Annotated in this window: 81 protein-coding genes and 3 pseudogenes; 51 read left to right on the top strand and 33 right to left on the bottom strand. The window is 75.3% G+C overall.

Translation table 11 applies throughout. The features are described from left to right. Positions 1-163: 163 nt before the first annotated feature. A complete protein-coding gene (locus KIK08_RS01655; protein ID WP_214401140.1) occupies positions 164-1,174 on the bottom strand; it encodes a glycosyltransferase family 9 protein in 1,011 nt (336 codons plus the stop codon). Next, the gene (locus KIK08_RS41440) at positions 1,167-2,372 is read right to left on the bottom strand and encodes a glycosyltransferase family 4 protein (protein WP_214401139.1); all 1,206 of its coding nucleotides are present in this window, start codon (positions 2,370-2,372) and stop codon (positions 1,167-1,169) included. The genes KIK08_RS01655 and KIK08_RS41440 overlap by 8 nt, the downstream gene beginning before the upstream one ends. An 11-nt stretch (positions 2,373-2,383) precedes the next feature. On the opposite strand from KIK08_RS41440, the pseudogene KIK08_RS39415 reads away from it, so the two are divergent. Then, positions 2,384-3,463: pseudogene (locus KIK08_RS39415) on the top strand (glycosyltransferase family 9 protein); the annotation flags it as partial. Positions 3,464-3,527: 64 nt separating this feature from the next. Here KIK08_RS39415 and KIK08_RS01645 read toward each other — a convergent pair. From KIK08_RS01645 to KIK08_RS01635, 3 genes are all read right to left on the bottom strand, one after another. Then, the gene (locus tag KIK08_RS01645) at positions 3,528-4,370 is read right to left on the bottom strand and encodes a glycosyltransferase family 2 protein (RefSeq protein WP_214401138.1); all 843 of its coding nucleotides are present in this window, start codon (positions 4,368-4,370) and stop codon (positions 3,528-3,530) included. Further along, on the bottom strand, positions 4,367-5,140 hold the full coding sequence (locus KIK08_RS01640) for a methyltransferase domain-containing protein (RefSeq protein WP_214401137.1): 774 nt from the start codon (positions 5,138-5,140) through the stop codon (positions 4,367-4,369). The genes KIK08_RS01645 and KIK08_RS01640 overlap by 4 nt, the downstream gene beginning before the upstream one ends. Positions 5,141-5,508: 368 nt before the next feature. Beyond that, complete coding sequence (locus tag KIK08_RS01635; protein ID WP_214401136.1) at positions 5,509-6,852, bottom strand: FAD-binding oxidoreductase; 1,344 nt, start codon at positions 6,850-6,852, stop codon at positions 5,509-5,511. A 46-nt stretch (positions 6,853-6,898) separates the two neighbouring features. Between KIK08_RS01635 and pdxR the strand changes: the two genes are divergently transcribed. After that, on the top strand, positions 6,899-8,323 hold the full coding sequence (pdxR, locus tag KIK08_RS01630; RefSeq protein ID WP_214401135.1) for a MocR-like pyridoxine biosynthesis transcription factor PdxR: 1,425 nt from the start codon (positions 6,899-6,901) through the stop codon (positions 8,321-8,323). A gap of 3 nt (positions 8,324-8,326) precedes the next feature. Continuing rightward, entirely contained in the window at positions 8,327-8,827 is a 501-nt protein-coding gene (locus tag KIK08_RS01625) for a hypothetical protein (RefSeq protein ID WP_214401134.1), read from the top strand. A gap of 11 nt (positions 8,828-8,838) precedes the next feature. On the opposite strand, the gene KIK08_RS01620 is transcribed toward KIK08_RS01625, so the two are convergent. Further along, a complete protein-coding gene (locus tag KIK08_RS01620; RefSeq protein WP_214401133.1) occupies positions 8,839-9,615 on the bottom strand; it encodes an SDR family NAD(P)-dependent oxidoreductase in 777 nt (258 codons plus the stop codon). Positions 9,616-9,793: 178 nt separating this feature from the next. Continuing rightward, a complete protein-coding gene (locus KIK08_RS01615; RefSeq protein ID WP_250556087.1) occupies positions 9,794-10,417 on the bottom strand; it encodes a TetR/AcrR family transcriptional regulator in 624 nt (207 codons plus the stop codon). Between the two features lie 67 nt (positions 10,418-10,484). Between KIK08_RS01615 and KIK08_RS01610 the strand changes: the two genes are divergently transcribed. The 8 genes from KIK08_RS01610 to KIK08_RS01575 all read left to right on the top strand — a co-directional run bounded on the left by KIK08_RS01610 (position 10,485) and on the right by KIK08_RS01575 (position 17,645). Then, a complete protein-coding gene (locus KIK08_RS01610; protein WP_214401132.1) occupies positions 10,485-11,228 on the top strand; it encodes an SDR family oxidoreductase in 744 nt (247 codons plus the stop codon). 99 nt (positions 11,229-11,327) lie between these two features. Beyond that, positions 11,328-12,161 carry a UbiA family prenyltransferase gene (locus tag KIK08_RS01605; protein WP_308257323.1) on the top strand — a complete coding sequence of 278 codons (834 nt, stop codon included), beginning with the start codon at positions 11,328-11,330 and terminating at the stop codon, positions 12,159-12,161. Further along, complete coding sequence (locus tag KIK08_RS01600; RefSeq protein ID WP_214401131.1) at positions 12,161-13,378, top strand: NAD(P)/FAD-dependent oxidoreductase; 1,218 nt, start codon at positions 12,161-12,163, stop codon at positions 13,376-13,378. The genes KIK08_RS01605 and KIK08_RS01600 overlap by 1 nt, the downstream gene beginning before the upstream one ends. A 3-nt stretch (positions 13,379-13,381) precedes the next feature. Then, complete coding sequence (locus KIK08_RS01595) at positions 13,382-14,458, top strand: type III polyketide synthase (RefSeq protein WP_214401130.1); 1,077 nt, start codon at positions 13,382-13,384, stop codon at positions 14,456-14,458. After that, positions 14,455-14,985 (top strand): isoprenylcysteine carboxyl methyltransferase family protein, encoded by a 531-nt coding sequence (locus tag KIK08_RS01590; RefSeq protein WP_214401129.1) that lies wholly within the window; start codon positions 14,455-14,457, stop codon positions 14,983-14,985. The genes KIK08_RS01595 and KIK08_RS01590 overlap by 4 nt, the downstream gene beginning before the upstream one ends. Continuing rightward, the gene (locus KIK08_RS01585) at positions 14,982-16,103 is read left to right on the top strand and encodes an NAD(P)/FAD-dependent oxidoreductase (protein WP_214401128.1); all 1,122 of its coding nucleotides are present in this window, start codon (positions 14,982-14,984) and stop codon (positions 16,101-16,103) included. The genes KIK08_RS01590 and KIK08_RS01585 overlap by 4 nt, the downstream gene beginning before the upstream one ends. A gap of 96 nt (positions 16,104-16,199) precedes the next feature. Beyond that, positions 16,200-17,267, top strand: a complete 1,068-nt coding sequence (locus KIK08_RS01580) for an NAD-dependent epimerase/dehydratase family protein (protein ID WP_308257322.1) — start codon at positions 16,200-16,202, stop codon at positions 17,265-17,267. A gap of 24 nt (positions 17,268-17,291) precedes the next feature. Continuing rightward, on the top strand, positions 17,292-17,645 hold the full coding sequence (locus KIK08_RS01575; protein ID WP_214401126.1) for a Rieske (2Fe-2S) protein: 354 nt from the start codon (positions 17,292-17,294) through the stop codon (positions 17,643-17,645). A 20-nt stretch (positions 17,646-17,665) separates the two neighbouring features. Here the strand turns inward: KIK08_RS01575 and KIK08_RS01570 are convergent, their stop codons facing one another. Continuing rightward, positions 17,666-18,406 carry a DUF899 family protein gene (locus tag KIK08_RS01570; RefSeq protein ID WP_308257321.1) on the bottom strand — a complete coding sequence of 247 codons (741 nt, stop codon included), beginning with the start codon at positions 18,404-18,406 and terminating at the stop codon, positions 17,666-17,668. Positions 18,407-18,553: 147 nt separating this feature from the next. Between KIK08_RS01570 and KIK08_RS01565 the strand changes: the two genes are divergently transcribed. Together KIK08_RS01565 and KIK08_RS01560 are read left to right on the top strand one after the other, a co-directional pair. Next, positions 18,554-19,246 carry an SDR family NAD(P)-dependent oxidoreductase gene (locus tag KIK08_RS01565; RefSeq protein ID WP_214401124.1) on the top strand — a complete coding sequence of 231 codons (693 nt, stop codon included), beginning with the start codon at positions 18,554-18,556 and terminating at the stop codon, positions 19,244-19,246. A gap of 61 nt (positions 19,247-19,307) precedes the next feature. After that, on the top strand, positions 19,308-20,330 hold the full coding sequence (locus KIK08_RS01560; RefSeq protein WP_214401123.1) for an NADPH:quinone reductase: 1,023 nt from the start codon (positions 19,308-19,310) through the stop codon (positions 20,328-20,330). A gap of 9 nt (positions 20,331-20,339) precedes the next feature. Here the strand turns inward: KIK08_RS01560 and KIK08_RS01555 are convergent, their stop codons facing one another. After that, positions 20,340-21,599 (bottom strand): benzoate/H(+) symporter BenE family transporter, encoded by a 1,260-nt coding sequence (locus tag KIK08_RS01555; protein WP_308257320.1) that lies wholly within the window; start codon positions 21,597-21,599, stop codon positions 20,340-20,342. Positions 21,600-21,729: 130 nt separating this feature from the next. On the opposite strand from KIK08_RS01555, the gene KIK08_RS01550 reads away from it, so the two are divergent. The 5 genes and pseudogenes from KIK08_RS01550 to KIK08_RS42150 form a co-directional block, all read left to right on the top strand. Then, a complete protein-coding gene (locus tag KIK08_RS01550) occupies positions 21,730-22,011 on the top strand; it encodes a hypothetical protein (protein WP_214401121.1) in 282 nt (93 codons plus the stop codon). Between the two features lie 118 nt (positions 22,012-22,129). Continuing rightward, a complete protein-coding gene (locus KIK08_RS01545; protein WP_250556086.1) occupies positions 22,130-23,080 on the top strand; it encodes a DUF808 domain-containing protein in 951 nt (316 codons plus the stop codon). A 188-nt stretch (positions 23,081-23,268) separates the two neighbouring features. Further along, positions 23,269-26,376, top strand: a complete 3,108-nt coding sequence (locus tag KIK08_RS01540) for a putative bifunctional diguanylate cyclase/phosphodiesterase (RefSeq protein ID WP_214401119.1) — start codon at positions 23,269-23,271, stop codon at positions 26,374-26,376. 108 nt (positions 26,377-26,484) lie between these two features. Further along, on the top strand, positions 26,485-26,775 hold the full coding sequence (locus KIK08_RS01535; protein WP_214401118.1) for a PASTA domain-containing protein: 291 nt from the start codon (positions 26,485-26,487) through the stop codon (positions 26,773-26,775). Between the two features lie 18 nt (positions 26,776-26,793). Then, positions 26,794-27,156, top strand: a pseudogene (locus tag KIK08_RS42150) (SPW repeat protein); the annotation flags it as partial. Between the two features lie 63 nt (positions 27,157-27,219). On the opposite strand, the gene KIK08_RS40795 reads toward KIK08_RS42150, so the two are convergent. Continuing rightward, positions 27,220-27,678, bottom strand: coding sequence for a MarR family winged helix-turn-helix transcriptional regulator (locus KIK08_RS40795; protein ID WP_214401117.1), 459 nt, complete (start codon positions 27,676-27,678; stop codon positions 27,220-27,222). 98 nt (positions 27,679-27,776) lie between these two features. Between KIK08_RS40795 and KIK08_RS01520 the strand changes: the two genes are divergently transcribed. Together KIK08_RS01520 and KIK08_RS01515 are read left to right on the top strand one after the other, a co-directional pair. Next, positions 27,777-28,280: a general stress protein gene (locus tag KIK08_RS01520; RefSeq protein ID WP_214401116.1), complete on the top strand. Its 504-nt coding sequence runs from the start codon at positions 27,777-27,779 to the stop codon at positions 28,278-28,280. 117 nt (positions 28,281-28,397) lie between these two features. After that, a complete protein-coding gene (locus tag KIK08_RS01515) occupies positions 28,398-30,527 on the top strand; it encodes an MMPL family transporter (protein WP_214401115.1) in 2,130 nt (709 codons plus the stop codon). Between the two features lie 51 nt (positions 30,528-30,578). Here the strand turns inward: KIK08_RS01515 and ygiD are convergent, their stop codons facing one another. From ygiD to KIK08_RS01500, 3 genes are all read right to left on the bottom strand, one after another. Beyond that, positions 30,579-31,457: a 4,5-DOPA-extradiol-dioxygenase gene (gene ygiD, locus KIK08_RS01510; protein WP_214401114.1), complete on the bottom strand. Its 879-nt coding sequence runs from the start codon at positions 31,455-31,457 to the stop codon at positions 30,579-30,581. A gap of 155 nt (positions 31,458-31,612) precedes the next feature. Next, entirely contained in the window at positions 31,613-32,878 is a 1,266-nt protein-coding gene (locus KIK08_RS01505; protein ID WP_214401113.1) for an NAD(P)/FAD-dependent oxidoreductase, read from the bottom strand. Between the two features lie 91 nt (positions 32,879-32,969). Further along, positions 32,970-34,235 carry an NAD(P)/FAD-dependent oxidoreductase gene (locus KIK08_RS01500; protein ID WP_214401112.1) on the bottom strand — a complete coding sequence of 422 codons (1,266 nt, stop codon included), beginning with the start codon at positions 34,233-34,235 and terminating at the stop codon, positions 32,970-32,972. A gap of 312 nt (positions 34,236-34,547) precedes the next feature. Here KIK08_RS01500 and KIK08_RS01495 point away from each other — a divergent pair, with 312 nt between their 5' ends. The 3 genes from KIK08_RS01495 to KIK08_RS41295 are packed head-to-tail and all read left to right on the top strand — an operon-like array spanning position 34,548 to position 36,776. Beyond that, positions 34,548-35,030: a GreA/GreB family elongation factor gene (locus KIK08_RS01495; protein WP_214401111.1), complete on the top strand. Its 483-nt coding sequence runs from the start codon at positions 34,548-34,550 to the stop codon at positions 35,028-35,030. Positions 35,031-35,075: 45 nt separating this feature from the next. Continuing rightward, positions 35,076-35,468, top strand: a complete 393-nt coding sequence (locus KIK08_RS39400; RefSeq protein ID WP_250556085.1) for a TraR/DksA family transcriptional regulator — start codon at positions 35,076-35,078, stop codon at positions 35,466-35,468. A 54-nt stretch (positions 35,469-35,522) separates the two neighbouring features. After that, a complete protein-coding gene (locus KIK08_RS41295) occupies positions 35,523-36,776 on the top strand; it encodes a PucR family transcriptional regulator (protein WP_408004615.1) in 1,254 nt (417 codons plus the stop codon). Between the two features lie 16 nt (positions 36,777-36,792). Here KIK08_RS41295 and KIK08_RS01480 read toward each other — a convergent pair whose 3' ends face one another. From KIK08_RS01480 to KIK08_RS01470, 3 genes are all read right to left on the bottom strand, one after another. Next, on the bottom strand, positions 36,793-37,170 hold the full coding sequence (locus KIK08_RS01480) for a hypothetical protein (protein ID WP_214401110.1): 378 nt from the start codon (positions 37,168-37,170) through the stop codon (positions 36,793-36,795). A gap of 422 nt (positions 37,171-37,592) precedes the next feature. Beyond that, positions 37,593-38,498, bottom strand: a complete 906-nt coding sequence (locus KIK08_RS01475; RefSeq protein WP_214401109.1) for a universal stress protein — start codon at positions 38,496-38,498, stop codon at positions 37,593-37,595. Then, complete coding sequence (locus tag KIK08_RS01470) at positions 38,495-39,376, bottom strand: slipin family protein (RefSeq protein WP_214401108.1); 882 nt, start codon at positions 39,374-39,376, stop codon at positions 38,495-38,497. Before KIK08_RS01470 ends, KIK08_RS01475 begins: the two co-directional genes overlap by 4 nt. Positions 39,377-39,575: 199 nt before the next feature. Between KIK08_RS01470 and KIK08_RS01465 the strand changes: the two genes are divergently transcribed. The 8 genes from KIK08_RS01465 to KIK08_RS01430 all read left to right on the top strand — a co-directional run bounded on the left by KIK08_RS01465 (position 39,576) and on the right by KIK08_RS01430 (position 47,395). After that, positions 39,576-40,034 carry a MarR family winged helix-turn-helix transcriptional regulator gene (locus tag KIK08_RS01465; protein ID WP_214401107.1) on the top strand — a complete coding sequence of 153 codons (459 nt, stop codon included), beginning with the start codon at positions 39,576-39,578 and terminating at the stop codon, positions 40,032-40,034. A 120-nt stretch (positions 40,035-40,154) separates the two neighbouring features. Beyond that, entirely contained in the window at positions 40,155-41,009 is an 855-nt protein-coding gene (locus tag KIK08_RS41435; RefSeq protein WP_214401106.1) for a universal stress protein, read from the top strand. A gap of 214 nt (positions 41,010-41,223) precedes the next feature. Beyond that, positions 41,224-41,775 carry a DUF3040 domain-containing protein gene (locus tag KIK08_RS01455; protein WP_214401105.1) on the top strand — a complete coding sequence of 184 codons (552 nt, stop codon included), beginning with the start codon at positions 41,224-41,226 and terminating at the stop codon, positions 41,773-41,775. Positions 41,776-41,846: 71 nt separating this feature from the next. Then, positions 41,847-42,146, top strand: a complete 300-nt coding sequence (locus KIK08_RS01450) for a cation:proton antiporter regulatory subunit (protein ID WP_214401104.1) — start codon at positions 41,847-41,849, stop codon at positions 42,144-42,146. Positions 42,147-42,223: 77 nt separating this feature from the next. Continuing rightward, a complete protein-coding gene (locus KIK08_RS01445) occupies positions 42,224-43,189 on the top strand; it encodes an ABC transporter ATP-binding protein (protein ID WP_308257315.1) in 966 nt (321 codons plus the stop codon). Next, on the top strand, positions 43,186-44,817 hold the full coding sequence (locus tag KIK08_RS01440) for an ABC transporter permease (protein WP_214401103.1): 1,632 nt from the start codon (positions 43,186-43,188) through the stop codon (positions 44,815-44,817). Before KIK08_RS01445 ends, KIK08_RS01440 begins: the two co-directional genes overlap by 4 nt. A 170-nt stretch (positions 44,818-44,987) precedes the next feature. Beyond that, positions 44,988-47,024: a choline BCCT transporter BetT gene (gene betT / locus KIK08_RS01435; protein WP_214401102.1), complete on the top strand. Its 2,037-nt coding sequence runs from the start codon at positions 44,988-44,990 to the stop codon at positions 47,022-47,024. A 161-nt stretch (positions 47,025-47,185) separates the two neighbouring features. After that, positions 47,186-47,395 carry a hypothetical protein gene (locus KIK08_RS01430; RefSeq protein WP_214401101.1) on the top strand — a complete coding sequence of 70 codons (210 nt, stop codon included), beginning with the start codon at positions 47,186-47,188 and terminating at the stop codon, positions 47,393-47,395. 297 nt (positions 47,396-47,692) lie between these two features. On the opposite strand, the gene KIK08_RS01425 is transcribed toward KIK08_RS01430, so the two are convergent. The 5 genes from KIK08_RS01425 to ectA form a co-directional block, all read right to left on the bottom strand. Further along, positions 47,693-47,968 (bottom strand): hypothetical protein, encoded by a 276-nt coding sequence (locus tag KIK08_RS01425; protein ID WP_214401100.1) that lies wholly within the window; start codon positions 47,966-47,968, stop codon positions 47,693-47,695. Beyond that, the gene (locus KIK08_RS42365; RefSeq protein WP_214401099.1) at positions 47,965-49,326 is read right to left on the bottom strand and encodes a sensor histidine kinase; all 1,362 of its coding nucleotides are present in this window, start codon (positions 49,324-49,326) and stop codon (positions 47,965-47,967) included. Before KIK08_RS42365 ends, KIK08_RS01425 begins: the two co-directional genes overlap by 4 nt. Before the next feature lie 78 nt (positions 49,327-49,404). Beyond that, positions 49,405-50,100, bottom strand: a complete 696-nt coding sequence (locus KIK08_RS01415) for a response regulator transcription factor (RefSeq protein ID WP_214401143.1) — start codon at positions 50,098-50,100, stop codon at positions 49,405-49,407. Between the two features lie 41 nt (positions 50,101-50,141). After that, complete coding sequence (locus tag KIK08_RS01410; RefSeq protein WP_214401098.1) at positions 50,142-50,339, bottom strand: hypothetical protein; 198 nt, start codon at positions 50,337-50,339, stop codon at positions 50,142-50,144. A gap of 109 nt (positions 50,340-50,448) precedes the next feature. Then, positions 50,449-50,982 carry a diaminobutyrate acetyltransferase gene (gene ectA, locus KIK08_RS01405; RefSeq protein ID WP_214401097.1) on the bottom strand — a complete coding sequence of 178 codons (534 nt, stop codon included), beginning with the start codon at positions 50,980-50,982 and terminating at the stop codon, positions 50,449-50,451. A gap of 100 nt (positions 50,983-51,082) precedes the next feature. Between ectA and KIK08_RS01400 the strand changes: the two genes are divergently transcribed. After that, complete coding sequence (locus tag KIK08_RS01400) at positions 51,083-51,310, top strand: hypothetical protein (RefSeq protein ID WP_214401096.1); 228 nt, start codon at positions 51,083-51,085, stop codon at positions 51,308-51,310. Between the two features lie 30 nt (positions 51,311-51,340). Here the strand turns inward: KIK08_RS01400 and KIK08_RS01395 are convergent, their stop codons facing one another. Next, entirely contained in the window at positions 51,341-55,555 is a 4,215-nt protein-coding gene (locus KIK08_RS01395) for a BTAD domain-containing putative transcriptional regulator (protein ID WP_214401095.1), read from the bottom strand. A 163-nt stretch (positions 55,556-55,718) separates the two neighbouring features. Here KIK08_RS01395 and KIK08_RS01390 point away from each other — a divergent pair, with 163 nt between their 5' ends. Beyond that, a complete protein-coding gene (locus KIK08_RS01390; RefSeq protein ID WP_214401094.1) occupies positions 55,719-56,408 on the top strand; it encodes an alpha/beta fold hydrolase in 690 nt (229 codons plus the stop codon). A 41-nt stretch (positions 56,409-56,449) separates the two neighbouring features. Here KIK08_RS01390 and KIK08_RS01385 read toward each other — a convergent pair whose 3' ends face one another. Further along, complete coding sequence (locus tag KIK08_RS01385; RefSeq protein ID WP_308257313.1) at positions 56,450-57,250, bottom strand: SDR family NAD(P)-dependent oxidoreductase; 801 nt, start codon at positions 57,248-57,250, stop codon at positions 56,450-56,452. A gap of 279 nt (positions 57,251-57,529) precedes the next feature. On the opposite strand from KIK08_RS01385, the gene KIK08_RS01380 reads away from it, so the two are divergent. The 11 genes from KIK08_RS01380 (at position 57,530) to KIK08_RS01330 (ending at position 71,015) form a co-directional block, all read left to right on the top strand. Then, a complete protein-coding gene (locus KIK08_RS01380) occupies positions 57,530-58,390 on the top strand; it encodes an SDR family oxidoreductase (RefSeq protein WP_214401092.1) in 861 nt (286 codons plus the stop codon). Positions 58,391-58,453: 63 nt separating this feature from the next. Further along, a complete protein-coding gene (locus KIK08_RS01375) occupies positions 58,454-59,308 on the top strand; it encodes an ABC transporter substrate-binding protein (protein WP_214401091.1) in 855 nt (284 codons plus the stop codon). Positions 59,309-59,311: 3 nt separating this feature from the next. Next, positions 59,312-60,013 (top strand): ABC transporter permease, encoded by a 702-nt coding sequence (locus tag KIK08_RS01370; protein WP_214401090.1) that lies wholly within the window; start codon positions 59,312-59,314, stop codon positions 60,011-60,013. Next, entirely contained in the window at positions 60,010-61,032 is a 1,023-nt protein-coding gene (locus tag KIK08_RS01365; RefSeq protein ID WP_214401089.1) for an ABC transporter ATP-binding protein, read from the top strand. The genes KIK08_RS01370 and KIK08_RS01365 overlap by 4 nt, the downstream gene beginning before the upstream one ends. Positions 61,033-61,179: 147 nt before the next feature. After that, complete coding sequence (mobA, locus tag KIK08_RS01360) at positions 61,180-62,037, top strand: molybdenum cofactor guanylyltransferase (protein ID WP_214401088.1); 858 nt, start codon at positions 61,180-61,182, stop codon at positions 62,035-62,037. Positions 62,038-62,057: 20 nt separating this feature from the next. Beyond that, on the top strand, positions 62,058-63,860 hold the full coding sequence (locus KIK08_RS01355; protein WP_214401087.1) for an aldehyde ferredoxin oxidoreductase family protein: 1,803 nt from the start codon (positions 62,058-62,060) through the stop codon (positions 63,858-63,860). Positions 63,861-63,942: 82 nt separating this feature from the next. Further along, positions 63,943-66,876, top strand: a complete 2,934-nt coding sequence (fdhF, locus tag KIK08_RS01350) for a formate dehydrogenase subunit alpha (protein ID WP_214401086.1) — start codon at positions 63,943-63,945, stop codon at positions 66,874-66,876. Then, entirely contained in the window at positions 66,873-68,627 is a 1,755-nt protein-coding gene (locus KIK08_RS01345) for an NAD(P)H-dependent oxidoreductase subunit E (protein WP_214401085.1), read from the top strand. Before fdhF ends, KIK08_RS01345 begins: the two co-directional genes overlap by 4 nt. Then, on the top strand, positions 68,624-69,856 hold the full coding sequence (locus KIK08_RS41430) for a molybdopterin molybdotransferase MoeA (RefSeq protein ID WP_214401084.1): 1,233 nt from the start codon (positions 68,624-68,626) through the stop codon (positions 69,854-69,856). The genes KIK08_RS01345 and KIK08_RS41430 overlap by 4 nt, the downstream gene beginning before the upstream one ends. 133 nt (positions 69,857-69,989) lie before the next feature. Beyond that, a complete protein-coding gene (locus KIK08_RS01335; protein ID WP_214401083.1) occupies positions 69,990-70,205 on the top strand; it encodes a hypothetical protein in 216 nt (71 codons plus the stop codon). Positions 70,206-70,337: 132 nt separating this feature from the next. Further along, positions 70,338-71,015: a hypothetical protein gene (locus KIK08_RS01330; RefSeq protein ID WP_214401082.1), complete on the top strand. Its 678-nt coding sequence runs from the start codon at positions 70,338-70,340 to the stop codon at positions 71,013-71,015. A 41-nt stretch (positions 71,016-71,056) separates the two neighbouring features. Here the strand turns inward: KIK08_RS01330 and KIK08_RS01325 are convergent, their stop codons facing one another. Continuing rightward, a complete protein-coding gene (locus tag KIK08_RS01325) occupies positions 71,057-71,611 on the bottom strand; it encodes a GIY-YIG nuclease family protein (RefSeq protein ID WP_214401081.1) in 555 nt (184 codons plus the stop codon). Between the two features lie 105 nt (positions 71,612-71,716). Here KIK08_RS01325 and KIK08_RS01320 point away from each other — a divergent pair, with 105 nt between their 5' ends. Next, positions 71,717-73,630 (top strand): molybdopterin biosynthesis protein, encoded by a 1,914-nt coding sequence (locus KIK08_RS01320; RefSeq protein ID WP_214401080.1) that lies wholly within the window; start codon positions 71,717-71,719, stop codon positions 73,628-73,630. 91 nt (positions 73,631-73,721) lie between these two features. After that, positions 73,722-75,032, top strand: a complete 1,311-nt coding sequence (locus KIK08_RS01315) for a DUF222 domain-containing protein (protein WP_214401079.1) — start codon at positions 73,722-73,724, stop codon at positions 75,030-75,032. Between the two features lie 67 nt (positions 75,033-75,099). On the opposite strand, the gene KIK08_RS01310 is transcribed toward KIK08_RS01315, so the two are convergent. The 5 genes from KIK08_RS01310 to KIK08_RS01290 all read right to left on the bottom strand — a co-directional run bounded on the left by KIK08_RS01310 (position 75,100) and on the right by KIK08_RS01290 (position 80,259). Next, positions 75,100-75,306 (bottom strand): DUF397 domain-containing protein, encoded by a 207-nt coding sequence (locus KIK08_RS01310; protein ID WP_214401078.1) that lies wholly within the window; start codon positions 75,304-75,306, stop codon positions 75,100-75,102. Then, on the bottom strand, positions 75,303-76,121 hold the full coding sequence (locus KIK08_RS01305; RefSeq protein WP_250556092.1) for a helix-turn-helix domain-containing protein: 819 nt from the start codon (positions 76,119-76,121) through the stop codon (positions 75,303-75,305). The genes KIK08_RS01310 and KIK08_RS01305 overlap by 4 nt, the downstream gene beginning before the upstream one ends. 206 nt (positions 76,122-76,327) lie before the next feature. After that, positions 76,328-77,986: an FAD-binding dehydrogenase gene (locus KIK08_RS01300; protein WP_214401076.1), complete on the bottom strand. Its 1,659-nt coding sequence runs from the start codon at positions 77,984-77,986 to the stop codon at positions 76,328-76,330. Between the two features lie 192 nt (positions 77,987-78,178). Continuing rightward, positions 78,179-79,237 carry a tartrate dehydrogenase gene (locus KIK08_RS01295; protein WP_214401075.1) on the bottom strand — a complete coding sequence of 353 codons (1,059 nt, stop codon included), beginning with the start codon at positions 79,235-79,237 and terminating at the stop codon, positions 78,179-78,181. Then, positions 79,234-80,259, bottom strand: a complete 1,026-nt coding sequence (locus KIK08_RS01290) for a phosphoglycerate dehydrogenase (RefSeq protein WP_308257312.1) — start codon at positions 80,257-80,259, stop codon at positions 79,234-79,236. Before KIK08_RS01290 ends, KIK08_RS01295 begins: the two co-directional genes overlap by 4 nt. Positions 80,260-80,331: 72 nt before the next feature. Here KIK08_RS01290 and KIK08_RS01285 point away from each other — a divergent pair, with 72 nt between their 5' ends. Further along, positions 80,332-81,066, top strand: coding sequence for a GntR family transcriptional regulator (locus tag KIK08_RS01285; RefSeq protein WP_214401074.1), 735 nt, complete (start codon positions 80,332-80,334; stop codon positions 81,064-81,066). Positions 81,067-81,266: 200 nt separating this feature from the next. Continuing rightward, positions 81,267-82,094 carry an MBL fold metallo-hydrolase gene (locus tag KIK08_RS01280; RefSeq protein WP_214401073.1) on the top strand — a complete coding sequence of 276 codons (828 nt, stop codon included), beginning with the start codon at positions 81,267-81,269 and terminating at the stop codon, positions 82,092-82,094. Positions 82,095-82,160: 66 nt separating this feature from the next. On the opposite strand, the gene KIK08_RS01275 is transcribed toward KIK08_RS01280, so the two are convergent. From KIK08_RS01275 to KIK08_RS01265, 3 genes are all read right to left on the bottom strand, one after another. Next, positions 82,161-83,252: an ABC transporter ATP-binding protein gene (locus KIK08_RS01275; RefSeq protein WP_214401072.1), complete on the bottom strand. Its 1,092-nt coding sequence runs from the start codon at positions 83,250-83,252 to the stop codon at positions 82,161-82,163. Further along, positions 83,249-84,679 (bottom strand): ABC transporter permease, encoded by a 1,431-nt coding sequence (locus KIK08_RS01270; protein WP_308257310.1) that lies wholly within the window; start codon positions 84,677-84,679, stop codon positions 83,249-83,251. The genes KIK08_RS01275 and KIK08_RS01270 overlap by 4 nt, the downstream gene beginning before the upstream one ends. 89 nt (positions 84,680-84,768) lie before the next feature. Further along, on the bottom strand, positions 84,769-85,818 hold the full coding sequence (locus KIK08_RS01265) for an extracellular solute-binding protein (RefSeq protein ID WP_214401071.1): 1,050 nt from the start codon (positions 85,816-85,818) through the stop codon (positions 84,769-84,771). 107 nt (positions 85,819-85,925) lie between these two features. Here KIK08_RS01265 and KIK08_RS01260 point away from each other — a divergent pair, with 107 nt between their 5' ends. The 3 genes from KIK08_RS01260 to KIK08_RS01250 all read left to right on the top strand — a co-directional run bounded on the left by KIK08_RS01260 (position 85,926) and on the right by KIK08_RS01250 (position 89,077). After that, positions 85,926-86,555 (top strand): response regulator transcription factor, encoded by a 630-nt coding sequence (locus tag KIK08_RS01260; protein ID WP_214401070.1) that lies wholly within the window; start codon positions 85,926-85,928, stop codon positions 86,553-86,555. Between the two features lie 16 nt (positions 86,556-86,571). Beyond that, positions 86,572-87,894: a sensor histidine kinase gene (locus KIK08_RS01255; protein ID WP_214401069.1), complete on the top strand. Its 1,323-nt coding sequence runs from the start codon at positions 86,572-86,574 to the stop codon at positions 87,892-87,894. A 628-nt stretch (positions 87,895-88,522) separates the two neighbouring features. After that, entirely contained in the window at positions 88,523-89,077 is a 555-nt protein-coding gene (locus KIK08_RS01250; RefSeq protein WP_214401068.1) for a dihydrofolate reductase family protein, read from the top strand. Positions 89,078-89,087: 10 nt separating this feature from the next. On the opposite strand, the pseudogene KIK08_RS01245 reads toward KIK08_RS01250, so the two are convergent. Next, positions 89,088-90,174: pseudogene (locus KIK08_RS01245) on the bottom strand (hypothetical protein); the annotation flags it as partial.

The raw sequence follows: 90,174 nt of genomic DNA, 5'->3' as shown, positions 1-90,174 counted from the left end.
CCCAGCCGCCGGCGGCGGCCCGGGCCGCGGCCACCGCCGCGGCGCACCGGTCGCCAGTGGCGCTCGCGACGCGCCCGACGACGTCGCCGGTGCGGGGGTCGAGGATGGTCAGCTCACGGCTCTCGGTGACGGTCACGCCCACACGTACCTCGTGACGGCCCGTTCATGCGTCGGCGGGCGAGGTGGTGACCCCGATCGCGGCGGAGAGCGCCGCGCCCACCGCGTCCGGACCGATGTCGGCCATGCAGGCGGGGCCCTCCGGGGAGAGCGGGCAGCGCGCCTCCCACCAGCACACCTGCTCGGTGATCGCGGTGGGGCGCCGGTGCGGGCAGCCGGGCAGGCCCTGCAGGTCCACCGCCGGCGCGTCGAGCCCGTAGCGGGCCGCGAGGGTCGGCCCGAACAGCCCGACGGTCCGCGCGCCGACGGCCGCGGCCACCCGGACCGGCCCGGTGTCGGGCCCCACCACCGCACCGCCGCGGCCATCGACGGCGGCGAACAGGGCCGCGAGGGAGCGCAGGTCGGTCGGTGGCACCGGCCGCGCGAGCCCGGCCGCCCACTCCGGCGCCGGGTCCCGCTCCCCCACCACCAGCGCGGGCGCGCCGGCGCGGGCGAGCTCCTCGGCGAGGGCCCTCCAGTGCGGCCACCGCTTGACCGCCATGCCCGCTTCCGGCACGAGGACCACCGGCGCGCCGGTGGGCGCCAGCCGGTGCAGAGCCGCCGCTCCCGCCCGGCGCTCGGCCGCCGTCAGGTGCAGCGCCGGCGGGCGGTACGCGCCGTCGACGAGGCCCTCGGCGGCCAGGATCCGCCAGTAGCGCCGGGCGACCGGCTCGTCGGCCGGCGGGCGCCGCCACAGGTCGGTGACGCTGCGCATCCCGCGCGACTCGATCTCCTCGGCGATCCCGTCGTAGCGGGTCGTGCAGACCACCAGATCCGGGCGGCGGCGGTCGAGCTCGGCGACGACGGCGGCGCGCTCGTGGCCCTTCGCCGCGCGCACAACCTCCGAGACGGCCGGGTCGGTGCGCAGCAGCGCGTCGCCGGGGGCGTGGGTGAGCACCCGCAGCGCGGCACCCGGGTTGCGGCGGGCCAGCGCGTGCACCGACGGCAGCACCATGCAGAGGTCGCCGAGGCCGCCGAGCAGGTCGACCACGAGGACGTCGCGGAACCGGTCAGGCACGGCTGCGGCCCGCCACGACGCCGTGACCCGGGACGCTGCGGCCCAGCACCCGCGCGTAGAGCTCGCGGTGGGCCGCCGCGATGTGGGCCCAGTCCCGCCCGGCGGCCAGGCCGGCGCCGCCCGCGGCGACCCGCGCCCGGCGGGCCGGGTCGTCGAGCAGCCCGCCCAGGGCCTCGACCAGCACCCCGGCGTCGCGGACCCGGGGCGCGACGGCGACCGTGACGCCGTCGACCAGGTCCGGGTCGGGCGGGTCCGCCGCGGTCACGACGGTGGGCAGGCCGTGGGCGAACGCCGAGAGCAGGGCCCCGCTCTTCGTCGTCGCCCCCGCGGTGAACGGGAACGCGGCGACGTCGCTCGCGTGCAGCGCGGCCGAGACCCGCTCGGCGGCAAGGTGCCCGGTCATCGTCACGTGCTCGGTCACGCCGTGCTCCCGGCACACGGCCTCCAGTTCGGCCCGGAACGCGCGCGCCTCCCCTTCCGGGAGGGCCGCCGAGGTGAACCCGCCCAGCACCAGCAGGTGCAGCCGGTCGCGGCCGCCAGCGCGCAGCGCCGCGACGGCCTCGATCAGGTAGCGCAACCCCTTCACCGGGTGCACGAAGCCGAAGAACACCACCACCTCGGCGTCGCCGGGCACCCCGAGCCCGCGGCGCACGGCCGCCCGTCCTGGCGTGCCGCCGAGGTCGGGCACGTTCGGAGCCAGCGGCACCAGCTGCGGGACGACCCCGAGCCGGCGGCGGAGCTCCGCGGCGTGCCCGGCGTTCGTCGTGACGGTGCCCGCGGCCGCCGTGACCAGCCGCCACGTCTCGCGGTCGAACCGACCGCCCCGCTCGACCGCGCGCCACACCGCGGGCGGCACCCACGCCGGCGCGGCCCACCAGCCGTACTCGTGCACGGTGGTCACGACCGGCGCCGCCACCAGGTCGGGCAGCAGACCCGGCCACGGCCGGAACCCGAACGCCGAGGGCGCGAACTGCACGTGCACGACGTCGGGGCGATCCGCGCGCAGCCGCCGGGCCGCCGCCACCACATCGCGCGGCGAGCCGTCGACCTGGACCGGCACGACGTCCGTGCCGGCCGCGCGCAGCGCCGCCGACAGGTTCGCCGCGTAGTCGGCGACGCCGTCGCGCTCGGCATCCACCCGACCCCCGACCAGCGCGATCCGCACCGCCACCCCCACCGTCGCCCGTCCCGTCCGCACCTCGGTTCCCCGTGCGCGGTCGGCGAAACGGGGTTCGCCGCGCCCCCGCCGGGAACGTGCCTGTCGTGACGGTCGATCGGTTCGAGCACCCCGGCGCGCTGGCCGCCCCGCCCATCGACTGGCGGGCCGTGCGGCGCCTGCTCGTCGTGCGCCCCGACAACCTGGGCGACGTGCTGCTGGCCGGCCCCGCGCTGACCGCCCTGCGCGCCGCCGCGCCGGCCGCCCGCATCGACCTGCTCGTGTCGCCCGCGGGCGCGGCCGGAGCGGCGCTGCTGCCCGAGGTGGACGCGACGGTCGTCGCGCGGGTGTCGTGGCAGCGGTTCGGCTCCGACGCGGGGGCGGCGGGAGCGGGCGCGCCCGACGCCGACCTCGTCGCCGAGTTCGCCCGCCGCGGCTACGACGCCGCCGTCCTGCTCACCTCGTTCTCCCAGTCGCCGTGGCCCGGCGCGTACGCCTGCCAGCAGGCCGGCATCCCGGTGCGGGCCGGGCTGTCCAAGGAGTTCGGCGGCGCCGCCCTCACCCACTGGGTGCCCGCGCCCGACGACGCGCTGCACCAGGTCGACCGGGCCAACTACCTGCTCGGGCGGCTCGGCGTCCCGGCCTGCGGGACCGACCTGCACGCCCGGGTCGGCGAGGCCGACCGGGCCGCGGCGCGGCACGCGCTGGCCGCCGCCGGGCTCGACCCCGACGCCCCGCACGCCGTGCTGCTGCCCGGCGCGTCCTGCGCGTCCCGCCGCTACCCCGCGGCCCGCTTCGCCGAGGTCGCCCGGCGGCTGGCGGGGGCCGGGCTCCCGGTCGCGGTGTGCGGCCCGGAGGGCGAGCGCGACCTGGTCACGGAGGTGGCCGCCGCCGGTGCGGGGGTCGAGGCCCTGGTCGGGGCGCTGGACGTGCCCGGTCTGGCGGCGCTGCTCGCCGGAGCCGCGGTCGCGGTCACGAACAACAGCGGGGGCATGCACCTCGCCGACGCCGTCGGCACGCCCGTGGTGGCCCTCTTCGCGGGCACCGAGGAACCCGGGCAGTACCGCCCGCGCTCGGTGCCGGCCGCGGTGCTGACCGTGCCGACGCCGTGCAGCCCGTGCCGCCAGTTCAGCTGCCCGTTCGGGCACGAGTGCCTCGACATCGCCCCCGCCACCGTCGCCGACGCCGCCCTGGAGCTCACCGCCGCGCGGGCGGGACGAGGGCCAGCAGGTCGACCGCCGACGCCGAACGGCCACCGAGGGTCGTCGGCGACTGCTGGTGGTAGGCGCCGCTCGGCAGGATTCCGGCCCCTCCCCGCCGGGCCATGACCCGCTGCTGGCTCAGCACGTCCTCGCCGTGCGTGTCGGCCGGCACGTCGCGCCAGAAGTCGAACCCGCCCGCCTCCAGCAGCGCCGTCCGGTCGAACAGGACGCACCCGGCGGCCCACGCCACCTTGTAGGCCACCCAGCGCTGCGGCGGGGGCAGCGCCCCGGTGTCCAGGCCCAGCCGCTCGGCCAGGTGCACGCCGTTCGCGGCGTTGTGCAGGGTCCAGCGCGACCAGGCCGGGCCGTCCTTGACGACGGTCTCCGGGCGCACCGGGCCGTCCCACATCTCGAACGGGGCGCACTCGTCGGGGCGCACGTCGTCCAGGTGCGACAGGCCCTGCATCGCGGCGGCGACGAACCCGCAGCCGAGCGTGTGCAGCGCCCGGTGCAGCCGGTCGAGCACCCCGGGTTCGAGCCACACGTCGTCGTCGAGGTAGAGCACCGCGTCCGCACGGGCCCGCGAGAGCAGGAACGCCCGCTGCTCGGCGATGCCCCGCCGGGGCAGGTGGCGCAGCAGCTCGACCGGGGTGCCCCGCCGCCGCAGCGCCCGCACCAGGGTGGTCGCCGACGGCGTGTCATACGCGGGCGGGCCGTCGGACTGGTCGGAGACGACGACCCGGAAGTCCACCCCGCTCTGCGCGGCCAGGCCGGCCAGCGTCGTCGCGAGCTCGACCGGGCGCCCGCTCGTCGGGATCAGGACGTCGATCGCCGTCATCCGGGCACCGCGGCCAGCACCGCGTAGTCCTGGGTGCCGAACAGCCCCTTCTGCAGCGCCAGTGCCACGGCCGCCGACGCCCGCGCGCTGATCCCGTCGAGCCGCAGCCCGGACAGGTCGAGGTCCTCCTTGGGGTGCAGGCGCACGATCTCGACGTCGGTGAACCCGACGGCGCCGACCAGGAACTCCAGCTGGGCAGGCGGCACCGGGTTGCGGTGGGTCGGGTCGATGTGGAAGTTGCAGGCGCCCATCACCAGGTTCGTCGGGTCCGGCGTCTCGGCGAGGAACAACCCGCCCGGGCGCAGCGCCCGCCGGGCCGCGGCGAGCAGCCCCAGCAGCGCCTCCAGGTCGAGGTGCTCGACGACGTGGAAGGCCGTGACCGCGTCCAGCGACCCGGCCGGCAGCCCTTCGAGGTGCGTCGTCGCGTCGGCGTGCGCCACGTCCAGGCCGCGCTCGCGCAGCCGTCGCACCATGGCGGCGTTGTCGTCCGCGCCGGCCGCCGGCACCCCCGCCTCGGCCAGCAGGGCCAACCACTCCCCCCGCCCCGGACCCGCGTCGAGCACCCGGGGGCCCTCGGCGCCCGGCGTGACCACCGCCCGCACCCGGGGCAGGTGCACCGCCAGCCGCTCGCGGACCTCGGCCTCGGCGCCGCGGAAGCGGTCCTCGAACGCGGGGTAGACCGCGGCGAACCGCGGGCTGGCCCCGGCCAGGACGTCGAGCCGCTCGCGCAGCAGCGCGACCTCCGCGCGCAGGTCGTCCAGTTCGCTCATACCCCCGGACCTCGGGCCGTGTCGGGGGTCGGGGTGGTCTCCGCGTCCATGCGTCCCGGCTTCCCGCAACGCCGCGCTCCAACCGTCCCCGTCGCGGCCGTCGCCGCCCCGCACACCCGCCGCCACGCACACCAGCTGGTCCCGGCGCACACGTCACGACATGTGCGCGGCGATCACGAGATGTGCGCCGACCAGGCGGTGTGCGCGCCACCCACGGGCCAGGAGCGGCCCCGGGCACCTCGCAGCCCCGGGCTGTTTCCTCGCAGCCCCGGCTGTGTTGTCGCAGCGGGCCGGCGGGCTGCGACAACACCCCTGCCGCTGCGCGGACGCCACCACCTCTGCGAGGTGTGCGCCGCACCGGCCCGCGGTCAGGCGGCCGGGCGGATGTTGTGGTTGAGGTGGAAGGCGTTGTCCGGGTCGTAGCGCGACTTGAGCGCGGTCAACCGGGCGAGCTTGTCCGCGGAGTACGCCCGGCGCACGCCGGCGTCGCCCTCGTCGGACAGGGTGTTGACGTACACGCCGCTGGCGAAGGGCTCCATCGCGGCCGCGCACCGGCGGGCCACGGCGAAGCGGGCCGAGTCCTCGGCCGGGTCGGTCCACGGGCTGGCCGCGACGTACTCGAAGAGCGTGCCGCGGTGGCTGAACGCGGTGTCGGCGTCGGCCACGTCGTCGATCGCGCCACCGTAGGCCTGCAGGCCGACGCTGGGCAGGTTCTCGCCGGTGCCGTCGGCGGTCCCCCGGCGCAGGAACGCCTCGATCGCCGCGTCGTCGAACCCCCGCAGGAAGTGGCCCTTCCAGTACCGGCGCAGCGCGTGCCCGTCGGTGGCGTCGTCGCGGCGCTGCAGCTGCAGGTAGGTCCGCTCGACGACGTGCTCGGCGACCGGCCGCCCGAGCGCGCCGATCCGCGGGGCCAGCCGCCGGCCCCGCTCGGGGTCGCCGACCCAGACGAACCCGACGGTGAGCAGCCCGTCGGCGCCGATCCCGGCGGTGAAGGTGGCCTCCCGGGGCGCCTCGGCGTTCAGGTCGCGCCAGCCGCGCAGCACCGCGGCGCCCTGGTCGAGCCCGAACGAGTACTCCGCGGTCAGCGCACGGGTGCCGACCTCGTGCAGGCGGAACTCGAACTCGGTGACGACGCCGAAGTTCCCGCCCCCGCCGCAGAGCCCCCAGAACAGGTCGGGGTGCTCATCGCGGGTCACCCTCACGACCTCGCCGGCCGCCGTCACCAGCTCGAACGACTCCACGTTGTCGCAGGTCAGGCCGTGCTGACGGGCCAGCCACCCCATCCCGCCGCCGAGGGTGAGCCCGCCGACGCCGGTGTGCGAGACGTTGCCGGCCGTGGTGGCCAGGCCGTGCCGCTGGGCCTGCGCGTCGAGCGCACCCAGCATCGCCCCGCCCTGCACCCACGCCCGCCGCCGGACGGGATCCACCCGCACCCCGCCCATCGGGGTGAGGTCGATCATCAGGCCGTCCTGCGGGACGGCGTGGCCGACCACGCTGTGACCCCCGCACCGCACGCCGATCTCCAGGTCCAGATCGCGCGCGGTCCGGACGGCGGCGACCACGTCGCCGACGCCGGCGCACCGGACGATCATCCGGGGCCGGTGGTCGACCATCGCGTTCCACACCGTGCGCGCCTCGTCGTAGCCGGGGTCGCCCGCGCGCAGCAGCTGACCGTCGAAGTGGTGGGCCAGGTCCGTGGATCGGTTCGTCATGGGAGAACCCTGACAGCGATCGGTCCGGACGATATGGTCCGATCCGATGGCCGTTTCGGGTACCAATTCGGGTCGCTACGGCGATCTGCCCCTCATCCTGGACCGCTCGGGTCCCGAGGCGCTGCACCGGCAGGTGGGGGCGGCCATCCGCGCGGGCATCCGCTCCGGGCGCCTCGCCGTGGGCACCCGGCTGCCGCCCACCCGCACCATGGCGGCCGAGCTCGGGGTCTCGCGAGGGGTCGTGGTGGAGGCCTACCAGCAGCTCATCGCCGAGGGCTACCTCACCGGGCGCACCGGCGGCTACACCACCGTGGCCGAGTGGCCGCGGCACGTGGCGGCCGAGCCCGCGGCGCCCGCCACGCCCGGACCGGACCTGCGCGTCGACTTCGGCTACGGGCGCGCGGACGTCGCCAGCTTCCCCCGCCAGACCTGGCTGCGCTCGATCCGCCGGGTCATGGTCGAGACGCCCGGCGACCGGTTCCTCTACTCCACCGGGCAGGGCGTCGTCGAGGTGCGCACGGCGCTGGCGGACTACCTCAACCGGGTCCGCGGCACCGCGGCCCACCCGGACACCGTGCTGATCTGCAACGGCTACGCCCAGGCCGTCACGCTGCTCATCGCGGTGCTGGCCCGGCGCGGGGCCCGGCGGCTGGCCGTCGAGGACCCCTCGTCGGACGACGACGCCCGGCCGATCGCCGCGGCGGCGGGCATGGAGGTCGTCGGGATCCCGGTCGGCCCCGACGGCGTCGACGTGGCCGCGCTCGAACGCTCCGACGCCGACCTGGTGATCCTCACCCCGTCGCACCAGTGGCCCACCGGCGGCGTGCTCAGCGCGCAGGCGCGGGCGGCCGTGCTGCACTGGGCCGACCGGCGCGGCGCGCTGGTCGTGGAGGACGACTACGACGCCGAGTACCGCTACGACCGGCAGCCGGTCGGGGCCATGCAGGGGCTGGCCCCGGAACGGGTCGTCTACGCCGGCAGCGCCAGCAAGACGCTGGCTCCCGGGCTGCGGCTGGGCTGGCTGGTCCTGCCCCGCCACCTGGTCGCCGACGTGGCGGCGGCCAAGGTGCTGGCCGACCGCGGATCGCCGGCGCTGGAGCAGCTGAGCTTCGCCGACTTCCTGGCCCGCGGCGAGTTCGACCGCCACCTGCGACGGATGCGCCCGGTGTACCGCAGGCGGCGCGACGCGCTGCTCGCCGCGCTGGCCGCCCGGCTGCCCGACCTGGAACCGGCCGGCATCGCCGCGGGCCTGCACCTGGTGGCCTGGCTCCCCCCGGACCTCGACGAGGCCGCGGTGGTCGCCGCGGCCGCCCGGCACGGCGTCGCCGTGCACGGCGTGACCCCGTACCGGATGGCCCGGACCGGGCCCGGCGGGCTCGTCTTCGGCTACTCCTCGATCGGCGAGCGGGCCATCACCACCGGCGTCGACCTGCTCGCCGACGCCGTGGCCGAGGTGAGGTCGCGGGCATGACAGGTGTCACGGCCCGACCCGTGCGGGATCGGGGGGAACAACCGTGGCAAGCCGTACTTCGCCGGACCGGTTCCCGGACCTAGTTTTCGGTTCATGAACTTCGACGAGAACAACGGTGCCGAGAACAACGGTGCCGAGACCGGGCGCCCGGCGCGAAGCACGAACATCCTGTCCTACCGGTCGAGCGGTTCGATCCTGAGCGTCGGCTCGAAGGACTCCGTCCTGTCGATCGGCTCCGTCGGGTCGGTCCTGTCCGTCGCCTCCCTGGGCTCCGTCCTGTCGGTGCTCTCGGTCGGGTCCTTCGGCTCGGTCCTCTCGGTGGGCGCGTTCGGCTCCCTGGTGTCGCTCGGCGCATTCGGCGCGGTCCTGACGACCGGGTCGGTGACGGTCGCCTGCGCCGCCCTGGTGGCCGGCCTGGTCCTGCTGGTCCTGGTCAGGGGCATCCGCACGCTCGCGACGCCCGCCCGGGGACAGGACCGCGGCCGCGTCGACGCCGCCAAGTAGGCGGCCGACCGCTACCGCCCGTGCTGGCCGTCGTCGACCTTGATGATCGTGCCGGTGACCATCTCGGAGGCCGGCGAGCACAGGTAGAGCAGCGTCGAGTCGAGCTGCGCGGGATCCCCGAGGCGCCGGCGCGGGAAGTGCTGGGCGACGTCGCCGATCCGCTCGATCATCCCGTCCATCATCTCCGAGGAGAACGCGCCCGGCGCGATGGCGGTGACGTTGATCCCGAACCGGGCCCATTCCACCGCCAGCGCCTCCGTCATCCGCGCGATGCCGGCCTTGGTGATCGAGTAGAGGGCGGCGCCGTTCCCGCGGTAGTCGAATGCGCCCATCGAGGAGATGTTCACGATCCGGCCCGGGGTGCCGGCGGCGATCAGCCGCCGGGCGACCTCGCAGGTGAGCACGTACGGGCCGCGCAGGTTGGTGTCGAAGACCGTGTCGATCAGCTCCAGCGGCATCCGGTGCGCGCGCTGGGCGTCCGGCACGCCGGCGTTGTTGACCAGGATGGTGATCGGGCCGAAGTGGGTCTCGGCCTGATCGACCGCCCCGGCGAAGGTGTCGGCGCGGGTCATGTCCAGCTCCAGCGCGGCGCTCCGCCCGCCCCGCCCCGCGATCTCGGCGACCAGTTCGTCGATGCGGTCCTTGCGCCGCGCCGCGACGACCACGGACGCACCGGCGGCCGCCAGCGTGGCGGCGAACCGCCGGCCCAACCCGGAGGAGGCCCCGGTGACCAGGGCGACCTGCCCGGTCAGGTCGTGCGAGGTGTTGGGCAGGGGGAACTCGCTCACGGTGCTCCTCGCCTCGGTGGCACGGACGCCTCCCGGGCCGGTCCGCGGTGCGGGGGCCGGGTCGGGCTGCTCCTGCGACCGTAGACGAACGCGCCTGGTCCGGCGGGTGATCCTGCGCTCGCGGTGATCGGCGGACCGTCGCGGCCGGCGGCGGGGCGTTCGCCCTGCGCGGTAGCGGTCATCCCGCCGCGGGCCGGAGCCCGGCCATGATCGTGCGCACCAGCGCGTCGGTGAACTCCGCGGTCAGCGGCTGGTCGGGGATGAGCAGGCGGTGGTACGCCGCCCCCCACAGCTGGTCGATCACGACCTCCGGATCGACGTCGGTCCGGATCTGCCCGCGCTCCTGGGCGCGCCGCAGCACGTCCACGGCCAGCGCGCGGCGCGGCCCGGAGTACCGCTCCCGGTAGGCCGCCGCCAGCTCGGCGTCGGTCTGCGCCTGGCCGATCAGCTCGGCGATGGCGCGCCCGGCCGGGCCCCGCAGGACCTCGACGAACGAGCGCATCTGGGTGATCAGGTCGGCCTCGATGTCGCCGGAGTCGGGGAACTCCAGCCGGCGCCGCACGGCGTGGGTGTAGCCGTCGAGCGCCAGCGCCCCCTTCGAGGGCCACCACTTGTAGAGGGTCACCTTGCTGGCCCCGGACCGGGCCGCCACCCGCTCCATGGTGAACGCGGCCATGCCCTCCTCGAGCAGGAGCTGACCGGCGGCGTCGAGCACTTCGGCGCGCACCTGGGCCGCGGGTCGCCGGCCCCGACCACGGCGCACGGCCGGCTCGGCGGTGTGAGCGGCGTCACCGGTGCCCATATGGACGCTCCGTTCATATCGTGATTATATGAACGCATCGTACACACAGTTCGACCAGGAGGCACCGATGAGCACCCCCACGCCCGACCGCGTCGCCATCGTCACCGGGGCGTCCGGCGGCATCGGCCGCGCGGTCGCCGAGCGCCTCGCCGCCGACGGGTTCGCCGTCGTCGCGCACTACGCGGGCAACGAGCAGCGCGCGAAGGAGACGGTCGAGGCCATCACCGGTTCCGGCGGCACCGCCGTCGCCGTGCCCGGCGACGTGGCCGACGAGCACGACGTCGGCGCCCTGTTCGACGAGGCGGAGCGCCGCTTCGGCGGCGTGGACGCGGTGGTGCACACCGCCGGGATCATGCTGCTCGCCCCGCTGGCCGAAGCCCGGTTCGACGACCTGGACCGGATGCTGCGCACCAACGTGCGGGGCACATTGGCCGTCGCCCAGCAGGCGGCCCGGCGGGTCCGCCGCGGCGGCGCGATCGTCACCTTCTCCTCGACGGTCGTGCGGCTGGCGCTGCCGACCTACGCCGGCTACGCGGCCAGCAAGGGCGCCGTCGACGCGATGACCCTGGTCCTGGCCAAGGAGTTGCGCGGGCGCGACGTCACCGTCAACGCCGTCGCCCCTGGCCCCACGGCCACCCCGTTGTTCCTCGAAGGCAAGGACGAGGAGACCGTCGCCCGGATGGCCGCGCTGCCCCCGCTGGAGCGCCTCGGCACGCCCACCGACATCGCCGCCGCCGTGTCCTTCCTGACCGGTCCGGACGGGCGCTGGGTCAACGGCCAGGTCCTCGCCCCCAACGGCGGCATCGCCTGATGGGACCTGCCGGGGCCGCCGGCAGGCGTGGACCACCGGTTCCGGGGGTACGTCCGATCCCGTGACCCTGAGCTCCGCCCCGACGGGCGACGTCGGCCGGTGAGCGCGGCGACGCCGCGCTCCGGCCGCCTCGCCGGCGCGGTCGGGATGGTCTCGGCCGCGCACCCCGGCCCCGCGGCCGTCGTCACCGTCGTCGCGGGCCTGCTGGCGGTCGCCGCCGGGCTGCCGGTGGCGACCACCGCGGGCGTCGTCGGGGCCGTCGCGGCCGGCCAACTCACCATCGGCTGGGTCAACGACCTGGTGGATCTGCCCCGCGACCGCGCGACCGGCCGCGCGGACAAGCCGCTGGCGGCCGGCCGTGTTCCGGTGGGCCGGATCGCACCCGCGGTCGCGCTGGCCGGGTGCGCGTGCGTGGCGCTGTCCCTGGCGGTCGGGTGGCGCAGCGGGCTGGTGCACCTGCTGCTGGTGGTCGGCTCCGGGCAGGCCTACAACCTCGGGCTGAAGGCCACGGCGCTGTCCTGGGTCCCGTACGCCGTCGCGTTCGGCACCCTGCCCGCGGTCGCGACGCTCGCCGGGCCGGCGCCGGCCTGGCCGCCGTGGTGGGTCATCGCGGCCGGGGCGTGCCTCGGCGTCGGCGCGCACGTGCTCAACGCCCTGCCCGACCTCGCCGACGACCTGCGCACGGGCGTGCGCGGGTTCCCGCACCGGCTGGGCGAACGCGCCGGGCGCGTCGTGGCCGCGGGACTCCTGGTCGCCGCGTCACTGCTGGCCGCCCTCGGGCCCGCCGGCCGCCGCCCGCTGTGGGTGTGGGGGGCGTTGCTGCTGGTCGCCGCGCTGGCCGCGGTCAGCCTGGCCGGGCGGGGCCGCTGGCCGTTCCGCGCCGCGCTCGGGATCGCGCTGCTCGACGTCGTGCTGCTGGTCGGGGCCGGCTGATGGCCGCGTGGGACCTCGTCGTCGTCGGGGCCGGGCCGGCGGGCGCGGCCGCCGCGCTCGGCGCGCTGCACGAGCGCCCGGGGCTGCGGGTGGCGCTGCTCGACCGGGCCGGCTTCCCCCGGGACAAGGCCTGCGGCGACGGGATCGCGCCGCAGGTCCTCGACCGGCTGGCCGGGGTCGGCGTCACCGGTCTGCTCGACGACCGCGTCCCGGTGGCGCGGCTGCGGCTGACCCGCGGCGGGCGCGACGTCGACCGCGCCATGGTCCGGGCGTCGTACGTGGTGCCGCGCCGGGTCTTCGACGCGCGCCTCGTCGAGGCCGCGCGCGACGCCGGCGCGACGCTGCTGCGCCATCGCGTCCGCGACCTGACCGTCGACGACGACGGTGTCCGCATCGACGGCGGTATCCAGGGCGGCGTTGAGGGCAGCACCGAGGGCGGCACCGAGGGCGGCACCGAGGCGCAGGTGGTCGTCGGCGCCGACGGCGCGCACTCGGTCGTGCGCCGCCAGCTGGGGCTGCCGCCGGGGGCGACGGCCCTCGCCCTGCGCGGCTACGCCCCCGTGCCCGCGTCGCGGCGCGGTACCCAGGTCATCGCCTTCGGCCCCGGCGCGCAGCCCGCCTACGCCTGGTCGTTCGACCGGGGCGACGGGCTCGCGAACATCGGCTACGGCGAGCTGCTCCGCGGCCCGGGCGGGCCGACTCGGGCCGACCTCCTGGCCCGCCTGGAGGACCTGCTGCCCGGGGCCACCCGGGACGGCACCGACTGGCGGGGCCACCACCTGCCGCTCTCCGGTGCGCGCTGGCGCCCCCCGACGGGCCGGGTCCTGCTCGTCGGCGACGCCGCCGGCCTGGTGAACCCCATCTCCGGCGAGGGCATCTACTACGCCGTGAGCACGGGCATCACCGCGGGACGCGCGGCAGCGCGGGCGGTCGCGGCCGGTCGGCCCGCCGACGCCGGGCTCGGCTACGGCCTGGCCGCCCGCGCGCACCTGTTCCCGCACCTGCGCCACACCGCCCTCGCCGCGCGCCTGACGCGCTCCGGGCCGATGCTGGAGGCGGGCCTGCGCGCCGCCGCCCGCGACCAGCGGGTGTTCGACGACCTCGTCGAGCTCGCGCTGGCCCGGGGCCGGCTCACCGCCCGGGTCCTGCGCGGCCTGGGCGCCGCCCTGCTGCGCCACGACCCCGGCACCCGACCGCCACCCCCGCAGGAGAGCTGACGCATGCGCCTACTCGACGTCCACGGCGTCCTTCCCGACCACCGCTACCCGCAGCGGGAGATCACCGACGCGTTCGCCGGCGCGCTGACCGGCAGCGGCGTCAACCGGGCCCTGGTCGACCGCCTGCACCGCAACGCCTGCGTCGACACCCGCCACACCGCGCTCCCGCTGGAGCGCTACGCGCGGCTGCGGGACTTCGGGGAGTCCAACGACGCCTTCATCGCCGCCGCCGTCGACCTGGGGTCGCGCGCGGTCGTCGAAGCGCTCAAGGCCGTCGACCTCGCCCCTACCGACGTCGACCTCATCATGTCCACCACCGTCACCGGCCTGGCAGTACCGTCCCTGGACGCCCTGGTCGCCGCCCGCATCGGCCTGCGCGAGGACGTGGTGCGCGTCCCGATCGTCGGGCTGGGCTGCGTCGCCGGGGCGGCCGGTGTGGCCAGGCTGCACGACCACCTCGTCGGCCACCCGGACGCCGTCGCGGTGCTGTTGAGCGTCGAGCTGTGCTCGCTGACCCTGCAGCGCGGCGACGCCTCGGTGCCCAACCTGGTCGCGAGCGGGCTGTTCGGCGACGGCGCCGCCGCGGTCGTGGCCGCGGGCTCCCGACGGGCGGCGCAACTGCTCGACAGCGAGCGGGTGCAGCCCGAGGTGCTGGCGTCCCGCAGCCGGCTCTACCCCGACTCCGAGCGGACGATGGGCTGGGACATCGGCGCGAGCGGGTTCCGGATCGTGCTCGACAGCGGCGTGCCCGACGTGGTGCGCACCCACCTGGGCGGCGACGTCCGCCGCTTCCTCGCCGACCACGGGCTCTCCCCCGACGACATCGGCTGGTACGTGGCGCACCCCGGCGGCCCCAAGGTCCTCGACGCCCTCCAGGACGCCCTCGGCGTCGACCGCGACGCGCTGGGGCTCACCTGGGACTCGCTGCGCCGGATCGGGAACCTCTCCTCGGCCTCGGTGCTGCACGTGCTCGCCGACACCCTGCGGACCCGGCCGCCGCGGCCCGGCTCGTACGGGCTGATGCTGGCCATGGGGCCGGGGTTCTGCTCCGAGCTGGTGCTGCTGCGGGCGCCGGCGTGAGCGCGCTGGTCTACACCCTGTTCGTGCTGGCCGTGGGCGTCGAGCGGCTGGCCGAGATGGTGGTGTCGACGCGGCACGCCCGCTGGGCCATGGCCCGCGGCGGGGTCGAGACCGGTCGGGGCCACTACCCGGTCATGGTCGTGCTGCACACCGCGCTGCTCGCCGGCTGCGTCGCCGAGGTGTGGCTGGCGCCGCGGCAGTTCACGCCGGCGCCGGGCTGGACGATGGCGGCGCTCGTCCTCGCCTGCCAGGGGGTGCGCTGGTGGTGCATCGCCGCGCTCGGGCCGCGGTGGAACACCCGCGTGATCGTCGTGCCGGGGCTGCCGCTGGTCACCTCGGGTCCCTACCGGTACCTGTCGCACCCCAACTACGCGGTCGTCGTCGTGGAGGGCGCTGCCCTCCCGCTGGTGCACGGCGCCTGGCTCACCGCGGCGGTGTTCACCGTGGCGAACGCCGCCCTGCTGACCGTCCGGCTCCGCGCCGAGCGGCGGGCCCTGCGGTGGGCGGCGCGGGAGGTGCCGGCGTGACCGGCGGCGTCCTCGACCTGCTCGTCGCCGGGGGCGGTCCGGCCGGGCTGGTCACCGCGTTGCACGCGGCCCGGGCCGGCCTGAAGACCGAGGTGTGGGAGCCACGTGCGGGAGCGACCGACGGCGGCATCGACGGCGGCATCGACGGCGGCATCGACGGCGGCATCGACGGCGGCATCGACGGCGGCATCGACAAGGCCTGCGGGGAGGGCCTGATGCCCGGGGCGCTCGCCGCGCTGCTGCGGCTCGGCGTCGACCCGCCCGGGCACCCCTTCCACGGCATCCGGTACGTCGGGGCCGGGCGGAGCGCCGACGCCCGGTTCCGCGCCGGCCCCGGCCGCGGCATCCGCCGGACCACGCTGCACCGGGCCCTGCGCGACGCGGCCGTCGCGGCGGGGGCCCGGATCGTGGCGCGCCCGGTGACCGACGTGCGCCAGGACGACCGCGGCGTCACCGCCGCCGGCGTCCGCGCCCGCCACCTCGTCGCCGCGGACGGCCTGCACTCCCCCGTGCGGCGCGCGCTGGGCCTCGACGTGCCCGGTTCCCGCCACCCCCGCTTCGGGCTGCGCCGCCACTTCCGCGTCGCCCCGTGGTCGCCCTACGTCGAGGTGCACTGGGGCCGCGACGTGGAGGCGTACGTGACACCCGTGGCGCCCGACCTGGTCGGCGTCGCCGTGCTCGGCTCGACGAAGGGCTCGTTCGACGCGAAGCTGCGCACCCTCCCGGACCTGGCGGCGCTGCTCGACGACGGCGAACCGGCCGGCGGGGTGCGCGGCGCCGGCCCGCTGCGCCAGGGCTCGCGGCGGCGCGTGGCCGGTCGGGTGCTCCTGGTCGGGGACGCCGCCGGGTACGTCGACGCCCTGACCGGTGAGGGCCTGGCCCTGGCCTTCGCCCAGGCCGAGGCCGCGGTGCGGGCCGTCGTCGACGGCGACCCGCGGCGCTACGAGCCCGACTGGACGGCGCTGACCCGCCGCTACCGCCTCCTGACCGCGGCACTGGTCGTGGGGACCCGACCGAAGCTCGCCCGCCGCGCGCTCGTCCCCGCGTCGCGCCTGCTGGCCCCGCTGTTCCGCGGCACGGTCGACGCGCTGGCCCGACCCGTCGGCGGCCACGGATGAGCGCCCGCGGGGGGATCCGCCGGGTGCGCCGTCCCACCCTGATCGGCGCCCGCGGTTTGCGCCGCGCCTGACCGGGCACGCCGGATCGTGCGCATCGTGATCACCGGAGCCAGCGGCAACGTGGGTACGGCGCTGCTGCGCCGGCTCCAGCGCGACCCCACCGAGCACGACCTCGCCGGCGTCGCCCGTCGCCCTCCCCGGGACGGACAGCCCTACCGGGACGTCGCCTGGACGGCACTGGACCTGGCCGCTCCCGACGCCGCGACGGCACTCGGGCCGGTGTTCCGCGGCGCCGACGCGGTGGTGCACCTGGCCTGGATGTTCCAGCCCTCCCACGACACCGCCTACCTGGACCGCGCCGGGATCGGCGGCACCCGCGCCGTGCTCGACGCCGCCCGCGCCGAGGGGGTCCCGCACCTGGTGCACATGTCCTCGGTTGGTGCCTACTCCCCCGGTCCCGCCGACGGCCGCGCCGTCGACGAGCGCTGGCCCACCGGGGGCATCGACTCGCTGGCCTACAGCCGGGAGAAGGTCGCCGCCGAGCGGCTGCTCGACGAGCACGAGCGCCGCCACCCCGACGGCCCGGCCGTCGCCCGCCTGCGCCCCGGGCTGATCGTGCAGCGCGACTCCGGCAGCGCGCTGCTGCGCTACGGCGTGCCGCCCTTCGTCCCGGCCTCGCTGCTGCGCCACGTTCCGCTGCTCCCGGTGGACCGGTCGCTGGTCGTGCCGCTGGTGCACACCGACGACGTCGCCGACGCCGTCGAGCGCGTGCTGCTGCGGCGCGCGACCGGCCCGTTCAACCTGATGGCCCCGCCACCGGTCACCCGCGACACCATCGCGGAAGTGCTCGGGGCGCGGGCCGTGCACCTGCCGCGGCCGGTGCTGCGCGCCGCGACCTGGGCGAGCTGGCACGCCCGCCTGCAGCCGCTCGACCCGGGCTGGATCGACCTCGCCTTCGCCGCGCCGCTGGTCGACACCACCCGCGCCCGCCGCGAGCTCGACTGGTCGCCCTCGGTCGACGCCGTCTCGGCGCTGGCCGAAGTGGTCGCCGGGATGGCCGACACCGCCGCCACCAGCAGCCCCGCGCTGCGGCGCCGGTCGGTCGCGGCCGAGCTCGCCGCGCTCGTGCGCCGGGGCCCCGCGGCGCACCGCAAGCACACCTGACCCCCACCACCACAGGAGATGACGATGTCCGAGCAGTCCCCGTCCAGGACCGGAACCACCGCCGGCGAGGTGCGCCGCGTGGGCCGGTGGGCCGTCGGCACGAGCCGCGGCGAGGACTTCGCGGTCTCGCCGCGCTGCCGCCACCAGCTGGCCGACCTCAGCAAGGGCCACGTGGACGCCGACGGGTGCCTGGTCTGCCCCTGGCACGCCAGCCGGTACGACGTGCGCACCGGCGAGATGGTCGACGGGCCGCGGGGCTTCTTCTTCTACCGCGGCCCCACCCCCGGCTACAGCGCGCTGGTCAAGGCCTACGCCAAGCACCTGCGGCTGCGGATCGGGCGGGTCGTGCGCCGGGCCGGGCGGATCACGGTCGAGTAGCGGGCGAGGCGGTGCCCGGCTCAGGTCAGCGCGTCGGAGTGGCCGGCCTCGACCCGGGCCCACTGGACGATGGGGCGTCCGTTCGTGCGCCAGACCTGGGGGTTCCCGGCGCTGCCCCAGGGCTGGGGCCAGCCCTCGGGCGAGTCCTCCCAGGTCTCCTGGCGTCCGTGGACGGTCATGTCCAGCAGCCCGTGGGTGGGGGCCATGACCTCGACGCCGCGACCGCCGGTGTAGTAGGTCTCGAACACCCGCTCGCCGTCGCGGACGTAGCAGACCAGGTGGTGGCGCTGCCAGTCCCGGCCCTCCAGTAGCTGCGCCGCGGTCTTCTCCACCGAGTACCAGGGCATTTCCAGGCCCAGGAAGTCCCGGTAGCGCACGCTCTCGGGGTAGGGGCCCTTGCAGAGCACGGCGTAGGTGGCGTCGCGGGAGTGGATGTAGGACAGCTCGCGGACCTGGCTGTTGAAGAACGTGCAGCCCTCGCACTGCTCGGCGGCGGGCTGGTCGGGCCACCAGGCGTGGAAGTAGGCGATGAGCTGGCGACGGCCCTCGAACACCTCAAGGAGCGTGATCGGCCCGTCCGGGCCGATGACCTCGGTGGTGGCGTCGACCTCCACCATCGGCAGCCGTCGTCGGGCCGCGGCGATCGCGTCGCCTTCACGGGTGTGCGCCTTCTCGCGGGCGAACAACGCGTCCCGCGCCTGCTGCCAGGTCGTCCTGTCCACCACGGGCGGCAGGCCCGTGCCGGGTGTCTGGTCGTTCACGATCCCTCCAAGCGTTGATTGCAACCGGTTGGTTGCGACACAACGTATAGCAATCATCGAGTTGCGTCAACGGTGGCGGGACGCCGCGTCGACCTCCGCGGGTCCGTCCAGCACAGTGGCGGGCACCCACTGCTGCAGGAGGTTCGGATGGACAACAGCCCCGACGGCCTGGTCGTCGTCACCGGAGCGGCCGGCGCGCTCGGGCGCGCGGTCGTGGCCCGGTTCCGCGAGGCCGGCCATGAGGTCGTGGCCGTCGACCGGCCGGGCGACAGCCTCGACGAGGTGGCCCGGCAGCCGGGCGTGCACCCGGTCGCGGGCGAGCTCTCGTCGCGTGAACAGGTGCGCGCGGTGTTCGAGGCCGTCGACGCGATCGGCACCCCGACCACCCTGGTGGCCCTGGCCGGCGGCTTCCGGCCCAGCTCGCTGGCCGAGCTCACCGAGGAGCTGTGGCAGCAGATGATCTCCTCGAACGTCGCCTCGGTGCTGTGGTGCTGCCAGGCCGCCGCCGCCCGGATGACGCCGGCCGGCGGGGGCGCGATCGTCACGGTGGGGTCGAAGACCGCGGTCGGCGGCCCGGCCCCGGTCGCGCACGCCACCAGCAAGGCCGCCGTCGTGCGGATCACCGAACTGCTGGCCGAGGAACTGCGCCCGCACGGCATCCGGGTCAACGCCGTACTCCCCTCGGTGATCGACACCCCGGCCAACCGGACGTGGATGCCGCCGGACCTCGCGGCCCGTGCGGTGGCGCCGCGCGCGATCGCCGAAGTGATCGCGTTCCTGGCCGGGCCGGCGGCCGCCCCGATCAGCGGTGCCCTGCTGCCCGTCTACGGCAACGCCTGACCGTGACGGCTCATGCAGTGCCGGGCGGAATGCCCCGACCGCCCGCGGGGTTCCCAGCGACATGAAGGCAGTCGTGTACTCGGCGTCCGGGTCGTCCGCCGTGCTCTCCCTCGTCGACAGGGAAGCCGCCGCACCGGGTCCCGACGAGGTCCGCGTGCGCGTCGCCGTCTCCGGCGTGAACCCCACCGACTGGAAGGCCCGCAGCGGCGGCGGCCGCCGGGGCGCCTTCGCCGAGGTCGTGCCGAACCAGGACGGCGCCGGCGTCGTCGACGAGGTCGGCCGGGACGTCACCCACCTCGCCGTCGGCGACCGCGTCTGGCTCTACCTCACCCAGCACGAGCAGGCCGGTGGCACGGCGCAGGAGCAGGTGGTGCTGCCGGCGGCGCGAGCGGTGCCGCTGCCCGACGGCGTCGACTTCGCGGTCGGCGCGAGCCTCGGGGTGCCGGCCCTCACCGCGCACCGCGCGCTCACGGTGCACGGGGACGGCCCGACCCGGCTCTCGCCGGGGACGCTGGCCGGGCGGACCGTCCTGGTCGCCGGCGGGGCCGGGGCGGTCGGGCACGCCGCGATCCAGCTCGCGCGCTGGGCGGGCGCCACCGTGATCGCGACCGTGAGCTCCGCGGAGAAGGGGGCTCTCGCCCGCGCGGCCGGCGCGCACCACGTGGTCGACTACCGGACCGAGGACGTGGTCGAGCGCGTCCTGGGCGTCGCGCCCGACGGCGTCGACCACATCGTGGAGGTCTCCGTCGCGGCCAACGCGGAGATCGACGTCGCCGTCGCCGCCAACCACGCCTCGATCGCGTTCTACGCCGACGACGGCGGCGACGCGTTCCGCCTCCCCACCCGCGCCGGCTTCGCCAAGAACCTGCGCTTCCAGGGCGTGCTGCTCTACACCGTGGGCACGGAGGCGCTCGAGGCCGCCACGGCCGACGTCACCGCGGCGCTCGCGGACGGCGCCCTGCCCGTCGGGGCGGAGGCGGGCCTCCCGCTCACCTGGTTCCCGCTGGAGGAGACGGCGGCGGCCCACGACGCCGTCGAGGCCGGCACCGTGGGGAAGGTCCTGATCCGCGTCGCGGACCTCTGAGGGTCCCGCTCAGGGCGAGGTCCCGGGCTCGGCGAAGTCGGGGCGCTCCAGCAGCCACCCGACGGCCAACCCGGCGACCAGCCCCCAGAACGGCGACCCGATGCTGAGGACCTCGACCCCGGACACGGTCACCACGAACGTGATCAGGGCGGCGAAGCCGAACCGGCCGCCGAACGCCGTGACGAACGACGTCTGCAGGACCCGCAGCATGGCCAGCCCGCCGAGGGCCGCGATGAACGCGCCCGGCATCGCCAGCATCAGCCGGGTGAACAGCGGCGCGAACAGCCCGAACACCATCGCCAGCAGCCCGCAGACCACGCCGGCGGTGTACTGGCGCTCCCGCTTCCCCGAGGCCACGAGCAGGGCGTTCGTCGGACCGGTCAAGCAGGTCGACACCGCCCCGACCGCCGCGCCCAGCAGCGACCAGCCGCCGCAGGCGAGCGTGATCGCGGTGACCGGCGGCTCGTGCCCTGCCGCGCGCAGCACCGCCACCCCCTGGCCGTTCTGCACGACCAGCACCGTGATCGCCAGCGGGACGACGAGCTCCAGCACCGCCTGCCAGGACCACTGCGGCGCCTGCAGCACCGGAGCGGCCAGCCACTCGGCGCCGGCCCCCGGCGCGAAGCGCCCGGAGACGGCGACCGCGAGCACGCCGGCGACCAGCGCCGCGATGATCGGCGGCACCCGTCGCCCGATCACGGGCAGGGCGCTGAGCAGCAGGAACACCACGACCATCGGGGCCGCGATCGCCGCGTCGTCGCGCAGCGACCGCACCAGGTCGACCCCGAACCGCAGGAACACCCCGGCCACCATCGCCATCACGATCGGCATCGGCACGATCGCCATCGCGCGGCGGACCAACCCGGTCAGGCCCAGCACGACGATCAGCAGGCCGGTGACCACGAACGCGGTCACCACCTCCGGCCAGGCGAGGTGCCCCAGCGCCGGCCCGAGCAGGACCGCGCCGGGGATCGTCCAGAAGAACGCCAGCGGCTGGCGGTAGATCCAGCAGGCCGCGACGGTGAGGACCCCGTTGAGGAAGAACGCCCCGAAGATCCACGACGCCAGCTGGGTCTGGGACAGCCCGCCCTGCGCACCGACGGCGAGGATCACCGCGACCGGCCCCGTGCCCGCGAAGACCAACCCGATCAGGCCGTTCGCGGCGTAGAGCGGACCGATGTCGCGGGCGAACCCGCGCAGCCCGGGGAACGGGCGGACCGGCCGCTCGACCAGGTGCCGGCGCGCCGTCGGCCCCGTCGGAGCGCTCACTTCCCCGTCCCCGCCGCCTGTCATCACCCTCCGGTCCGCTCTACTGTCGACCCCGTCGCGGTCGACGGGCACCGTAGCGCGGCGCCTCGGCCGCTCGACGTACGGAGCGACCGTCCACCCTCTTGTGCAGATGCACACTCATCTGCATGTGCAGGCGGGCCGCGGGCAGGCATCCTCGTCGAGCATCGGATCGAGCAATGCTGATGCCGCGCGCTCCTGGGAAGGCACCGCCATGACGAAGCACTCCGGCGCCACACACGCCGGCAACGGATCCGCCGAGTGCGCGCGGCGCCCCGCCACCGGCCGCGACCCGCGCGTGAGCGAGCGGATCTACGACTACATCAGCGCGGGTCGTCCTGACCAGCGCGACCGCGGCGAAGCGCGACCCGCGCTGCCCTCGGCCCGGTCCTGACCGGACGGGCCGTCACCTCCCGGCCATCGGCACCCGGGCGGCAGCGCGCCTAAAGAGTCGTTAAAGTGCGCTGGCAGCACGCGGGTGCTGGGACTGGAGGTCCGCTGTGCCGGGCGGCTTGGCAGCTCTGCTGGACGACATCGCCGCGCTGGCCAGGCTGGCGGCGGCCTCGATCGACGACGTCGGCGCGGCCGCCGGCCGGGCCAGCGCCAAGGCGGCGGGGGTGATCGTCGACGACGCCGCCGTGACCCCGCGCTACCTGCAGGGCTTCGCCGCCGAGCGGGAACTGCCGGTCGTCCGCAGGATCGCCGTCGGCTCGATCCGCAACAAGCTGCTCATCATCCTGCCGATCATCCTGCTGATGAGCCAGTTCCTGCCCTGGCTGCTCACCCCGATCCTGATGGTCGGCGGCGCGTACCTGTGCTTCGAGGGCGCCGAGAAGGTCTGGGAGAAGGTGTCCGGCCACGGCCACCACGACACCCCGGCGGCCATGTCCGGCCCCGACCAGGAGAACACGATGGTCCGGGGCGCCATCCGGACCGACCTCATCCTCTCCGCCGAGATCATGGTCATCTCGCTCAACGAGGTGGCCGAGGAGGCGTTCTGGAGCCGGGCGCTGATCCTCGTGCTCGTCGCGTTCCTCATCACCGCCATCGTCTACGGCGCGGTCGCGCTGATCGTGAAGATGGACGACATCGGCCTGCGCCTCGCCGAGCGCCCCTCCGCGTTCAGCAAGCGCTCCGGCACGATGCTCGTCCGGGCGATGCCCAAGGTGCTGGCCTTCCTGTCCACGCTCGGCATCGTCGCCATGCTGTGGGTGGGCGGCCACATCATCCTGGTCGGGCTCGACGAGCTGGGCTGGTCGTGGCCCTACGACGTCGTCCACCACGCCGAGGAGGCCGTCCACGCGGCGACCGGCGCGCTGGGCGGGCTGCTGGCCTGGATCACCAACACGCTGGCCTCCGCGGTGCTCGGGCTGCTGGTGGGCGCGGTCGTCGTGGCCGCGGTCGCCCTGGTGCGGCGGCTGCGCCGGCGCCGGTCGACGACCCCCGCCGGGCACACCGCCTGAGCACCGGCCCGCGGGCGCGGCGTAAGGTGCCCACCGGTTTCGCCCCGCTCCCGTACGGCCGCTCCCCGTCCTGTCCCAACCACCTGCTCTCGATCGTGTCATGTGCCACCGCGGTGCGGACCCACGTGGCACGCTCGTCGTCCGGGACGACGGACGGGCGCGGGTGCCGGTCGGAAGGATGAGCCGAAATGCGATCGAGCACGGCGTTCGCCGCTTTCGGTGCCTGGGTCCTGGCCGGCACGGTCGCCGTCTGCGCCCTGCCGACGGCGCACATCGCGCTGTGGAGCGTCTTCGCCGTCGGCGGCGTGGTGGCGGTGGTGGCCGGCACGGTCGCGCACCGCCCCGCGCACCCGGCGGCGTGGTGGCTGCTCGCCTCCGCGATCGCGGTGTTCGGCATCGGCAACGCCACCTACGCGGCGCTGCGGACGTCGCTCGGGGCGAGCTACACCTACCCGTCGGCCGCCGACGCGTACCACCTCCTCATGTACCCGCTCGCGGCGGGCGGGCTGCTGCTGCTGGTGCGGCACCGCACCAACGGCCGGGACTGGGCGAGCCTGCTCGACGCGCTGAGCTTCACCGTCGCCCTGGCGCCGGTGCTGTGGATCTCGCTGATCGTCCCCGCCGTGACGGACTCCGGCCCCTCGTGGCTGGGCCAGGTCGTCTCGATCGGCTACCCGCTCGGTGACGTCCTGCTGCTGGTCGTCCTGGCCCGGCTGCTGATCGTCGACCACCGCTCCCCCGCCGCGCTGCTGCTGGCGCTCGGCGCGGTAGCGATGCTGGTGTCCGACGTGCTCCACGGCCTGGGCCAGCTGGCCGGATCGTGGCCGCTGACCCGCGCGTATGACGTCGGCTGGGTCGTCTTCCACGCGGCGTGGGGCTGCGCGGCGCTGCACCCGTCGATGGTCGAGCTGACCGTCCGCAGCCGCCGCTCACCGGCCGAGCTGGACCTGCGCCGGTTGGCGCTGCTGGCGGTGGCCTCGCTCGTGGTGCCGACCGCGCTGCTGGTCGACGCGCTCACCGGCGACGTCCGGCACGGGCCGATGATCGCGGTGTGCTCGGCCGCGCTGTTGCTGCTCCTGCTGCTGCGGCTCTCGGAGATGGTCGTCCGGCACCAACGGGCCATGGCGCGCGAGCGGACGCTGCGGTCGGTCGGGGCCGCGCTGGTCGCGGCGACCGACCTCGACGCCGTCGCCGCCGCGACGCGCGACGCCGTCTCCCAGCTCCTCCCGAACGGGGAGGTCCACCGCACGGCGCTGCTGGTGCCGGCCGACTCCCCCGCCGAGGCGACCCCCGCCGCGTCCTCCGCACCGACCCGGGCGCCGTCGGGGTCGAGCGCGCTGCGCGGGATCGACGCCCTGGACGCCCCGGCCGCGGACGTCGCGCGCGGCTTACCCGCGGCGCTGGTCTGCCCGCTGGTGCCGCGCGACGACCCCGAACCGGGGGTGCCGGTCGGCCGGCTCGTGGTCGCGGCCGACGAGCCGGCCCTGCTCGCCCTGCGGGGCGCGCTGGAGGTGCTCGCCTCGCTGGCCGCCCTCGCCGTCGAACGGGTGCGGCTGGTCGGGGAGATGAACCGGCGCGACACCGAGGCGTACTTCCGCACGCTGGTCCACCACGCCAACGACGTGATCCTCATCGTCGGCGACGACGGCCGGGTCCAGGACGCCAGCCCGTCGACCTCGGCCGTGCTCGGACCGGGTTCGGTGGTCGGCACCCGCGTGCTGGACCTGGTCGACCCGCGCGACCGGGAGGCCGCGGAGCACGCCCTGGCGCTGGCGGCCAGCTCCGGGGTGTCGGAGTACAGCACCCGCAACTACCGGGTCGTGCGCACCGACGGTGACCGCATCGAGGTCGAGGTCTCCTACCGCGACCTGCGCGACGATCCCGCGGTGCGCGCCATCGTGCTCACCCTGCGCGACATCAGCGAGCAGCGCCGCCTGCAGCGCGAGCTGACCGATCGCGCCTTCCACGACGCGCTCACCGGCCTGGCCAACCGGGTGCTGTTCCAGGAGCGCGTCGAACGCGCGCTCACCCGCCTCGACGCCGAGCGCAACCGCGTGCGGGTCGGCGTGCTGCTGCTCGACCTCGACGACTTCACCTTGATCAACGACGCCATGGGCCACGCCGTCGGCGACGAGCTCCTGCTCGCCGTCGCCGGCCGGCTCTGCGACATGCTGGAGCCGCCGCACACCGTGGCCCGGCTCAGCGGTGACGAGTTCGCCGTCCTCGTCGACGACGTCGGCCAGGACGACAGCGACCGGCAGGACGACCTGGACCAGCTGGCCGCGCACGTCGTCGGAGCGCTGGAGGCCCCGTTCGCCGTGGCCGGCGGCCTGACCATCTCCGCGAGCGTCGGGCTGGCCAGCGTCGACAGCACCACCACCGGCGCGGTCGTGGGGCCCAGCGAGCTGCTCCGCCGCGCCGACCTGGCCCTGCGCGCCGCCAAGGAGGCCGGCAAGAACCGCTGGCACCGCTACGAGCCGGACATGAGCCTGGCCGCGGTCGACCGCATCACGGTCCGGACCGAGCTGCGCCACGCGCTGGACGCCGGCGAGTTCCACCTGAACTACCAACCCATCGTCGACCTCGGCGGCGGTCAGACGATCGGCTTCGAGGCGCTCCTGCGCTGGACCGACCCCCGCGGCCGGACCGTGCCGCCCACCCAGTTCATCCCCATCGCCGAGCAGACCGGGCTGATCATGCCGCTGGGCGAGTGGGCGCTCGACCGCGCACTCCGCGACCTCACGGCGTGGCACCGGCAGCCGCGGCGGCGCCCGGTGCGGGTCAACGTCAACGTCTCCGCCCACCAGGTGCGCGCCCCGGACTTCGTCGCGCGCGTCCTCGGCGCGCTCGCGCGCCACCGCACCAGCGCCGACCACCTCGTCCTGGAGATCACCGAGACCGCGCTGCTCGCCGACGACCCGCAGGTCGCGACCAACCTCGCCGCCCTGCGCCACCACGGCATCCGCATCGCGCTCGACGACTTCGGCACCGGCTTCGCCTCGCTGGACTACCTCCGCCTGCACTCCGTGGACAGCCTGAAGATCGACCGCTCCTTCGTCGACGGCATGGAGAGCTCCCCCCGCCAGACGGCGCTCGTGCGCACCATCGTCCACCTCGCCCACGCACTCGACCTCCCGGTCGTGGCCGAGGGCGTCGAGACACCCGCCCAGCGCGACGCCCTGCTGCTCGTCGGCTGCCAGCTCGCCCAGGGCTACCTCTTCTCCACCCCGGTCAGCGCCGCCGACGCCCACCACTGGCTCAACGACACCACCACCGCGATCACCACCGTCAGCTGACGGCACCACCACGTCCTGGCCCGGACGAAAGCGGCGCTCGTCCCACCACATTGGACGAGAGCCGCGCTCGTCGACCGAGGTGGGGTACCGCTGCACCACGAGGAGACCGTGCTGGTCCCGGCGCTGGTCGGGCTCACGCTCATCGACGCGCACGCGCCGGCCCTCAGGGCGCGGCTGGTGCTCGCCTCCGCCGACCCGACCCGCCCGCTGCCGATCGCCGGCGTCGTCGTCGACCAGCAACCCGCCGCGGGCCTGAAGCCCGACCCCGCGGACACCGTCCGCGTCGTCGTCGACGAGGGCGGCCACGACCGGGCGCCGGTCCCGACACCGCGACGAGCCCGCGGTGCCGTCCTGACCGACCGCTCGGCCACCGGTCCCCGGTCCACCCTGCACTCGTGACGGCGGCCATATAGTTGGATGGAACAAACCAACGTTAGCGCCCGTTGGACGAGGTGGACCCCGAGGACCAGGAGGTACCCGATGACTGCCCCCGCACGATGGCGGGAATGGACGAGCCTCGCGCTGGGCTCCTACCTCCTGCTCGTTCCGCTGTTCAGCAACGCAGGCGACGCGGCGCTGACCGTGCTGGTCGCCGAGGTCGGCGGCCTCGCCGTCATCGGCACGGCGATCCGGGCGTTGTCGCGCCCCGAACGCGCGGGCGCTCGCCGCGTCCTGGTCGCCCTCGGGGCGGCGCTGGCCGTGAGCCCGGCGGTCCTGGGCTTCCTCGACCGGACCGGCGCCGCCTGGAACGCCTATCTCGTGGGTGCGGCGGTGGCCGCGGTGGCGCTGTCCACCTTCGTGCCCGACCGCGATGGCGCCCCGCGCCGCGCGGTCGCGGGTCGCTCACCCGTCGCGGCCGCCGGAGAGTTCGCGGGCGAACCTGCCGAACAGCTCCGCGAAGGCCGCGCGGTCGTCGGCGGGCCACCCGCTCAGGTGCTCGTCGATCAGCGCGGCCGCGGCGTCGTCCATGCGCCGGCGCAGCCGGCGCCCGCGGGCGGTGGCGCTCAGCAGGACCGCGCGCCGGTCGACCGGGTCGGGACGGCGGGCGACGAGCTCCCGCTCCTCCAACCGCCGGACCTGCGTGCTGATGGTCGACTTGTCCACACCCTGCCAGTCGGCCAGGTCGGAGACGCGCACCGGCCCGTTCGCCACCACGGCACGCAGCAGGTGCACGTCGTTGACCGACAGCTCGCGGCCCGCCTCGCCCAGCAGCGCCGCGCGCACGTCGGGGCGGTTCGCCCAGCGCACGACCCGGACGACCGCCTCCTGCACCCGACGGCCGGTGTCCCCGTGCTCCACCATGCGTCCTCGATCCCCGCAGCTCGCATTCAGTTGGATGGGAGGGCCCAACTGTATTGGATGTCGACAGCAGGACCACCCCGACGACGAGGAGGAAACCGATGACCCCCACCCCCACCCCCACCCCCACCCCCACCCCCAGCCCCAGCCCGACCTCCGGCCCGACTTCCAGGACCCTGCGCGAGTTCGACACCTACGCGCAGGCGCAGTCCTTCGTCGACCGGCTCGCCGACACCGGTTTCCCCGTCGACGGAGTTCGCATCGTGGGCACGGGGCTGCACCTCGTCGAGCAGGTGAGGGGCCGGGTCGCCGTGGGGCGCGCGCTGGCCGTCGGAGCGGTCGTCGGGGCGTGGGTCGGCCTGATGATCGGCCTGATCTTCACCGTCGCCACCCTCGGGATCGCCGGGGCGGGTGCTCCGGCCACGATCCTGGGCGGTCTGGGGATCGGCGCGTTCTGGGGCACCGTGGCCGGGTTCGTCGTCCACCGGGCGACCGCTGCACGCCGCGACTTCCCCAGCATCCGCAGCCTCGCCGCCGACCGGTACGCCGTGCAGGTCGAGGCGGGCCACGAGGCCGAGGCGGCGCGCGCCGCCGGCTTCGCGTGACCGGCGGCGGCCGCGGACGTCGGCGCGGCGACTGCGAACAGGATCACGTCGCCCCGACGAGCGAGATAGCTAGATAATCTAGATACTTGCTCCGTCCCCCCACGATGGAGCTTTCCCATGAGCGTGCTCACCGGGGCCGGTTCGACCTCCGGCACCGATCCCGACCCCGACACCGGCAGCCCCGAGCGGTCTCCGAGCCGCTGGCTGCGGCTGGTCCTGCCGGCCCTGCTGGTGGTCGTCTGGCTGGCCGTCGGCGGGATCGGCGGCCCCGTCCAGGGCCAGCTCGCCGACGTGCAGTCCAACGACAACGCCGCCTTCCTGCCCGCCGACGCCGAGGCCACCCGGGCCGCCGACGCGCAGCTCGCGTTCGCCGACGAGCGCTCGGTGTCCGCCATCGCCGTCTTCGAGCGCGCCGGCGGGCTCACCCCCGACGACCTGGACCTCATCGGCGAGCGCGTCGCCGATGTGGGCGCGCTGCCCGGGCTGGCCGACCGCGTCTCCCCCGCCATCCCCGCCACCGACGGCGAGGCCGCGCAGGTCGTCGTCGCGGTGCCCGAGGAGCTGCGCGACCAGCTGACCGAGGTGGTCACCGAGCTGCGCAGCACGCTGGGCACCGGCCTGCCCGACGGCCTCACGGTCTACGTCGCCGGCCCGGCCGGGCTGCTCGGCGACCTGGTCACCGCGTTCGGCGGCATCGACGGGCTGCTGCTGCTGGTCGCCGGCGGCGTCGTCGCGCTGATCCTGGTGCTGGTCTACCGCAGTCCGCTGCTGCCGCTGCTGGTGCTGTCCTGCGCGCTGCTCGCGCTGTGCCTCGCGGTGCTCGTCGTCTACCAGCTCGCCGCGGCCGACGTCATCGCCCTCAGCGGCCAGACCCAGGGCATCCTGTTCATCCTCGTGGTGGGCGCGGCCACCGACTACGCGCTGCTGCTCGTCGCCCGCTACCGCGAGGAACTGCGCCGCCACGCCTCCACCTGGGTCGCGATGCGCACCGCCTACCGGGCCTCCATCGAGCCCATCGTGGCCTCCGCCGGCACCGTCGCCCTGGGCCTGCTCTGCCTGCTGCTGTCCGGGCTCAACTCCAACCGCGGCCTGGGCCCGGTCGCGGCCATCGGCATCGCCGCCGCCGTGCTGGCCGCGCTCACGTTCCTGCCCGCGGCCCTGCTGCTCACCGGGCGCGCGGCGTTCTGGCCGTTCCGCCCGCACGTCGGCAGCGAGGCCGACGAGCGCAGCGGGCTGTGGAACCGGGTCGCCGACACCGTGGCCCGCCGCCCGCGGGCGATTTGGGTGGGCACCGCGCTGGTGCTACTGGCCGGCGCCGCGCTCGTCCCGCAGCTGCGCGCCTCCGGCGTCGCCCAGTCGGACTTCTTCGTCGACAAGTCCGCGGTCGAGTCGGTGCGCGGCCAGGAGGTCCTCGGGCAGCACTTCCCCGGGGGCACCGGCGCCCCGGCCGTGATCATCGCGAGCGCCGACGTCGAGGACCGGGTGGTCGACGCGGCCGCGGGGGTCGAGGGCGTCTCCGAGGTCCGCCGCGCCGCCGACCGGGTCGTGGACGGGCGGGTCGAGCTGGCCGCGGTGCTCGACGCCGCCCCGGACAGCGAGGAGGCCGTGGCCACCGTCGCGCAGCTGCGGGAGGCGGTCCGCGCGGTCCCCGGCGCCGACCCGCTCGTCGGCGGCATCACCGCCACCCAGCTCGACACCCAGGAGGCCGCCGAACGCGACCTGCTGGTCGTCATCCCGGCGGTGCTGCTGGTGGTGTTCATCGTGCTCGCGCTGCTGCTGCGGGCCCTGGTGGCGCCGCTGCTGCTGATCGCCACCGTGGTGCTGTCGTTCGCCGCGACCCTCGGCGTCGGCGCGATCGTGTTCAACGACCTGCTGGAGCTGCCCGGCGCCGACCCCAGCGTGCCGCTGTTCGCGTTCGTCTTCCTGGTCGCGCTGGGCGTGGACTACAACATCTTCCTGATGAGCCGGGTGCGCGAGGAAGCGCGGCGGCACGGCACCCGCGAGGGCGTGCGCCGCGGGCTCGCGGTCACCGGTGGCGTCATCACCTCGGCCGGCGTGGTGCTGGCCGCGACGTTCGCCGCCCTCGCGGTCATCCCGATCCTGTTCCTGCTGCAGATCGCGGTCCTGGTCGCCTTCGGCGTGCTGCTCGACACCCTGGTCGTGCGGTCGCTGCTGGTGCCGGCACTGTCCAGCGACATCGGCCGGCGGATCTGGTGGCCCTCCGCGCTCGGTCGCGGCAAGCACTGACCCTGCGGCAAGCACTGACGCGAGGCTCGTCGCCGCCGGACGGCTTCCCGCTCAGATGTTGGAGCCGTCCGGCGGCACCCCCGCCGGGGCCTGCGGCGCGCCGGCCGACTCGGCGGTCCGGGCGCAGTCCAGGCCCAGCGTGTACGCCGTCATCGACAGCGAGCCGTAGGCGTACCCGTCCACCAGCACGGACGCCGACCGCTCGCCGGCGGCGCCGGCCAGCCCGGCGAGGTACAGCGCCGGGATGAAGTGGTCCGGCGTCGGCACGGCCGTGCGGTAGTCGGCGTGCGCGTCCAGCGCCGCGAACCCGGTCGGATCGGTGAGCATGCACTGCTTGGCGTCCTCGTCGAAGCGCTGCGCCCAGTCGTAGCCCTCGTCGGTCAGCGACCAGTCCATGCCGCGCAGGTTGTGCACGACGTTGCCGCTGGCCACGACCAGCACGCCGCGCTCGCGCAGCGGCGCGAGCTTCGCCCCGAGCTCGAGGTGGTACTGCGCGCTCTTGTCGGCGTTGATGCTCAGCTGCACGACCGGGATGGAGGCGTCCGGGAACGCGTGCACGAGCACCGACCAGGTCCCGTGGTCGATCCCCCAGCTGTCGACGTCGGCCCCGACCCAGGTCGGGTGCACGACGTCGCTGACCTCCTCGGCCAGCTCCGGCAACCCCGGCGCCGGGTACTGCACCTCGAACAGCTCCCGCGGGAAGCCGTAGAAGTCGTGGATCGTGCGCGGCCGCGGCATCGCGGTGACCGCGGTGGCGTTGATGTACCAGTGCGCGCTGACCACCAGGATCGCCCGCGGCCGCGGCACGGACTCGCCGAAGGCCCGCCACGCCGCGGTGTACCGGTTGACCTCCAGCGCGTTCATCGGGTTGCCGTGGCCGAAGAACGCCGCCGGCATCAGCCCCGCCGCAACGCCGCTGTCCACGCCCATGGGCCGCTCCCGCCTTCCCCGCCGCGCGAGGCCCCGGTCCGTCCGGGCGGGTCCTCAGCCGAGCTGTGGCGACCGTAGCCCGTGTGGTCACCCACCGGGCGGAACACGCCCGATCGCCGTACGCCAGGACGCGTCCCCACGCGCTACGGGCCGGGTCAGCCCCGCTGCGGGGCCGGCGGATCGCCGACGATGACGTTGGCGCTGCGCCGCCAGGTGAGGTAGCGCGCCGTCAGGTTGACCATGGTGGCCACCCGGTTGCGCCCGCCCATCAGCATGATGACGTGGATCCCGACCCACCCGAGCCAGGCGGGCAGGCCGCGCACCTTCACCCCGAAGGGCAGCTCGATCACCGCGTCCTTGCGGCCGATCGTCGCCGAGACGCCGCGGTCGCGGTAGACGAACGGTTCGGTCGGCAGTCCCGCCAGGATGCGGCGGACCTGGGCGGCGGCGTGCCGGCCGCCGTCGATGGCCGGGCGCGCCAGCTGCGGCAGCGCCTCGTCGCGACCGGCGGCGACGTCGCCGACGGCGAAGACCTCGGGATGGCCCTCCACGCGCAGATCGGGACCGACCTGGATGCGCCCACCCCGCCCCTGGGGCAGGCCCCACCGGGAGACGTCGTCGTCGACCTTGACCCCGGTGGCCCAGATCGTGGCCGCCGCCGGCACCCGCTCCCCGTCGCCGAGCAGGACGCAATCGCGGTGGACCTCCTTGACCGCGACCCCCAGCCGCAGCTCCACCCCGCGTTCGCGCAGCGCGCGAGCGGCGTAGGAGCGCAGGGACGGGTCGAACGGCCCCAGCACGTCGTCGGCCATCTCGACCAGCACCACGCGCACCCGCCGCGGGTCCACCTCCGGGTAGGCCAGTGGCAGGGCGGTGTTGCGGAGCTCGGCGAGCGCTCCGGCCATCTCCACGCCCGTCGGTCCGCCACCCACGATGACGACCACCGGCTCCGCGGCGTCCGCGTGGTCCTGGGCGAACGCCTCCAGGTTGCTCAGCAGCCGGTCCCGGACCCCGATCGCGCCACTCCGGCGGTAGATGGTGCGGGCGTGCTCGGCGGCGCCGGGGATCCCGAAGTAGTTCGCGGTGACCCCGCAGGCGAGGACGAGGTAGTCGTAGCCGACCTCGCCCCCGCTCTCGAGGTGCACCCGTCGGGCGGCCGGGTCGACGTCGACGACGCGGGCGCGCTGGAACCGCACGTTGTCGAAGCGGCCGGCGAAGGCGCGCAGGGCGTAGGTGACGTCGCCGGGGTTGAGCGTCCCGGTCGCGACCTGGTACAGCAGCGGCTGGAAGGTGTTGTACGGGTCGCGGTCGAGCAGCAGGACGTCGACGTCGGCGCCGCTGAGCTCGCGCGCGGCGGCCAACCCCGCGAAACCGCCCCCGACCACGACCACCCGCGGCCTCGCCGGTCGTGCACCACCCATCGCGGCGACCTCCTCGGCACTCGTCCGGCGGAACGCGGACGTGCTTGCCTACCACGCATCCGCCCCGCGGAAACCCCGGCGGCGCGCCGGATCAGCGCAGCGGGTCGAGCGGGCGCAGGTCGTCGGGCACGCGACCGGTCGCGACGGCCTCGGCGAGCAGCTGACCCGTGCGCGGGCCGAGCACGATGCCCCACATGCCGTGCCCGCCCGCGGCGTACACCCGCGGTACGAGGGTGCGCCCGACCAGCGGGAGCCCGTCGGGGGTGCAGGGCCGCGACCCGACCCACTCGTCGCGGCGGTCGTCGAGCCGCAGCCCGGTGAAGAACGGGCGGGCCGCCTCGACCACGGCCCGCACCCGGCGCGGGTCGAGCGGGTCGTCGGGGCCGCGGAACTCCATCATCCCGGCGATCCGCAGCCGCCCGCCCAGGGGCGTGCAGGCGACCCGCTGGTCGGGCAGGTAGACCGGGCCCGGCAGCGGGGTGTCGGCGGCGACGCTGAAGCTGTAGCCGCGCCCGGCCTGCACCGGGACCCGCACGCCGAGGCGCCCGACGAGGTCGGGCATCCACGCGCCGGGGGCCAGGACCACCGCGTCGTAGCGGCGCCGGCCCGACGTGGTCTCGACGCGGACGCCGTCGACCTGGTCGTACACGCTGCGCACCTCGCAGCCGAGGCGCAACCGCCCGCCGCGCCGGGCAACCGCGTGGGCCAGCGCGGCCACGAAGGCGGGCGGATCGATGAAGCGCTGGTCGTGCAACTGCACCGCGGCGGTGACGTGCTCGGTGAGGGCGGGGTTGCGGCGGCGGGCCTCGGCCCCGTCGAGGGCCTCGAACCCGGCCTTCTGCCCGAGCTCGGCCAGCTCGGCGAGCTCGGCGAGCATCGCCTGCTGCCCGTCGGACCCGTGGAAGCAGGCCAGGAACGGGTCGGCGACGGGGGTGTCGGCGTCGACGCCACCGGCGGCGAGCTCGTCGAAGGCGTCCAGCGCCCGTTCGTTGAGCGGTCGCAGCGCCGTCATCGCCCGCGTCCAGCGGGCGGGGGTGCAGTGGCGGGCGAACCCCGTCAGGAACCGCCACAGCGCCGGGCGGGCGCTGATCGGCACGTACACCGGCGAGGCCGGGTCGAGAACCGCCCGCATCCCGTAGCCGAGCACGTCGGGTGAAGGCAGCGGGGTGGTCAGCGCCGGGGCCAGCCAGCCGGCGTTGCCCCACGAGGCGCCGGCACCCGGAGTGCGCCGTTCGAGCACCTCCACGTCGATCCCGCGCTCCTGCAGGAACCACGCGGTGGACAGGCCCACCATCCCGGCCCCCACCACAGCCACCCCCGCGCCACCCCGGCGCGGTCGCACCTGTTCGCTCGACATCCCCTTGCTCCTCGTCTCCAGCCCGGTCGCTCGGCGTGCGCGATCGACCTGGGCACGCGGCTGCACGCCCTTTCCACCACTGTGCGGTGGTCCGACGTGGCCGGCAGGGTGCGCGCTCCGCAACACTCCGCCGTCTTCGCTGCCGACGACCGGCAGCCTTTCTCCAGCGTGTGGCCGCAGGTTGCCGAAGCGTGGTAGCTCTGGCTGTGCCTGGCCCGCACGGTGGCCGTCGCCGACGGGCCGGGTCGCGCCGCGGCACGTCCGCCCGCGCACCCGTACGCCCTCGGCCCGGCGCCCACCAGAGGAGGATCGATGAGCAGAGCACAGGTCTGGCTGACCCGGGACGCCCACGAGCGGCTGCAGGCCGAGCTGACCGAGCTTGTACGGCGACACACCCAGGCGCCGCCAGCGCGCGCGGACGTGCGCGACACCGGCGACCCGTTGTCCGAGCAGAAGTCGCTCGACGACCGCCGCGAGCAGCGGGCCCGGATCCGGCGGCTGCAGGAGATCCTGCGCGACGCGCAGGTGAGCACGCCCCCCGACGACGGCGTCGCCGAGCCCGGGATGGTGCTCACCGTCCGGTTCGACGACGACCCCGATCCCGAGACGTTCCTGCTCGCCCACCGCGACGACAGCGCGAACCCCGGCGTCGAGACCTGCTCGCCCGACTCCCCGCTGGGGCGGGCGCTGGTCGGGGCGCGCGAGGGCGAGCGGCGCCGCTACGCGCTGCCCGACGGCCGCGACATGCGGGTCACGCTGCTGCGCGCGGTGCCCTACGGCGCCCACCACCCCTGATCCCCTGCTCCGCTCCGGACCACCCGTCGACCCGAGGAGGTCGCCGTGCCCGTCACCACGCACCGCCCGCCGCCGCAGAGACCCGGCCGCCGTCCCGGCCGGCGTCCCGGCCGGCGCGAGCCCGATCCGCCGCAGCTCGCCGGGCTGCGGGCCGCGCTGCAGGCCGAGCGCCGCTTCCGCGTCGAGCAGCTGGCCGTCCCGCCGTCCGCGGCCGTCGACCCGGACGGCACCGCGCTGGCCGAGGTGCGGGCCGCCGTGCTGGACGGTGCGCGCCGCGCCCTGACCGACATCGACGACGCGTTGGCCGCGATGCGGCAGGGGCGCTACACGCGCTGCCGGGGGTGCGCGGGGCCGATCCCCTGGGTGCTGCTGCAGGCGATCCCCCGGACCCGGCTCTGCCCGGCCTGCCAGGCCACCGCGGTCGACGACGCGCGCTGAGTCGATCTGCGCCGCGCCGGGCATGCCCTGGGCGCCTCGCGCCCTCGGCGTGCGATGGTCGCGGTGACGAGCACCATCTCGGCGGGAGACGGCGGGAGGACGGCCATGGTGGACCAGCAGCAGCACACCGGCGCGCTCCCGGCCCGGTCCGACAGCACGTGGCTGGCCGAGGTGGCCCAGCGAGCGGCCCGCGACGTCGGGGTTCCCGCCGAGCTGCTCGGCGACTACCTCGCCCTGCTCGCCGACGCCGCGGTGAGCGGCAGGCGCCCGCACGGCACCGAGCTCGACGCCGTCGCCGAGCAGGGCAGGCGGGCCGCGCAGACGGGCGTCTCGGCGGGCAGCGTCGTGCAGCTGTACCTGTCCGCCGCGCGGCTGATGTGGACCCGGCTGCCGATCGTCGTGCGCTCCTCCGACAGCGAGGTCGTGCGCACCGCCACCGACGCGGTCCTGTTCGTCGTCGACGCCGCCGTCGCGCGCCTCGCCCAGGGCTACACCGACGCCCGCCGCCAGCAGGTGCGCTGGGAGGAGAACCAGCGCCGCGAGTTCATCGAGGACCTGTTGCGCGGCGACGCCGACGTCGCCCGCCTCGTCGAGCGGGCCGAGCCCTTCGGCCTCGACATGGCCCGCCCGCACCAGGTCGCCCTCGCCGCGCCCACCCACCCCCTCGACGGCGCCGACCCCGTCATCAGCGACCTGGAACGCGCCGTGGTCAACCGGGTCGGCGACCGCGAGGTCCTGGTGGCCACGAAGGACGGCTGGATCGTGGTGATCGCCCCCACCGACCCACCCGACCCCACCCGCCGCCTGGGCGACTTCCTGCACGCCGAGCTGAGTCGGGCCCCCCGCGGCGGGCCGTGGCGGGTGGCGGTCGGCCGGGCGCACCCGGGCTCCTACGGCATCCCCCGCTCCTACGAGGAGGCCCGCGACGGCCTCGACACGGCCGTGCGGCTGAAACTGACCGCCCCGGTGATCCACGCCGACCAACTGCTGATCTACCGCGTCCTGCTGCGCGACCAACCCGCCATCACCGACCTGGTGCACAGCGTCCTGGGCCCGCTGGTCGACGCCCGCGGCGGCGCCGACCCCCTGCTCACCACCCTGGAGGCCTACTTCGCCACCGGCGGCGTCACCACCGAGACGGCCCGCAGGCTGCACCTATCCCCCCGCGCGGTCACCTACCGCCTCGACCGCATCCACCACCTGACCGGCCACGACCCCACCGACCCCACCCAGCGGTTCACCATCCAGGCCGCCACCCTCGGCGCCCGGCTGCTGGGCTGGCCGGACGAGGTGCCGGGCCCGTCCTGACCCCGCCCGTCCCGATCTACGAGCCCGACCAGTGCCGCCCGCTCCGGTCGACCAGCACCACCCCGTCCGGGAGCCCGGACACCAGGCACGCCGACAGAGCCGGCGCGACGCCGGTGACCAGCACCCGCGCGGCCGGGCCCACGAGCCGGCGCACGAGCCGGAAGAGCAGCAGCAGGGGCGCGCACGCCGGGGCCGGCGGCACCGCCGAGAGGTCGATCACGACGTCGGCCTCCCCTGGCCCGGCCACCTCCCCCAACCGCCGACGGACGTCGGCGACCAGGTAGGGGATGGTGCGTGCCAGGTCGGCGACCTGGTGCGCGACCAGTGCGAGCACGACCTGCTCCCGCTCCCGCACCGAGGCAAACCGGGCTTCGTCCACAGTCGCCGTACCCATCTGCGGTACCTCCTTCCTCAGCGGTCCTCTCACCAGCCCTCTCACCAGTTGGCCGGCGGATCGCTCGCGGGAAACGACTGCTGGCCCCACTCCTCGACGATGTCGATCAGGTGGCCGCTCGGTTCCGCGGTCCCGACGGGCCGCACCGACAGGCGCGCGACCGACGTCCGAACAGCCGAATGGGACGGATTTCCGTTGGTCGCTCGGGGAATCGCGACGGAGGCGGGGTGCGGCATTGTTCTTCCCTCTCTCGGGCGGTGCACTGGACTTTCTCGGATCGATTCCATGTTCTCGTCGATCCGGTCGCGCCACCACGGTCGAGCATCGCAGAGCCGAACCCGTCGTGTTGCCGGGTGCCGGCAATGTCGCGCCCTTCGGGCCCTCACCGTCGGTCAGCCGTCCTCGCCCCGCGGGCGACGCCGTCAGGACGCGTGCGCGACGGGAGCGCTACCAGCGCGAACGATGGCCAGCGGCGTGCGGCCGCGGCGCAGCGCGATCTGGCCGACCGAGCCGAGCAGCGCGCCCACCACCGGGCCCCGCCCCCGACTGCCGACGACCAGCAGGGCAGCTCCGTGCGACCCGGCGACCAGGGCGCTGCCGGGCCGCGCCGGGACGAGCTCGGCGCGCACCACCACGTCCGGGTACAGCGGCAGCCATGGCGCGAGGGCGCGGTCGAGGACGCGACGCGCGAGCCGCTCGGCGTCCGCTGCGCGGACGGCCGGGGCGTCGAGGTCGGCCGGCAGGTCCGGCGACCAGGCGTGCACGGCGGTCAGCGGGATGCAGCGCTGGCGGGCCGCCCGGAAGGCGAAGCCGATGGCGGCCGCGTCCACCGCGCCGCCGTCGATCCCCACCACGACCCGTGGTGGGCCCGGCTGCCCGCCATCGGCCTTCGCGCGGGCCCGCACGATGACCACCGGGCAGGCCGCCGCGGCGGCCACCGCCACGGGCACCGAGCCGACCAGCAGCTGGCGCAGGCGGCAGTGCGGGCGCCCGCCGAGCACGAGCAGCCGCGCGCGGCGGGTCTCGGCGAGCAGCGCCGGGGCGAGCGGGCCGGTGATCGGCCGGGCGGACATCGGGACGTCCGGGGCGATCCGGCGGGCAAGGTCGAGCGCGTCGGCCAGCACCAGGTCGGCGTCCGTGTCCGGCTGCGGCGCGGTGACCGGCAGGGTGAGGCCGCAGGGATCGCCGACCGCCGCGGGGCCGGCCCGGTGCACGAGGTGCAGCGGGCACCGCTGGACCGCAGCCTCGGCCGCCGCCCACTCCACCGCCTCGTCGCTGGTGCCCGCGTCGTCCACGGCCACGACGACCAGGGCCGGACCGCCGCTCATCGCGGGACGGTCCCGGCGGGCGGTGCGGCGACGACGCCGTTGCCGTGCTCGGGGTCCGGTCGGCGCGCTGCGACCGCGGGCTTCTCGGGCTCCGCGGGCTTCTCGGTGGGCCGGGCCGCGTCGCCGGCGGGTGTGGTGCGTTCCAGGAAGCGCAGCAGCTCCACCGGGAAGGGCAGCACCAGCGTGGAGTTCTTCTCCGCGGCGACCTCGACGACGGTCTGCAGGAGCCGCAACTGCAGCGCGGCGGGGTGCTCGGACATCACCTCGGCGGCCTGCGCCATCGTCCGCGAGGCCTGCAGCTCGCCGTCGGCCGTGATCACCCGGGACCGCCGCTCGCGCTCGGCCTCGGCCTGCCGCGACATCGACCGCTTCATCGACTCGGGCAGCGCCACGTCCTTGATCTCCACGCGGTCGATGTGCACGCCCCACCCGACCGCCGGACTGTCGATCATCAGTTCCAGGCCCTGGTTGAGCCGCTCCCGGTTGGACAGCAGGTCGTCCAGCTCGCTCTTGCCGATGATCGAGCGCAGCGAGGCCTGCGCGACCTGCAGCACCGCCGAGCTGTAGTCCTGCACGTCGACCGCCACCCGCACCGGGTCGACGACGCGGTAGTAGAGGACCGCGTCCACGCGGACCGTCACGTTGTCGCGGGTGATGCCGTCCTGGGCGGGGACGGGCTGGGTGACGATCTGCATGCTGACCTTGCGCAGCCGATCGACGAACGGGACGAGCAGCGCGAGCCCCGGGCCGCGCGTCTCGGGAAGGACCCGACCCAAGCGGAACACCACGCCCCGCTCGTACTGCTTGACGATCCGGGCACCGCTCGCGACCAGCAGCACGGCTGCGGCGATGGCCAGCACGATCAGCGTGATGAGCATGTCGTCCTCCAGTCCCACCCGGTGCGGTCGAACCCGCCACGCCGTCCAAACCAGCGCCCGCCGTCACGGCGACGGCCAGGGCCGACCAGCTACCGATTCCTATCGTAACACGATACATCGTAGTACGATACGATCACGGCGCGGACGCATTGCCGGGAACATTGCGGTCAACATTGCGGGGAACGAGGTGGCGCGGAGGATGACGGCGGCCGACGACGCGGGATCGGCACCGCTGTCCAAGCACGACTTCGAGGCGCTCGCCCGCTTCCGCTTCGGGATCCGCCGCTACCTGCGCTTCAGCGAGGAGACCGTGCGCCGCGACGGGCTCACCCCGCAGCAGTACCAGCTGATGCTCGCGCTCAAGGGCTTTCCCGGCCGCGACTGGGCGACGGTTCGCGAAGTCGCCGACCGCCTCCAGCTGCGCCACCACAGCGTGGTCGAACTGGTCAACCGGGCGCAGGCCGAGGGGCTGGTCGCGCGTGCCCCCGACCCGGACGACCGCCGCCTGGTGCGGGTGCTGCTGACCGACCACGGCGAGCGCGTCCTCGCCCGGCTGAGCGCCCTGCACCGCGCGGAGCTGCACCGCCTCCAGCCCGTGCTCACGCTGCCCGCGTGGAGCGACGCGCCGGAGGGTGCGCCCGACGACGCCGCCGGCTGAACGTCCACCCAGGACGCGACCGAGGACCCGGCGCAGGGGCGTCCCGACCGTCCCGGGCACTGCGGACGGCGGACCAGGCGCGCTAGTGTCCCCCGCAGCCACAGTCCGCGAGGAGGGGCAGTGTCCGGTGCCGAAGGCGGATCAGTGGTCGTGGGGGTCGACGGGTCGACGTCCGCGTGGCACGCGGCGCAGTGGGCGGCGCGGGAGGCGACCCGCCGAGGGACGCGCCTGACCGTCGTGCACGCGGTGCCCGCGGGGACCGACCCGGCCGGGCCTCCCCCGTGGTTCGACCGGCTGCCGGACGACGTCCGGCGGCGCGGGGCCGCCGAGATCGAGGTTCGCGTGCAGCCCGGTACGCCGGCCACGCTGCTGCTCGACTCCGCCCGGCAGGCCCGGCTCGTCGTGGTCGGCGGCTGGGGCGCGGACGCCTACCCGGGCATGCTCGCCGGCTCGGTCGCCCTCGCGCTGGTCACCCACGCCGCCTGCCCGGTCGCGGTCGTCCGGGGCGGCTCCCCCGACGCCGCGCCACCCCAGCAGGGACCGGTCGTCGTCGGCGTGGACGGGTCGCCGACCAGTGACGCCGCGCTCGCCGAGGCGTTCGCCATCGCGGCCGGCTGGGGCGCCCGGCTGGTCGCGGTGCACACGTGGAGCGACGTGGTGCCCGGGCCGAGCGGTTCGGTCGTCCGGTTGACCGAGGACTGGAGCACGCTCGCCGCCCGGGCGGAGGACCTGCTGGCCCAGCGCCTGGCCGTGCACCGGCCGGCGCACCCCGGGGTGGCGGTCGAGTCCCGGGTCCTGCCCGACCAGCCGGTCCGCGCCCTGCTCGGGGAAGCCGAATCCGCGCGGCTGCTGGTCGTCGGCCACCGCGGGCACGGCGGGTTCAGCGGCATGCTGCTGGGCTCCACCAGCCAGGTGCTGGTGCAGTACGCCCCGTGCCCGGTCCTGGTCACCCGACCTGCCGACACCTCCGCCTGACCCCGGCACTCACCCGCTCGGACTGCTGAAGTTCGGCAATCTGTACGGGGCAACACATCCGCACTCTGCCGATGCGACCTCCCCCGGCCGCGGCCCACACTGGAGACAGCTTCGAGAGGCGATGACCTGCGCGCTGTCGGAGCGCCGCTGCACCTCGACGAAAACGGAATCGAGCTGATCCCATTCGCCGACCCGCACCACGAGGAGGAGGAAGATGTCGCTCTCACCGCACGAGATGAAGGTCCTCGCCGAACTCGAGAAGGATCTCCGCGACGGGGACCCGGTGCTCGCCGAGGCCTTCGCACAGGCGCCGTCTTCACCCCTCCCGGTATTCCCGCCGCGGATTCCGATCGGTGGTGTCCTGCTGCTGATCGGAGCGCTCTCCGGGCTGGCGGCCCTGAGCACCTTCTTCGCCGACCAGCTCGGCGTCGTCGGCCTGGCGGTCCTCAGCGGCGCCGCGGTCGTCCCGTGGCTCGTCATCACGGCTCGCTCGACGCAACGCCGGTCGCGGGCCACCGCGAACGAGGACGATCCACGCGGGAGCGGCGCGCCGGGCACCGGCGCACCGTCGCCGACCAGGCGCCGCGTCCTGGTCGCCGGGGCGTCGGTCGTGGTGGCGCTGGTCCTGATGCCCCCCGCCTGGTCCACCGCCGCACTGGTGGTGCTCTCGATCGCGGCGGTCGCCTGGCTGCCCCGCCTCGTCGTGCGCGCGGTCGAGAAGGTCGAACGCTCGGACGACTCGCCCCGGCCGGGCGCCCCGGCGTGAGAGCAGCCGTGCCGGCGCCCGAACGTGACCATGCAACCGAACGGCACGACCAGCAGCGAACAGGAGTGGTGATGGAGCACATCAGGGTCGGGGCGCAGCGCCTCCCCGGGATCGGCTGGCGGTACTCCGTCCCGATCGACGCCGATCGTCACGTGACGATCGCGGTCGAGGACGGCGGACCCCGCCACCTCGCCATCGTCGACCCGTCCGCGGACGACGCGCTCTCGGTGGTGCGGCTGAGCGAGGAGGACGCCAGCGTCGTCGCCGCGCTGCTGACCGGAGCGCGGTTCCACCTCGAAGTCCCCGCGGGGGAGGCACCGCGTGGCACCTCCCGACCGGTCCCTGCGCAGGCCACTTCCGCCACGGCGTGACCGGGCGTACGCTCCGCCCCAGGTGAGCCGGGAAGCCTGGTCGGCACGTCGTACTCAGCCGACCTCCGGAGGCCGTCGTGCCCGCTCCCGATCCCGCCGTTCCCGCTTTGCGCACCGAGGGCCTGACCAAGCGCTACGGGCGTCTGCTGGCGCTGGACTCGCTCGACCTGTCCGTGCCGGCCGGGCAGGTGTTCGGCTTCCTCGGCCCGAACGGGGCCGGCAAGTCCACCACGATCCGGCTGCTGCTCGGCCTGGCCCGTCCGACGGCCGGGCGCGCCTGGATCTTCGACGGCCCGGCCGAGGACGTCGTCGCCGCGCACACCCGGCTGGCCCACGTGCCGGCCGACGTCGCGCTGTGGCCGCGGCTGACCGGCGCCGAGGTGCTGGACCTGCTCGCCGGCATCGGGCCGGGCACCGATCTCGCCTACCGTGCCGAACTCGTCGAACGCTTCGCCCTCGACCCGTCGCTGCCCACCCGCGCCTACTCCACGGGCAACCGGCAGAAGGTCGCCCTGATCGCCGCGTTCGCCACCCGGGCCCCGCTGCTCGTGCTCGACGAACCCACCAGCGGCCTGGACCCGCTGATGGAGCAGGAGTTCCGGGCGGCCGTGCGGGAGGCGCGCGACCGGGGCCAGACGATCTTCCTCAGCTCGCACCAGCTCGCCGAGGTCGAGGCCGTGTGCGATCGGGTCGCGATCCTGCGCGCCGGGCGCCTCGTCGAGGTCGCCGACGTCGCCGATCTGCGCGCGCTGCACCGCACCGAGGTCAGCGCCACCCTCGACGGCCCCGTCCCCGACCTGTCCGCGGTTCCCGGCATCACCGCGCTGCGGACCGACGAGGAGCCCGGCGGACGCACCCGACTGCGCTTCGCGCTGACCGGCACACCCACCGCGGTCCTGCGCGCACTGGCCCCGGCGGACGTGGTCGCGCTGCGGATGCGCGAACCCGGCCTGGAGGAGATCTTCCTCGACTACTACGGCGAGCACCGCGACGTGCGCGCCACCGCGGCCCCCGCCGGTGCGGACGCGCAGGTCGGGCGATGACCACCACCGCACCGGCGCCCACCCGCCCGATCCTGCCGACCGCGCCGGGGCGGGTCGTGACCCGGCTCGCGGTGCGCCAGGTCCGCCGGGGCGCCGTGGTCGTCGCGGCGCTCTCCGCGGGGATGTCCGCGGTCGTCGCCGCCACCTACGACGGCGTGATCGCCGGAGCGCCCGGCGGCGCGGCGGCCCTGGCCGCGTTGGCCTCGAACCCCGCCATCCGCACGCTGTTCGGCGAGCCGGTGGCGCTCGACCAGGCCGGCGGGTTCACCGTGTGGCGGGTCGGCACGGTGCTCGCCGTGCTCGTGGGCATCTGGGCCGGCCTGGCCACCGTGCGGGTGCTGCGCGGCGAGGAGGACACCGGCCGCTGGGAACTCCTGCTCGCCGGCCGCGTCCCGGCCCCCTCCGCGGTCGCCCGCCACCTCGCCGTGCTCGCCGGCGCAGCGCTGGCCGTCGGGGCCGGGGTGGCACTGGCGCTGCTGGTCAGCGGCACCCCGGCGACCGGCGCTGTCGTCCACGGCGCGTCGCTGGCCCTCATCGGGGCCTTCGGCATCGGGGTCGGCGCGCTCGCCGCGCAGCTGTGGCCGGACCGGGGCACCGCCGCAGGCGCCACCGTCGCCGTCCTGGTCGCCGGGCTGCTCGCGCGCATGGTGGGCGACGGGGTCGAGGCACTGGCCTGGCTGCGCTGGCTGTCGCCGTTCGGGCTCGCCGCCCTCGCCCGCCCCTACGACGCCGACCGGGTGCTCCCCCTGGCCGTACTGGCCGCCGCCTCGATCGCGCTGCTCCTCGTCGCGACGACGGCGGCCCGCCACCGCGACGTGCGCGGCGGCCTGCTCGGCGGTGCTCGCCGCCGCCGCTCGCACAGCGCACTGCTCGGGTCGGTGCCCACGTTCGCGCTGCGCTCGACGCTGCGCCCGCTGACCGCCTGGACCCTGGGCATCGCCGCGTTCTTCCTGCTCGTCGGGCTCATCGCGGAGTCCATGACCAGGTTCCTGCGCGACAACCCCGCCTTCGCCGACCTGGCCCGGCAGGCCGGGTTCGAACTCGACGCCGTGCAGGGCTACGCCGCGACCCTGTTCACCCTGCTCGCCGTCCCGCTCGGCGGGTTCGCCGCCAGCCGCACCGCCGCGCTCGTCCGCGCCGAGCGGGCCCGCCGGCTCGACCTCCTGCTCGCCGCCCCGCTCACCCGCGTCCGGTTGCTCGCCGCCACGACCACCGCGACCGCCGCCGGGTCGCTGGCGCTCGCCGCCACCGCCGCGCTCGCCGTCTGGGCGGGCAGCACCGCCACGGGGGCGCCCCTCGGGCTCGGCGACGCGCTCGCCGGCGCGGCCAACGTCCTCCCGGTAGCCGCGCTCGGCCTCGGGGCCGCTGTGCTCGCCCTGGGCTGGGCACCCGGCGCCGTCGTCGCGGTCGGCATGCTGCCCACCGCCGGCGGTTTCCTGCTGACCGTGGTGGCCGACAGCGTCGATGCCCCCGACTGGGTGGCCGCCCTGTCCCCCTTCGACCACCTCGCCCTCGTACCGAGCACCCCGCCCGACGTCCCCGCGGCACTGGCCATGACCGCGATCGCCGTCTGCATCGGGCTCATCGGGTTGGTCGGCTACCGCCGCCGGGACATCCGCGGCGACTGACCCGCTCGCGCGCATCCCACCCCGTCCGCGATCGGGTGGCGCACGACTGCGCCGGCGGGACCGGAGCGCGCGTCGATAACGGTTCGGGTCGTGCCTGCCACCGAGGGGCGAAGTGGACGATGATGCGCATCGCCGGATCACTCGTCCGGGCACGCGACGGAGGGAGAGCGATGAGCGAGGTCAGCACCGATCCGACTCCGCAGGAACGGGCCGGCACCCGGATCAAACCGGTGGTCTTCTACGGGTCCGCCGCGATCACCCTCGCCGTCGCGATCTGGGCCATCGCCACCCCGACCGCCGCCTCCGACGCGATCGGCGCGCTGGTGGGCTGGACGTCGGAGTGGTTCGGCTGGTTCTACATCCTGCTGTCCACGGTCATCCTCGTCTTCGTCATCCTGGTGGGCGCCTCCCGGATGGGACGGACCAGGCTCGGGCCCGAGCACTCCCGACCCGAGTTCAGCACGTTCGCCTGGGCGTCGATGCTGTTCGCCGCCGGTATCGGCACCGACCTGATGTTCTTCGCGGTCGTCGAGCCGGTCACCCAGTACCTCACCCCGCCGCGCGGCGAGGGCGGCACGCTGCAGGCGGCCGAGGAGGCCACGGTCTGGACGCTGTTCCACTACGGGATCAGCGGCTGGGGCATGTACGCGCTGATGGGCATGGCCCTGGCCTACTTCGCCTACCGCCGGAACCTGCCGCTGGCCATCCGGTCGGCGCTGTACCCGATCTTCGGCAAGCGCATCCACGGCGGGCTCGGCACCGCGGTCGACCTCGCCGCCGTCCTCGGCACGATCTTCGGCGTCGCCGCCTCCCTCGGCATCGGCGTGGTGCTGCTGAACTACGGGCTCGACTTCCTCTTCGGCATCCCCGAGGGCACCGCGGCCCAGATCGGGCTGGTGGCCATCGCGGTCATCATGGCCACCGTGTCCGCGGTGAGCGGCGTCGACCGCGGCATCAAGCTGCTGTCCCAGCTCAACGTGCTGCTGGCGATCGGGCTGGCCCTCTACCTGCTGGTCGCGGGCGACACCGTGTTCCTGCTCAACGGGCTCGTGCAGAACGTCGGCGACTTCCTCAGCACCTTCCCGGGCCTGACCCTGCAGACGTTCGCCTACGACCGGCCCGTCGACTGGCTCAACGCCTGGACGCTGTTCTTCTGGGCCTGGTGGATCGCCTGGGCGTCGTTCGTCGGGCTGTTCCTGGCCCGGATCTCGCGCGGGCGCACCATCCGCCAGTTCGTGGTCGGCACGCTGATCATCCCGTTCACCTACATCGTCATGTGGATCTCGATCTTCGGCAACAGCGCCATCGACGTGATCCGCGACGGCAACACCGAGTTCGGCCAGGCCACGGTCGACAACCCGGCACAGGGCTTCTACCAGCTGCTCGCCCAGTACCCGGCGGTCTCGTTCGTCGCGGGGGTCGCGACCTTCACCGGCCTGCTGTTCTACGTGACCTCGGCCGACTCGGCCGCGCTGGTGATGGCCAACCTGTCCTCGCACCTGCCGACGCCGCAGTCGGACGGAGCCCCGTGGCTGCGCATCTTCTGGGCCGTGGCCACGGGCCTGCTGACGGTCGGGATGCTCATCGTCGGCGGGGTGCCCGCGCTGCAGAACGCCACCATCATCATGGGGCTGCCGTTCGCGTTCGTCCTGGTGCTGGTCATGTACGGGTTGTTCAAGGCGCTGCGGCTGGAGTCCCTGCACGCCGAGAGCCAGCGCTACGGGCTGCGCTCGTCGATCTCCGGGCGCAGCGCGGGCGACGGCCACCGGCCCGGTTCGCCCGGGTGGCGGCTGCGGCTCGACCGGGCCATGTCGTTCCCCGACCGGGAGCGCGCGGCGGAGTTCCTGGACGAGGTGGCGCTGCCCGCGGTCCGGGAGGTGGCCGAGCACCTGCAGGAACGCGGGATCGAGGCGCGCGCGGGCGAGGACCACGACGAGACCGGCGGAAAGGTCGTCGAGCTGACCGCCGACCTGGGCGAGGAGCACCCGTTCCGCTACCGCATCCAGCCGCGTGAGGTCCCGATCCCGGTCTACAGCCCGGCGTTCCCCAAGGGCGGCGACACCTACTGCCGCCTGGAGGTGCACCTGCGCGAAGGCGGCCAGGACTACGACGTCATGGGCTACTCCTACGGGCAGCTGACCGACGACATCCTCGACCAGTACGAGCGGCACCTGGAGTTCGTCCGGATCCAGCAGGTCGGCGGCTGAGCCCCCGGAGCAGGACGCTCGCCAGACGGGGCGACGACGCTCCGTCGGGCGAGCCGCCCAGCTCGCTCCATCCGTCCGCCGGTGCGCCCATCCGGACCATCGTCAGGCAATCGTCAGGCTGCCCGACCGGGCTCCACCGCCTTCCTGGGTACAACTGCGCGGTGAACGATCCGACGGAGGGCTCCCCACCCGTACCGGTGCCCCCGGCCGATGCCGAACCGCAGGTGACGGCGGTACCGGACACGGCGGAAGTGGCGGCGCGCGCCGCCGCGGACGTGACGCTGCTGCTGGCGCGGGCCGACGGGCTGCGCCGGATCGTCGAGCTCGCCGAGCGCAGCCGCCGCGAGGCCGACGCCCCCTACCGGGAATGACCCTGGTGAGACGATCCTGCCGCGGATCGGCGAGCCCTCGCAGTCTCGCCGACCCGCGACGGGTAACCGGTGGCGCGCGGGCGCAGGCTGTTCGACGCCCGCGCACCCCCGGCCGGGACGGTTCCCGGTCGGGCCTCGGATTCCCCAGCCGAGTTGCCCGACCGGCCCCCCGAGGCCCGCGTCCGGTGCGCCACCCGCAGTTGTAGTGGCCGCGGACCGCAGGCGGGAGGTCCCGCGCGGCTTCGTCAGCACATCGTCAGGTGGGTGTGTGCCCGACGGCCGGCCGTCCCTCCTCGATCACCCGGTGGGCGCCGGCGGCGGGCTCGTCGAGGTCACCGCGATCGCCTCCGGTGTCGGCTCCGGTGTCGGCTCCGGTGTCGGCTCCGGTGTCGACTCCGGCGGCGGGGCCGGCGCGGGCTGCACGGTCGTCGCCGTCGGTGCGACCGGCGGCGCGGGCGTCGACGACGTCAGCGGCACGGGCGAGAGCTGGGCCTGCACCCCGCACCCGGCGACGCCCAGCAGCCCGACCAGCCCCAGCAGCCCAGCCGCGACGGCTGCGGTCGCGCGCCTCACCGGTGCACCTCCGGCAGTTCGACGACGAACCGGGCGCCGCCACCGGGCCGGTCCTCGACCCGGACCGCGCCGCCGTGCCAGCGCACGTCCTGCGCCACCAGCGCCAGCCCGAGGCCGCTGCCGCCATCCACGCCGCGGCGCCCGGCGTAGGGGCCGCGGGCGAACCGCTCGAAGATCTGCTCGCGCTGGTCGTCGGGCACGCCCGGACCGCTGTCGTCGACCTCCAACCGCGCGCGCCCGCCGTGGCGCAGCACCGCCACCCGCACCGCACCGCCCGCGTACTTGTCCGCGTTGTCGAGCAGGTTGGCCACGGTGCGGTCCAGTCGGCGGCGGTCGGCCAGCACCAGCGGCGGCTGGGCCACCAGGTCGACCTCCGGCGGCTTCCCGGGTCGCACGGCGACCACGTGGCGCACGACGTCGCCCAGGTCGACGACCTCGTCGGGAACCTCGTCGGGGCGCAGGTCGTCCCGGGAGATCTCCAGCAGGTCCACCACCATGCGCTGGAAGCGGCCGATCTCGCCGAGCAGCAGGTCCAGCGCCCGGCCGGCGGTACCGGTCAGCTCGTCGCGCCGCCGGCGCAGGACCGCCCCGGCGTTGGCCATCGTCGTCAGCGGCGACCGCAGCTCGTGGCTCACGTCGCCGGCGAACCGGGCGTCGCGCCGCACCCGCTTCTCGAGCGCGTCCGCGGTGCGGTTGAAGGTCGCGGCCAGCGAGGCGAGGTCGGGGTCGTCCCGATCGGGCAGCCGGGCACGCAGGTCCCCGCCGACCACCCGGGCCGCCGCCTGCGTCAGCTCGGTGAGCGGGCGCAGGGCGCGCCGCCCCGCCCAGTGGCCGAGCCCGAGCCCGAGCAGCCCGCTCGCCGCGACGCCGATCGCGAGCACCGTGCTCAGGAACCGGAAGGCCTGGTCGAGCTGGGTGAGCGGGAACAGCTCGACGTACGCGCTCTCGCCACCGTCGACCGGCAGCGTGACGGCGAGCACGGGGATGCCCTGCGCGTTCAGCCGCTGGTGGGCGGGGACGCCGTCGGTGGCCATCCGCAGCAGTGCCGGGGGCAGCACGTCGGCGTCGACCTGGCGGCCGCTGGTCAGCCAGCCGCTGGGGCGCTCGATGAGGATCGTGGCATCGGAGCTGCTGGTGAGGCCGCTGAGCAGGTCGCCGAGGCCCTCCGAACCGGTCCGCAGGGAGGCGTCGACCAGCTGGACGTTCACCTCGGCCTGGCGGATCGCGCTGGTCTCGCGCTGGCGCAGCATGTACCCCGACGCCAGGTTCCAGGTGACCACGGCCAGCACGCCGGCGAGCACGACCGTGCCCAGGCCGAGGGCGAGCGCCACCCGCCAGCGCAGCGACAACCGCACCATGCGCACGTCCTACCCGGTCGGTCGGCCCGACGCGACCGCTGCCTACTCGACTGCCTACTCGACTGCCTACTCGACTGCCTACTCGACACCGACCGCTTTGTACCCGCGGCCCCGCACCGTCAGCACACGCTCCGGCTGGTCGGGGTCGCGCTCGACCTTGCGGCGCAACCGGCGCACGTGCACGTCCAGCAGCCGGGTGTCGCCGAAGTAGTCGTAGCCCCACACGCGGCGCAGCAGGTCCTCCCGGGAGACCACCGCCCCCCGCGCCTGGGCGAGTTCGAGCAGCAGCCCGAACTCGGTGCGCGTCAGGTGCACCTCGGCACCGCCCCGGCGCACCACCTCCTCGTCGGGCAGGATCTCCACGTCCCCCAGCCGCAGCGCGCGCGGGCTGCCGCCGTCCGGGTGGCGCCTGCGCAGCAGGGCCCGCACCCGGGCGGCCAGCTCGCTGGCCACGAGGGGCTTGGTGACGTAGTCGTCGGCCCCGGCCTCCAGCCCCGCGATCACGTCGGAGGTGTCGGTGCGCGCGGACACGATGATGATCGGCTGGTCGCCCCGGGCGCGCAGCGTGCGGCACACGTCGAGGCCGTCCATGCCCGGCAGCATCAGGTCGAGCAGCACGACGTCGACCGACGCCGTCGCGAGCAGTTCCAGGGCGCGCTCCCCCGACTCGGCCTCCAGCACCTCGCAGCCCTCGTCGGCCAGGGCCAGCCCGAGCGCCAGCCTGATCCGCTCGTCGTCCTCGACCATCAGCAACCGTGCGTCCACCGGGCCCATCCTGCGCTCCGCGGCCGGATCCTCGACGCGCTGCACACCCATCACCCGCTTCCCTGCGACCTCTGCCGCAAGCGGCAGGCGACCAACCGGTGCAGCAGCTCCGCCATCGAGCCGGCGGGCACCTGCCCGTCGAGCTCCCGCTCGGCGTCGCCGATCTCGGCCTCGAGCACCGCCCGGGGTACGCCGGCGAACTCCTCGCGCAGGCACTCGGCGACGTCTCTCGTCGCCGGCTGGAACAACGCTGCTGTCTGGGACGACGCTGTCGATCGCGCCGGTGCCGGCATGTCTCCCCTTCCCGCCGCCCGCACGGGACGGCTCGTGCGACCGCCCCGTCCGGCGCGGTCCGGTTCAGCGCCGCAGCGGCCCGATGCGCACCAGCACCTCGGGCGGGCGCCCGGGACCGAGCAGGTCGGACCCGAAGAGCAGGCTGCGCGACACCGCAGCGCCGTAGCGGGTCGCGAAGCCGGTGAAGAGAGCCTGCGACACGGGGTCGTCCGGGGCGACGGACGCCTCCACGTGGTCGACGTCCGGGAGCCGGTCGACCAGGACGTCCAGCATCGCGGCGCCGACACCGCGGCCACGCACCGCCTCGGCCACGACGACCTGCCAGACGAACAGCGTCGACGGCTCGTCCGGCCGGCGGAAACCGGTGGTGAAGCCGACGACGGCGTTGCGCCGCCACGCCACCGCCGAGGTGTCGTCGAAGTCCCGCGCCCACAGCAGGTAGGCGTAGCGGGAGTTGACCGAGCGGATGCCGCTCGCGCAGGCGAGGCGCCAGCACGCGGCGCCGTCGGAGACGCCGGGGCGGCGCACCGTCACCCCGGCCGGGGTGACCGCGGCCGTGTCCGCGCGGTCTCCGGCCGGTGTCGCGGTGTCGGTCACGAACCGGACATTACGGCGTCGTCGCGGTGCGGGGCCGGATCGTCAGGCAGTCGTCAGCCGGGCGGGCCGAGCACCCCGTCGATCCCGGGTAATCCCCCTCATGACGAAACCGCACGATCCCGGCACGCCGTGCCCGCGGACCGCCGACGCCCCCGTCCGCTCGGGCCTGGGCGCCGGCATCGGATCGATCGTGCTGCTGACCGCGCTGTTCGTCGCGTCGCTGATGCGCGACCCGGACCCCGCCTACAGCACCGTGCTCGGCACCGCCTGCCTGGTGGTCACGGTGCTGATGATCCGCGGCGCGCGCCGGTGGCGCGACCGCTGCTGAGCGCGGACCACCCGGCGCCGCACTGCCCGATCAGGCCGGATCGTGGAGCTCGGCGAGGAACCGCTCCGCACGACCGGCGAACAGGTGGGCCCCACGGTCGACCGACAACGCCCGGGCCCGCTCGGCGGCGGCCCGGACGACGGCGACCGGCTCACCGCGGGCGTGCCGCAGCCGAGCCCGCTGCAGGAGGATCAGGCCTTCGCCGTGGCGCTGGCCGTGGGCGTCCAGGAACCGCTCGGCCCGGTCGAGGGCGGTGGCGGCCTCGTCGAGCTCGCCCGCCGCCGACCACATCTCGCTGAGCAGTGCGTACCAGGTGGGCACGTTCGAGCGGGGCGGGTCGAGCAGCGTCGCGGTGATGACGGCGTCGGCGGCGGCCGCGGCACCGGCGGGGTCGGTGCCGGTCGTGGCGCGCGCCCAGTACCGGGCCAGCCGCAGGTAGGCGCCGAAGAAGGTGAACGAGAACCCGGGGTCCTGCGCGATCCCGCGCTCCGCGCCGCGCAGCGCCCAGGCCGGGTCACCCACCATGGCGGCGATCCGCGCGGTGAACCCGGCCCAGACGGTGACGGCGTACGGTTCGGCGCCGACCGCGACCTCCAGCCCGTCCAGCAGAGCGCGGGCGGCGTCGACGTCGCCGTGCAGCGCGGTCGTCTCGGCGAGCATGCCGGCCGCCATCAGCCGCAGGTCGTAGCGCAGTGGCTGGTCCTCCCGCCCGGCGAGGTCGTCCAGCGCGGCCCGGTCCAGGCGGCTGAGGTAGCGGTGGGCGGCCCCGATGTCGCCCAGGTCCCACTGGTGGATGCCCCAGGAGTAGAGGCCGTAGGCGCGCACGACCGGATCGGCCGACGCCTCCCCCTGCTCGAGCAGCCGGCGGGCCAGCGGGCCGCTGCGGTCGAGTCGCACGGCCTGGGAGTGCGCGGCCCGCCGGGAGAAGAGGAACTCGGTAGCGTCCCGTTCCCGGCCGAGGCCGCGAGCCAGGTCCTCGGCGCGTTCGAGTACGTCGAGGGCCGCGCCGTGATACCCCGAACGCATCCCGACGACCGCGATCAGCTGGGACAGCGCGGACAGCTCCAGCTCCGCGCGACCGGCCGCCCTGGCCAGCCGCGCCGCCGACCGCAGCCGCCGCTCGGCGGCCTCCAGCGCGGACCTGGCCCCCGCGCCGCGGGCCGCGCGTATCAGCGCGTCCGCGGTCCGGGCCGGGTCGGCCAGCGGCCCGGCGGTCCACAGGTGGTGGGCGAGGCGCTCGGCGACGGACCCGACGTCCGGTGCGGCGCGGTCCAGGGCGTCGGCGACCCGCAGGTGCAGACGCGGGGCCCGGCGCGGCGGCGTGGTGTCGACGACCGCTTCGCGGACCAGGTCGTGCGTGAAGCGGACGCGGTACGGGTCGGCGGGGTCGAGGGCGAGCAGACCGAGCGCCTCCACCGGCTCGAACCGGTCGAGGCAGGTCTGGACGTCGAGGTCGGCGGCGGCGGCGAGCAGGCGCAGATCGACGTCGCGGCCGAGGATCGCGGCGACTTCGAGCAGGTCGCGGGCCCGGTCGTCGAGACCGGCCATGCGGTCGCGGACGACGTCCCGCACGCTGGCCGGCACGCCGGCCCGGGCCACGGCGTCCTCGGTGAGCGCGCCGCCGTCGGCGAGGAACCGGGACAGCTCCCGCACGAAGAAGGGGTTGCCCGCGGTGCGGGCGTGGATGTGCCGCACGGCGGCGGGGTCGGGGTCCTGGCCGGTGGTGCGCTGCACGAGCCCGGCGACCTCGACCGGGGTCAGCGGGCCGAGTCGGATCCGGCGGTGGCCGGGCGCCCGGCTCGCCGCGGCGAGGGTGCGGGTGAGCTCCGCGTCGGGGGTCGGCGCACGGTCCCGCACGGCACCGACGAGCACGGTTCTGCCCGGCAGCCGGGTCGCCAGGTGGGAGAACAGGCGCAGGGACGCCACGTCGGCCCACTGCAGGTCGTCCACGAGCAGCACGACCGGCCGCACCGCCGCGACCTCGTCCAACACCGCCGCGACCTGCTCGAACAGCCGGAACCGGGTCCCCTCGTGCGGCGGGGCCGACGGGGCGGGCCCACCGCTGCCCGGGCCCGCGAGACGGCGCAGTTCACCGGCGAGCCGAGCCGCCCGCGCTTCTTCCGGGAGGGCGTCGAGGATCGTGCCGGTCGCCTGCACCCACGGCCACATCGACGGCGTCCCGTCGCCGTCGAGGCAGCGACCCCAGACCACGAGCGCTCCGCGCCGCGCGGCCTCGTGCGCGATCTCCTCCAGCAGCCGGGTCTTCCCCGCTCCCGGCTCCCCCTCGACGACGACCGGCCCCGCACCGCGGTCCGGGGTCGGGCCCAGCGCCGAGTCCACGGCGTGCCGCAGCGCGGTGAGCTCGTCGCTCCTGCCCACCAGGGCGCCGCGCGCGCCCGCCGACCCGTCGTCGGCCGCGCCGGTCACCAGCGGCACCGACGACTGCGTCAGCACCCGCTGCTGCGCTGCCCGCAGCACCGCGCCCGGGTCGACGCCGAGCTCCTCGACGAGCCGGGCACGGACCGCCCGGAACACCGACAGCGCCTCCGCCTGCTGCCCGGCGGCCCCCAGCGCAGTGATCAGGGCGGCCTGCACGGGCTCGTTCAGCGGCGCCATCGACGCGGCCAGGCGCAGCGGGCGCAACACACGTCCGGGCTCGCCGCGCCGCACCGCGACGTGGGCCGCCGTGAGGCAGGCGTCGAAGAACTCGTCGTCCAGGGTGGCCAGTACCGACGCGGCGGCCGGTCCACGAGCCGATCCGTCGGCCGCCGGGCCGCGCCAGAGGTCCAACGCCTCGACGTAGCTTTCGAGCGCCGCGTCCTGGTCGTCGACCGCGGCGCAGGCGCGGGCCGCCTCGACGAGCTCCCGGAAGTCGACGAGGTCCAGCGTCTCGGGCCCGGCCGCGAACATGTAGCCGGGCCCGCGGCGAAGCAGGTAGGAGCCGGTGCCGCGAGCCGGCAGCGCGGGTTCCAGCAGCCGCCGCAGCGCTCCGACGTGCTTGTGCAGCACGTTGAGGGCCGTGGGCGGAACGGCGTCCGGCCAGATCAGGTCGAGCAGCTCGCTGGTGCTGATCGGCCGGCCCGCCCGGGCCAGCAGCAGCGCGAGCACCTGGGCCTGCCGCTGCGGCGCGGGGTCCAGCTCGACGCCGTCGCGCCAGATCCGCAGCGGCCCGAGGACCTGCAGCCGCAGGGGGTGCACGGCGCGGGCGGGACGGCCTGGCGCAGCCACCCCGACACCACTCCTCGGATCGATCGGACGCAGCGGGACCGGTCCGGGGTGCCCGCTCGCACGACCCTGGACGGGCTCGTCGCGATCGTACTCGGCGGGCTCGGCCCGCGACGCGGCTCGATAGGCCCGGGGTGACCGACCGGTCGTCCGCTTGAACGCCGCGCTGAAGGCGCTGTCGGAGCGGTACCCGGTCTCCAGCGCCAGCCGCGCGACCGGGACGTCGCTGGTGCGCAGCGCGGCTTCGGCGCGGAGCATGCGGATGCGACCGAGGCATGCCGAGGGCGTGGTCCCGGCGAGCGCCCGGAAGCGCTGCATGAACACCGACCGCGACACCAGTGCGATGCGGGCCAGCTCTCCGGGCGTCCACCCGTGGGCCGGCTCGGCCAGCATCTGACCGACGGCGGGCGCCAACCGGGGGTCGGCGAGCACCCGCAGCCACCCCACGGGCAGGGCGTCGGGCCGGGACAGGCACGCGCGCAGCGCTTCGAGCAAGAGGAGCTGCGCGTAGTGCGCCACGGCGCCGCTGGCTCCGACCGCGCGCTCGGCCAGCTCGCGCTCGACCGCCACGACCAGCGCGCCGACCACGGCCGCGCGTCCGCGGCCACCGGCGACGACCGTCAGCGGCGGGAGGGCGGCCAGCAGCATCTCGGCCCGGTCGACCTCGAACACCGCGGTGAGCAGCGCGAACGAGCCTTCGCCGGGCCCGCCATCGCCCACCGCGGCGACGGGTGGTCGATCCGGCCGATCCGACACGGTCAACGCGCGCGAACCGCGGGCCACGACGACTGCACCCTCCGGCAGCAGCCGCGGCGGCTCCCCGGTCCCCGGGTCGAGCCAGCACTGCCCCCGCACCACCACGCCGACACCCAGCCGGCCGCCGACGAGCGGTCGCGCGCTCCACTCGCCCCCCGCGACCAGCTCCCCGGAAGCGATGCACCTGGCCCGCACGAGCGACACCGTCTCCGACAGCGGATCGGCCGCGGGGTGCGGGCGGGCGGCGGTGTCGGGCAGCGGCACGCCCCGATCGTCGTCGCGGGCACTGGAGCTCCGGTGACGTGACAGTTCCGTTCCTCTGCCGTCCCGCCGGGCGGGAGAGCGCGGATTCCCCGGACCGACGAGCATTCCGATCCCGGCCCGGGGTTGGCACGGTCGAGCCGAACGTTCGACGAGAGGGAAACCAATGAGTGACGCACCGATCCGCAACGTCGTGCTCGTCCACGGGGCGTGGGCGGACGGCTCGGGATGGCGGGCCGTGCACGACCGGCTCGTCGACGAGGGCTACGCGGTGAGCATCGTCCAGCACCCCACCACCTCGCTCACCGACGACGCGCTGGTCACCCGGCGGGTCCTGGACCAGCAGGACGGCCCGACCGTCCTGGTGGGGCACTCCTACGGCGGCGCGGTGATCAGCGAGGCCGGAACGCACGAGAAGGTGGCCGCGCTCGTCTTCGTGGCGGCCTTCGCCCCGGACAAGGGAGAGTCGGTCAACACCCTGATCGCCGACCCGCCGCCGGGCTCGCCCGCGCCGCCGATCCTGCCGCCGGTGGACGGCTTCCTGCTGCTCGACCGCGAGCGGTTCCCTGCCGCGTTCGCCGCTGACCTGCCCGCCGCCGATGCCCGCTTCCTGGCCGACTCGCAGCTGCCCTGGGGCCTGGAGGCCGTCGGTGGAGCCATCACCGACCCCGCCTGGCGGGCCAGGCCGAGCTGGTACCTCGTCGCCGCGCAGGACCGGATGATCCCGCCGGTCGCCCAGCGCTCGATGGCCGAACGCGCCGGCGCCTCGGTCACCGAGGTGGACGCCAGCCACGCGGTCTACGTCTCCCGGCCGGAGGCCGTCGTCGCCCTGGTCAAGGCCGCGGCCGGGACCTGAGCAAGCATCCCGTCCGGTGCCGGCGCGGTCGCGCCGGGTCCTCAGAAGATGGAATACCCGCCGTCGACGACGATCTCGTCGCCGGTGTGGAACCCGCCGATCCCGGCGGCCAGGTAGACCGCGAGCCGGGCGAAGTCGTCCGGCTCGCCCCAGCGCCGGTGCGGCATGCGCTTCATGACGTTGCGCTCGAAACCCTCGCTGTGCAGCGCGGGGGACGCCATCGGCGTCTCGGTCCAGCCGGCGATGATCGAGTGGGCGTGGATCCGGTAGCGGGCCAGCTCCACCGCGCACGCCTTGATCATCGCGGTCAGGCCGGCCTTGCTGGCCGCGTAGGCCTGCCCGCGCGGGGCGCCGTGGACCGTGGACACGCTGGACGTGCCGACGAGCACCCCGCCCCCGCCGCGCTCGACCATGTGCCCCGCGGCGGCGCGCAGGGTGAGGAACGCGCCGTCGAGGTTGACCCGGGTGACCGCCCGGAAGTCCGCCAGGCTCGTCCCGACGAAGGGCGTGCCGGTGCCGCTGCGGCCGGCGTTGGCGAAGCAGGAGTCGACCCGGCCGAAGTGCTCCAGCGTCGCGGCGAAGGCGTCGCCGACGGCCTGCTCGTCGCCGACGTCGCAGCCGAACGCCCGCACCCGGGTGCCGTACCCGGCCAGTTCCTCGGCCGCCTGTTCGTTGCGCTCGGCGTTGGTGCCCCACACGGCGACGTCGGCGCCGCACCTGGCGAGCCCGCGGGCCATGCCCAGGCCGATGCCCGAGTTGCCCCCGGTGACCAGCGCGACGTGGCCGGTGAGGTCGAACAGACCGCGCTCGCCGGCCGCGGTCGCGGTTGTCGGGTCGGTCACGGGGTCGGTCACCGTGCCACCCACCCGTTCCACGACCCGCCGTCGCGGGCGTTCCCGTGCTGCGGGCAGTTCAGGTCGACCAGCACCATGCGCGCCTCTCCTCGTCTGCGGACGAAGGCGAAACCTACTGAACAATCGTTCAGACATCAATCGGTCCGACGTGCCGGCGCACCCACATGAGACGAGCCGTCTCGTCTTGACAGTCCCCCTCGCCCCGCCTACCGTTCCGCCTCGGGCCGCGAGACGAACCGTCTCGTCTCACCGCAGAACGGAGACCCCATGCGCACCTCGTCCGACACCGCCCCCCGCACGTGGTTCATCACCGGCGCCAGCCGCGGCCTGGGCCGCGCGTTCGCCGAGGCCGCGCTCGCGCGGGGCGACCGGGTGGCTGCCGCGTCGCGGACCATCGCCCGGGAGGTCCTCGACGAGCGGCACGGCGACCGGCTGCTGGCCCTGCCCCTCGACGTGACCGACCGGGCGGCGGTCATCGCCGCCGTGGCGACCGCCGTCGAGCACTTCGGACGGCTCGACATCGTCGTCAACAACGCCGGCACGATGTCCATGGGCATGGTCGAGGAGTTCACCGAGGCCCAGGCGCGGGCCCAGTTCGAGGTCAACCTCTTCGGCGCGCTGTGGGTCGCCCAGGCGGCGCTCCCGCACCTGCGTGTCCAGCGGTCCGGCCACATCGTGCAGATCTCCAGCATCGCCGCGCTCGGCGGCTTCCCGAGCACCGGCATGTACAGCGCGAGCAAGTTCGCCCTCGAAGGCATGAGCGAAGCACTGGCGATGGAAGCGGCGACCTTCGACGTCCGGGTCAGCATCGTGCAGCCGGGCGGCTACTGGACCGACCTGTACTCCAGCATGACGACCACGGCCCCGATGCGGGAATACGCACCGCTGCGCGCCGAGCTGGAGCGGCAGTGGGCGCAGGGATCGGTCGACAGCGAACCCCGGCTCGCCGCCGAGGCGCTGCTGCGCCTGGTCGACAGCGACGACCCGCCGCCGCGGCTCCTGCTCGGCAGCATGGTCTACGACCTGGCGTTCGACATCTCCCGCCGGCGGATGGACACCTGGGCGGGCTGGGAGCGGGTCAGCCGGGCCGCCGAGCACGCCGTCGCTGCCCCCGCCGAGGCGCGCTGACCGTCGCTCCGAGGTACTCGCCCACGCGGCCGGACCCGGGTGGTCTGACAGAGTGGATCGGTGATGCGTCGAGCCGTTCCGGCCGTCCTGGCCCTGACGAGTGCCCTCCTGCTGGCCGCCTGCGGCGGCGCCCCGGCGGCCGGGCCGTCGGCGGAGCGGTCGCTGATCCTGGCCACCACCACCAGCACGCAGGACTCCGGCCTGCTCGACGTGCTGCTGCCCGAGTTCAGCCGCGGCACCGGCTGGCAGGTGAAGACGCTCGCGGTGGGCAGCGGGCAGGCCATCGAGCTGGGCCGCCGCGGCGAGGCCGACGTGCTGCTGGTGCACTCGCCCGCCGCCGAGGAGGAGTTCGTGGCCGAGGGCGCCGCCGGCTCGCGGCGGCTGGTGATGCACAACGACTTCGTGCTCGTCGGGCCGGAGGCCGACCCGGCCGGGATCCGCGGTCTGGACAGCGTGGAGGCGATGCGGCGGATCGCGGCCGCACAGGCGGTGTTCGTGTCCCGGGGCGACGAGTCCGGCACCAACGCCCGCGAGGAACAGCTGTGGAGCGCGGCCGGCCTCACCCCGACCGGGTCCTGGTACCAGTCCACCGGGCAGGGCATGGGCGCCACGCTGCGGGTGGCGGCGGAGAAGGACGGCTACACGCTCACCGACCGGGCGACCTACCTCGCGCAACGCGACTCGCTGTCGTCGACGGTGCTCAGCGAGGGCGACCCCGCGCTGCTGAACGTCTACCACGTGATCGAGATGACGACGCGCGCCGGCGACCGGGTCCAGCCCGACGGCGCCGCCGCCTTCGCCGACTGGATCGTGTCGGCCCCGGCCCAGGAGATGATCGGTCGGTTCGGCCGGGAGGAGTTCGGCCAGCCGCTGTTCACCCCCGACGCCGGCAAGGACGAGGCGAGCCTGGGCGGCTGAGGCGTGGACGTCCTGCTCGACGGCCTCGGCGAGGCGGTGCGGCTGCTGGTCACCGGCGACCAGGACACCTGGGCGATCACCGCGTTGACCCTGCGCGTGTCGCTGACCGCGACCGCCGTCGCCCTGCTGCTCGGGCTCCCGCTCGGGCTCGCGGTCGCCCTCGGGCGGTTCCCCGGCCGGCGGGTCCTGCTGGCCGCGGCGAACACCGGGATGGGCCTGCCGCCGGTCGTCGTGGGCCTGTTCGTCACCGTGCTCCTGTGGCGCAGCGGCCCGCTCGGCGGGCTGGGGCTGCTCTACACCCCGACCGCGATGGTCGTCGCGCAGGCCGGGATCGCGACGCCGGTCGTCGTCGCGCTGGTCGCGGTCGCGGTGCAGCAGGTCGACCCCGAGTTCCGGGTCCAGATGCAGGGCCTGGGGGCGAGCCGGCTGCGCTCGCTGCTCGCCCTGCTCGGCGAAGCCCGGCTCCCGCTGCTGGCCGCGGCGATGGCCGCGTTCGGCGCCGTGGTCAGCGAGGTCGGGGCGGCGCAGATGGTGGGGGGCAACCTCGCCGGCGAGACCCGGGTGCTGACCACGGCCGCGGTGCTGGCCACCAGCCGCGGGCAGTTCGCGCTGGCCATCGCGTTCGGGCTGGTCCTGCTGGTGATCGCGTTCGCGGTGAACCTGGTGCTGACCCTCGTCCAGCAGGGCCGGGTCGACGCCCGGTGACCAGCGGGCTCGCCTGCCGCGACCTGAGCGTGCACGTGGCCGGGCGCGCGCTCGTGCACGCGGTCACCTTGGACGTCCCGGCCGGGCGCACCCTCGCCGTGCTCGGCCCCAACGGCGCCGGGAAGTCCACGCTGCTGCGCGCCGTCGGCCTGCTCGGGCCGCACCGCAGCACCGGGGAGGTCCTGCTCGACGGCGGCCCGGTCACCCGGCCGCAGATGCGCCGGGCGGTCGCGGCCGTGCTGCAGCGCCCGATCCTGCGCCGCGGGACGGTGGCCGCCAACGCCGCCAGCGGGCTGCGATTCCGCGGTGTCGACCGGCGCGCGGCCCGGGAACGCGCGCTGCCCTGGCTCGACGCGTTGGGCATCGCCCACCTCGCCGACCGCGACGCCCGCACCCTGTCCGGCGGCGAGGCCCAGCGGCTGAGCATCGCCCGCGCGCTGGCCGTCGGCTCGCGCGTCCTGCTGCTCGACGAGCCGTTCAGCGGCCTGGACGCCGCCACCCGCGGCGACCTGCTGGCCGATCTGCGCGCCGCGCTGGACCGCCACGGCGCGGCCACCGTGCTCGTCACCCACGACCGGCACGAGGCGCTGGCCCTCGCCCAGGACACCGCCCTGCTCGTCGACGGGCGCCTGCGCCACCACGGCCCGACGCGGTTCGTGCTGGAGGAGCCCCGCGACGCCGACACCGCCCGCCTCCTCGGCTTCACCAACCTGCTCCCGCCGAGCCTGACCGGCCGGCCGGACACCCTCGCCGCCCGCCCCGAGCACTGCCGCCTGCTGAGCGCCCTCGCCGACCCCGGCGGCGACGTCGTCACCGTCGAGGGCGTCCTGCGCCGGTCGGTCGACCTCGGCGCCGCCACCCGGCTCGACGTCGACACCCCGAGCGGGCCACTCGTCTGCCTGGACCGCGATCCGCCGGACACGGTGACGCTCGGGGCCCGCGTCGTCGTCGCGGTCGAGCAGCACCGCTCGCTCCCCGGTACTCCCCTCCCCCTCCCGTCGAGAACGACGTTGTCGTGATCCACCGGCCCTGTCGATCACGACAACATCGTTCTCGACGGGGCGTTACTCTCGTCCAACCCCGCCGCACGACAGCGGTTCTCGTCCAACGAGCCACGTCCCCCGCGCCCGCCGGGGGTGAGGGGTGGACGGGCATAGCATCGGGACGTGGTCGATCTCGCTGACGCGGCCGGCGTCGTCCTCGTCGGCGGCCGGTCCTCCCGGATGGGCCGGCCCAAGGGCGCGCTGGAGTGGCGCGGCTCGACGCTGCTGCACCGCACGGCCGCCCTGCTGCACCGCACCGTGGGCGGTCCCGTCCTGGTCGTCGCGGCGCCCGGCCAGGAGCTGCCCGCCCTGCCGGCGGCGGTCGAGGTGGTGGCCGATCCGGTCGAGGGCCTCGGCCCGATGCGCGGACTGGCGACGGGGCTGGCGGCGCTCGACGGGCGGGCGCCCGCGGCGTTCGTGTGCTCGACGGACCTGCCGTTCCTGCACCCGGCGCTGGTCCGGCGGGTGCTGCGCGGGTTCGCCGACCCGGACGCCGACGTCGTGCTGCCGGTGGCCCGCGGCTACCGCCAACCCCTCGCCGCCGGCTACCGCACCGCGCTCGCCCCGCTGATCGAGAAGCTGCTGGCCGAGGGCGACCTGCGGCCGGGGATGCTGTTCCGGCACTGCCGGGTCACCCAGCTCGACGACGACACCCTGCTCGCCGACCCCGACCTGGCCCGCCTCGACCCGGCGCTGGACTCGCTGGTCAACGTCAACGAGCCCGACGACTACGCAGCCGCGCTGGCCCGTCCCGAGCCGGAGGTCGTGGTCGAGCGGTTCGGGGCGCTCGCGAGCGGCGGGCAACGCGGCCCGCGCACCGTCCGCGCGGCGTCGCTCGGCGCGGCCGCCGCGGCCGTGGGGATCGCGCTCGACCGGCACGTCGTGGCGGCGGTCAACGGCGACCAGATGACCCGCGATCCGCACCTGCCGCTCGTCGCGGGCGACACGGTCGCGTTCCTGTCGGCCGACGCCGGCGGCTGAGCGGGCATAGGCTCGGGGTCGTGCCGGCCGGTGGATACTTCGGGAAGGCCCTGGTCGTCGACATCGGGGACCGCGCGGCGACGAGCGCGCCGCTGGCCCTCGCCGACGCCGTCCTGCGCGCCTACCTGGGCGGGGTCGGCCTGGGCACCTGGCTGCTGCACCGGCTGGCGCCGGCCGGGGTCGACCCGCTGGCCCCGCCGGCGCCGCTGGCGTTCGTCTTCTCCCCGCTGGTCGGTACCCCGCTGACGACGAGCGCGAAGTTCGCGGTGGTGGCCAAGTCCCCGCTCACCGGGCTGCTCACCGACGCGCTGGCGTCGAGCCGGTTCGCCATCGCCGGCAAGCTGACCGGCCACGACGCGATCGTCGTGCGCGGGCGGGCCGCGCAGTTGTCGGTGCTGCTCGTCGACGGCGACGGGGCGCGGCTGGAAGCGGCGCCGGAGCTGGCCGGGCTGTCGGCCGCCGAGGCCGAGGCCGCCGTGCGGGAGCGCTTCGGGCGCGGCTGGCAGACCGCGGCGATCGGGCCGGCCGGCGAGCGGCGGGTCCGCTACGCCACGATCAGCCACGACGGCCGGCACGCCGGCCGCGGCGGGCTCGGCGCGGTCCTGGGCGCGAAGAACATCAAGGCGGTGCTGGTCCGCGCGTCCACCCGGGTCGCGATCGCCGACCAGCAGGCGGTGCTGGCCGCGGCCAAGGACCTGCGCGAGCGCAGCTTCGGGCCGGCCACGGCCAAGTACCGCGAGCTGGGCACGCTGGCCAACCTGCTGGCCTTCAACGCCGTCTCCACGCTCCCGACCCGCAACTTCACCGCCGCCACCTTCGACGGCGCGCACCGGCTGGCCGCCGAGGAGCTGCACGAGCTGCGCGGGGTGGCCCGCAACTCGTGCGCGTCCTGCTCGATCGGCTGCGAGCACATCTACTCCCGCAAGGGCGGCGGCCAGCAGCGCATGGAGTACGAGAACGTGTTCGCGCTCGGGCCGCTGTGCGGGGTGTCCGACCCCGACGACGTCTTCGCCGCCAGCGCCCGCTGCGACGAGCTGGGCCTGGACACGATCTCGGCCGGCGGCACGATCGCCTGGGCGATGGAGTGCGCCGAGCGCGGGCTGATCGACGCGCCGTGGCTGCGCTTCGGCGACGGCGCCGCGCTGCTGCGGGCCCTGGACATGATCGGCTCGCGCGAGCCGGGGCTCGGCGAGCTGCTGGCCCAGGGGTCGCGGCGGGCGGCCGCGACCGTCGGCGGTGCCTCGATCGACTGCGCGCCGCAGGTCAAGGGCCTGGAGCTGCCCGGGTACGAGCCGCGCACGCTGCAGGCGATGGCCCTGGGGCTGGCGGTGAACGCGCGCGGCGCCGACCACAACCGCTCCGGCGCCTACGAGGCCGACCTCTCCGGCGAGCACGACCGGCTCAACGGCGGGGCGGCGCAGGTCGTGGCCGCGGTCGGTACCGAGGACCGGGCCGCGGTGATGGACTCGATGATCCTGTGCAAGTTCCTGCGCGGGGTGTTCGACGAGCCGTTCGCCGAGTGGGCGGCGCTGCTGCGCCCGGTCACCGGCTGGGACGTCGACGCCGCCGAGCTGCGCGCGACGGCCCGGCGGATCGTGCTGGCCAAGCGGGTGTTCAACCAGCGCGAGGGCGCCACCGCGGCGGACGACACGCTCCCCCGCCGGATGCTGGAGACCCCGCTGGAGCTGGGTTCCGGTCGCGTCGCCGCGCTGACAGCCGACCGCCTGCGTGCGATGGTGGCCGGCTACTACGCCGAACGCGGGCTCGACCAGGAGGGTCGACCCTCTCGGGAGGCGGAAGCGGCGTTGCTGCTCGGTGGGTGAGGACCGAGAATCGCCGCACCGGCCGCGGATCGACGACGTTGCGTAGGTTGTATGCGGTATGCACTACCGGTTGGGAGTCGAGATGACAGCCGTGCAGGAGCCGCCCACCGCCGTGCGGACGGTCACCGCCCGGATCGACGGGCACCCGGTGACCGTGCCCGAGGGCACGACCATCTACGACGCGGCCAAGCAGGTGGGCGTCGACATCCCCGTGCTGTGCCACGACGAGCGCTACGACCCGGTCGGCGTGTGCCGGATGTGCGTCGTCGACACCGGCGGGCGGGTCTTCGCGGCGGCGTGCGTGCGGCCCTGCGAGGACGGCATGGAGGTCGCGACCTCGACCCCGGAGCTGGAGCGCAGCCGCGCCACCCTGACCGAACTGCTGGTGTCCGACCAGCCGCCGCGCGCCGAGGACCCCAAGGACACCACCACCCGCGACAACCTGCTGCTGGAGCTGGCCGACGGCTTCGGGGTCGCCCGGGAGACCACCGAGCTGCCCTGCGGCTCCGGGCGCGGCACCGACTCGTCCAACCCGGTCATCGACGTCAACCACGACGCCTGCATCCTCTGCGACCGCTGCGTGCGGGCCTGCGACGACATCCAGGGCAACGACGTCATCGGCCGCTCCGGCAAGGGCTACGCCACGCGGATCGCGTTCGACCTGAACGACCCGATGGGCTCCAGCTCGTGCGTCACCTGCGGCGAGTGCGTGCAGGCCTGCCCGACCGGCGCGCTGACCAACAAGCCCATCCGCGGCATCCCGATCCGCCCGCGCGAGGAGCTCGACGCCGTCGACAGCGTCTGCCCGTACTGCGGGGTCGGCTGCGCGCTGACCTACTACGTCGACCGCGAGCGCGACGCGATCTCCTTCGCCGAGGGCCGCGACCAGCCCGGCTCGCAGAGCCGGCTGTGCGTCAAGGGCCGCTACGGATGGGACTACTCCGCCTCCCCGCAGCGGCTCACCGTCCCGCTGATCCGGATCGACTCGGCGTACCCGAAGGGCGCGCTGTCGGCCGACGTCCGCGGCGACGGGGCCGGCGGCACCCACAACGACCGCGGCCGGGTGGACGGCGGTGAGCGCAGCGGCGGCGGACGGCGCAAGCCGGGTGACAAGCGCGGCGGCAAGCGCAAGCCCGGCGGCCTGGTCGACTACGCCGAGGTCATGCCGCACTTCCGGGAGGCCACCTGGGAGGAGGCGCTCGACCTGGTGGCCAGCAGGCTGCGCGAGATCCACGCGCTGCGCGGCTCGGAGGCGATCGCCGGGTTCGGCTCGGCGAAGTGCTCCAACGAGGAGGCCTACCTCTTCCAGAAGCTCATCCGCACCGGGTTCGGCACGAACAACGTCGACCACTGCACCCGGCTCTGCCACGCCTCCTCGGTGGCCGCGCTGTTCGAGGGCGTCGGCTCGGGCGCGGTGTCGACCACCTACGGCGACGTCGCCAACGCCGACTGCGTGATCATCACCGGTTCCAACCCGACCGCGAACCACCCGGTGGCCAGCTCGTTCTTCAAGCAGGCCCGCCGCCGCGGCACGAAGGTGATCTACGTCGACCCGCGGGCGTCCACGGTGGCCGAGCACGCCGACATCTTCGTGCAGCTCAAGCCGGGCACCGACGTGGCGTTCTACAACGCCGTCATGCACGAGATCATCCGGCTCGGCCTGATCGACCGGGACTTCATCGCGAACCGCACGTCCAACTACGACGAGCTGGCCCGCACGGTCGCCGACTACCCGCCCGAGCGCGCCGCGCATATCACCGGGGTGGACGCCGACACCATCCGCGAGGTCGCCCGCACCTGGGGCGAGGCCGGGGCGGCGGTCGTCTACTGGGGCATGGGGATCTCCCAGCACACCACCGGCACCGACAACGCCCGCTGCCTGATCGCGCTGTGCTCGATCACCGGCAACGTCGGGCGCCCCGGCACCGGGCTGCACCCCCTGCGCGGGCAGAACAACGTGCAGGGCGCCTCGGACGCCGGGCTGATCCCGATGTTCTACCCCGACTACCAGGGCGTCGACCGCGACGCGACGCAGCGCCGCTTCGAGCAGGCGTGGGGCACCCCGCTCAACCCGAACCGCGGGCTGACCGTCACCGAGATCATCGGCTCGGTGCTGCAGCCCGACGGGGTGCGCGGGATGTACATGCTCGGGGAGAACCCGTTCCTGTCCGACCCGAACATCAACAAGGTGCGCAAGGCGCTGGCCGCGCTGGACTTCCTGGTCGTGCAGGACATCTTCCTGACCGAGACCGCCGAGTTCGCCGACGTGATCCTGCCGGCCACGTCGTACCTGGAGAAGGACGGCACCTACACCAACACCGACCGGCGCGTGCAGCTCGGCCGCAAGGTGATGGACCCGCCCGGGCAGGCCCGCCCGGACTGGGAGATCGTCCAGGACATCGCCCGCCGGGTCGGCCTGGACTGGGACTACGGCTCCCCCAGCGAGGTCTTCGACGAGATGGTCGCGCTGATGCCGTCCTACCGGAACCTGCGCCACGACAACCTGGGGCTGTCCGGGAAGCTCTACCCGAACGACGACCCCGAGCACACCGACGGCACGATCGTCATGTTCGACGAGAAGTTCAACACCGACGACGGGCTCGCCCACCTCGTCCCCGCGCAGTGGCTGCCGCCCAAGGAGCTGCCCGACGCGGAGTACCCGCTGGTCCTCAACACCGGGCGGCTGCTGGAGCACTGGCACACCGGCTCGATGACCCGGCGCTCGTTCGCCCTCGACGCGATCTCCCCGGTGGCCGAGGTCTACATGCACCCCAAGGACGCCGCCGACCGCGGCCTGGCCCACGGCGAGATGGTGCGGGCGCGCTCGCGGCGCGGCGCGATCGAGCTGCAGGTGCGCATCTCGCACCGCGAGCAGCTGGGCAACTGCTTCATCCCGTTCCACTTCCGGGAGGCCGCGGCCAACCTGCTGACCATCGACGAGATCGACCCGTACGGGAAGATCCCCGAGTTCAAGTTCTGCGCCATCCAGGTCGAGCCGTTGGGAGTGCGCGCGTGACGGAGGTGTCCGACCGGGCCGCGGAGGTCCGCGCGCGGCGGGTGCCGGGCGTGGAGGCGCGGGCCGGGAAGTTCCCCGGGCCGTCGCTGATCCCGGCGCTGAACGCGATCCAGGCCCGGCTGGGCTGGCTGCCCCGCGAGGAGCTCGAAGAGCTCTCCCGAGAGACCGCCCGCCCGCTCTACGAGATCGAGGGCCTGGTCTCGTTCTACCCGCACTTCCGCACCGAACCGCCGGCCAAGGTCGCGCTGCACGTCTGCCACGACCTGCCCTGCTTCCTGCGCGACGGCGAGGCCCGGCTGGCCGAGCTGCGCGCCCGCTACGGCGAGGACGCCGAGGTGGAGCTGGTCGAGGTGTCCTGCCTCGGCCGCTGCGACACCGCCCCTGCGGTGGCGGTCAACGAGCGACCGGCGCCCGTCGGGGACGTCGACGCGCTCGTTGCCGGGGCCCGGGCGGGCGAGGTCGGCACCAGCCCGGCGAGCGAGCGGGCCGAGCCGTGGCCGAACGACCCGTACCCGGCCGGCTCCGGGGTGGCCGAGCGGTACGCCACTCTGCGCGCGCTGCTGGCCGGCGACCTCGACGCGGGCACGATCGTGCAGACGCTGAAGGACTCCGGCCTGCGCGGCATGGGTGGCGCCGGGTTCCCGACCGGGCAGAAGTGGGAGCTGGTCCGCGGCACGCAGCCGGGGGAGGTCAAGTACGCGATCTGCAACGCCGACGAGTCCGAGCCCGGCACCTTCAAGGACCGCCAGATCCTGGCCACCCAGCCGCACCTCGTCCTGGAAGGGCTGCTGCTGGGGATGGCGGTGGTCGGCGCCGAGCAGGGCTGGGTGTTCATCCGCCACGAGTACGGCCCCGAGGAGCACGTGCTGCGCGCCGAGATCGACGCGCTGCGCGCGGCGGGCGTGGTCGGACCGGACGCGTGCGGCAGCGGACGGCGCCTGGACGTGGAGGTGTTCGTCTCCCCCGGCGGCTACATCCTGGGCGAGGAGACCGCGCTGCTGGAGTGCATGGAGGGCCACCGCGGCGAGCCGCGCAACAAGCCGCCCTTCCCCGGCAACTACGGCCTGCACGGGCGCCCGACGCTGATGAACTCGGTGGAGACCTTCGCCGACGTGCCGGTGATCGTGCGGCGCGGCGCGCGGTGGTGGGCCGACCAGGGCGCGGGCGAGTCGGTGGGCTGGAAGTTCTTCGCCGTCTCCGGGCACGTCGAGCGGCCCGACGTCTACTGCGTGCCGATGGGCACCACCGTGCGCGAGCTGATCGAGCTGGCCGGCGGCGTCAGCGGCGGGCGCGCGGTCGGCGCCGTGCAGCCCGGCGGGGCGTCGTCGAACTTCATCGGCCCGGACAAGCTGGACATGCCACTGGACTTCGGCACCGCGGTGGAGAACGGCACGATGCTCGGCTCGGGGGCGATGGTCGTGCTGGCCGAGGGCACCGACCTGCTCGCCGCGTCGACCAACGTGCTGCGGTTCTTCCGCAACGAGTCCTGCGGCAAGTGCGTGCCCTGCCGGGTCGGCTCGACCAAGGCCCACTCGATCCTGCGCGACGTCGTGGAGGCGGGCTCGGAGCTCGACGAGGACCAGCGGTCGCACATCCTGCGGTTGGAGGAAGCCATGCGCAAGACCTCCATCTGCGGGCTCGGGCAGGTCGCGCTCGGGCCGGTGGTGAGCGTCCTGGGGCTGAACAAGGGCGGCGCCGCCGCCCGCGAGCAGCCCCGGCCCGACGGCGCGGCGGACCAGCCCGACAGGTGAACCGCGAGTTCTTCACCGCGCGCACGGTCGGCGAGGCCCTCACCGGGTTCCGGCCAGGGCGGCGCACCGCCGTCGAGACCGTCGCGCTGGCCGCGGCGCTGCACCGGGTCCCGGCCGCCGACGTCCGCGCGACGTCGGCCATGCCCGGCTTCCCCCGGTCCACCGTGGACGGCTACGCGGTGCGCGCCGCCGACACCTACGGCGCCTCCGAGGGCCTGCCCTCCTACCTCGACCTGGCCGGGTCGGTGCGGATGGGCGCCGCACCGACCGTGGCGGTCTCGCACGGCAAGTGCGTCGCCATCCCGACCGGGGCGGTGCTGCCCGACGGCGCCGACGCCGTGGTGATGGTCGAGCACACCGCCGAGACCATGCCCGGCACCATCGAGGTGACCCGGCCGGTCGCCCCCGGCGCCGGGCTGGTCCGGGCCGACGAGGACGCCGCGACCGGCGACGTGCTGGTCGGGGCCGGCCGCCCGCTGCGCGCCCCGCAACTGGGCTTCCTCGCCGCGGCGGGGGTGACCTCGGTGGCCGTGCACGCCCGCCCGCGGGTCGCCATCGTGTCCACCGGCGACGAAGTGGTGCCCCCGCAGACCCGGGCGCTGGCCGCCGGGCAGGTGCGCGACGCGACCGCGTCGGCGCTGGCCGGGCTGGTCCGTGACGCCGGCGGTGAACCCGTGCTGGCCGGCATCGTCCCGGACGACCGGGACGCCCTGGAGTCGACGCTGCGGACCGCGCTCGCCGACGCCGACCTCGTGGTCGTCTCGGCCGGGTCCTCGGTCGGCGCCCGCGACGAGACCGCCGGGGCCGTCGCCGCGCTGGGCGAGATCTGGTGCCACGGCCTGGCCGTCAAGCCCGGCAAGCCGACGCTGCTGGCCGAGTGCTCCGGGGTGCCGCTGGTCGGGCTGCCCGGCAACCCGCTGTCGGCGCTGGTGGTGTTCCGGCTGGTCGGGGTGCCCCTGGTGTGGCGGCTCGCGGGCGCCGAGCAGCCACCGCCGGAGCCGACCGTCCGGGCCCGGCTGGGTCGCGACCTGGCCTCGGCCACCGGCCGGCTCGACGTCGTGCAGGTCGCCGTCCGCCGCGGTTCCTCCCCGACGCCGACCGCCGAGCCGCTGTTCGGGCCGTCCGCGCTGCTGTCCGTCCTGGCCCGGGCCGACGGCTACCTCGTCGTCCCGGAGCCGGCGACCGGCCTGGACGGCGGCACCGAGGTGGAGGTCATCCTGTACCGATGACGAGCCCGTTCGTGTCCGACATCCCCGCCGAGCGGGCTCGGCCCCGCCGCCCCGGCCCCCATCGGACGCCGCGATTCTGTCGGTGGCCGACCCTGGACTGCGTCCAGCGGAGTGCACGACAGCGGGAGGCGACGTGGCGACCACGTACGAGGTCCAGGGACGGCGGACGGAGCGCGACCCGGACGGGAAGTCACGCGCGGTCGTGCGCCTGGACACGGCGGACAGCCGGACCGCGGCCTTCGCCGTCGCCGACACGATGGGCGCCGAGAAGCTCACGGCCCGGGTCTTCATGACCCGGCGGCGGGCGGGCCGGACGTCCTACAAGCTCCTCGGCGTCGTGCAGGCGTAGAAGTCCTGACCGCGTGGAGCGCATCCCGTTCGGAGCGGCGTTCGTCCAGCCCTCCGGGGACGAGCACCCCGGATCATCAACCTTGGGGATTGCCGTCAGGACCCCGTTAACGGGCATCCCGCGGGTCGCGACGTGGAGATCGCCCGACCGATCAAACGCATAGGGGAGTTCATGGATGTCGCGTCGATTTTCGGATTGATAGTGCTGGTCGTCGTGATCCTGGCGTTGAGGAAGGTGTTGGGTGCCCTGTCCCCCGGCTCGTCCGGTGCCGCCAGGGCAGGTCGGGCACGGCCAGATCTGTCGGTCGAGGACCTGGCCGACACGTTGCGGAACGGCGGCCTGCCGACACCGGTCCAGGCGTCGTTCCGGATGCAGCCCGGCGAGACGTGCGTCGGTGAGGTGGACGCCGACGTCGAGCAGTGGCTCGAGGGTGACGGGAGCTACACCACGAAGCACGTCGCGTGGGCCGGCGGCCTCGCCGGTCTCGCGATCGGAGGCGCCATGAACGCGGTGGGCAACACTGCCCGGAAGGCGGCGGCGAGGCGGGAGATGGCGGAGCGCTGGCGCTCGATCGGCTCCTACCGCGTCTACGTGACCTCGGAGCGCATCGCGTTCGAGGGCGGCGGCCGCGAGTGGCACGAGATGTGGCTGGACGATCTGCGACGGCTGGAGATCGACGGTGGTGCACTGGTGCTGCAGGCCGTCGGTCAGCCCGCATGCCGAATCCACGCGGCGCCCGCGGAGTACTGGTACCTGCTGCTGCGCAGGCTCGCCTTCGACGAACTGCCCGGCGGCCAGATCAGCGCGTAATCGACGGCGGTCCTCCGCCGCAGCGAGGTGGGCGCACCCGGTCACCCGTCCGCGGCGGCTGGGCGTGGTCCCGCGCTGGCGTAGTAGCGGCGCCGCGCCGCTCTGACCAGGTCGAGCGCGGGGCCGGAGGCGTGGTCGACGTTCAGCGGCGGACGCAGGGCGCGGATGATCGCGCCCTCGACGTCGCGCGGTGACGGGTGCTCGCACCACGACACCCGCAGGTGCCTGGTCATCCACGCCGTCAGCCGGGCCTCGTCCTCGTCGACGAGCACGACGCGGTCGGTCCACCGGGTGCGGTAGCCCTCGATGTCGAGCAGGAGGCCGGCCAGGGTGCGGCGCAGCGTCGAACTGCCGCTGCGCTTCAGGTGGTTCGAGCCGAGTCGGGACCGCAGCCGGGACGCGATGCCGACGTAGAGCAGGCGCTCGGGCTCCGATGGGTGCGGCGGCCCGGGGAGGGCGGACAGGACCGCGGGCCGCGCCCACCACGCGTACAGACCGGGTGCGAGCGGCACCCGGTCGGCGATCTCGCCCGGTGGGACCGGTCCGGCGGCCAGATCCGCGATGACGGCGTCGACGCTGAGCGCGGTGTCGGTCACGGCACCAGTCTGGGCTCGCCCCCTCTGCACCGTCGGCGCGGGTGGCGTCCCCCGGGTAGACACCGGCCATGACGAGGACGCCGAGGGGGAGGTCATCCTGTACCGATGACGAGCCCGTTCGTGTCCGACATCCCCGCCGAGCGGGCTCGGCTGGTGTGGCGCGACGCGTGCGCCGCCGCCGGCTGCCCGCCCCGGGTCGACGCCGTCGTGGTCCCGGTCGCCGAGGCGGTCGGGCGGGTCACCGCGGAGTCGGTGTGGGCGCGGCGCTCCTCGCCCGCGTTCGACTCCGCGGCCATGGACGGCATCGCCGTGCGCGCCGCGGAGACCGTCGGCGCCGCGGAGACCACCCCGGTGCTGCTCGACGACTTCGCCGTGGTCGACACCGGCGACCCGCTGCCGGCCGGCTACGACGCCGTCATCATGCGCGAGCACGTGCACCACGCGGACGGCCGCGCCGAGATCCGCGCCGCCGTCCCGCCCTACCAGCACGTCCGCTCGATCGGCGAGGACATCAGCGCCACCGAGCTGCTGCTGCCCGAGGGCCACCGGCTGCGCCCGGTCGACGTCGCCGCCTGCGCCGCCGCCGGCGCCGTCGAGCTGCGGGTGCGCAGGCGGCCACGAGTGGTCATCATCCCGACCGGCGACGAGATCCGGCCCATCGGCGCGGACCTGGCCCCCGGCGAGATCGCGGACACCAACTCGCTGATGCTGGCCGCCCAGGCCGTCGAGATCGGCTGCGAGGCCCGCACCACCGACATCGTCGCCGACGACCCCGACCAGATCACCGCCGCCGTCCGGGACGCCGCCGCCGACGCCGACCTGGTGATCCTCATCGCCGGCTCCAGCGCCGGGCGGGACGACCACACGGCGGGCGTGGTGGCGGCGGTGGGCTCGCTGGCCGTGCACGGCGTGGCGGTGCGCCCCGGGCACCCGGTCGTGCTGGGCACCGTCGCCGGCGACCCGGCCACGCCGATCCTGGGCGCCCCCGGCTACCCGGTCTCGGCCGCGCTGACCTTCGACATCTTCGCCGCGCCCGCGCTGGCCGCGCTCGAAGGCGCCGCCCCGCGCGAGCGCCCCTCGACCACCGCGCGGCTGGCCCGCAAGCTCGCCTCGGCCATCGGCTCCGACGACTGGGTGCGGGTCAGGTTGGGTCGGGTCGGCGGCGACGTCGTGGCCACTCCCCTGCCCCGCGGAGCCGGCGTGCTGACCTCGCTGGTCCGCGCGGACGGTCTGCTGGTGGTGCCGGCCGGGGTGGAGGGCCACCACGCCGGCGAGCAGGTCCGGGTCGACCTGCTGCGCGGGCTCGCCGACATCCGGCGCACGATCGTCGCGATCGGCTCGCACGACCTCGTCCTCGACGTCGCCGCCTCGGCGCTGCGCGCGGCCGACCCGCTGATCACCCTGGCGTCGTCGAACGTCGGGTCGCTCGGCGGGCTCGTCGCCCTGCGCGACGGACTGTGCCACCTGGCCGGCTCGCACCTGCTCGACCCGGCCACCGGCGAGTACACGCTGCCCTACCTCGACCGCATCTTCGGCCCCGACGCCGACCTGGCCGTCGTCCGGCTCGTGCACCGCGACCAGGGCCTGCTCGTCCCCCCGGGCAACCCGTTGGGCCTGACCGGCATCGCCGACCTCACCCGCCCCGGCTTGCGCTACGTCAACCGCCAGCGCGGCGCCGGCACCCGCGTGCTGCTCGACCACGAGCTGGGCCGCATCGCCGCCGACCCGTCCACCATCAGCGGCTACTCCCGCGAGGAGCACACCCACCTCGGCGTCGCCGCCGCCGTCGCCGCCGGTCGCGCCGACACCGGCCTGGGCATCCAGGCCGCCGCCCGGGCCTTCGGCCTGGACTTCGTCCCCGTCGCCCGCGAGCCCTACGACCTCGTGCTGCGCACCACCGCCCTGGACGACCAGGTGCTCGCGCCGCTGTGGGAGCTGCTGGAGCGCCACGAGTTCCGCGCCGAGGTGGAGAAGCTCGGCGGCTACTCCTGCGCCGAGACCGGGCGGCGGATCCGCTAGTGGGTGGCCGGGAAGGTCCGCCGGTAGATCGGTGGATCCGGCACCATCGGACGTCGCGATTCTGTCGGTGGCCGGGCCTAGACTGTCGAACATGGGTTCGAGTCCGGGAGGTCGGGAGGCGACGGCGGTCGACGCCGCCCTCGCCGGGCTCACCGCCGTCCTCACCGGCCTCACCGCCCACGCGACCGGCTCCGACCCGACCAGCGGCGTGGCCGACGCGGTGCGGATCGACCGGATCGCGGTGCTGGAACAGATCAAGGCCGCCGCTGCGGCCGCCCAGCACGCCGAGATGCTCGCTTTCGCCCGTTCCCAGGCCGATGCCCACCTGGTCCACGTCGACGCCGACCGGCTCGACCCCGCCGCGGTCGGGCGCGGGATCAGCGACCAGATAGCCCTCGCCTGCCGGATCTCCCCGTTCCACGGCTCCCGCCGCCTCGGCACCGCCCGCGCCCTGGACACCGACCTGCCCTGCACCGCGCGCCTGCTGGCGGCGGGGAGGATCAGCGAGCACCTCGCCGAGGTCGTGGTCTCCGAGACCCGCCACCTGGACACCGAACAGCGCCGGCTCGTGGACAAGCACATCGTCGACGGTGGGCTGGCCGAGCTGACCCCACGCGCGGCCGCCGCGTCGGCCAGGAAGCGCGCCTACGAGTCCGACCCCGCCGCGTACGTGGCCCGCGGCCGCACCGCGCGAGCCGACCGGCGGGTCGGACTGCGCCCGGCGCCGGACACGATGAGCGTGCTCACCGGGTTCCTCCCGGTCGAGCAGGGCGTGGCCTGCCTCGCCGCGCTGCGCGCCCACACCGACACCGTGATCGGCACCGGCGATGCCCGCAGCCGGGGCCAGATCATGGCCGACACCCTGGTCGAACGCCTCACCGGACAAGCCGCCGCCGCCGACGTCGACGTCGAGGTCGGGATCGTGATCCCCGTGGACGCCCTGCTCGACCCCGAGCACCGCGGCACAGCGGACGTCATCGGGCACGGACCGGTCCCCGCCGGGATCGCCCACGACCTGCTCACCGCCACGACCGGGAAACGCTGGTGGCGACGGTTGTTCACCGCACCCGACGACGGCCCGTTGATCGGCTGCGACCCCCGTCGGCGACGCTTCGACGGCACCCTCGCCCACCTGATCACGGTCCGCGACCACGGCCGCTGCCGGGACGCGTTCTGCGACGCCCCGATCGCGCACCTCGACCACATCCGCCCCCACCGCGCCGGCGGCCCGACCAGCTACACCAACGGGCGCGGGGTCTGCGCCCGCGGCAACTACGTCCGGGAGATGCCCGGCTGGAAGGTCGAGGTACTCCACGACGGACTCGGCCATCAACCCCACACCGTCCGGACGACCACCCCGACCGGGCACACCTACATCAGCACCCCCGGACCAGCACCCTGATCGGCGTCCCGCCGTCCAGCCGCACCGCCATGGCCTGGCACGCCGCGGGCGCCGGGCGGAGTGCTGATCAGGCGCGGTCGAGCAGGTGGTCGAACTCGCCGCCGCGGGCGCCGTCCAGCCACGCCGCGAACTCGGCGCGGGTGAACCGCAGCACCGGTCCGCCCCCGTCCTTGGTGTCGCGCACCTCGATCATGCCGTCGTGGACCCGCTGCTCCACGCAGGAGCCCTCCGCGTTGCTCGCACTCGCCTTGATCCAGCCCGTGTCACCGGTCATGAACTCGACTCCTCTACCGAGATGGCCTTGCCGAGCAGGTCAGCGAACACGTCCTCGTACTCGCGGACCTGGTCTGGACGTTCGACGTACCGCGCGCCCATCGAGAACTCGACGAACGTCACGGTCGGATCTTCGCCGTCCTCGAAGCCGAGGATCGCGAAGCTGCCTCGCATCGGGTAGGCGCCCACCGACCACGGCAGGACCCGCACCTCGGCGGCTCCGCTGTCGACGACCTCCCGGATGTGCGCCACCTGGGCGGCCATGACCTCGGTCGAGTCGACGACCAGCGAGAGCGCACCGGCGCCGAGGACGATCTTCAGGTCTGGTTGCCGAGCGAAGGCCCGACGTTGGCGATCCATGCGGAAGCGCACCCGCTCCTCGACCGAGTCGGGCGTCACGCGAGGGTCGGCCTCGATGACGGCGCGGGCGTAGTCCTCGGTCTGCAGCAGGCCGTGCACCAATTCGGGGTCGAAGCAACGCAGCGAGGCTGCGCTCTGCTCCAGACCGACGTAGAGCCCGAACCAGTCGGGCACCACCGCTTGCGCATACAGCTCAGTCCAGTCCTCCTGCTGCGTACCCGGCGCCAATCCCACGAGCTCGTCCGTGGTGTCCCGATCGGCGCCGTAGAGCCAGCACAACGCCATGACGGTCGCCATCTTCACCGGCGTCTGACCGGCCTCGATGCGGCTGACCGTCGCCCGGGAGGCGATCTGCGCCTCGACCACGTCGGCGACCTTCTTGCCCGACTTGAGGCGCAGTGCGCGCAGCTTCGAACCGAGCTGCCGTCGCACGACTAACGAGCCGCCCGCGCTCATCGCCACGTCCGGAGTGTCTCACGGTGAGTCATCGGAATGAGGTGGTGGAGTTCGGGGAGGTCGGGGCGGAGCCGGAGCAGATCGTCGTACCAGCCGACGATCCCGCACCCGGTCGGTCTCCTCGGCACGCGGCGAGTCGGCGTGCAGGGCGGCGATGGCGGCCTGGGCGCCGCCTGTGGGTCGAGCACGGGGTCACGACGCCCCGCTCAACCGACCGCCCGAGCGGCCGCGCGACCCGCCGTCCGGCCGGAGAACAGGCAGCCGCCGAGGAAGGTGCCCTCCAGGGCGTTGTAGCCCATCATCCCGCCGCCGCCGAAGCCGCTCACCTCGCCTGCGGCGTACAGGCCGGGCAGCGGGGTCCCGTCGGCGCGCAGGCAGCGGCCGTCCAGGTCGGTCTCCAACCCGCCGAGGGTCTTGCGGGACAGGATGTTGAGGCGGACGGCGATCAGCGGCCCGGCCCCCGGGTCCAGGATCCGGTGCGGTGTCGCCACCCGGATGAGCTTGTCGCCGCGGTAGCGGCGGGCCCCCCGCATCGCGGTCACCTGCGCGTCCTTGCTGAACTCGTGGTCGATCTCGCGGTCGCGGGCCTCGATCACCCCGCGCAGCGCCGGCTCGGTGAGCTCCGGTGCCTCCGGGTCGGCGATCGCGTTCATGCCCCGCACCAGTTCGGCGAGGGTGTCGGCGACCACGAAGTCCTCGCCGTGCCGCTTGAACGCCTCGACGGGGCCGGGCGCGCCCTTCTTCACCCGCGACAGCAGCAGCTTCACGTCCTTGCCGGTGAAGTCCGGGTTCTGTTCGGAACCCGACAGCGCGAACTCCTTCTCGATGATCTTCTGGGTCAGCACGAACCACGAGTAGTCGTAGCCCGTCGCGCGCAGGTGCCCGAGCGTGCCGAGGGTGTCGAACCCCGGGAAGAACGGCGCCGGCAGCCGGGCACCGGTGGCGTCCAGCCACAGCGACGACGGGCCGGGCAGGATCCGGATCCCGTGGTTGTCCCAGATCGGGTCCCAGTTGCGGACCCCCTCGACGTAGTGCCACATCCGGTCGGGGTTGATGACGCTGGCCCCGGCGTCCTGGGTGAGGCCGAGCATCCGCCCGTCCACGTGCGCGGGCACCCCGGCGACCATCCGCTGCGGCGGCGTGCCCAGTCGGGCCGGCCACGCCTTGCGGACCAGGTCGTGGTCGCCCCCGATCCCGCCGGAGGCGACGACCACCGCCTGGCCGCGGAGCTCGAAGCCGCCCACCCCCGCCCGCGACGTCGGGCGGCCGCGCTCCGCGGTCGACGGCTCCAGCACGGTGCCGTGCACACCCACCACCGTGCCGTCCTCGACCACGAGCCCGTCGACCCGGTGCCGGAAGGCGAGGGTGATCCGACCCGCCGAGACGTGCGCGCGCACCCGCCGTTCGAACGGCTCCACCACCCCGGGACCGGTGCCCCAGGTCAGGTGGAAGCGGGGTACCGAGTTGCCGTGCCCGTCGGCGCGGCCGTCGCCGCGCTCGGCCCAGCCGACCACCGGGAAGATGCGGTGGCCCATCCGGCGCAGCCAGGACCGCTTCTCCCCCGCGGCGAAGTCGACGTACGCCTCGGCCCAGGCCCGCGGCCACCGGTCCTGCGGCCGGTCGAACTGGGCGCTGCCCAGCCAGTCCTGCCAGGCCAGCTCGCGGGAGTCGCGGACCCCCATCCGCCGCTGCTCCGGGGAGCCGACCAGGAACAGCCCGCCCAGCGACCAGAACGCCTGGCCACCGAGGGACTGCTCGCCCTCCTGGTCCACCAGCAGCACCGACCGGCCCGTGTCGGCCGCTTCCGCGGCGGCGACCAGCCCGGCCAGCCCGGCCCCCACGACGACGACGTCGGCCCCGGTCACGACCCGCTCCCGGCGGCGTCCGGTACCCGCAGCAGCGCCGGCGGGACGAGGTGCTGGCCGGCGTGCATGTCGTTGGGGGTCGGGATCCGGACGCGCTCGACCGGTTCGTCGTTCATGGTCCTCATCTCTTGGGTGGTCTCATCTCTTGGGTGGTCTCATCTCTTGCGTGGTCTCCGAGTGGTGAGATCGGGCTCAGGCCGGGACCGCGGTGAGGACCGCTTCGGTCAGCTCCCGGGTGGTGGCGGTGCCGCCGAGGTCGGGGGTGCGGACCGCGCCGTCGGCGAGCGCCCGCTCGATGCCGGTCATCAGCGCCCGCGCGGCGGCCGACTCGCCGAGGTGGTCGAGCATCATCGCCGCCGACCAGAGCGCGCCGAGCGGGTTCGCGACGCCGCGCCCGGCGATGTCCGGCGCCGAGCCGTGCACCGGCTCGAACATCGACGGGAACTCCCGCTCGGGATTGATGTTCGCGGCAGGCGCGACGCCGATGCTGCCGGCGATGGCGGCGGCGAGGTCGCTGAGGATGTCGCCGAACAGGTTCGAGGCGACGATCACGTCGTAGGACGAGGGCGCCAGCACGAGTTTCGCGGCGAGTGCGTCGATGTGCTCCGAGCGCCAGCTCACCCCCGGGTGCAGGGCGGCGCGCTCACCGACGATCTCGTCCCAGAACGGCATCGTGTGCACGATCCCGTTGGACTTGGTGGCCGAGGTGAGCCGGCCGCGCCGGGTGGCCGCGAGGGTGAAGGCGTGGTCGACGATCCGGGTGACCCCGGGGCGGGTGAACACCGCCTCCTGGACGGCCATCTCGTCGGGGAAGCCGCGGCCCAGCCGCCCGCCGATCTCGCTGTACTCGCCCTCGACGTTCTCCCGGACGACGACGAAGTCGACCTCGCCCGGCGCGCGCAGCGGGCCGGGCAGCCCGTCGAGCACCCGGATCGGGCGCAGGTTGACGTACTGGCGGAACCGCCGCCGGATCGGGATCAGCAGGCCCCACAGCGACACGTGGTCGGGCACGCCCGGCCAGCCGACGGCACCGAGCAGGATCGCGTCGTGGCCGGCGATCCGGTCCAGGCCGTCGGCCGGCATCATCGCGCCGGTCTCCCGGTAGCGCCGGCACGACCAGTCGAAGTGGTCGTAGTCCAGCGTGAAGCCGAACCGCGTGGCGACCAGGTCGAGGGCCTGCTGCGCGGGCGGGATCACCTCCGTCCCGATGCCGTCGCCGGGGACGACCGCGATCCGGTACGCCGCGGTCATGCGCTGCGGCCGATCAGGTGGGCGTTGACGCAGTGCCGCGCGTGGCCGGCGAGCGCGGCGACCAGCTCGGTCGCGCCCTCCCGGCCGGCGGCGGCGCGGGCCTGCGCGGTCTGGCCGGCGAGGTGGGAGCAGACGATGATCCCGTCGACCCCGCGCAGCGGGCTGTCGGCCGGCAGCGGCTCGGCCACGGTGACGTCGAGCGCCGCCCCGGCGATCACCCCGTCGCGCACCGCGGCGGCCAGCGCCCGCTCGTCGACGACGGCGCCGCGGGCCGTGTTCACCAGCACCGCCGTCGGTCGCATGCCGCGCAGCTCGACGGCGCCGATCAGGCCGCGGGTGCGCTCGGTGAGCGCGGTGTGCAGCGAGACGTAGTCGGACGCGGCGAGCAGCTCGGGCAGTCCGACGAACCGGACGGCCGGGTCGGTCCGCTGGTCGGCGGGCACGCCGGTCGTGCACAGCACGGTCATCCCGAAGGCCCGTGCCAGCGGGACGACGGCCCGCGCCGCGGCGCCGTAGCCGACCAGGCCCAGGGTGGCGCCGCGCAGTTCCTGCCCGTCCTCGCGCGGCCAGCCCCCGGCAGCGACCCCGGCCGCGCTGTGCACGATCCGGCGGGCGGCGGCCAGCAGCAGGCCGAAGGTGTACTCGGCGACCGCGTTGGCGTTGACGCCCGGCAGGTTGCTGACGCCGATCCCGTGCCGGGCGGCGGCGGCCACGTCGATGGAGTCGTAGCCGACGCCGGTGCGGACCACGACCCGCAGCCGCGGCGCGCGGGCCAGCACGTCCGCGGTCATCGGCTCGTTGGCCACCAACGCGGCGTCGGCGTCCCGCAGGAGCTCGACCAGCTGTTCGGGGTCGCGGCGTCCGACGAGCGGCGCGTGGACGGTCCGCAGGCCGTGGCCGACGAGGTACCGGTCGACCTCGTCGCCGGGCGCGAGGTAGTCCGTGGTGATCAGGACGCGGGGGGCCGCGCTGGCGGTCATGTCGCCGGCCTCCATCTCGGTCGTTGAGGTGGCGCCGGTCACGCTACTTTTGCTATAGCAACTCCGTCAAGTGTTGCTTACCGGTGCGCCATCGCAACGGCTAGCATGACGACCATGCCGCGCGATCCGCTGGGGACCCTGGTCAACGACACGCTCGCCGACCGGTCGTACCGCGCCATCCGCGCCGCCATCACCACCGGCGAGCTGCGACCGGGCCAGAAGGTCACCGAGCGCGGTCTGGCCGAGCGGCTATCGGTGAGCCCCACCCCGGTCCGGGAGGCCATCCGCCGCCTGGAACAGGACGGCCTGCTCGAACGCACCGGGGCGCGCACGGTCAAGGTGTCCTCGCCCGGCGACACGGCCATCCAGGACCTCGCCGAGGTTGAGGTGGCGCTGCGCGGCATGGTCGCCCGGTTCGCCGCCCGGCACGCTACCGCCGAGCAACTCGACGAGCTCGACGCCGTGCTCGACGAGGCCGACGACCTGCTGATCGTGATCAAACAGCGGCGCGGCGCGGGCGAGGACACCAGCCGCCACCTCCGCCTGCTGCTCGACGCGATGCAGCGCTTCAACGACGTCGTCGACGCCTGCGCCGGCAACCCGGTGCTCGTGCGGCTGCTCGACCAGACCCGGGTCTTCTCCTGGCCCGAGCGGCGGGCCCGGCTGATCGAGCGGATCGCCCGCGACGAGACCTTCGGCCTGGACCGCTACGCCGGCCACCGCGCGCTGGTCCGGGCCCTGCGGGCGGGCGACTCCGCGGCCGCCGAGGCCCTGGTCATCGACGACGCCCGGGGCGGGCTGAGCGACCTGCTCACCCCGCCGTCGACCGGCCCCGGGAACCGGGAGTAGCCGCCGGACCAGGCGGCACGAGAGCGGACCGGCCGGGAGTACGAACCCGACCCGCATGGGCCGATCCCAGCGTCGAGGGGGCCGAATCGGACCCCGGCGGCGTGCGCCGATTGGACCTCCGCAACGGACCGGTTCGGCGCCAGGCTGGAGGCGGCAGGACGACCCGACGAACGGCTACACGACACATGCGAGGAGCAACCGTGCTGAGGCAGGTCGCGGACGGCGTGCACGTCCACCAGAGCGAGCTACTGCGGAACAACGCGGTCGTGGTGCAGGGCCGGGCCGGCGCGTTGCTCGTCGACCCCGGTCTGACCGGCGCCGAGATGGTCTGCCTCGCGAACGACCTCCGCGAGCTGGGCCGGCCCGTCGCGGCGGGCTTCGCCACCCATCCCGACTGGGACCACGTGCTCTGGCACCGCGACCTCGGCGACGTGCCCCGGTACGGCACGGCCCGCTGCGCGGCGTTCATGCGGAACCTGCGGTCGGACGCGGACTGGGCGGCCAGCGTCGCGCAGGGGCTGCCGCCGGAGATCGCCGACGACGTGCCACTGGAGCTGTTCGGCCTCGTCACCGGGCTGCCCGCCGGGACCACGCGGATTCCGTGGGACGGCCCGCGCGTGCGGATCGTCGAGCACCCGGCCCACGCCACGGGCCACGCCGCGCTGCTCGTCGAGGAGCGCGGCGTCCTCGTCGCCGGAGACATGCTCTCCGACCTCTTCGTCCCGATGCTCGACGTGGAGGGCGCCGCGGACCCGATCGGCGACTACCTCGTCGGGCTGCGGGAGATCGAGGCCGTGGCGGGCGATGTCGACGTCGTCGTCCCCGGCCACGGGTCCGTGGGCGGAGCCGGCCAGGCACGGGCCCGGATCGACCTGGACCGCGCGTACGTGCACGCCCTGCGTGACGGCCGTGATCCCGACGGCGACCCCCGGCTGGGCCCGACGGTCGAGCCCGGCTGGGAATGGGTCGGCGACATCCACACGGGCCAGGTGCAGAGCCTCGCCCGAAGGGCCACTACCGCCCGGTGACCCCCATAGCCCCGTGTCCTCGCAGGGGCGGTGTGGTCGGCGCAGCGTGCACAGCACCTGCGAGGACTACGGGGACTCTGCGAAGACGGCGTCGACCCCGTCGCCGGGCTGGTCGGCGCCGGGAGCCGGGTCGTCGATCACGTGCACGGGGTCGGGCACGTGCAGCGTCGCGGTCTCCCCCCGCCACCACCGGGGCCGCGCCGCGACCCGCGCGGTGATCCGGGTCCCGTCGGGCAGCTCGACGCGCACCCGCTGCGCCGGTCCGACGAACTCCACGGCGCGCACGGTGCCGGCGACCGCTGCGGGCGCCGGCGGTTCGAGTCGGACCTGCTCCGGCCGGAGCACGACCGTCACCGCGGCCCGGGGGCCGGGTTCGCAGGCCAGTTCGCCGAGCGCGGTGCGCACGATCGCGCCGACGCGCAGACCGGGCAGCAGCGTGGCCTCCCCGACGAAGCCGGCGAGCCACGCGGTCGCCGGGCGGGCGTAGAGCTCGCGGGGCTCGGCGACCTGGGCGATCCGGCCGGCGTGCAGGACCGCGACGCGGTCGCCGGTCGAGAGCGCCTCGTCCTGGTCGTGGGTGATCAGGACGGCGGTGCTGCCGGTGGCTCGCAGGACGTCGGCCACCTGGGTCCGCACGCCGGCGCGCAGCCCGGCGTCCAGCCCGGCGAACGGCTCGTCGAGCAGCACGACCTGCGGTCGCGGGGCGAGCGCGCGGGCCACCGCGACCCGCTGGCGCTGCCCGCCGGACAGCTCGTGCGGCATCCGGTCCTGCGCCCCGGCCATGTCGACCAGCGCCAGCAGCTCGGCGACCCGGGCCCGGCGGGTGGCGCGGGTGGTCCGGCCCAGCCCGAACGCCACGTTGGCGGCCACGTCGAGGTGCCCGAACAGCGCGCCCTCCTGCGGCACCAGCCCCACCCGCCGGCGCTCCGGGCGGAGCCCGGTGAGGTCGCGACCGCCGAGCACGACGCGCCCCGCGGTCGGCCGGTGCAGGCCGGCGACGGTGCGCAGCAGGGTGGTCTTCCCGCTGCCGCTGACGCCCAGGACGCAGACGAACTCGCCGTCGGCCACATCGAGGTCGACCCCGCGCAGGACCGCCTCGCCGCCGTGGCCGGCGACCAGGCCGCGCAACTGCAGGGCCACCGGGTCCGGCGCGGTCACCGCGCCGCCGCCGGGGTCCGGGCGAGCAGGGCGGCGGGCACGCACGCGATCACCACCAGGAGCAGCGCGGCGGGGGCCGCCGCGCCGTAGGCGCCCAGCGCGCTCTGCCGCCACAGCTCGGTGGCCAGCGTGTCGACCCCGGTCGGGCGCAGCATCAAGGTGGCGGGCAGCTCCTTCATCACGGTCACCACCACCAGCAGCCCGCCGGCGGCGATGCCCGGCCACGCCTGCCGGGCGGTGACGGCGAGCCAGGTCGCGCCGGCCCCGCGGCCCAGGGTGCGAGCCACCTCCTCCACCACCGGGGGCACCCGCTCCACCGCCGCCCGGGTGGCGCCGATGGCCTTGGGCATGAACAGCACCGCGTAGGCCAGCACCAGCACGGCCGTGCTCTGGTAGAGCGCGGGCACCGCGGACAGCGAGAAGAAGACCAGCGAGAGCCCCACCACGATGCCGGGCAGGCCGTGCCCCAGGTAGGCCGTCGACTCGACGGCGGCGACCAGCCGGCCGCGGTACCGCGCGGCCAGCACCGCCACCGGTACGGCCAGCGCGACCGCCAGCACCGCCGCGCCCACTCCGAGCGCGAGCGTGGTCCCCGCGGCGCGCAGCAGGTCGGGCACGTCGACGCCGTTGCGGGTGCCCTCCACCAGGCGCCCGAGCAGCACGACCACCGGGAACGCCAGCGACGCCGCGGCCACTCCGGCGAGGGCGAGCACGGCCGCGACCGTCGCCCCCCGACCCGGGACGACCTGGGCCACCTCCCGGACGGCGACGCCGGCCCGGCCGCGCACCCACCGGCGCCGGGCCCGGCGCTCCGCGGCGACCAGCGCCAGGGTGAGCGCCACCAGCACCAGCGCGAGCACCGCGGCGGCGGTCCGGTCGAAGGTGCCCTCGTACGCGGCGCGGATGGCCCAGGTGAACACGTCGTGGCGGAGCAGCGCGACGGCCCCGAAGTCGGAGAGGGTGTAGAGGGCGACCAGCAGGACGCCGGCCAGCGCGGCCGGCAGCACCTGCGGCAGCGTCACCGCGCGGAACGTGGCCAGCGGCCCGCGGCCGAGCGTGCGCGCCACGTCCTCCTGGGCGGCGTCGACCATCCGGAACGCGGCGGCCACCGGCAACGTCACGTACGGGGTGCAGGCCAGCACCATCACCACCGTCAGCGGCAGCAGACCGTGCGTCCCCGGCCAGGTGGCCACGACCGCGAAGGCCAGCAGGTAGGACGGCATGGCCAGGGGCAGCGCCGCGAGGACCCACCACAGCCGCGGGGCGGGCAGCCGGACGCGGGTCAGCAGCCAGCCGGTCGCGGTGCCGAGCACCAGGCTCCCGGCCGCGACCGCCCCCACCAGGACCAGCGAGTTGGTCGCGAGCAGCCAGGTGCGCTCCCGGCCGAGTACGGCCGCGACCCGGTCGCCCGCCCCGGCGACCCGCACCAGCAGGTAGCCCAGCGGGAGCGCGGCGAGCAGTGCCGCGGCGCCCGCCGCGACGAGCAGGGCGGGCGCCGGGCGGCGGTGCGCGGGGCTCAGACCAGCCCCACTTCGGTGAGCAGCGCGACGGTCTGCTCCAGCGAGGCCAGGTCGGACAGGTCGAGGTCCGGCCCGTCCAGCTCGGCGAGCGCCGGCACGCCCGACGGCGCCGGCACGGAGTCGACCAGCGGGTACTCCGCGGTCTCGGTGGCGAAGTAGGTCTGCGCCTGGGTGCCGACCAGGAACTTCACCAGCTCCAGGGCCTCCGGCGAGTCGGCGGCCTCGGTGAGGATCCCCGCGCCGGTCACGTTGACCAGGGCCAGCGCGGTGCCCGGGTCGCCGAAGGCGATCTGCGCGCGCAGCGCGGCGGGATCGGTCTCCGAGCTGGCCCAGTAGTAGTGGTTGATCAGGCCGAGGTCGACGGCGCCGGTGTTGACCGCCTCCAGGATCGCCCCGTTGCCCTGCATGATCTGCGGCTCGTTGGCGAGCAGCCCCTGCAGCCACGCCCGGGCGGCGTCCTCGCCCTGCAGCACCCGCAGCGCGGTGACGTAGGCCTGGAACGACGCGTTGGTCGGGGCGATGGCGATCTGCCCGCGCCAGCGCGGGTCGAGCAGCTCCTGGGGGTCGCCGGGCACCTGGTCGGCCGGCACCTCCTGGCTGTCGTAGGCCACGACCCTGGCGCGGCCGGTCAGCCCGACCCAGACCCCGTCGGTGGAGCTGAGCGTCGGCTCGACCGTGCCGGTGACCTCCGCGGGCAGCGGCGCCAGCCTGCCCTGCGCGGCCAGCGCGCCGAGCGCGCCGGCGTCCTGGGAGAGGAACACCTGCGCGGGCGTCGCCGCGCCTTCCTCCAGCAGCTGGGCGGCGATCTCGGTGGTGGAGCCGTACCGGGTCTCCACGGTGATGCCGGACGCCTGCTCGAACTGCTCGATCAGCGGCCCGACCAGTTCCTCGTCGCGACCGGAGTAGAGCACCAGGGTGCGCTCCTCCGCGACGACGGGACCGGCCGCGGCGGCCGGCTCCGCAGCGCCGCCACCGCACCCGGCGAGGGTCAGGACGGCCAGGGCCGCGGCGGCGAACGGCAGCGCACGGTGCCGAGATGATCGCATGCGGGACCTCACGTCTTTCGTCGTCAATGCCGGATCTGTCCGGTCGACCGAGGGCAGGCTAACCTTCACTCCAGCCCGCGCGATGTCCCGAGAATTGAGGGGTCGGCATGATCACCACCGGTGAGACCCGGCCCGGCCCGGCCGCGGTCCTCCTGGTCGACGACCACCGCGTCTTCGCCGACGCGCTGGCCATCGGGGTGACCGCCCAGCCCGATCTGACCTGCGTCGCGGTCGCCTACACCGCGGCGGCCGCGCGGGCGGCCATGGCCCCGGGCACCGCCGTCGACCTGGCGGTCGTCGACCTCGACCTGCCCGACGACAGCGGCATGCGCCTGGTCGAGGAGTTCGCCGCGCACCGGCCGGTGATCGTGCTCACCGCGCACCCCCGGGTGGACCTCGCGCGCCGGGCCGCGGGCGCCGGCGCGGCCGGCTTCCTGGCCAAGGACGCGTCGCTGCCCGAGATGCTGGCCGCGGTACGCGGCGCCCTCGCCGGGGAGCCCGTCCGGTCGTGGGAGTCCGACACCGCGGTGCACCTGACCGCGCGGGAGCAGCAGGTGCTCGACGGGCTCGCGCGCGGCCGGGACGCCGCCCGGATCGCCGCCGAACTGGGCATCTCCGTGCACACCACGCGCGACCACATCCGCGTGCTGCTCGCCAAGCTCGGGGTGCACAGCCAGCTCGACGCCGTGGTCACCGCCGACCGGCTGGGCCTGGTCGCCGTCGGCGCCGCGATCTGACCGGCGCCGGTCCGCGATGGTCCCCACCACCCTGCGCCGCCTCGCCGGACTGACCGTGCTGGCCGCGGTGCTGCTGTGCGGGCTGGTCGCGCTCGGCGTCCGGCTGATCGGCGAGGCCGAGGGCGAGCGCACCGCGCACCGGGTCTCCACGCAGGTCGCCGCCGCGGTGCTCGTCCGGCTGGCCGAGTACGACTTCACCGGTTTCGGCCCGGCCGACCGCGCGGAGCTGGCCACCGACCTCGCCCCCTTCGTCGACTCGGGGATGGTCTTCCGGATCAAGGTCTGGTCGGTCGAGGGCGACCGGGTGCGCATCGTGTTCTCCGACGAGCAGCGCATCGAGTCGCAGCTGCGCCCGTTCGACCCGCAGCTGGGCGCCCGGCTCGACGCGGGCGAGACGGTCGTCCTGCCGGTGCCCGACGACGCCGAGCACCGCTTCGAGTCCGACCGCGCCGACGACCTGCGCGAGGTCTACATCGGCTTCCGCGACGCCGCGGGCGCGCCGGCCCGGTTCGAGATCTACGTCCCGGTCGACGTCACGAGCACGGTCCGGCACGCCATGGGGGTGCTGCTGCCGCTGGCGCTGGCCGGGGTGCTGCTGCTCGGCTGCGCGATGCTGCCGCTCGCGGTGGTCGTCGCCCGGCGGATCGACCGCGACCGGCGGGAGCGTCAGGACGCGCTGCACTACGGCCTCGCCGCCGCCGAGCTCGCCCGCCGCGACCTCGCCCGCAAGCTGCACGACGACGTCATCCCCGACCTGGCCGGCGCCGGGCTGCTGCTCGACACCGCGGCCACCTCCACCCCCTCGCGGGCGGGCGAACTGGTCGCCACCGTCCGCGCCCGCATCCACGACAGCGCCCGCCAGCTCCGCGCCCTGCTCTCCGACCTCGCCCCGCCCGCCATCGAGCCGGCGACCGTCCCGCAGGCGTTCGCCCGCCTCATCGCCGGACTGGCCGGCGACGGGCCCCGCTCGACCCTGGACGTGGCCGACGACCTGCGGCTGGGCCCGGACGCGGCGGTGCTGCTGCACCGCGCCACCGGCGAACTGCTCCGCAACGCGCTCATCCACAGCGGCGCCACCGCCATCCGGGTCGCCATCGCCCCGGAGGACGGCGACCGGGTGCGGGTCACCGTCACCGACGACGGCCGCGGCTTCGACCCCACCACCCCCTCCCGCCCCGGTCACATCGGGCTGCTGCTGGTCCGCCGGGCGGTGGAGGACGCGGGCGGGACCATGACCGTGCACAGCGGCCCCGGCACGTCCGTCGACCTGGTCGTCCCGGCCGACCTGCGGCTGCGGCCCGTCGACGTGCCCGCCGGTCGGGGTGTGCGGGCTCGGTGAAAACAAGTGGCCGCCGTGGGACCCTCCCAGCGTGGTGGCTGGCCATGAGGCAGGGTGGTCTCGCAGGGCTGGTGGGGACGTCGCAGTGCTGGGTGGGTCGTCACAGCCCGCCGGGGGGCTGCGCGGCCACACCCGGGGCTGCGCGCCACACCTGGTGCTGCGAGGACGGCCCGGCGAGGCGGCGCGCAGCGCCGCGAGCCGGGCCGGCCAGGCCCGGTGGGCGCGGAGCGCCCACACCCCTCCCGAGTGCTCCCCTGCTCGAGCCGAGGTCGCCCTCCGCGTAGGAGCCGCCGGAGGCGCCCTTAAGCGCCCGCTTCGCGGTCGACGCCGAGCGAGTGCGCCCTTCGCCCAACCTGGTTGCGCGAACGCGCCTCTCGCCCAATCCGCTTCGCCGGTCCCGTCGGCGCGAGCGCGCCGTTCGCCCAACCTGGTTGCACGAACGCGCCTCTCGCCCAACCCGCGCCGGTCCCGCCGGCTCCCGTCGAGAACGAAGGTCGCCCTGGCGCGACACAGGCGCACACTCGGCCGCTCGACGAGGACGTCCTCGCCCGGCGGCGGTGGGCGGTGTCGCCCGATCCGCCCGGTCGACCGAAGGGAAACCGTAAGGTCGCCACGCCAGGTTGGATCCATGCGCAAGATCGTCAACTCCACCTACGCCACCCTCGACGGCTTCATCGACGACCCGCAGGACTGGTCGCTGCAGTACACCGACGAGCAGCCGCAGGCCTACGCCCTCGCGATGACCACCGCCGCCGATGCGCTGCTGCTCGGCCGGGTCACCTACGAGGGCATGGCGCAGGCGTGGCCGCACATGGGCGGCAACCCGTTCGGCGACCACGTCAACGCCATGGCCAAGTACGTCGTCGCCTCGCAGCCGGTCGACACCTCGGCCTGGAACCCCACCGTCGTCATCCCCGGCGACGACATCGTCGGCCAGGTCGCCAAGCTCAAGGAGCAGGACGGCGCCGACATCCTGATCTGGGGCACCGGGGCCCTCACCGATGCGCTCACCGCGGCCGGGCTGCTCGACGAGTACCGGATCTGGGTGTGCCCGGTGATCAAGGGCAGCGGGGAGCCGCTGTTCCGCGAGGCCAGCGCCACGACCCTCGACCTGGTGGACACGACCACGTTCCCCAGCGGGGTCGTCGTGCTCACCTACCGGCCGGTCCCGGCCACATCCTGACCGGTCGACCTCAGGCCCGGTCCCGCTGCGCCAGGGACCGGGCCCGCTGCGGGGGCAGGGCCGCTCCGCGCGCGAACAGCGCCGCGAAGTCGGCTTCGACCGCCCGGACCTGCGCGGTGATCCGGTCCAGCTCGGCCCGGTCGGACACCGACGGCGCCCGTCCCACCTCCCGCCAGGCCCGGTCGGCGGCGCCCAGCAGTTGCGCGGCCGGGCCGGGCCTGCCGTCCGCGGCCAGCGCGGCGGCCATGCCGACCAGCGCCGGCGGGTAGTCGTGTCCCGGGCTCTCGTCGAGGGCCTCCTCGTGCAGCTCCAGCGCCGCGCCCGGTTCGCCGCGCTGCCCCAGCAGCATCCCCAGCTCGACGAGGACCATCGGCAGGTAGGGCGGGTTCCCGCCGGACACCTGCTGCTGCCCCCGGGCGGCGGCCAGCAGCCCGCGCAGGTGCACCTCGGCCTCGTCCGGGTCGCCGCCGCGGCGGGCGGCGAAGGCGAGGCTGAGCGTGGCGAACACCTCGCCGGCATGCTGGCCCTGCTCGACGGCCAGCCGGCGGGCCCGCCTGCCGTGCTCGCGGGCCAGCGGGTAGTCCGCGAGCTGGGTCGAGGCCCAGGCCAGCCAGCCCACCCGGCCCGCCACCTCGGGCCAGAGCCCCAGCTCCTCGGCCGTGCGCAGGTCGGCGGCGGCCAGCCGGGCGACCCGCGCGTGGTCGCCGGTCAGGTCGGCCAGGGCGATCAGCCAGTCGGTGGCCTGCAGCGCACCCCAGGCGTCCCCGAGCCCGCCGAACAGCTCGGCGCTGCGCCGGGCGTCGCGCTCCAGCACGGGCCGGTCGTTGCGGATGTGGGCGAGCATCGCGCGGGTGGTCAGGGTCAGCGCCTCGCTCCACGGGTCGTCCGCCGACCGGGCGGCGTCCAGGGCGAGCGACACCAGCTCGGCGGCGGTGTCGTCGTCGCCGAAACCGACGATCGAGGTGACCGCGAACGCCGCCGCCCGCGCCAGCCCGCCGGCGTCCGCCACCCGGGCGTAGTCGCGCAGCACCGCCGCCGCCCGCGCCGGCTCGGCCGCCGCCTGCCGGACGGCGAGGCCGACGGCCCACACCCGGGCC

The organism is Pseudonocardia lacus, from assembly GCF_018531445.1.
GTDB classification, from domain to species: Bacteria; Actinomycetota; Actinomycetes; order Mycobacteriales; family Pseudonocardiaceae; genus Pseudonocardia; species Pseudonocardia lacus.
Note: the sequence above shows the minus strand (reverse complement) of the source record. Positions and strands in the feature narration are given on the sequence as shown.

Excerpts from the sequence above, each read along its gene's own strand:
- KIK08_RS01645 (WP_214401138.1), bottom strand. The coding sequence starts at position 4,370 with ATGACGGCGATCGACGTCCTGATCCCGACGAGCGGGCGCCCGGTCGAG.
- KIK08_RS01640 (WP_214401137.1), bottom strand. The coding sequence starts at position 5,140 with ATGAGCGAACTGGACGACCTGCGCGCGGAGGTCGCGCTGCTGCGCGAG.
- KIK08_RS01635 (WP_214401136.1), bottom strand. The coding sequence starts at position 6,852 with ATGACGAACCGATCCACGGACCTGGCCCACCACTTCGACGGTCAGCTG.
- pdxR (WP_214401135.1), top strand. The coding sequence starts at position 6,899 with ATGGCCGTTTCGGGTACCAATTCGGGTCGCTACGGCGATCTGCCCCTC.
- KIK08_RS01615 (WP_250556087.1), bottom strand. The coding sequence starts at position 10,417 with ATGGGCACCGGTGACGCCGCTCACACCGCCGAGCCGGCCGTGCGCCGT.
- KIK08_RS01610 (WP_214401132.1), top strand. The coding sequence starts at position 10,485 with ATGAGCACCCCCACGCCCGACCGCGTCGCCATCGTCACCGGGGCGTCC.
- KIK08_RS01600 (WP_214401131.1), top strand. The coding sequence starts at position 12,161 with ATGGCCGCGTGGGACCTCGTCGTCGTCGGGGCCGGGCCGGCGGGCGCG.
- KIK08_RS01595 (WP_214401130.1), top strand. The coding sequence starts at position 13,382 with ATGCGCCTACTCGACGTCCACGGCGTCCTTCCCGACCACCGCTACCCG.
- KIK08_RS01575 (WP_214401126.1), top strand. The coding sequence starts at position 17,292 with ATGTCCGAGCAGTCCCCGTCCAGGACCGGAACCACCGCCGGCGAGGTG.
- KIK08_RS01565 (WP_214401124.1), top strand. The coding sequence starts at position 18,554 with ATGGACAACAGCCCCGACGGCCTGGTCGTCGTCACCGGAGCGGCCGGC.
- KIK08_RS01560 (WP_214401123.1), top strand. The coding sequence starts at position 19,308 with ATGAAGGCAGTCGTGTACTCGGCGTCCGGGTCGTCCGCCGTGCTCTCC.
- KIK08_RS01550 (WP_214401121.1), top strand. The coding sequence starts at position 21,730 with ATGCACACTCATCTGCATGTGCAGGCGGGCCGCGGGCAGGCATCCTCG.
- KIK08_RS01540 (WP_214401119.1), top strand. The coding sequence starts at position 23,269 with ATGCGATCGAGCACGGCGTTCGCCGCTTTCGGTGCCTGGGTCCTGGCC.
- KIK08_RS40795 (WP_214401117.1), bottom strand. The coding sequence starts at position 27,678 with ATGGTGGAGCACGGGGACACCGGCCGTCGGGTGCAGGAGGCGGTCGTC.
- KIK08_RS01520 (WP_214401116.1), top strand. The coding sequence starts at position 27,777 with ATGACCCCCACCCCCACCCCCACCCCCACCCCCACCCCCAGCCCCAGC.
- KIK08_RS01515 (WP_214401115.1), top strand. The coding sequence starts at position 28,398 with ATGAGCGTGCTCACCGGGGCCGGTTCGACCTCCGGCACCGATCCCGAC.
- ygiD (WP_214401114.1), bottom strand. The coding sequence starts at position 31,457 with ATGGGCGTGGACAGCGGCGTTGCGGCGGGGCTGATGCCGGCGGCGTTC.
- KIK08_RS01505 (WP_214401113.1), bottom strand. The coding sequence starts at position 32,878 with ATGGGTGGTGCACGACCGGCGAGGCCGCGGGTGGTCGTGGTCGGGGGC.
- KIK08_RS01500 (WP_214401112.1), bottom strand. The coding sequence starts at position 34,235 with ATGTCGAGCGAACAGGTGCGACCGCGCCGGGGTGGCGCGGGGGTGGCT.
- KIK08_RS01495 (WP_214401111.1), top strand. The coding sequence starts at position 34,548 with ATGAGCAGAGCACAGGTCTGGCTGACCCGGGACGCCCACGAGCGGCTG.
- KIK08_RS41295 (WP_408004615.1), top strand. The coding sequence starts at position 35,523 with ATGGTCGCGGTGACGAGCACCATCTCGGCGGGAGACGGCGGGAGGACG.
- KIK08_RS01480 (WP_214401110.1), bottom strand. The coding sequence starts at position 37,170 with ATGGGTACGGCGACTGTGGACGAAGCCCGGTTTGCCTCGGTGCGGGAG.
- KIK08_RS01475 (WP_214401109.1), bottom strand. The coding sequence starts at position 38,498 with ATGAGCGGCGGTCCGGCCCTGGTCGTCGTGGCCGTGGACGACGCGGGC.
- KIK08_RS01470 (WP_214401108.1), bottom strand. The coding sequence starts at position 39,376 with ATGCTCATCACGCTGATCGTGCTGGCCATCGCCGCAGCCGTGCTGCTG.
- KIK08_RS01465 (WP_214401107.1), top strand. The coding sequence starts at position 39,576 with ATGACGGCGGCCGACGACGCGGGATCGGCACCGCTGTCCAAGCACGAC.
- KIK08_RS01455 (WP_214401105.1), top strand. The coding sequence starts at position 41,224 with ATGTCGCTCTCACCGCACGAGATGAAGGTCCTCGCCGAACTCGAGAAG.
- KIK08_RS01450 (WP_214401104.1), top strand. The coding sequence starts at position 41,847 with ATGGAGCACATCAGGGTCGGGGCGCAGCGCCTCCCCGGGATCGGCTGG.
- KIK08_RS01440 (WP_214401103.1), top strand. The coding sequence starts at position 43,186 with ATGACCACCACCGCACCGGCGCCCACCCGCCCGATCCTGCCGACCGCG.
- betT (WP_214401102.1), top strand. The coding sequence starts at position 44,988 with ATGAGCGAGGTCAGCACCGATCCGACTCCGCAGGAACGGGCCGGCACC.
- KIK08_RS42365 (WP_214401099.1), bottom strand. The coding sequence starts at position 49,326 with ATGGTGCGGTTGTCGCTGCGCTGGCGGGTGGCGCTCGCCCTCGGCCTG.
- KIK08_RS01415 (WP_214401143.1), bottom strand. The coding sequence starts at position 50,100 with ATGGGCCCGGTGGACGCACGGTTGCTGATGGTCGAGGACGACGAGCGG.
- KIK08_RS01400 (WP_214401096.1), top strand. The coding sequence starts at position 51,083 with ATGACGAAACCGCACGATCCCGGCACGCCGTGCCCGCGGACCGCCGAC.
- KIK08_RS01390 (WP_214401094.1), top strand. The coding sequence starts at position 55,719 with ATGAGTGACGCACCGATCCGCAACGTCGTGCTCGTCCACGGGGCGTGG.
- KIK08_RS01380 (WP_214401092.1), top strand. The coding sequence starts at position 57,530 with ATGCGCACCTCGTCCGACACCGCCCCCCGCACGTGGTTCATCACCGGC.
- KIK08_RS01375 (WP_214401091.1), top strand. The coding sequence starts at position 58,454 with ATGCGTCGAGCCGTTCCGGCCGTCCTGGCCCTGACGAGTGCCCTCCTG.
- fdhF (WP_214401086.1), top strand. The coding sequence starts at position 63,943 with ATGACAGCCGTGCAGGAGCCGCCCACCGCCGTGCGGACGGTCACCGCC.
- KIK08_RS01320 (WP_214401080.1), top strand. The coding sequence starts at position 71,717 with ATGACGAGCCCGTTCGTGTCCGACATCCCCGCCGAGCGGGCTCGGCTG.
- KIK08_RS01315 (WP_214401079.1), top strand. The coding sequence starts at position 73,722 with ATGGGTTCGAGTCCGGGAGGTCGGGAGGCGACGGCGGTCGACGCCGCC.
- KIK08_RS01310 (WP_214401078.1), bottom strand. The coding sequence starts at position 75,306 with ATGACCGGTGACACGGGCTGGATCAAGGCGAGTGCGAGCAACGCGGAG.
- KIK08_RS01305 (WP_250556092.1), bottom strand. The coding sequence starts at position 76,121 with ATGAGCGCGGGCGGCTCGTTAGTCGTGCGACGGCAGCTCGGTTCGAAG.
- KIK08_RS01295 (WP_214401075.1), bottom strand. The coding sequence starts at position 79,237 with ATGACCGCGGCGTACCGGATCGCGGTCGTCCCCGGCGACGGCATCGGG.
- KIK08_RS01285 (WP_214401074.1), top strand. The coding sequence starts at position 80,332 with ATGCCGCGCGATCCGCTGGGGACCCTGGTCAACGACACGCTCGCCGAC.
- KIK08_RS01265 (WP_214401071.1), bottom strand. The coding sequence starts at position 85,818 with ATGCGATCATCTCGGCACCGTGCGCTGCCGTTCGCCGCCGCGGCCCTG.
- KIK08_RS01260 (WP_214401070.1), top strand. The coding sequence starts at position 85,926 with ATGATCACCACCGGTGAGACCCGGCCCGGCCCGGCCGCGGTCCTCCTG.
- KIK08_RS01255 (WP_214401069.1), top strand. The coding sequence starts at position 86,572 with ATGGTCCCCACCACCCTGCGCCGCCTCGCCGGACTGACCGTGCTGGCC.
- KIK08_RS01250 (WP_214401068.1), top strand. The coding sequence starts at position 88,523 with ATGCGCAAGATCGTCAACTCCACCTACGCCACCCTCGACGGCTTCATC.